At 68.7% G+C, this 114,355-nt stretch carries 100 protein-coding genes, 3 rRNA genes, 2 pseudogenes and 1 riboswitch (2 of these 106 only partly in view); of the genes and pseudogenes, 53 read left to right on the forward strand and 52 right to left on the reverse strand.

Annotated elements, in window-relative coordinates:
* A protein-coding gene (locus OHA25_RS11965) for an ABC transporter ATP-binding protein (RefSeq protein WP_327587631.1) crosses the window boundary here: on the forward strand, positions 1-1,050 show its 3' portion. 831 nt of this gene lie to the left of the window's left edge; only the last 1,050 of its 1,881 coding nucleotides appear in the window; its start codon lies off the left edge, out of view; the stop codon is at positions 1,048-1,050.
* On the opposite strand, the gene OHA25_RS11970 is transcribed toward OHA25_RS11965, so the two are convergent.
* Complete coding sequence (locus OHA25_RS11970; protein ID WP_327587632.1) at positions 1,011-2,426, reverse strand: MFS transporter; 1,416 nt, start codon at positions 2,424-2,426, stop codon at positions 1,011-1,013. The genes OHA25_RS11965 and OHA25_RS11970 overlap by 40 nt on opposite strands.
* 73 nt (positions 2,427-2,499) lie before the next feature.
* Between OHA25_RS11970 and OHA25_RS11975 the strand changes: the two genes are divergently transcribed.
* Both OHA25_RS11975 and OHA25_RS11980 read left to right on the forward strand, forming a co-directional pair.
* Positions 2,500-3,138 carry a TetR/AcrR family transcriptional regulator gene (locus tag OHA25_RS11975; RefSeq protein WP_305923310.1) on the forward strand — a complete coding sequence of 213 codons (639 nt, stop codon included), beginning with the start codon at positions 2,500-2,502 and terminating at the stop codon, positions 3,136-3,138.
* A gap of 10 nt (positions 3,139-3,148) precedes the next feature.
* Entirely contained in the window at positions 3,149-3,898 is a 750-nt protein-coding gene (locus OHA25_RS11980) for a methylenetetrahydrofolate reductase (RefSeq protein WP_327587633.1), read from the forward strand.
* Here the strand turns inward: OHA25_RS11980 and OHA25_RS11985 are convergent.
* Genes OHA25_RS11985 through OHA25_RS12005 form a run of 5 tightly spaced genes read right to left on the reverse strand, consistent with a single transcriptional unit; the run spans position 3,891 to position 8,661 of the window.
* Positions 3,891-4,211: a type II toxin-antitoxin system PemK/MazF family toxin gene (locus OHA25_RS11985; protein WP_327587634.1), complete on the reverse strand. Its 321-nt coding sequence runs from the start codon at positions 4,209-4,211 to the stop codon at positions 3,891-3,893. The two genes, OHA25_RS11980 and OHA25_RS11985, sit on opposite strands and share 8 nt — an antisense overlap.
* Positions 4,208-4,432 (reverse strand): hypothetical protein, encoded by a 225-nt coding sequence (locus OHA25_RS11990; RefSeq protein ID WP_327587635.1) that lies wholly within the window; start codon positions 4,430-4,432, stop codon positions 4,208-4,210. Before OHA25_RS11990 ends, OHA25_RS11985 begins: the two co-directional genes overlap by 4 nt.
* Positions 4,433-4,461: 29 nt before the next feature.
* On the reverse strand, positions 4,462-5,904 hold the full coding sequence (locus tag OHA25_RS11995; protein ID WP_327587636.1) for an MFS transporter: 1,443 nt from the start codon (positions 5,902-5,904) through the stop codon (positions 4,462-4,464).
* A gap of 36 nt (positions 5,905-5,940) precedes the next feature.
* On the reverse strand, positions 5,941-6,603 hold the full coding sequence (locus tag OHA25_RS12000; RefSeq protein ID WP_327587637.1) for a Crp/Fnr family transcriptional regulator: 663 nt from the start codon (positions 6,601-6,603) through the stop codon (positions 5,941-5,943).
* A 33-nt stretch (positions 6,604-6,636) separates the two neighbouring features.
* Positions 6,637-8,661 carry an adenylate/guanylate cyclase domain-containing protein gene (locus OHA25_RS12005; protein WP_327587638.1) on the reverse strand — a complete coding sequence of 675 codons (2,025 nt, stop codon included), beginning with the start codon at positions 8,659-8,661 and terminating at the stop codon, positions 6,637-6,639.
* A 257-nt stretch (positions 8,662-8,918) separates the two neighbouring features.
* On the opposite strand from OHA25_RS12005, the gene OHA25_RS12010 reads away from it, so the two are divergent.
* On the forward strand, positions 8,919-9,368 hold the full coding sequence (locus OHA25_RS12010; RefSeq protein ID WP_327587639.1) for a hypothetical protein: 450 nt from the start codon (positions 8,919-8,921) through the stop codon (positions 9,366-9,368).
* A gap of 50 nt (positions 9,369-9,418) precedes the next feature.
* On the opposite strand, the gene purL is transcribed toward OHA25_RS12010, so the two are convergent.
* The 4 genes from purL to purS all read right to left on the reverse strand — a co-directional run bounded on the left by purL (position 9,419) and on the right by purS (position 13,364).
* The gene (gene purL, locus OHA25_RS12015) at positions 9,419-11,701 is read right to left on the reverse strand and encodes a phosphoribosylformylglycinamidine synthase subunit PurL (protein WP_327587640.1); all 2,283 of its coding nucleotides are present in this window, start codon (positions 11,699-11,701) and stop codon (positions 9,419-9,421) included.
* A complete protein-coding gene (gene purQ, locus OHA25_RS12020) occupies positions 11,698-12,378 on the reverse strand; it encodes a phosphoribosylformylglycinamidine synthase subunit PurQ (protein ID WP_327587641.1) in 681 nt (226 codons plus the stop codon). The genes purL and purQ overlap by 4 nt, the downstream gene beginning before the upstream one ends.
* Positions 12,379-12,510: 132 nt before the next feature.
* The gene (locus OHA25_RS12025; RefSeq protein WP_305923309.1) at positions 12,511-12,897 is read right to left on the reverse strand and encodes an ATP-binding protein; all 387 of its coding nucleotides are present in this window, start codon (positions 12,895-12,897) and stop codon (positions 12,511-12,513) included.
* Between the two features lie 221 nt (positions 12,898-13,118).
* Complete coding sequence (gene purS, locus OHA25_RS12030; protein ID WP_305923173.1) at positions 13,119-13,364, reverse strand: phosphoribosylformylglycinamidine synthase subunit PurS; 246 nt, start codon at positions 13,362-13,364, stop codon at positions 13,119-13,121.
* Between the two features lie 575 nt (positions 13,365-13,939).
* Between purS and pdhA the strand changes: the two genes are divergently transcribed.
* The 3 genes from pdhA to OHA25_RS12045 are packed head-to-tail and all read left to right on the forward strand — an operon-like array spanning position 13,940 to position 17,479.
* The gene (gene pdhA / locus OHA25_RS12035) at positions 13,940-15,031 is read left to right on the forward strand and encodes a pyruvate dehydrogenase (acetyl-transferring) E1 component subunit alpha (RefSeq protein ID WP_327587642.1); all 1,092 of its coding nucleotides are present in this window, start codon (positions 13,940-13,942) and stop codon (positions 15,029-15,031) included.
* A complete protein-coding gene (locus OHA25_RS12040) occupies positions 15,028-16,008 on the forward strand; it encodes an alpha-ketoacid dehydrogenase subunit beta (RefSeq protein ID WP_327587643.1) in 981 nt (326 codons plus the stop codon). Before pdhA ends, OHA25_RS12040 begins: the two co-directional genes overlap by 4 nt.
* Positions 16,009-16,021: 13 nt before the next feature.
* Positions 16,022-17,479 (forward strand): dihydrolipoamide acetyltransferase family protein, encoded by a 1,458-nt coding sequence (locus OHA25_RS12045; RefSeq protein ID WP_327587644.1) that lies wholly within the window; start codon positions 16,022-16,024, stop codon positions 17,477-17,479.
* A 41-nt stretch (positions 17,480-17,520) separates the two neighbouring features.
* Here the strand turns inward: OHA25_RS12045 and OHA25_RS12050 are convergent, their stop codons facing one another.
* From OHA25_RS12050 to OHA25_RS12060, 3 genes are read right to left on the reverse strand one after another with little or no spacing between them, the layout of a single operon-like run.
* Positions 17,521-18,696 carry an adenylosuccinate synthetase gene (locus OHA25_RS12050; RefSeq protein ID WP_327587645.1) on the reverse strand — a complete coding sequence of 392 codons (1,176 nt, stop codon included), beginning with the start codon at positions 18,694-18,696 and terminating at the stop codon, positions 17,521-17,523.
* The gene (locus OHA25_RS12055; RefSeq protein WP_327587646.1) at positions 18,693-19,595 is read right to left on the reverse strand and encodes a hypothetical protein; all 903 of its coding nucleotides are present in this window, start codon (positions 19,593-19,595) and stop codon (positions 18,693-18,695) included. The genes OHA25_RS12050 and OHA25_RS12055 overlap by 4 nt, the downstream gene beginning before the upstream one ends.
* A gap of 17 nt (positions 19,596-19,612) precedes the next feature.
* A complete protein-coding gene (locus tag OHA25_RS12060; protein WP_327587647.1) occupies positions 19,613-20,344 on the reverse strand; it encodes an NUDIX hydrolase in 732 nt (243 codons plus the stop codon).
* A gap of 82 nt (positions 20,345-20,426) precedes the next feature.
* Between OHA25_RS12060 and OHA25_RS12065 the strand changes: the two genes are divergently transcribed.
* Positions 20,427-20,720 carry a Dabb family protein gene (locus OHA25_RS12065; RefSeq protein WP_327587648.1) on the forward strand — a complete coding sequence of 98 codons (294 nt, stop codon included), beginning with the start codon at positions 20,427-20,429 and terminating at the stop codon, positions 20,718-20,720.
* On the opposite strand, the gene OHA25_RS12070 is transcribed toward OHA25_RS12065, so the two are convergent.
* Positions 20,717-20,980, reverse strand: a complete 264-nt coding sequence (locus tag OHA25_RS12070; RefSeq protein WP_305923165.1) for a hypothetical protein — start codon at positions 20,978-20,980, stop codon at positions 20,717-20,719. The genes OHA25_RS12065 and OHA25_RS12070 overlap by 4 nt on opposite strands.
* Positions 20,981-21,065: 85 nt before the next feature.
* On the reverse strand, positions 21,066-22,871 hold the full coding sequence (locus OHA25_RS12075) for an acyl-CoA dehydrogenase (protein ID WP_327587649.1): 1,806 nt from the start codon (positions 22,869-22,871) through the stop codon (positions 21,066-21,068).
* Positions 22,872-22,974: 103 nt separating this feature from the next.
* On the opposite strand from OHA25_RS12075, the gene OHA25_RS12080 reads away from it, so the two are divergent.
* Positions 22,975-23,772: a class I SAM-dependent methyltransferase gene (locus OHA25_RS12080; RefSeq protein WP_327587650.1), complete on the forward strand. Its 798-nt coding sequence runs from the start codon at positions 22,975-22,977 to the stop codon at positions 23,770-23,772.
* Between the two features lie 42 nt (positions 23,773-23,814).
* Complete coding sequence (locus OHA25_RS12085) at positions 23,815-24,201, forward strand: VOC family protein (protein WP_327587651.1); 387 nt, start codon at positions 23,815-23,817, stop codon at positions 24,199-24,201.
* 13 nt (positions 24,202-24,214) lie between these two features.
* On the opposite strand, the gene OHA25_RS12090 is transcribed toward OHA25_RS12085, so the two are convergent.
* Entirely contained in the window at positions 24,215-24,664 is a 450-nt protein-coding gene (locus OHA25_RS12090) for a hypothetical protein (protein WP_327587652.1), read from the reverse strand.
* Positions 24,665-24,754: 90 nt separating this feature from the next.
* On the opposite strand from OHA25_RS12090, the pseudogene OHA25_RS12095 reads away from it, so the two are divergent.
* Positions 24,755-25,168, forward strand: a pseudogene (locus OHA25_RS12095) (GNAT family N-acetyltransferase); the annotation flags it as partial.
* A gap of 120 nt (positions 25,169-25,288) precedes the next feature.
* Entirely contained in the window at positions 25,289-25,687 is a 399-nt protein-coding gene (locus OHA25_RS12100; protein ID WP_327590966.1) for a GNAT family N-acetyltransferase, read from the forward strand.
* Here OHA25_RS12100 and OHA25_RS12105 read toward each other — a convergent pair.
* Positions 25,674-27,677, reverse strand: coding sequence for a molybdopterin-containing oxidoreductase family protein (locus OHA25_RS12105; RefSeq protein ID WP_327587653.1), 2,004 nt, complete (start codon positions 27,675-27,677; stop codon positions 25,674-25,676). The genes OHA25_RS12100 and OHA25_RS12105 overlap by 14 nt on opposite strands.
* A gap of 194 nt (positions 27,678-27,871) precedes the next feature.
* Here OHA25_RS12105 and OHA25_RS12110 point away from each other — a divergent pair, with 194 nt between their 5' ends.
* The gene (locus tag OHA25_RS12110; protein ID WP_305923159.1) at positions 27,872-30,247 is read left to right on the forward strand and encodes a lysylphosphatidylglycerol synthase transmembrane domain-containing protein; all 2,376 of its coding nucleotides are present in this window, start codon (positions 27,872-27,874) and stop codon (positions 30,245-30,247) included.
* On the opposite strand, the gene mgrA is transcribed toward OHA25_RS12110, so the two are convergent.
* Together mgrA and OHA25_RS12120 are read right to left on the reverse strand one after the other, a co-directional pair.
* Positions 30,216-31,214, reverse strand: coding sequence for an L-glyceraldehyde 3-phosphate reductase (mgrA, locus tag OHA25_RS12115; protein WP_327587654.1), 999 nt, complete (start codon positions 31,212-31,214; stop codon positions 30,216-30,218). The two genes, OHA25_RS12110 and mgrA, sit on opposite strands and share 32 nt — an antisense overlap.
* A complete protein-coding gene (locus OHA25_RS12120; protein ID WP_327587655.1) occupies positions 31,211-33,301 on the reverse strand; it encodes a S9 family peptidase in 2,091 nt (696 codons plus the stop codon). Before OHA25_RS12120 ends, mgrA begins: the two co-directional genes overlap by 4 nt.
* 362 nt (positions 33,302-33,663) lie before the next feature.
* Here OHA25_RS12120 and OHA25_RS12125 point away from each other — a divergent pair.
* From OHA25_RS12125 to rrf, 3 genes are all read left to right on the forward strand, one after another.
* Positions 33,664-35,187 (forward strand): 16S ribosomal RNA (locus tag OHA25_RS12125).
* 308 nt (positions 35,188-35,495) lie between these two features.
* Positions 35,496-38,602, forward strand: a 23S ribosomal RNA gene (locus OHA25_RS12130).
* A gap of 74 nt (positions 38,603-38,676) precedes the next feature.
* Positions 38,677-38,793: ribosomal RNA gene (gene rrf / locus OHA25_RS12135) — 5S ribosomal RNA — on the forward strand.
* Together the 16S, 23S and 5S rRNA genes form the textbook arrangement of a ribosomal RNA operon.
* Positions 38,794-38,853: 60 nt before the next feature.
* Here rrf and OHA25_RS12140 read toward each other — a convergent pair.
* Both OHA25_RS12140 and OHA25_RS12145 read right to left on the reverse strand, forming a co-directional pair.
* Positions 38,854-39,060: a hypothetical protein gene (locus OHA25_RS12140; RefSeq protein WP_327587656.1), complete on the reverse strand. Its 207-nt coding sequence runs from the start codon at positions 39,058-39,060 to the stop codon at positions 38,854-38,856.
* Positions 39,061-39,539: 479 nt separating this feature from the next.
* Positions 39,540-40,304: a PhzF family phenazine biosynthesis protein gene (locus OHA25_RS12145; protein WP_327587657.1), complete on the reverse strand. Its 765-nt coding sequence runs from the start codon at positions 40,302-40,304 to the stop codon at positions 39,540-39,542.
* Positions 40,305-40,472: 168 nt separating this feature from the next.
* On the opposite strand from OHA25_RS12145, the gene OHA25_RS12150 reads away from it, so the two are divergent.
* Positions 40,473-40,856: a cell division protein SepF gene (locus OHA25_RS12150; protein WP_305919704.1), complete on the forward strand. Its 384-nt coding sequence runs from the start codon at positions 40,473-40,475 to the stop codon at positions 40,854-40,856.
* Positions 40,857-41,070: 214 nt separating this feature from the next.
* Here the strand turns inward: OHA25_RS12150 and OHA25_RS12155 are convergent, their stop codons facing one another.
* The 5 genes from OHA25_RS12155 to OHA25_RS12175 all read right to left on the reverse strand — a co-directional run bounded on the left by OHA25_RS12155 (position 41,071) and on the right by OHA25_RS12175 (position 48,550).
* The gene (locus tag OHA25_RS12155; protein WP_327587658.1) at positions 41,071-42,402 is read right to left on the reverse strand and encodes a hypothetical protein; all 1,332 of its coding nucleotides are present in this window, start codon (positions 42,400-42,402) and stop codon (positions 41,071-41,073) included.
* A 121-nt stretch (positions 42,403-42,523) separates the two neighbouring features.
* Positions 42,524-44,251 (reverse strand): arginine--tRNA ligase, encoded by a 1,728-nt coding sequence (gene argS / locus OHA25_RS12160; RefSeq protein WP_327587659.1) that lies wholly within the window; start codon positions 44,249-44,251, stop codon positions 42,524-42,526.
* Positions 44,248-46,557 (reverse strand): HAD-IC family P-type ATPase, encoded by a 2,310-nt coding sequence (locus OHA25_RS12165; RefSeq protein WP_327587660.1) that lies wholly within the window; start codon positions 46,555-46,557, stop codon positions 44,248-44,250. Before OHA25_RS12165 ends, argS begins: the two co-directional genes overlap by 4 nt.
* Before the next feature lie 87 nt (positions 46,558-46,644).
* A complete protein-coding gene (gene plsX / locus OHA25_RS12170; RefSeq protein WP_327587661.1) occupies positions 46,645-47,664 on the reverse strand; it encodes a phosphate acyltransferase PlsX in 1,020 nt (339 codons plus the stop codon).
* A gap of 328 nt (positions 47,665-47,992) precedes the next feature.
* Positions 47,993-48,550 carry a DUF1707 SHOCT-like domain-containing protein gene (locus tag OHA25_RS12175; RefSeq protein ID WP_327587662.1) on the reverse strand — a complete coding sequence of 186 codons (558 nt, stop codon included), beginning with the start codon at positions 48,548-48,550 and terminating at the stop codon, positions 47,993-47,995.
* 201 nt (positions 48,551-48,751) lie between these two features.
* On the opposite strand from OHA25_RS12175, the gene OHA25_RS12180 reads away from it, so the two are divergent.
* Positions 48,752-50,068, forward strand: a complete 1,317-nt coding sequence (locus OHA25_RS12180; protein ID WP_327590967.1) for a KamA family radical SAM protein — start codon at positions 48,752-48,754, stop codon at positions 50,066-50,068.
* 399 nt (positions 50,069-50,467) lie between these two features.
* Positions 50,468-51,163 (forward strand): hypothetical protein, encoded by a 696-nt coding sequence (locus tag OHA25_RS12185; protein WP_327587663.1) that lies wholly within the window; start codon positions 50,468-50,470, stop codon positions 51,161-51,163.
* A gap of 300 nt (positions 51,164-51,463) precedes the next feature.
* Here OHA25_RS12185 and OHA25_RS12190 read toward each other — a convergent pair whose 3' ends face one another.
* The 3 genes from OHA25_RS12190 to OHA25_RS12200 form a co-directional block, all read right to left on the reverse strand.
* The gene (locus OHA25_RS12190; RefSeq protein ID WP_327587664.1) at positions 51,464-51,637 is read right to left on the reverse strand and encodes a hypothetical protein; all 174 of its coding nucleotides are present in this window, start codon (positions 51,635-51,637) and stop codon (positions 51,464-51,466) included.
* A 414-nt stretch (positions 51,638-52,051) separates the two neighbouring features.
* Positions 52,052-52,918: an ABC transporter ATP-binding protein gene (locus OHA25_RS12195; protein WP_327587665.1), complete on the reverse strand. Its 867-nt coding sequence runs from the start codon at positions 52,916-52,918 to the stop codon at positions 52,052-52,054.
* The gene (locus tag OHA25_RS12200; protein ID WP_327587666.1) at positions 52,911-53,846 is read right to left on the reverse strand and encodes an ABC transporter permease; all 936 of its coding nucleotides are present in this window, start codon (positions 53,844-53,846) and stop codon (positions 52,911-52,913) included. The genes OHA25_RS12195 and OHA25_RS12200 overlap by 8 nt, the downstream gene beginning before the upstream one ends.
* 474 nt (positions 53,847-54,320) lie before the next feature.
* Here OHA25_RS12200 and OHA25_RS12205 point away from each other — a divergent pair, with 474 nt between their 5' ends.
* From OHA25_RS12205 to OHA25_RS12225, 5 genes are all read left to right on the forward strand, one after another.
* Positions 54,321-55,964, forward strand: a complete 1,644-nt coding sequence (locus OHA25_RS12205; protein WP_327587667.1) for a peptide ABC transporter substrate-binding protein — start codon at positions 54,321-54,323, stop codon at positions 55,962-55,964.
* Between the two features lie 126 nt (positions 55,965-56,090).
* Positions 56,091-57,035 carry an ABC transporter permease gene (locus tag OHA25_RS12210; protein WP_327587668.1) on the forward strand — a complete coding sequence of 315 codons (945 nt, stop codon included), beginning with the start codon at positions 56,091-56,093 and terminating at the stop codon, positions 57,033-57,035.
* The gene (locus tag OHA25_RS12215) at positions 57,028-57,969 is read left to right on the forward strand and encodes an ABC transporter permease (RefSeq protein ID WP_327587669.1); all 942 of its coding nucleotides are present in this window, start codon (positions 57,028-57,030) and stop codon (positions 57,967-57,969) included. Before OHA25_RS12210 ends, OHA25_RS12215 begins: the two co-directional genes overlap by 8 nt.
* Before the next feature lie 12 nt (positions 57,970-57,981).
* Positions 57,982-59,016, forward strand: a complete 1,035-nt coding sequence (locus OHA25_RS12220) for an ABC transporter ATP-binding protein (protein WP_327587670.1) — start codon at positions 57,982-57,984, stop codon at positions 59,014-59,016.
* Positions 59,003-60,016 (forward strand): ABC transporter ATP-binding protein, encoded by a 1,014-nt coding sequence (locus OHA25_RS12225; protein WP_327587671.1) that lies wholly within the window; start codon positions 59,003-59,005, stop codon positions 60,014-60,016. Before OHA25_RS12220 ends, OHA25_RS12225 begins: the two co-directional genes overlap by 14 nt.
* A 46-nt stretch (positions 60,017-60,062) precedes the next feature.
* Here the strand turns inward: OHA25_RS12225 and OHA25_RS12230 are convergent, their stop codons facing one another.
* The 4 genes from OHA25_RS12230 to OHA25_RS12245 all read right to left on the reverse strand — a co-directional run bounded on the left by OHA25_RS12230 (position 60,063) and on the right by OHA25_RS12245 (position 63,885).
* Entirely contained in the window at positions 60,063-61,280 is a 1,218-nt protein-coding gene (locus OHA25_RS12230) for a lipid-transfer protein (RefSeq protein ID WP_327587672.1), read from the reverse strand.
* Positions 61,277-61,681, reverse strand: coding sequence for a Zn-ribbon domain-containing OB-fold protein (locus OHA25_RS12235; protein WP_305919688.1), 405 nt, complete (start codon positions 61,679-61,681; stop codon positions 61,277-61,279). The genes OHA25_RS12230 and OHA25_RS12235 overlap by 4 nt, the downstream gene beginning before the upstream one ends.
* Before the next feature lie 25 nt (positions 61,682-61,706).
* A complete protein-coding gene (locus tag OHA25_RS12240) occupies positions 61,707-62,831 on the reverse strand; it encodes a S8 family serine peptidase (RefSeq protein WP_327587673.1) in 1,125 nt (374 codons plus the stop codon).
* 229 nt (positions 62,832-63,060) lie between these two features.
* The gene (locus OHA25_RS12245; RefSeq protein ID WP_327587674.1) at positions 63,061-63,885 is read right to left on the reverse strand and encodes an SAM hydrolase/SAM-dependent halogenase family protein; all 825 of its coding nucleotides are present in this window, start codon (positions 63,883-63,885) and stop codon (positions 63,061-63,063) included.
* 117 nt (positions 63,886-64,002) lie between these two features.
* On the opposite strand from OHA25_RS12245, the gene OHA25_RS12250 reads away from it, so the two are divergent.
* The 3 genes from OHA25_RS12250 to OHA25_RS12260 are packed head-to-tail and all read left to right on the forward strand — an operon-like array spanning position 64,003 to position 65,723.
* Positions 64,003-64,302 (forward strand): DUF3263 domain-containing protein, encoded by a 300-nt coding sequence (locus OHA25_RS12250; RefSeq protein WP_305919685.1) that lies wholly within the window; start codon positions 64,003-64,005, stop codon positions 64,300-64,302.
* Between the two features lie 39 nt (positions 64,303-64,341).
* A complete protein-coding gene (gene otsB, locus OHA25_RS12255) occupies positions 64,342-65,112 on the forward strand; it encodes a trehalose-phosphatase (RefSeq protein ID WP_305919684.1) in 771 nt (256 codons plus the stop codon).
* Between the two features lie 35 nt (positions 65,113-65,147).
* The gene (locus OHA25_RS12260; protein ID WP_327587675.1) at positions 65,148-65,723 is read left to right on the forward strand and encodes a hypothetical protein; all 576 of its coding nucleotides are present in this window, start codon (positions 65,148-65,150) and stop codon (positions 65,721-65,723) included.
* Here OHA25_RS12260 and OHA25_RS12265 read toward each other — a convergent pair.
* Complete coding sequence (locus tag OHA25_RS12265) at positions 65,720-67,144, reverse strand: alpha,alpha-trehalose-phosphate synthase (UDP-forming) (RefSeq protein ID WP_327590968.1); 1,425 nt, start codon at positions 67,142-67,144, stop codon at positions 65,720-65,722. The two genes, OHA25_RS12260 and OHA25_RS12265, sit on opposite strands and share 4 nt — an antisense overlap.
* 31 nt (positions 67,145-67,175) lie before the next feature.
* On the opposite strand from OHA25_RS12265, the gene OHA25_RS12270 reads away from it, so the two are divergent.
* The 5 genes from OHA25_RS12270 to groL all read left to right on the forward strand — a co-directional run bounded on the left by OHA25_RS12270 (position 67,176) and on the right by groL (position 71,899).
* A complete protein-coding gene (locus OHA25_RS12270; protein ID WP_327587676.1) occupies positions 67,176-67,730 on the forward strand; it encodes an RNA polymerase sigma factor in 555 nt (184 codons plus the stop codon).
* Positions 67,731-67,809: 79 nt separating this feature from the next.
* Positions 67,810-67,951: riboswitch (SAM riboswitch) on the forward strand.
* 13 nt (positions 67,952-67,964) lie between these two features.
* Positions 67,965-69,200, forward strand: a complete 1,236-nt coding sequence (gene thrC / locus OHA25_RS12275; protein WP_305919681.1) for a threonine synthase — start codon at positions 67,965-67,967, stop codon at positions 69,198-69,200.
* Positions 69,201-69,223: 23 nt separating this feature from the next.
* Positions 69,224-69,499 carry a MoaD/ThiS family protein gene (locus tag OHA25_RS12280; protein ID WP_043633550.1) on the forward strand — a complete coding sequence of 92 codons (276 nt, stop codon included), beginning with the start codon at positions 69,224-69,226 and terminating at the stop codon, positions 69,497-69,499.
* Positions 69,500-69,741: 242 nt separating this feature from the next.
* The gene (locus OHA25_RS12285; RefSeq protein WP_127936975.1) at positions 69,742-69,942 is read left to right on the forward strand and encodes a cold-shock protein; all 201 of its coding nucleotides are present in this window, start codon (positions 69,742-69,744) and stop codon (positions 69,940-69,942) included.
* A 331-nt stretch (positions 69,943-70,273) separates the two neighbouring features.
* The gene (gene groL, locus OHA25_RS12290; protein ID WP_327587677.1) at positions 70,274-71,899 is read left to right on the forward strand and encodes a chaperonin GroEL; all 1,626 of its coding nucleotides are present in this window, start codon (positions 70,274-70,276) and stop codon (positions 71,897-71,899) included.
* A gap of 81 nt (positions 71,900-71,980) precedes the next feature.
* On the opposite strand, the gene OHA25_RS12295 is transcribed toward groL, so the two are convergent.
* Both OHA25_RS12295 and OHA25_RS12300 read right to left on the reverse strand, forming a co-directional pair.
* Positions 71,981-72,511 (reverse strand): YbhB/YbcL family Raf kinase inhibitor-like protein, encoded by a 531-nt coding sequence (locus OHA25_RS12295; protein ID WP_327587678.1) that lies wholly within the window; start codon positions 72,509-72,511, stop codon positions 71,981-71,983.
* Positions 72,512-72,574: 63 nt separating this feature from the next.
* A complete protein-coding gene (locus OHA25_RS12300) occupies positions 72,575-74,578 on the reverse strand; it encodes a HelD family protein (protein WP_327587679.1) in 2,004 nt (667 codons plus the stop codon).
* A 166-nt stretch (positions 74,579-74,744) separates the two neighbouring features.
* On the opposite strand from OHA25_RS12300, the gene OHA25_RS12305 reads away from it, so the two are divergent.
* Positions 74,745-75,080 (forward strand): hypothetical protein, encoded by a 336-nt coding sequence (locus OHA25_RS12305; protein ID WP_327587680.1) that lies wholly within the window; start codon positions 74,745-74,747, stop codon positions 75,078-75,080.
* A 234-nt stretch (positions 75,081-75,314) separates the two neighbouring features.
* On the opposite strand, the gene OHA25_RS12310 is transcribed toward OHA25_RS12305, so the two are convergent.
* The 3 genes from OHA25_RS12310 to OHA25_RS12320 form a co-directional block, all read right to left on the reverse strand.
* Positions 75,315-76,967 (reverse strand): DNA repair helicase XPB, encoded by a 1,653-nt coding sequence (locus tag OHA25_RS12310; RefSeq protein ID WP_327587681.1) that lies wholly within the window; start codon positions 76,965-76,967, stop codon positions 75,315-75,317.
* A gap of 62 nt (positions 76,968-77,029) precedes the next feature.
* Entirely contained in the window at positions 77,030-77,386 is a 357-nt protein-coding gene (locus OHA25_RS12315) for a DUF4190 domain-containing protein (protein WP_327587682.1), read from the reverse strand.
* Positions 77,387-77,464: 78 nt separating this feature from the next.
* Entirely contained in the window at positions 77,465-78,943 is a 1,479-nt protein-coding gene (locus OHA25_RS12320; RefSeq protein ID WP_327587683.1) for a class I adenylate-forming enzyme family protein, read from the reverse strand.
* 315 nt (positions 78,944-79,258) lie between these two features.
* On the opposite strand from OHA25_RS12320, the gene OHA25_RS12325 reads away from it, so the two are divergent.
* On the forward strand, positions 79,259-79,951 hold the full coding sequence (locus OHA25_RS12325; RefSeq protein ID WP_327587684.1) for a hypothetical protein: 693 nt from the start codon (positions 79,259-79,261) through the stop codon (positions 79,949-79,951).
* On the opposite strand, the gene OHA25_RS12330 is transcribed toward OHA25_RS12325, so the two are convergent.
* Entirely contained in the window at positions 79,929-82,259 is a 2,331-nt protein-coding gene (locus OHA25_RS12330) for a helicase C-terminal domain-containing protein (RefSeq protein ID WP_327587685.1), read from the reverse strand. The genes OHA25_RS12325 and OHA25_RS12330 overlap by 23 nt on opposite strands.
* Before the next feature lie 45 nt (positions 82,260-82,304).
* On the opposite strand from OHA25_RS12330, the gene OHA25_RS12335 reads away from it, so the two are divergent.
* Entirely contained in the window at positions 82,305-83,159 is an 855-nt protein-coding gene (locus tag OHA25_RS12335) for a hypothetical protein (RefSeq protein ID WP_327587686.1), read from the forward strand.
* Here the strand turns inward: OHA25_RS12335 and OHA25_RS12340 are convergent.
* Together OHA25_RS12340 and OHA25_RS12345 are read right to left on the reverse strand one after the other, a co-directional pair.
* A complete protein-coding gene (locus OHA25_RS12340) occupies positions 83,152-83,769 on the reverse strand; it encodes a TetR/AcrR family transcriptional regulator (RefSeq protein WP_305919670.1) in 618 nt (205 codons plus the stop codon). The genes OHA25_RS12335 and OHA25_RS12340 overlap by 8 nt on opposite strands.
* Positions 83,770-83,803: 34 nt before the next feature.
* The gene (locus OHA25_RS12345; RefSeq protein ID WP_327587687.1) at positions 83,804-84,199 is read right to left on the reverse strand and encodes a hypothetical protein; all 396 of its coding nucleotides are present in this window, start codon (positions 84,197-84,199) and stop codon (positions 83,804-83,806) included.
* A 100-nt stretch (positions 84,200-84,299) separates the two neighbouring features.
* Between OHA25_RS12345 and OHA25_RS12350 the strand changes: the two genes are divergently transcribed.
* Entirely contained in the window at positions 84,300-84,920 is a 621-nt protein-coding gene (locus OHA25_RS12350) for an HAD family hydrolase (RefSeq protein ID WP_327587688.1), read from the forward strand.
* A gap of 89 nt (positions 84,921-85,009) precedes the next feature.
* Entirely contained in the window at positions 85,010-85,405 is a 396-nt protein-coding gene (locus OHA25_RS12355; RefSeq protein WP_305919667.1) for a cold-shock protein, read from the forward strand.
* A gap of 54 nt (positions 85,406-85,459) precedes the next feature.
* Here OHA25_RS12355 and OHA25_RS12360 read toward each other — a convergent pair whose 3' ends face one another.
* Positions 85,460-86,977 carry an MFS transporter gene (locus OHA25_RS12360; protein ID WP_327587689.1) on the reverse strand — a complete coding sequence of 506 codons (1,518 nt, stop codon included), beginning with the start codon at positions 86,975-86,977 and terminating at the stop codon, positions 85,460-85,462.
* A gap of 198 nt (positions 86,978-87,175) precedes the next feature.
* On the opposite strand from OHA25_RS12360, the gene OHA25_RS12365 reads away from it, so the two are divergent.
* Together OHA25_RS12365 and OHA25_RS12370 are read left to right on the forward strand one after the other, a co-directional pair.
* On the forward strand, positions 87,176-87,982 hold the full coding sequence (locus OHA25_RS12365; protein WP_327587690.1) for a DUF3027 domain-containing protein: 807 nt from the start codon (positions 87,176-87,178) through the stop codon (positions 87,980-87,982).
* Positions 87,983-88,391: 409 nt separating this feature from the next.
* Positions 88,392-91,427: a sacsin N-terminal ATP-binding-like domain-containing protein gene (locus tag OHA25_RS12370; protein ID WP_327587691.1), complete on the forward strand. Its 3,036-nt coding sequence runs from the start codon at positions 88,392-88,394 to the stop codon at positions 91,425-91,427.
* A gap of 162 nt (positions 91,428-91,589) precedes the next feature.
* Here OHA25_RS12370 and OHA25_RS12375 read toward each other — a convergent pair whose 3' ends face one another.
* Both OHA25_RS12375 and OHA25_RS12380 read right to left on the reverse strand, forming a co-directional pair.
* Positions 91,590-93,068 carry an alpha/beta hydrolase gene (locus OHA25_RS12375; protein WP_327587692.1) on the reverse strand — a complete coding sequence of 493 codons (1,479 nt, stop codon included), beginning with the start codon at positions 93,066-93,068 and terminating at the stop codon, positions 91,590-91,592.
* Positions 93,069-93,184: 116 nt separating this feature from the next.
* A complete protein-coding gene (locus OHA25_RS12380) occupies positions 93,185-93,394 on the reverse strand; it encodes a DUF2530 domain-containing protein (RefSeq protein ID WP_327587693.1) in 210 nt (69 codons plus the stop codon).
* A gap of 38 nt (positions 93,395-93,432) precedes the next feature.
* Here OHA25_RS12380 and OHA25_RS12385 point away from each other — a divergent pair, with 38 nt between their 5' ends.
* The 4 genes from OHA25_RS12385 to thpR all read left to right on the forward strand — a co-directional run bounded on the left by OHA25_RS12385 (position 93,433) and on the right by thpR (position 97,314).
* A complete protein-coding gene (locus OHA25_RS12385; RefSeq protein ID WP_442942181.1) occupies positions 93,433-94,917 on the forward strand; it encodes an NCS2 family permease in 1,485 nt (494 codons plus the stop codon).
* Positions 94,918-95,041: 124 nt separating this feature from the next.
* Positions 95,042-95,494, forward strand: a complete 453-nt coding sequence (locus tag OHA25_RS12390) for a MarR family winged helix-turn-helix transcriptional regulator (protein WP_442942102.1) — start codon at positions 95,042-95,044, stop codon at positions 95,492-95,494.
* 23 nt (positions 95,495-95,517) lie between these two features.
* Complete coding sequence (locus OHA25_RS12395) at positions 95,518-96,744, forward strand: MFS transporter (RefSeq protein WP_327587696.1); 1,227 nt, start codon at positions 95,518-95,520, stop codon at positions 96,742-96,744.
* A gap of 12 nt (positions 96,745-96,756) precedes the next feature.
* Entirely contained in the window at positions 96,757-97,314 is a 558-nt protein-coding gene (gene thpR / locus OHA25_RS12400; RefSeq protein WP_305919659.1) for an RNA 2',3'-cyclic phosphodiesterase, read from the forward strand.
* 109 nt (positions 97,315-97,423) lie between these two features.
* Here thpR and OHA25_RS12405 read toward each other — a convergent pair whose 3' ends face one another.
* Positions 97,424-98,392 carry an aldo/keto reductase gene (locus tag OHA25_RS12405; protein ID WP_327587697.1) on the reverse strand — a complete coding sequence of 323 codons (969 nt, stop codon included), beginning with the start codon at positions 98,390-98,392 and terminating at the stop codon, positions 97,424-97,426.
* Positions 98,393-98,442: 50 nt separating this feature from the next.
* On the opposite strand from OHA25_RS12405, the gene OHA25_RS12410 reads away from it, so the two are divergent.
* The 3 genes from OHA25_RS12410 to OHA25_RS12420 all read left to right on the forward strand — a co-directional run bounded on the left by OHA25_RS12410 (position 98,443) and on the right by OHA25_RS12420 (position 101,318).
* The gene (locus OHA25_RS12410; protein WP_327587698.1) at positions 98,443-99,741 is read left to right on the forward strand and encodes an MATE family efflux transporter; all 1,299 of its coding nucleotides are present in this window, start codon (positions 98,443-98,445) and stop codon (positions 99,739-99,741) included.
* Positions 99,742-99,810: 69 nt separating this feature from the next.
* Positions 99,811-100,815, forward strand: a complete 1,005-nt coding sequence (locus tag OHA25_RS12415) for a hypothetical protein (protein WP_327587699.1) — start codon at positions 99,811-99,813, stop codon at positions 100,813-100,815.
* Positions 100,816-101,084: 269 nt separating this feature from the next.
* Positions 101,085-101,318, forward strand: coding sequence for a hypothetical protein (locus tag OHA25_RS12420; RefSeq protein WP_327587700.1), 234 nt, complete (start codon positions 101,085-101,087; stop codon positions 101,316-101,318).
* A 12-nt stretch (positions 101,319-101,330) separates the two neighbouring features.
* Here OHA25_RS12420 and OHA25_RS12425 read toward each other — a convergent pair whose 3' ends face one another.
* A complete protein-coding gene (locus tag OHA25_RS12425; RefSeq protein WP_327587701.1) occupies positions 101,331-101,864 on the reverse strand; it encodes a DUF6985 domain-containing protein in 534 nt (177 codons plus the stop codon).
* A 385-nt stretch (positions 101,865-102,249) separates the two neighbouring features.
* Entirely contained in the window at positions 102,250-102,555 is a 306-nt protein-coding gene (locus OHA25_RS12430; RefSeq protein ID WP_327587702.1) for a hypothetical protein, read from the reverse strand.
* Positions 102,556-102,827: 272 nt separating this feature from the next.
* Here OHA25_RS12430 and lhgO point away from each other — a divergent pair, with 272 nt between their 5' ends.
* The 6 genes from lhgO to OHA25_RS12460 all read left to right on the forward strand — a co-directional run bounded on the left by lhgO (position 102,828) and on the right by OHA25_RS12460 (position 110,485).
* Complete coding sequence (lhgO, locus tag OHA25_RS12435) at positions 102,828-104,030, forward strand: L-2-hydroxyglutarate oxidase (RefSeq protein WP_327587703.1); 1,203 nt, start codon at positions 102,828-102,830, stop codon at positions 104,028-104,030.
* A gap of 17 nt (positions 104,031-104,047) precedes the next feature.
* Positions 104,048-104,740, forward strand: coding sequence for a response regulator transcription factor (locus OHA25_RS12440; protein WP_327587704.1), 693 nt, complete (start codon positions 104,048-104,050; stop codon positions 104,738-104,740).
* Positions 104,741-104,748: 8 nt separating this feature from the next.
* Entirely contained in the window at positions 104,749-106,152 is a 1,404-nt protein-coding gene (locus OHA25_RS12445; RefSeq protein WP_327587705.1) for a sensor histidine kinase, read from the forward strand.
* A gap of 44 nt (positions 106,153-106,196) precedes the next feature.
* On the forward strand, positions 106,197-106,883 hold the full coding sequence (locus OHA25_RS12450; RefSeq protein WP_327590969.1) for a response regulator transcription factor: 687 nt from the start codon (positions 106,197-106,199) through the stop codon (positions 106,881-106,883).
* A 75-nt stretch (positions 106,884-106,958) separates the two neighbouring features.
* On the forward strand, positions 106,959-108,701 hold the full coding sequence (locus OHA25_RS12455) for an ABC transporter (protein ID WP_327587706.1): 1,743 nt from the start codon (positions 106,959-106,961) through the stop codon (positions 108,699-108,701).
* On the forward strand, positions 108,698-110,485 hold the full coding sequence (locus OHA25_RS12460) for a YfjP family GTPase (protein WP_327587707.1): 1,788 nt from the start codon (positions 108,698-108,700) through the stop codon (positions 110,483-110,485). The genes OHA25_RS12455 and OHA25_RS12460 overlap by 4 nt, the downstream gene beginning before the upstream one ends.
* Here the strand turns inward: OHA25_RS12460 and OHA25_RS12465 are convergent.
* Both OHA25_RS12465 and tnpA read right to left on the reverse strand, forming a co-directional pair.
* Positions 110,466-111,629 carry an MFS transporter gene (locus OHA25_RS12465; RefSeq protein WP_327587708.1) on the reverse strand — a complete coding sequence of 388 codons (1,164 nt, stop codon included), beginning with the start codon at positions 111,627-111,629 and terminating at the stop codon, positions 110,466-110,468. The genes OHA25_RS12460 and OHA25_RS12465 overlap by 20 nt on opposite strands.
* Positions 111,630-111,789: 160 nt before the next feature.
* Positions 111,790-112,143, reverse strand: a pseudogene (gene tnpA / locus OHA25_RS61250) (IS200/IS605 family transposase).
* Positions 112,144-112,253: 110 nt separating this feature from the next.
* Between tnpA and OHA25_RS12475 the strand changes: the two are divergent.
* Positions 112,254-113,588: an RNA-guided endonuclease InsQ/TnpB family protein gene (locus OHA25_RS12475; protein WP_327587709.1), complete on the forward strand. Its 1,335-nt coding sequence runs from the start codon at positions 112,254-112,256 to the stop codon at positions 113,586-113,588.
* A 313-nt stretch (positions 113,589-113,901) separates the two neighbouring features.
* Here OHA25_RS12475 and OHA25_RS12480 read toward each other — a convergent pair whose 3' ends face one another.
* Entirely contained in the window at positions 113,902-114,147 is a 246-nt protein-coding gene (locus OHA25_RS12480; RefSeq protein WP_327587710.1) for a hypothetical protein, read from the reverse strand.
* Positions 114,144-114,355, reverse strand: the 3' end of a protein-coding gene (locus OHA25_RS12485; RefSeq protein WP_327587711.1) for a LysR family transcriptional regulator. The gene runs 691 nt beyond the window's last position; 212 of the gene's 903 nt are visible here — the last part of the coding sequence; the start codon falls outside the window, past its right edge — the gene reads right to left on this strand; it ends in the stop codon at positions 114,144-114,146. Before OHA25_RS12485 ends, OHA25_RS12480 begins: the two co-directional genes overlap by 4 nt.

Genomic DNA, 114,355 nt, shown 5'->3' on the forward strand with positions numbered 1-114,355 from the left:
CTGGCCCTGGCCCTGGTGTACGGGCTCGGCGGCTTCTATGCCCTGCGCGCCCAGCTGGCGCCGGGCGCGCTCGTGGCGATGGCCATGCTGCTCACCCGCCTGTACGCCCCGCTGACCGCGCTGGCCAGCGCCCGCGTGGACATCATGAGCGCGGTCGTCAGCTTCGAGCGGGTCTTCGAGGTGCTCGACCTGAAGCCCCTCATCCAGGAGAAGCCGGACGCCGGGCAGGTGCCTGACGGGCCGGTCGCGGTCGAGTTCGAGGACGTGCGGTTCGCGTACCCGTCGGCCGACAAGGTCTCGCTCGCCTCGCTGGAGGAGGTGGCCGCGCTCGACACGCGTGGCGGCGTCGAGGTGCTGCACGGCGTCTCGTTCCGGGCCGAGCCCGGCCAGATGGTGGCGCTGGTCGGCTCGTCGGGCGCGGGCAAGTCCACGATCGCCCAGCTCCTGCCCCGGCTGTACGACGTCGACTCAGGCGCGGTCCGGCTCGGCGGCGTGGACGTGCGCGACCTGACCTTCGACGCCATCCGCGACACGCTCGGCATGGTCACCCAGGACGGTCACCTGTTCCACGAAACGATCCGGGCCAACCTGCTGCTGGCCCGTCCGGAGGCGACCGAGGACGAGATCTGGGACGCACTCACCAGGGCCAGGCTGGCGACCCTGATCGAGTCGTTGCCCGACGGGCTCGACACCGTGGTCGGCGAGCGCGGTTACCGCCTGTCGGGCGGCGAGCGCCAGCGACTCACGATCGCCCGGCTGCTGCTGGCCAGGCCCAAGGTGGTCATCCTGGACGAGGCCACGGCGGCGCTCGACTCGACCTCGGAGGCGGCCGTGCAGGCGGCGCTCGGCGAGGCGCTCGCGGGCCGGACCGCCGTGGTGATCGCGCACCGGCTCTCCACGATCCGCGCCGCCGATCTCATCCTGGTGATCGAGGACGGCCGCGTGGTGGAGCGCGGCACACACGCCGAGCTGCTCGCCGCCGGCGGCCGCTACGAGGAGCTTTACCGCACTCAGTTCGAGGACCCGACGGTGACGGAGGCCGCCGCCTGAGGCTCTTCCCTTCGGCTGCGGAGCGCGTAGAGCGCGACCGGGATCGCCGCCAGCACCACCACCGCCGCGACCACCAGCGTGAACTGGTAAGCGTCAAGGAAGGCGGCGAGCGGCGCCCGGTCGCTCGCGCTCTGCCTGGAGGTCAGGATCGCCCCCAGCACGGTGATGCCGAGCAGTCCGAACACCTCGCGTGAGACGTTCAGCATGCCCGAGGCGACGCCGGAGCGGTCCTTGGGCATCCCGCTGAGGATGGCGGCGGTCAGCGGCACCAGGAGGCCGCCGCCGAGCCCGTACAGGAGGAACCAGGGTGCCACGTCGGCGTAGTCGGCGTCGGCGCCGACTCCGGAGAGCAGGTAGATGGCCGCGCCCATGAGCGCCATCCCGAGCGCCACCGTCGGGCCGATGCCGAGCCGCGCGCTCACCCGCTGGGACAGGATCGCCATCACGGCCATGACCAGGGCCATCGGCACGAACGACGCGCCCGCCTCAGTCGGGGAGAAGCCGAGCACGTTCTGCAGCCAGAGCGCGCTGAAGAAGTAGATCCCGAACACCCCGAACGACCAGATCCCGCTGGTGAGCAGCCCACCGGTGAACGTCGGGGACCTGAACAGCGACATCACGATCATCGGCTCCGCGGCCCGCGCCTCGGCCAGCACGAACGCGACCGCCGCGGCCGCGAACACGCCGAGCGTGGCCAGGATCTCCGGAGAGGTCCAGCCGGCCCGTTCGCCCTCGATGAGCGCGTACGTCAGCGCGAACAGCGCCAGCGCCGACGTGACCAGCCCCGGCAGGTCGAGGCTGTGACGCACCCGCCGGAGCTCGGTGAACGCGGGCCGGAGCGCCCACAGCGCGATCCCGAACGTCACCAGCCCGATCGGCACGTTGATCAGATAGATCCAGCCCCAGTGCAGGTTCTCAGTGATGAAGCCGCCCGTCACCGGGCCGAGCGCCATGGACAGCGCCCCCGAGGCGCTCCAGATGCCCACGGCCCGGCCGCGCTCGCCGGGATCGGGGAAGATCTGCCCGATCAGCGCCAGCGCGGTCGGCGTGAGCAGCGCCGCCCCCATCCCCTGCACGGCCCGCGCCGCGATGAGCACGCCTCCGCTGGTGGCGAACCCGGCCGCCAGTGAGGCCACCGTGAAGATCGCGAGCCCGCTGAGGAACACCCTTCGGGCCCCGAACACGTCCGCGAGCCGCCCACCGGCCAGCATGAGGCCCGCGAAGACCAGGATGTACGAGCTCACGATCCACTCCAGCCCCGAGATCGTGAGCCCGAGCTCCCGCTGGATGGTGGGCAAGGCGACGTTGCCCACGTTGTTGTCGAGATAGGTCATGAAGGTGCCCAAGGTCACCGCGACCAGCGCCCACCAGCGCATGACAAATGCCTCCTATACGCTGTACTTGTACGGCGTATAGTTGAACTTGTACGGCGTATAGTTGTCAACCGTGATGGGAAAACTGACCGCGCAGGCGATCGCGGAGCACGCCCTGGAGGTCGGCGACGCCGAGGGACTCGACGCCGTGACGATCAGGCGTCTGGCCACGGACCTGGGCGTGACGCCGATGGCCCTCTACTGGCACTACAAGAACAAGGAGCAGCTGCTCGTCGGCATGGCCGACCACCTGATCGCCGGCTTCGCGCCCAAGCCGGCCGACGAGCGCCCGTGGCAGGAGCAGTTGCGTGACCTCATGGTGGGCCTGGTCGGGACGCTGCGCGTGCACCCGTGCGCCAAGCACGTCTTCGAGCAGGTCGACGTGATCGCGGTGCCGAACTTCCTGGCCGTCTGGGACCAGGCGCTCCGGCTGGCCCGCACGGCGGGTTTCAGCGTGGAGGAGAGCTGCCTGATCAGCAAATACCTGCTGCAGAGCGCCATCGCCATCGCCGACGCCCCCGTGCACGTCCGGCCCGGTGAGGAGTACATCGTCCGCGCCAAGCGGGCCGGCCTGCAGTCCTTGCCCCTCGAGAAGTACCCGTACCTGGTGGAGATGGCCGGCCCGCTGATCGACGGAATGGACGCGATGCTGTACGACACGTTCGGCGTCGACCTCGTCCTCAGCGGCATCGAGACGCTGGCGGCCAGGCGCTAGAGTCCTGATCGTGACCTTTGAGCTGATCTGTGAGATCGAACCGCCGACCAAGCCGGATCTGAAGCGCGTCAGGCACCAGATCGGCACGCTCAGCACGATCGCCCACTCGTTCCTCATCCCGGACAACCACATCGGGCGCGCCACCGTCTCGAGCGTCGCTGTGGCCCACGAGGTCGAGGCGATGGGCGGGCGCGGCATCGCCTGCCTCAACTCCCGCGACCGCAACCTGCTCGGCTTCCGCCGCGACCTGCTGACGGCGGCGGCGTACGGGGTGGATCAGTTTCTCTTCGTCTACGGTGACAAGCCGACGAGTGGCAACCGGACCAGCGACCTGACAGTCCGCTCCATGATCGAGGAAGCCAGGGAATTCTCGCCGGGGTTCCGGCTCGGGGCGGCCGCCGCGCTGCGCCCGATCCCGGCGTGGAAGCGTACGGCCGACTTCCTGTTCTCCCAGGTCAGCTTCTCGCTTGAGGCGCAGTTGCGCTGGCGCGAAGCCCAGCCGGTGGACGTGCCGGTCTACGCCGGCGTCATGGTCCTGGCCAGTGAACGCCACGCCCACACCCTCGCCGCGGCGATCCCGGACATCGCCATCCCCGACGACCTGGTCGCACGCGTGGCCGCGGACCGCATGGCGGGGGTGGGGGCCGCCTGCGAGCAGGTGCTCGCGCTGCGCGACTCCGGTGCCTTCGCCGGTGTCCACCTCGTCCCGGTCGCCCGCTACCGCGACGTGGAGTCCAGGCTGGCCGCCGCCCTCAAATGAGGCCGAGCTTCAGCATCAGGGCTCGGTCGAGATCTGCGATCTCGTGGGCTTCGAGCGCGCACTTGAAATCGCCGAGCCTCGATGGTGACACGGAGTAGATCTGATCCGTGAGCACGCGTGACTTCGCCCCGTTGAACTCGATCTCGGGCCGGTAGACCGCAGGCCCGGCGCTCGTGGATGTCATTGCTATCGTGATGGTGCTGGTGGAGAAGCTATCCGATTGAATGATCACCGCATAGCGGCGTCCCTGTTGCTCGTGGTCGCGAGTCCCTGGAAGCGCTTTGATCTCGTAGATCGCGCCTCGGAATATCACTCCGCTACGCCCATGAAGCGCTGGATGGCCAGCATCTCGGCCTGATCGTCAGGATCATTCCGCAACCGATCCGCGTCCGCGGCGGCCTGCTCTAGCAGCATCTCCTTGTATGTGCGAAGGATGGCGTAGCGAACAGCCTCGGACCGACTTCGCGTCTCTCCCGCAAGTGCGCGCAGAGCCGTTTCCATGGCCTCATCGGTGCGTACGTTGAGAGTGCCCATGCAAAGAGTGTAACACGTTTTGTAATACACTAGCGGTGGCGAGGCCGGGCCAGGGCGGCCATCAGCGCGCCTGCCAGGGCGACCGTGAACAACACCGCGTACGCGTGCTGAAACCCCTCCATCAGCTGCCCCACCGCCACCGGCGACAGCTCCGACAGCGTGCCCGCGTACACCTGAGCCCGCAGGTCAGGCCCCACGCTGCTGGTCAGGACGCTGAGCGACAGGCCCACGCTGAGTACGATCCCGATGTTCATGACCATGACGCGGAAGCCGTTCACCACGCCCAGGCTGTCCTGCGGCAGCGCCCTCATCACCTGAGTCGTGTTGCCGGTGAGGAACGTCCCGCTGCCGCACCCGGCCACGAACAAGCCGATCCCGATCACCCAGTACGGCGTGCGCGGGTCCGCCGTGAGCATCAGCGTGCCGAGCCCCGCGGCGCTCAGCGCCGCCCCGCCGATGGACAGCGCGTACGGCGACACCTTCCTGCCCAGCATCCCCACGATGGGCGAGGCCAGCCCGATGCCCACGGGCACCGGCAACACGCTCAGCCCCGCCTCGAAGGCGTCCAGCCCTCTCGCCGCCTGGAAGTACAGCGCCACCACCAGGATCAGCGCCGAGCGTGCCAGCGCGTTGCAGAAGGAGGCCAGGTTCGCGTACGCCAGCAGCCGCCCCCCGAACAACCGCAGATCCAGCACCGGATTGGTGGATCGCCGCTCGGCCAGCACGATCAGCGGCAGCAGCAGCGCGAACACCGCCGCCCCGGTCAGCACCACAGGGCTGCCCACCCCGCCCGAGCCCGCCTCCGACAGCGCCAGCAGCAGCGCCGACAGCGCCGCGAACACCAGCACGTTGCCCAGCGCGTCCACCGGCTGCCGCGGCCGCCTGGGCATCTTGCGTAAGATCGCCGCGCCCCAGCCGAGCGCGATCAGCCCGGCCGGCACGTTCACCCAGAAGATCCACTGCCAGCCCGCGGTCTCCGCGATCAGCCCGCCGAGCGTGGGCCCGGCCAGCTGCGCCACCGACAACGTGCCAATGTAGACGCCCATCCCCTGGCTGAGCCGCTCCGGCGGAAAGGCGTCGGTGATGATCACGGTGCCGTTCGCGAGGATCATTGCCGCGCCGATCGCCTGCAGCACCCGCATCGCGACCAGGAACCAGACGTCCGGCGAGAGCCCGGCCAGCAGCGAGGCCACGGTGAACAGCGCGAACCCGCCCAGATACACCTCGCGCCGGCCCAGCAGGTCGGCCACCCGGCCGAAGAACACCAGGCTGGCCGTGTTGACCAGCAGGAACGCCAGGAGGATCCACCCGGACTCCAGCGCGCTGGCGTGGAAGTGCCGCACCACTGTGGGCAACGCGACGTTGAGCGTGCTGCCGGCGATGCCGATGAGGATCAGCCCCAGGCTGGTGACCGAGCACACCCGCCAGGCGTAACGAAGGCGGCTGTCTTCTTCGGGGGTGACGGCGACCATGGCCTCCACTATGACGTACGACGTACGTCCGCCGGGTTACCGGGCGCGCTTGCGTAGCCCGTCGAGGTCGTGGATCACCACGCGCCGCCGGCCGGTCTCGATCAGGCCGCGGTCGCGCAGGGTGCGCAGCGCCTTGCTGACGGCCTCTCGTGACGCGCCCGTCCATCCCGCCAGCTCGTCCTGCGACAGCGGCAGCGCGACGCGTAGACCGCTGTTGGTCTTCTCGCCGTAGCGTTCGGCGAGCTCGATCAGCCGGGTCGCCACCCGCCCCGTGGTGTCGAACGCGCCGTATTCGATCCGCTTGCGGTCCGAGTCCCGCAGCCGCCCGGTGACGAGCTGCATGAGCAGCACCGCGATCCGCCCGTGAGCCTCCAGGAACGCCGGGAAGTCGCGCACCACGATGCCGGTGATCGGCTCCAGCGCGGTCACCGTGGCCGAGCGCGGGGAGCCGTCGATGGCGGACATGTCGCCGAGCAGCCCGCCGGGGCCGCGTACGGCGAGGACGACCTCGGTCCCGCTGCTCGTGTGCGAGGAGACCTTCACCCGGCCTTCGAGCAGCACGAGCACCCAGTCGGACGTGTCGCCCTCGCTCATCACCGCCGTGCCGCGGTCCCAGCGCCGGATGCGACCGGCCGCGCGGAAGGCTTGTGCTTCCTCGTCGGTCAGCATGGACAGGAACTCACCGGGCTCTGGATTCATGCGCCCGATTATGTCGATATGTGGTCCGCTGTTCTATGGCAATTCTGTGAGAACGTACGCGGCCACGAGCTCCTCCTTGCCCTTGAGGCTGAGCCGCCCCAGCGGGTTCACCTTCGCGCCGCGACCCAGTTGCTTGAGCGTCGTGTCTCCGATGACCACGGTGCCCGGCTCGGCGATGCCCTCGAGCCTGGCGGCCACGTTCACGCAGTCACCCATCGCGTTGAAGCCGCGCAGCTCGGGGCTGCCGATGTTGCCGACCAGGGCCGGCCCCGTGTTGACGCCGATCCGGAACGTCGGCCACGGGACGTCGTCCGCGCGCTTCCACGCCATCTCCTCGGCCACCTCGGCCGCGGCCCGCTGCATCTCCAGCGCGGCCTTGCAGGCGGCCCTGGCGTGCCCGGGCTGCGTGGCGGGGGCGTTGAACAACGCCAGCATCGCGTCGCCGACGAACTGCACGACCGTGCCGCCGTTGTTGAGGATGCAGGGGACGGCGGCCGTGTGGTAGCGGTTGAGCATCTCGACGATCTCGCCGGGCGTGACCTGCTCCGAGAACGTCGTGAAGCCCTTGAGGTCGGCGAAGAGCGCGGTCAGCTCCTTCAGCTCGCCGCCGAGCGCCGCCTGCCCGGGGTCGGCGAGCAGGGCATGCGCCACGTCGGGCGACATGTACTGGTGGAACAGCGTGTGCAGCTCCCCGTAGAGCCGGGCGTTCTCCAGGGAGATCGACAACTGTCCGGCCAGCGTGGCGGCCAGCGCCTCGTCCTGGCGCGTGCGGCCGACGGGCACCTCCAGCACGCCCGCCAGCTTGCCCTTGACGGTCAGGGGGAAGGCCATCAGGTGGTCGCGCCTGATCGGGTCGCTGCCGGCGAACCGGTAGGCACGGGACCCGATCTCCGTCTTGCCGTCCGCGACAAGGGCGATCTTGACGTCGCCGTACGCCTGCCGCACCCGCTCCAGTGACGCGGCCAGCAGCTCCTGCTCGCCCAGGCCGACCTTGGTCTGGGCGCTCACGTCCACCAGCGCGGCCAGGCGCTCGGACAGCTCGCGCTCGTTGGCCAGCGCCTCACCGGCCCGGTCGAGCACCGCGGCCTGGCCCTCGTTGAGCCGGAACTTGCCCGACAGCCGGGTCGCGGCCAGCGGCTCGCCCCTGCGTACGTGCTCGACCAGCTCCTCAAGCGCCCGGTCGTAGTCCTGCTGGATACGCCGCACGGTCGCCGCCAGCGTCACCGAGTCGAACAGGCCCGCGCTCGACCCCTCCCGCCTGAACTGCAGGTAGGCGCTGTAGGCCACGAAGACGAAGGCCATGGTCAGCAGCAGGTGCCACTCCCACCAGGACAGCCTCCAGTTGAGCTGCGACATCCCGGCGATCATGGCCTCGGCCAGCAGCGCGTACGCCGTGATCAAGCTGATCAGCATGGCCGACGGGCGGCGCCGGTGAATGAGGAACATCATCACGCTCGCCGCGCCGTACAGGAGCACACCAGGAACGGACGCCCAGGCGAACCAGGGAAGCGGCTCCTTGGGGGGCGCCTCACTGAGCGGTGTCAGCCCGGGGATGAGCGACGCCAACCCCCAGACGATCATGAAGCCGAAGAGCACCGCGCGGATGAAGTGCTGGGACCCCAGCACCCGCTTGGCCGGCTGCTCGCCCAGCGGCAGAGCCGAGGCGAAGGCGAACACGGCCGCGATCGAGAGCCCGACCTGCTGACCCAGGTCGAACCCGAGCGAGCCGGTCGGCAGGATGATCTGCGGCGTGGCCAGGCCGTGCATGAAGAAGAACCCGGCGCTGCTCAGGAAGACCATGGACACCAGGAACAGCCTGGCGTCCTGGCGCCGTCGGGACGCCTCGCTGATCATCACGCCGAGCACCACGTTGATCCCGGCCACCGTGATGATCATCCAGAAGTGGCTGGGATTGTGGTGCCACTCGATGTTGATCGTCGGCTGGGCCAGCAGCAGCCAGAGGCCCAGCAGCGGCATGGCGAGGTGTATCCCCCAGACCACGCCACGGACTGGTTGTGTGGCCGGAGGCAGGTAAGCGGAGGGATCGGCGGTTGACACAGACCGATTATGCATCCGAGATCGCCATTGCCAACGCGTCGTTTTACTCACCCAGGTTCGAGACAATCGGTCAAACCATCTGTAACGGAATGCATCGTGACAGATACGTTATGTAGTTCCTGTCACCCACGCTCACCCTCGCCACTGTCGGCGCGCTCGCCGCCTCGCTCCTCGCCGTCGGTGGCGTCGCCACCGCATCGTCGGCGGCCGGTGAAGTGCACGCGTGCGTGCACAAGAAGTCCCGCTACGCCCGGATCGTGAACCCGTTGACGAAGTGCAGGAAGACGGAGGAGCGGGTCCTGATCGGCGGCGGCAGCCAGGGCACCACGACTATCCAGCAGGGGAAGCGCGGCCCCGAGGGCCCGCAGGGCCCCAAGGGCGACCCCGGCAGCGGCGCCACCTACACGACCTACACCAAGACCGCGTCTCTGGGCTCGCTCGGCCCCGCGACGGCGTCCTGCCACTTCGGCGGCGTGGCGACCGGCGGCGGCTTCTCCTTCGCCGTGCTCAAGAACGCCGTCGTCATGGGCAGCGCGCCGAGCGGCAACGGCACGGGCTGGACGGTCAGCGTGGCCAAGGACGACAACGGCATCGGCAACAACTCCAGCACGCAGGACGCCGACCAGAAGACCTCCGGCGTCAGCGGCGGCAACCACGGCACTTCCGTCAGCGGCACCGTCTACGTGGTCTGCATGAAGAAGCAGTAACGCGAAGGGGCCGGCGCGGGAACCCCGCACCGGCCCCTTCCGGGAAACCGTCAGCCGAACAACGCGGGAAGCGCCGCGGTGTGCGTTTCCCGCAGCTCCTCCACCGCCACCTCGAACTCGCCCTCGACCACGAGCGCCGAGCCCCCGGTGTGCCCCAGCCCGTAACACGGCACATCGTGCCGCCCGCACAGCGACGCGAACTCGTCATAGGTCTCCGGCCGCACCACGACCAGCGCCCGCCCCGCCGACTCGCTGAACAGGCAGGTGAAGGCGTCGCCGGGCAGCGCCACGGTCGCCCCGACGCCGCGCGCCAGGCACGACTCGGCCAGCGCCACGGCCAGCCCGCCGTCCGACAGGTCGTGCGAGCCTTCGAGCAGCCCCCGCTTGGCGGCCTCCACCAGCACGGTGGCGAGCGCCTGCTCCGCCGCCAGGTCAGCGTGCGGCGGCAGCCCGCCGAGGTGGCGGTGCGCGACGTGCGCCCACTCCGAGCCGCCGAACTCCTCGCGCGTGTCCCCGAGCAGCACGACCCGCAGCCCGTCCGCGACGAACCCGGACGGCACCCGCTTGGCCACGTCCTCGATGACCCCGAGCACGCCCACGACCGGCGTCGGGTTGATGGCCGTCGCACCCGTCTGGTTGTAGAAGGACACGTTGCCGCCGGTGACCGGCACGCCCAGCGTCCTGCACGCGTCCGCCAGGCCGCGCACGGCCTCGGCGAACTGCCACATGACCTCGGGGTCCTCGGGGGAGCCGAAGTTGAGGCAGTTGGTGACGGCCAGCGGCTTGGCGCCGGTCACGGCCACATTCCGGTACGCCTCGGCCAGCGCGAGCTGCGCCCCCGCATACGGGTCGAGCTTGGCGTAACGGCCGTTGCCGTCCGTCGCCAGGGCGATGCCCCGGGTGGTCGGCTCCGCGCCGGCCATGACCTCGGAGATCCGCACCATGCCCGCGTCCGCCGGCTGGGCCAGCACGGTGTTGGAGCGCACGTAGCGGTCGTACTGGGAGGTCACCCACTCCTTGGAGGCCAGGTTGGGCGAGCCGAGCAGCTGCAGCAGCGTGGCCCGCAGGTCGGCGGGCCGCTCCAGGCGGTCAGGGGTGTCGGCGTTGAGCGCGGCCTGGCCGACCGGCTCATGGTAGGGGCGCTCGTAGACGGGCCCCTCGTCGGCGGCGGTGCCCGGCGGGATGTCCACGATGATCTCGTCGTCCCAGGTCATCACCAGACGCCCGGTGTCGGTGACCTCGCCGATGACGGTGGCCGGCACGTCCCACTTCTCGCAGATCGCCATGAACGCCGGGATGTCGTCGGGCCGGACCACGGCCATCATGCGCTCCTGCGACTCGCTCATGAGGATCTCCTCAGGCCGGAGCGAGGGGTCGCGCAGCGGGACCAGGTTGAGGTCGACCTGCATGCCGCCGGTGCCCTTGGCGGCCAGCTCGGTCGTGGCGCAGGAGACGCCGGCCGCGCCGAGGTCCTGGATGCCGACGACCACGTCGGCCGCGTAGAGCTCCAGGCAGCACTCGATCAGCAGCTTCTCCATGAACGGGTCGCCCACCTGCACGGCGGGCCGCTTGGCCTGCGACTCGTCCTCGAACGTCGCCGACGCCAGCACCGAGGCCCCGCCGATGCCGTCGGGGCCGGTGGACGCGCCGAACAACACGACCTTGTTGCCGGGCCCGGGCGCGGTGGCCAGCTTGATCTGGTCCTTGCGCAGCAGGCCCACGCACAGGGCGTTGACCAGCGGGTTGCCGATGTAGCAAGGGTCGAAGACGACCTCGCCGCCGATGTTGGGCAGGCCCAGGCAGTTGCCGTAGTGGCTGATGCCCTCGACCACGCCGGGCAGCACCCGGCGTGTGTCCACGGCGTCCGCGCCGCCGAAGCGCAGCGAGTCCATGACCGCGATCGGGCGCGCGCCCATCGACATGATGTCGCGGACGATGCCGCCGACGCCGGTGGCGGCGCCCTGGTGCGGCTCGACGTAGGAGGGGTGGTTGTGCGACTCGATCTTGAACGTGGCCGCCCAGCCGTCGCCGATGTCCACCACGCCGGCGTTCTCACCCATGCCCACGAGCAGTGCCTCGGACTTGGGCGCCTTGGTGGCGAACTGCTTGAGATGCACCTTCGACGACTTGTACGAGCAGTGCTCCGACCACATGACGCTGTAGATCGCCAGCTCGGAGCCGGTGGGACGGCGACCCAGGATCTCCTTGACCCGGTTGTACTCGTCCTGCTTCATCCCCAGCTCGGCGAAGGGCATCGGCTCGTCGGGCGTCTCAGCCGCCCGCTTCACATTGTCGGTGGCGTGCTTATTTGGTCGCTCGCTCCGCTCGCTCATGCGTTCACCAGCTTCTTGAGGATGGAGGTGAAGAAGCCCTGGCCATCGGTGCTCGGCGCGCCGACCAGCTCCTCGACCGCGTGCTCGGGGTGCGGCATGAGCCCGACGACGTTGCCCGCCTCGTTGCGGATGCCCGCGATGTCGTTGAGCGAGCCGTTGGGGTTGCCGAGGTAACGCACGACCACCTGGTCATTCGCCTCCAGCGCGGCCAGCGTCTCGTCGGAGGCCACGTAACGGCCCTCGCCGTGCTTGATCGGCAGCACGATCTCCTGGCCGGGGGCGAACGAGTTGGTCCACGCGGTCGCCGTCTGCTCGATCCTGAGCTTCTGGTCGCGGCACACGTAGTGGAGCGAGGCGTTACGGGTCAGCGCGCCGGGCAGCAGGTGCGCCTCGCACAGGATCTGGAACCCGTTGCACGTGCCGAGCACGGGCAGCCCCGCCTTGGCGGCCGGGATCAGCTCGGCCATGAGCGGCGCGAACCGCGAGATGGCGCCGCAGCGCAGGTAGTCGCCGTAGGAGAAGCCGCCGGGCAGGAACACGGCGTCCACTCCCTTCAGGTCGTGGTCGGCGTGCCACAGCGGAACCGCCTCGGCGCCCACGAGGCGCACGGCTCTGGCGGCGTCCTGGTCGTCGAGAGTTCCTGGAAACGTGACTACGCCCACACGGACAGCGCTCATGACAGTCGTCCCCTCCGAGGAATGCGCGCGCACGCGCCACCGTCTCTTCGGGGCGGACGGCGGCGGTCTACTCAGGTTATCGGGTGCCGCCGCGTGGTCCGCATCGGCTGGTGCGTCACGCGGACGCGCAGCTCAGACGGCTGCCAGCTGCCGCGGACGGGCGTCGGCCTCGTCGTCCCAGTCGAGCAGCTTACGCAGGTGGACCGTGGTGCCACGGCCGGGCGTGATGCCGAAGGAGATCTCGTCGACCACGGAACGCATGATCAGCAGGCCGCGGCCGTTCTCGGTGTCAGGAGGGGGGAAGTGCGGCGGGATCGACGGCACCCCGTTGCCGTTGTCCGCCACCCGCACGTCGCACTGGCCGGAGCCGATCGACGCCGTCACCTCGTAGCGGTTGGCGGGTCCCCCGTGCCGCACCGCATTGGAGCACGCCTCGGACACGGCGAGCAGCATGTCGGCGATGCACGTCTCACTCACGTTGAGTGAACGCATGGCATCACCAAGCACTCGCCTGACCATCGGTATGCCGATCGCATCCCGAGGCAGTGCCAACGAGAACTCAATATCCACCGGACTCCTCCGGGCGCCAGAATGTCACCTGGAGTAGGTTTCCCTGTGAAATCGGGGCTAACCGCAAAATCACGCTGTTGTTATTTACTGTTGGCATGCCCGTGGCATTGTGGCACGCCCGAACCCGGCTTTAAGCCCCCAAGGGGAAACCGGGGCGGCATATCTTCCTTCTACCCCTCGACCCGCACGCTGTAGTCCTCGATCACCGTGTTGGCCAGCAGCGTCTCGGCCATCTTGCGCACCTCGGCGAGCGCCGCCTCGTCGGCCGGGCCCTCGAGCTCGACCTCGAAACGCTTGCCTTGCCGAACGGCTGAGACGCCGGAGAAGCCGAGCCTGGGCAGCGCTCGTGCGATCGCCTGGCCCTGCGGGTCGAGGATCTCGGGCTTCAGCATGACGTCAACGATGACGCGTGCCACTGCGTTCCTCCTACATACGGGTGGAGTTGGGAAAGCCGGCGTCTTCGGATCTCTGTGTTTTACATCACTAACGCGAACATCGGCGTAGCCTCGTCGCCTGCCGGCCGAGGCTGGGCAGCGATCCGGTGGAAGCCGATGCCACGTCCGTCCGGCGAGCCGGGCGGACCGTGGTTGAGAGCCGCGTTGTCGGGGCCTGACGTCGCATTCCTGGATGGAGTGCGGCTCTTGGGCCACCGCCCCGCCGGACGCTGTCCCGCTGGTGCGGACACCACTGGGGGCGGGGGCCGGGCGTCAGTCGGACACCCGGCAACAGTCCATACCCTACCGGTGGCGTGTGGTTGCGGGCGCAAGGGGAACGGCTAGGGCATGGGGCTTGCGCGGTGGGCTGTGATGTCTGCCACTATGGCCCCAAACAGGCACGAACCACCACCACCTGGTTCGTGCTTCAGGAATGCCGGAAGGTGGCGACCCCATCGGCACCGGCCCCGAGATCATCAGGAGTGGCGCATGACCGAGCTTGTCGAGGTCATCAATAAGCGCAGCACAGCTGTCATGAGGGCGACGGAGTCGACCTCATGACAGTCGACGCCTCTCGTGGTGCTGAAGCACCTCCGGAGCTCGTCCAGCTGCTCACCCCCGAGGGAGAGCGGGTCGAGCATCCCGACTACGACATCGACCTGACCCCGGAGGACGTCCGGTCGCTCTACCGCGACCTGGTGCTCGTCCGCCGCATCGACCTGGAAGCCGTGGCGCTGCAGCGCCAAGGTGAGCTGGGCATCTGGGCCTCGCTGCTCGGCCAGGAGGCGGCCCAGATCGGCTCAGGGCGTGCGCTCACCGACGTGGACATGGCCTTCCCCACTTACCGCGAGCACGGCGTGGCGTGGTGCCGCGACGTGGACCCGGTGAAGTTGCTCGGCCTGTTCAGGGGCGTCAACCACGGCGGCTGGGACCCGCAGGAGCACAACTTCCACCTCTACACGATCGTGATCGGCAGCCAGACGCTGCACGCGGTCGGGTACGCGATGGGCATCCAGCGCGATGACGCCAATGCCGCCACGATCGTCTACTTCGGCGACGGCGCCACCTCGCAGGGCGATGTGAACGAGTCGTTCATCTGGGCGAGCGTGTTCAACGCGCCGATCGTGTTCTTCTGCCAGAACAACCAGTGGGCCATCTCCGAGCCGTTGGAGAAGCAGACCCGCATCCCGCTCTACCGCCGCGCGTCCGGCTTCGGCTTCCCGGGGGTCCGGGTGGACGGCAACGACGTGTTCGCGTGCCTGGCGGTCACCCGCAAGGCGCTGGAGGCGGCACGTACCGGGCAGGGGCCGACGCTGATCGAGGCGTTCACGTACCGGATGGGCGCGCACACCACCACCGACGACCCCACGCGTTACCGCGTGGCCAGCGAGCTGGAGGCGTGGAAGCTCAAGGACCCGATCGAGCGGGTGAAGGCTTACCTGTTCAAGAACGAGCTGGCCGACCAGGCGTTCTTCGACTCGGTGGACGGCGAGGCCGGCCAGCTGGGCGCCGACCTGCGCCGGCGCTGCCTGGCGATGCCGGACCCCCAGCCGCTCGACATCTTCGACCACGTCTACAGCGAGCCCCACGCTCTGATCGACCAGGAGCGCGCCCAGTTCGCCGCGTACTTGGAAGGTTTCGAGCGATGACCGTACTCAGCCTGTCCAAGGCGCTCAACGAGGGCATGCGCAAGGCCATGGAGGACGACCCCAAGGTTCTCATCATGGGTGAGGACGTCGGCAAGCTGGGCGGCGTCTTCCGGGTCACCGACGGCCTGCAGAAGGACTTCGGCGAGGACCGGGTCATCGACACGCCGCTGGCCGAGTCCGGCATCATCGGCACCGCGATCGGGCTGGCGCTGCGCGGTTACCGGCCGGTGTGCGAGATCCAGTTCGACGGCTTCGTCTTCCCGGCCGCCGACCAGATCATCACTCAGCTGGCCAAGATGCCGATGCGGTCGCTGGGAGCGATCAAGCTGCCGGTGGTCGTCCGCATCCCGTGCGGTGGCGGCATCGGCGCGGTCGAGCACCACAGCGAGTCCCCAGAGGCGTACTTCACCCACACCGCCGGGCTGCGTGTCGTCGCCTGCTCCAACCCGGCGGACGCGTACACCATGATCCAGCAGTCCATCCGCAGCGACGACCCGGTCCTGTTCTTCGAGCCGAAGCGTCGCTACTGGGAGAAGGCCGACATCGACACCACGTCCACCGACTGGTGGACGCCGCTGCACGCGGCCAAGGTGGTGCGGCAGGGGGCCGATGTGACGCTGCTGGCGTACGGGCCCATGGTCAAGACGTGCCTGGAGGCGGCCGCGGCCGCCGAGGAGGAGGGGCGTTCGCTGGAGGTCGTCGACCTGCGCTCGCTCAACCCGCTGGACGAGCCGGTGGTCTTGGAGTCCGTACGCCGGACCGGCCGGGTCGTGGTCGTCCACGAGGCGCCCGTGAACAGCGGGTTCGGGGCCGAGCTCGCGGCCAGGATCACCGAGCAGTGCTTCTACCACCTGGAGGCCCCCGTCCTGCGGGTCGGCGGCTTCTCCACCCCCTACCCCCCGTCGAAGCTGGAAGAGCACTACCTGCCCGACCTGGACCGGGTGCTCGACGCCGTCGACCGCGCCTTCGGGTACTGAGAGGGGGCTGGGCATGCGACGCGAGTTCAAACTCCCGGACGTCGGGGAGGGCCTGACCGAGGCCGAGATCGTCCGCTGGCACGTCAAGGCGGGCGATGACGTCAAGGTCAACCAGATCGTCGTGGAGATCGAGACGGCCAAGTCCATCGTCGAGCTGCCGATCCCGTGGGACGGGGTGGTGGCCGGCCTGCTGGCCGAGGAGGGCCAGACGGTCGACGTGGGCGTCCCGATCATCGCCGTCGACACCGCCGAGGAGGGCGGCGCCCCTCCAGGCGCCACGGCGCCCAAGGGCACAGAGACCGCCGACCGTGGCGCCGCCGGTGCCGCCGGCCGGGCCCAGGCGCTGGCCGACGACATGGTCCCGAAGCCCCCGGCGGAAGGCGCCGTGGAGCCCGGCGCCCACGGCAGCCCGGCCCCCAAGGAGGAGCGCCAGTCCGTCCTGGTCGGCTACGGCGTCAAAACGGGCGCGACGAAACGCCGCCCCCGCAAACGCCCTCCGACCGGCACCGCGCCGGCGGGACCGGCAGCGCCGGCGGGACCAGCAGCACTGGGAGGACCGGCAGCGCCGGAGGGACCGGCGGCGCCGGGAGCGCCTGGCCGGGTAGCGGTACTGGCGAAGCCACCAGTCCGAAAGCTGGCCAAGGACCTGGGCGTGGACCTCACCACGATCACCGGCACGGGCCCGCAGGGCTCGATCACCCGTGAGGACGTCCACACGGCGGCAGAGGCGCCGGAAGCAGCCCGTGCAGCCGTACCCGAAGGTCCGCTGCCGCGGGAGGAGCGCATCCCCATCAAGGGCGTGCGCAAGATGACCGCCCAGGCCATGGTCACCAGCGCCTACACCGCCCCGCACGTCACCGAGTTCCTCCAGATCGACGTGACGAGGACCATGGAGGCCGTCCGGCGCCTGCGGGCCCTCCCCGACTTCGCCGACGTCAAGATCTCCCCGCTGCTCGTGGTGGCCAAGGCGGTGCTGACGGCCACCGGACGGCACCCCATGATCAACTCTTCGTGGGACGAGGAGGCCCAGGAGATCGTCATCAAGCACTACGTGAACCTGGGGATCGCCGCCGCCACCCCCAGGGGCCTGGTGGTGCCCAACATCAAGAACGCCCACACCCTGTCGCTCCCCGGCCTGGCCCAGCACCTGGCCCAGCTGACGGAGACGGCCAGGGCAGGCCGCACCCAGCCCGCCGAGATGGCCGGCGGCACGATCACGATCACCAACGTTGGCGTGTTCGGCGTGGACACCGGCACCCCCATCCTGAACCCTGGCGAGGCCGCGATCCTGGCCTTCGGCCAGATCAGGGACATGCCGTGGGTGGTGGACGGCGAGCTGGCGGTCCGCAAGGTGACGACGTTGTCGCTCTCCTTCGACCACCGGATCGTGGACGGCGAGCTGGGCTCGCTGTTCCTGCGCGACGTGGGCGCGATGCTCGAGGACCCGCTCGCCATCCTCGCCTGGAGCTGAGCGGGAGACGGTGACCGCCGGGAGGACCCCTCTCCCGGCGATCACCGCGGGCCCGGCACGAGAGCACGTTTGCTCTCCGCGGTGGGCCCGTGCGATGCGATCCACACGGGCGCTCCCATGACGTCTGAGACAGCGGAGACCCAGTCTGATACACCGTCTTCGAAAATCGGCCGCGCCCGCATCATCCGCGCGGTCCGCTCCTCGTCCCGCGCGAAAGAGACCGGGGGATCGTAGGCGACGCACATCCGTGAGACCGGCACGTCGAGGTGGGTGAGCGCCAGGAGGTCCACCCCGCCGGCCGCCTCGGCGGCGTACCGGTGCGCGACCGCGTCGAAGTGCCCCGACCGGAACGGCCCCTGCCACGGCCCGGTCACGTTGTGCGGCTCGGGCGGATCCAGCGCCAGGTCCTCGGTCACCAGCGGCCCGGGCCCGTGCCTGGTCGTGTACGTCCGCAGCACTCCCAGCCGCACCGCCCCCACCCCGCCGAGCAGCTCTTCCGCGTTGTCGAACGTGGTCGTGCTCCACGTCGTGTACGGGTCGAACCCCCAGTTCTCATCCAGCAGCACCCCCTGAGCCCCTTCGAAGACGACCGGCCCCGACGCGACCAGCCGCCCCGCGAAGGACGAGTCCACGAGCCGCACCCGCTCCTGGAAGGCCCGATAGGCGGCCACGCAGTCCTCCACAGGTGGCCCCTGCACGCCGAGCGACTCCCGCAGGACCCGCAGCTTGCGCTCCAGCACCCTGGGCGGATCCCCGGCACGCGGCGCCTGTGGGCCCTGCTCCAGCCAGTACGCCATCACCTCCCCGACACCCATCCCGCACGACCCGTGCCGCTCCTGCCCGCGCGCCAGCTCCCGCCGCCGCCCGGCTTCGACGTGGTACGGCGTCGCGAGCAACGCGTCCCGATCCACCGTGATCAACGAGAACGGATCCGGCACCCCCAGCAGCTCCAAATGCGCCGCCTCCGCCGCCAACGCCGGCGGATCGACCACCACGAACCTCGACAGATGCGTCGGCACCCCGCGTAACGTCCCCGCCCCGAATTGGGCGAACGTGTGGTGCCGCCCATCGGGCAGCACCACGTTGTGCCCGGCCTGGGCACCGCCGTTGAAGCGCACCACCGCCCGCACGTCCCGCGTGGCGCACAGCCAGTCCACGACGGTGCCCTTGCCGGCGTCGCCGTACCCGAGGTCGACGACGATGACGTGCTCACTCATCTCCGCCGCCGCGGTTCCCGGCCGAGTGCCCGCGACACCGACCCGCCCGCGCCCGAGCCCAGCTCGGACAGGTGATTCAGCCCTTCGTCCAGATCGATGGCGTCCTCGCCAAGCCCGATGGTGAGCGCGATGGTCTCGCACACGGCGCCGAGGTCGTCGAGCTCCAGCACGTTCTGGCCGAGCAGGTGCCGCCAGATGCCGAGGACGTCGCGGTCGCCGGCGTGGCTGGCCCCGCGTGGCACGACGAAGTACGTGTCGTACTTCGTCAGGAGCTCGTCGGCGATCTGCTCGACAGGCATGCGCCCCGGCACGCGGTCACCGATGACGTCCCTGGCCGCCCGCGCGGACAGCCGCAGGTAGGGCATCTCGTCGCCGATGATGAACAGGTAGCCGCGCTTGCCGCGCTTCTCGAAGCAGTCGATCGAGGTGTGCCTGGCCATGAAGTACATGGCCAGCTCGTACGACTCCCGCTTCTGCCCGCCGCCCCCGCCCTCCAGCAGGATCATCCCGAGCTGGTCGTCCATCCGGTTGTCGGACTCGAACTGCCCGATCTGCAGCGGCGCCCGGTCGCAGGTGGCGTCGCCGATCGCGCCGAACATGATCTGTGGGTCGGTGGCGTACCCCTTGCGCCGCAGCAACCCGAGCAGGTCGGGCAGCTTGCTCTGCAGGATGCGGGGCACCCGCCCCATGGATCCCGTGACGTCGAACAGGACCGCGACGGCCAGCGAGTCGGGGTGCTCGGCGGAGTCGCGGCTCTCGCGGGTGACGCCGTAGGGGTCGAGGTCGGGATGGGTGGTCATGGCGCCCTCGTCGCTGTAGGCGAAGGCGCTGCGGCCGCAGGCCGCGCGGTAACGGGCGGCCGAGGTGTAGATGTCCGCGGACCAGATTCCGCTGCCCATGGTCTATCTCCTTAAGGTCATCGGATTTCCTCCTCGCGCGCCGGTCGCAGCAGCGCGGGGTGGAGCAGCCGCGCGTCGCCGGCGCGGTAGAGCTTGGCGCGCGGCCCGCCCTTGGGGCCGCCCGTCTCGGTGGTCTGTCCCGTGCCCTCGACGAACCCGGGCACGGACAGGACCTTGCGGTGGAAGTTGCCCGCGTGCAGCGGCGTGCCCCACACGGTCTCGTAGATCAGCCGCAGGTCGGAGATGGTGAACAGCTCGCCTGCGAACGCCGTGGCCAGCGGCGTGTACTCCAGCTTCGACCGGGCCCGCTCGACCCCGTCGGTCAGGATGCGGGCGTGGTCGAAGGCCAGCGGCGGCACGTCGTCCACCGGCTGCCAGACGGCCGCCGCCGCGTCGGTGCCGGCCTGCGGGTCGGGCAGGTCGGGGGCGAAGGCGAGGTAGGAGATCGACACCACGCGCATCCGCGGATCCCGCCCTGGACTGCCGTAGCTGGCGAGCTGCTCGAGGTGCGCCGGCCTGGTGGCCACGCCGGTCTCCTCGGCCAGCTCCCGCACCGCCGCCTCGGCCAGGTCCTCGTCGGGCCTGATGAACCCGCCGGGCAGCGCCCACACCCCCGCGTACGGCTCCACGCCCCGCTCGACGATCAGGACGTGCAGCCGCCGGTCGCGGATGGTCAGCGCCACCACGTCGACCGTCACCGCGACCGGGGCGTAGAGCCGCGGGTTGTAGTCGGCCAGGAAGTCCTCCACGCGCGCACGTCCTTCTCATTCTGAGTCAATCTCAATCTGAGAATAACTCTCCCTATGAAGGGATGTCGATAGTGTTTGCCGCATGATTCGCCACATCGTGCTGTTCACATGGACCGACGACGCGACCGACGAGCAGAAGGCCGCGGTGACGGCCGAGCTGCGCAAGCTGCCCGCCGCCATCCCGCAGCTGCGCTCCTACACGGTGGGCCCGGACGCCGGCATCAACCAGGGCAACCACGACTACGCGGTGGTGGCCGACTTCGACAGCGTCGAGGACTACCTGGTCTACCGCGACCACCCGCAGCACCAGGCCGTGATCGCCCAGCACATCAAGCCCATCCTGGCGACGCGGGCGGCCGCGCAGCTGAGCGTCTAGATCTCCGGCGGGTTGTTCTCCCGGTGCATGAGCCTGTCGTCGGAGGTGCGGCCCCGCCTCGGGGCCAGCACGACGCTCAGCACGATGCCCACGCCACCGACGATCATGAAGATGATTCCGACCACGTCCATGTGGACCGCTGGTCCGAACACGTCGGGCTCGATCGCGAACCTCAGGATGGCGCCGAGCGTGAGGAAGAAGATGCTGACCCCGACACCCATGACGACCTCCAGGCAAATGGCGAGTATGCCGACGGTCATACCCGCGTAACGGTGATCACACCCATCAGGCCGGACACGAAGAACGCCCACACAAGTGCGGGCGTTCTATGGGTGCGACCGGGTTCTAGAAGGCCTCTTCGGGCAGCTCCATGAGCTCCTGGCCGGTGGAGGTGAGCACGCGCCGCTCGGCGGTCAGCCGGGGCAGCACGGTCTTGGCGAAGAACGAGGCCGCGCCGATCTTGCCGAGGTAGAACGGGTCCTCGCCGTCGCCCAGCTTGGCCAGCGCCACCTCGGCCTGGCGCAGGAGCAGCCAGCCGATCACCAGGTCGCCCAGCGCCAGCAGGAACCTGGTGGTGTTGAGGCCGACCTTGTAGACCTCGGCCGGGTTGTCCAGCGAGCCGAGCGCCCAGCCCGCCATGGTGTCGCCCATGGTCTTGACCTCGGCGGCGGCCTCGGCCAGCAGCTTGCGCTCCTCCTTGAGCCGGCCGTTGCCCGCGTCGGAGCCGGCGAACTCGTTGATCTCGCCGAGCAGCGAGCCGACCGCCGCGCCCTGGTTACGCAGGATCTTCCTGAAGAACAGGTCGAGACCCTGGATCGCGGTCGTGCCCTCGTACAGGGAGTCGATCTTGGCGTCGCGGATGTACTGCTCGATCGGGTAGTCCTGCAGGTAGCCCGAGCCGCCCAGGGTCTGCAGCGAACGGGAGAGCAGCTCGTACGACCGCTCCGAGCCGACGCCCTTGACGATCGGCAGCAGCAGGTCGTTCATGTCCTGCGCGTGCCGGTCGTCCGGGTCGATCAGGATCGTGTCCTGGAACGTGGCCGTGTAGAGCACCAGGGCCCGCATGCCCTCCGCGTACGCCTTCTGCAGCATGAGCTCGCGCCGTACGTCCGGGTGGTGGGTGGTGGTCACCCGCGGGGCGCTCTTGTCGGTCATCCTCGTCAGGTCCGCGCCCTGGACCCGGTTCTTGGCGTACTCGAGGGCGTTCAGGTAACCGGTGGACAGCGTGGCGATGGCCTTGGTGCCGACCATCATGCGCGCGTGCTCGATCACCATGAACATCTGCTTGATGCCCTCGTGCACCTCGCCGACCAGCCAGCCGACCGCCGGGTGCTTCTCGCCGAAGGTCAGCTCGCAGGTCGTGGAGACCTTCAGCCCCATCTTCTTCTCGACGTTCGTGACGTAGACGCCGTTGCGCTCGCCGAGCTCGCCGGTCTCCAGGTCCACGTGGAACTTCGGCACCAGGAACATCGACAGCCCCTTGGTGCCGGGACCGTGGCCCTCGGGGCGGGCCAGGACCAGGTGGAAGATGTTCTCCGTCATGTCATGCTCGGCGCTGGTGATGAAGCGCTTGACGCCCTCGATGTGCCAGCTGCCGTCGGGCTGCCGCACCGCCTTGGCCCGCCCGGCGCCCACGTCCGAGCCGGCGTCCGGCTCGGTGAGCACCATGGTGGCGCCCCAGTCGCGCTCGATGGCCAGCTCGGCGAAGCGCTTCTGCTCCGGGGTGCCCATCTTCCACAGCGTGTAGGCGAAGTTGGGGCCCGCCCCGTACATGTAGAGCGCCGGGTTCGCGCCCAGCACCATCTCGGCCGTCGCCCAGGCCAGGCTCCGCGGGATGCCCGGGCCGCCGAGCTCGGTGGGCAGGTCGAGGTGCGCCCAGCCGCCGTCGACCAGCGCCTTGTACGACTTCTTGAAGCCCTCGGGGATCTCGACACTGCCGGTCGCCGGGTCGAAGACGGGCGGGTGCCTGTCGCCTTCCTCGAAGGAGTCGGCGAGGACCCCTGTGGCCAGCCTGTTGACCTCTTCGAGGATGCTGCGCGCGACATCCTCGTCCACTTCCGCAAAGGGCCCTGTGCCGAGGATCTCGCGTCGCCCGAAGACCTCGAAGAGGTTGAATTCCAGGTCGCGAACATTGCTCTTGTAGTGGCCCATGGGTGTAGATCTCCTTGAACCGGGGGCGTCTGTACTGGTGAGTAACCTTACTCTGCAATGCTACCCGCGGGTAACCCCCGTCATGCATGGCATGCTCGTCTCCATGGACGCCGAAGAACTCGCCGCCAGATGGCGAGAGCGACTGGAATCCTGGGCAATCCCCGAGGAGATCCTGGCCAAGGCACCCGCGGATCCGTGGAGTCATTCGCCGGAGCGGTTCGGCACACGCACCGACAGGGCGCTGGCCGAGCCCGACGACGGGCCCACCATGACCCGGCTCGCCGAGGCCCTGCCCGACCAGGGCACGCTCCTCGACGTGGGGTCGGGAGCCGGCGCTTCGTCGTTGCCGTTGGGCGGGCGCATCGGCCACCTCTACGCGGTGGACACCTCGGCGCCCATGCTGGAGGGGCTCACGCTCAGGGCGGACAAACTCGGCGTGCCGGTCACGACGGTCGAGGGCCGCTGGCCGGACGTGGCGGACCGGGTGCCGGTCGTTGACGCGTCCATCTCCGCCCACGTGGTCTACAACGTCCCGGACCTGGCCGACTTCCTGCGGGCGCTCGACGCGCGCACGCGCGGCCGGGTGGTGCTGGAGCTGCCGCATCGCCATCCCATGAGCTGGATGACGCCGCTGTGGGAGCACTTCCATGGGGTGAGCAGGCCGGTGCGGCCGATCGCGGAGGACTGCGTGGCGCTGGCGGCGGCGCTCGGCTACCCCGTGCAGGTGGAGGAGCGGGAGGCTCCTCTGGAACGTTTTACGACGCTGGAGGAGCTGGCGGAGAGCGCGTGCCGGCGGGTGTGCCTCGATCCGTCCAGGGCGGCGGAAGTGGCGGAGACGGTGCTGGAGCTCGGCATGTGGCCGGTGCCCCGGGACCGGTGGGTCACCGTTTGGTGGGACTGACACCACCTTGACGTTTTCGGTGGTGTCCGGTTGGGTGGCGGCATGATCGAGATCCATGCCGTCACCATTGACGCCGCCGACCCGTACGAGATCGCCGGCTGGTGGAGCAAGGCCACCGGGCTGCCCCTGGGAGAGGGCGACAAGCCGGGCGACGACGAGGTGATGCTGCGGACCGAACGCGATCCGTTCCTGCTGTTCATCCGCGTGCCCGAAGGCAAGACCGTGAAGAACCGGCTGCACCTCGACGTCAACGGGACCGAAGGACGGACCAGGGACGAAGAGGTGGAGCGGCTGGTCGGGCTGGGGGCGACCGTCTATGACGACCGTCGCCAGCCCGATGGCAGCGGCTGGGTGACGATGCTCGACCCCGAGGGCAACGAGTTCTGCGTGTGCCGGAGCCAGGCCGAGCGGGAGGCGGCGACCGCCTGATGACGGGTGCGGGTCACCGGGCGGAGCGCGCCCGGCCCTGCATCGTGAGCGTCAGGATGCCGGCGATCAGGTAGACCAGCGCGCCGTGCCACAGCGCGTCCACGGCCGAGCCGAACACCCCTTCGCCGTCCAGCACCAGCTGCACCGGGTAGTCCAGCACCGCCGTGATGCCCGCGGGCAGCAGCGCGAACTTCCACGGATGCCGCAGCGACCACACGCGGGCCTGGCGGGTCACCCGGTCGCCCTCGTTCGGCTTGGACACCGCCCCGATCGCGGCGATCAGGGCGAACAGGCTGATGCCGAGGCCCAGCGCCCACACCAGATCGCCAGTGCCCGTGAGCGCCCCCAGGCCGAAGCTGACCGCGCTCACCGCGCCGCCGCCGATGGCGGCGGCCTTCCAAGGGGCGCCACGCAGGGCGGCGCCCGAAAGCGAGACCTCATCGCGTCGACTGATTTCGTTCATGTGACGTTCCTCCATAGGGAAATCGTGCCTTTTGGGATCCCTTGGGGGCATCGGGGAAGGACCCTGAGCTGTCCCTGACATGATTCAGACATGCAGGAAATCGACATTGTGCCTCTTGGCGTGGGGGATCAGGCGCGGCTGCGCGAGGTGCGGCTGAGGGCTCTCCGGGACACCCCGGACGCCTTCTGGGCCACCTATGAGAGCGAGGCCGCGTTCCCGGCGGAGAAATGGGCTGAGTGGCTGAGAGACCCGCATGCACAGTGGTGGGTGGCCGCGACCGGCGACGGCGTGGACGTGGGGCTCTTGTGCGGGCGCCTGGAGGAGTCCGGGGTCCATCTGGTGTCCATGTGGGTGGCGCCGGAGGCGAGGGGCGCGGGCGTGGGCTCCCGGCTGGTCGACGAGGCCGTCGCCTGGGCCCGTGCCGCCGGGGCCGCGGAGGTGCGGCTCTGGGTCGTGGACGCCAACCACGCCGCCCGCGCGCTTTACGCCCGCAAGGGATTCGTGCCGAGCGGGAAGGTCGGCGTGATCACACGGGAGTCCGGGCCCGACCTCCCGGAGTCGCAGTACGTGCTGTCCCTGCTCTTCCGCCAGGCCCGCAAGGAGGACGTGCCCGCGATCGTCGCGATGCTCGCCGACGATCCCCTGGGCGCCACCCGCGAGGGCGACCCCGCCGACGAGCGTTACCTGGCGGCCTTCGACCGGATCGACGCCAACCCCTACGACGAGCTGATCGTGGCCGAGCGTGACGGGAAGGTGGTGGGCACGATGCAGCTCACCTACCTGGCCGGGCTGTCGCGGCTCGGCGCCGAGAGGTGCTTGATCGAGGCGGTCAGGGTCGCCGCGTCCACGCGCGGGCAAGGGCTCGGCCGCACGATGATCCAGTGGGCGATCGATCGGGCCCGCGCCCGCGGTTGCGCCATGGTGCAGCTCACCTCCGACAAGTCACGCCAGGACGCGCACCGCTTCTACGACTCGCTCGGCTTCACGGCCTCCCACGAGGGCTACAAACTCAAGCTGGGCTGATCTCGACCAGGTTGTCGTGATAGCCGGGGCCCTTGCCCATGTCGCCGTCCCGCTCGGCCACGACCGCGTTCGCGTTGGCGCCGCCGGGGCTGAGCTTCGGCCAGCGGCCCTTCGCCGAAGCCACCACCCCGGCCGCCACCCGGTCGCTGATCTCCACATCGGCCAAGAACTCGCCGCCCTCGTTGTGCACCCGTACCCGCTGGCCTGCCGCCAGGCCGCGGGCCGCCGCGTCGGCCGGGTTGACCAGCACCACCGGGTCCTTGGCCCGCCGCCGCAGCTCGGGGTTGTTGCCGAAGATCGTGTTGAGGAAGGTGTGCGCGGCCGGCGTGATCAGCGCCAGCGGGTACGCCGAGCTCTCCGCCTGGGCCGTGTGGGACGGGACGTACGCCCGGCCGGACGGCGGGAAGCGCAGCCGCCCCGACGGCGTCGGGAAACCGTCGGCGAACGGGGTGAACGGCTGGGGATAGTTCATCCGCACCCAGCCCTCCTTGCGCAGCCGGTCGAGCGTGACGCCCTCCAGCGCCGGATGCCCGCTGGACAGCAGCTGCTCGGCCAGCTCCAGGTCCGAGTCGTACAACGACGGTTCAGTAAGCCCCATGTGCGCCGCCAGCCGCCGGAACGTCTCCGTCGTGGACAGGCACTCACCGGCCGGCTCCACCGCGGGCTCGTTCCACAGCAGGTACAGGTGCCCGTACCCGGCATGCAGGTCGTAGTGCTCGGTCTGCATGGTGGCCGGCAACACGATGTCGGCATAGTCCACCGTGTCGGTCGGGAACTGCTCCATGACGACCGTGAACAGGTCCTCGCGGGCGAGCTGCCGCCTGATCGCGTTTCCGTCGGGGGTCGAGCCGAGCGGGTTGGCCGCGTACACCCACAGGCATTTCACGTCGTCGAGCTGCGAGGCCAGCTTGGTCATGACCAGCGTGCGGACCGGCTTGGCCAGCAGGTCCTCGCGCGTGTCGATGTCGACGTGCACGTGGCCGCTGGTGGAGTAGGCGATGCCGCCGCCCGGGTGACGCCAGTCGCCGGTGACGCCGGGGATCGCGCCGATCGTGCGCATCGCCGTGCCGCCGCCCGCGTGCCGCTGGATGCCCATCGTGGCGCGGATGGCGGTCGGGCGGGTGTGGGCCAGCCTCATCCCCAGGCTGTGGATATCCGCGGCCGGGATGCCGGTGATCTCCGACACCTTTTCGATCGGGTGACGCAGGATCTCCTCGCGGAACTCCGGCCAGCCCTCGGTGTGCTCGGCCAGGAACTCCTCGTCCTGCGCGTTCTCCGCGAGCACGACGTTGAGCAGGCCGAGCGCGAGGGCCGCGTCCGTGCCGGGCCTGATCGGCAGGTACTCGTCGGCCTGGTCGGCGGTCCTGGTGCGGATCGGGTCGATGGCGACCACGTACGCGCCGTTCGCCCGGCCGTCCTGGATGAACTTCCACAGGTGGTGGCCGCTGGTCAGTGTGTTCGTGCCCCAGAGCAGGATCAGCTTGGACAGCGCGAAGTTCTCCGGGTCCATGCCGGCAGGGGTGCCGTTCGTCCGCTTCAGGCCGCTGCCGCCGGCCGCCGAGCAGATGTTGAGCCAGTGCTTGGAGGCGCCGAGCACGTTCCAGAACCGCCGGCCCGCCACGCCTTCGGCGCCCTGCAGGTAGCCCAGCGAGCCCGTGCCCAGATAGGGCCAGATCGCCTCGCCGCCGTGCTCCTCCACGATGCCGCGCAGCCGTACCGAGATCTCCTCCAGCGCCTCGTCCCACGTGATGCGCTCGAACCGGCCCGAGCCCTTGGGCCCGACGCGGCGCAGCGGGTGGAGAATGCGGTCGGCGGCCTGCGTGTGCTCCAGGTAACGGTTGACCTTCACGCAGAGCGCGCCTCGCGTGTATGGGTGGTCGGGGTTGCCGCGTAGCTTGACGGCCTTGCCATCGTTGACGGTGACGATCCAGGAACAGGTGTCCGGGCAGTCCAGCGGACATGCCCCCAATACCCTCAATTCGCCCGACATGGGACTCAGCTTACGTCGCGGAATCCGAATGAACTCCTGGAGCTCCACCGTGTAGCTTTGCTGCGCGGCCTCTGGATTGAGGACACTGGAAGCTAGAGATCGTACGGTCCGGCCGGGAAGGTGCAGAATCGCTGACGGTGGCCGATATCAGGGAAAGAGATGACGCGGCGGACCTCGCGGAGGAGGACCCAGCCGTGGCAGAGTCACGCGCGGACAACGACGTCTACGTCGTAGAGCCGCTGTTGCCGCAGCGCCTGCGGCGCCCGTCCGACCTGCTGCGCTTCTTCGCCACGCTGATCGTGCTCGGCGCGGTCATCCTCCTCGCCCTCGTCGCCAAGCAGACGCTCATCGGCCTCGAGGCCGACGTCAAGGAGGGCGCGGAGCTCGTCCCGCTGCTCAGCAGGATCGCGGCCTTCCTCGGCGGCGCGGCCGTGCTCGTGGTACCCGCGGCGTTCGCCGTCGAGCGGGTCTTCCACCGTGACGGCCTGCGGGTCGCCGAAGGCCTGATCGCCGCGATCATCGGCATGGCCGGGTCGTTCCTGCTCGGGCAGTGGCTCGTCGGGGGCAATCTCGACGACCTGCGCGTGCTGCTGACCGGCGACCGGGACATCGAGCCGCTGAACACGCTGCTCACCTCGGTCGTGGCGTACGCCACCGCCGTCCGCATCTCACGCCGCCCCACCTGGCGCATGCTGATGTGGACCACGATCGCCCTCTACATCCTGGCGTTCTTCTCCGGCCGGCAGATCACGCTGCCGAGCGCCATCGTGACCGTGGTGGTCGGCATGGCCATCGGCTACGCCACCCTGTACGGCGTCGGCAGCCCCAACACCAGGCCGCCGGGCAGCGCCGTGGTGTCCGCGCTCCGCAAGCTGTCGTTCATGGTGGTGTCGGCCCGGCGGGTCGAGGACGACTACCAGGGCAGCCGCCGTTACGCCATCGGGCTCAAGGACGGCAGCAGCCTCGACGTCACCGTGCTCGACCGGGACCGGCAGGTGGCCGGGCTGCCCTACCGGCTGTGGCGGCGCATCAGGCTCAACTCCGAGACCAGGCGCCGGGCCATCAGGTCGCTCAGGGCCGAGCTGGAGCGCGAGGCGCTCATGGCGTACGCCGCCCAGGCGGCCGGCGCGAGCACGCCCCGGCTCCTCGGCACCAGCGAGATCGGCACCGAGGCCGCGCTGCTCGCCTACGAGCACATCGAGACGCGTCCCCTCGACGAGGTGCCCGACGCGGACATCGACGACGAGCTGCTCGCCCAGATCTGGGAGCAGGTCGAGCTGCTGCAGGTCCAGCGCCTGGCGCACCGGCGGCTCACCGGTGACAGCATCCACCTTGACCGGGACGGACGCGTCGTGCTGACCGACGCACGCAGCGGCGAGATCGCCGCCGGCGACCTGCTGCTGCGGCTCGACGTCGCCCAGCTGCTCACCTACCTGGCGCTGCGCGTCGGCCCTGAGCGCTCGGTGCGGGCCGCGGCGGCCGTGATGGGCCCCGAGGCGCTGGCCGCCGCCATGCCGCTGCTCCAGCGCATCGCGCTCACCAGGGAGACCCGCTCGGCCCTGGCGAAGGAGAAAAACCTGCTGGCCGCGCTCCGCGAGCACATCGTCGCGCTCAAGCCGGTGGGCAAGGTCGAGGAGCTGCGCCTCGAGCGGTTCCGTCCGCGCACGCTGATCACGATCATCGCCAGCACGATCGCCGCGTACATCGTCCTCTACCAGCTCAGCCAGGTGGACGTCTACAAGGTGATCACCACGGCCAACTGGGCCTGGTCGGGGCTGGCGCTGGTCGCCGCGTTCGCCAGCTTCGTGGCCGCCGCGCTGATGCTGCGGGGATTCGTGCCCGAGCCGCTGCCGCTCTGGCGTACCGTGCTCGTGCAGTTCGCGTCCTCGTTCGTCAAGCTCGTGACGCCCCCGGCCGTGGGCGGCGTCGCGATCAACACCCGCTACCTGCAAAAGCGCGGCATCACGCCCGCGAGCGCGGTGGCCAGCGTGGGCGCCTCGCAGCTGATCATGCTGGTCTTCCACATCTCGCTGCTGCTGCTGTTCGCCTACATCACCGGCTCGACCACCGCCACCTCCTTCACGCCGTCGCGCGGGCTCGTCGTGGCGCTGCTGGCCATCGCGCTGCTGGTCGTCGTGGTGCTCGGCGTGCCGCCGGTGCGCAGGATGGTCACGTCACGGCTGCGCAAGCTGTTCGGCAACGTGCTGCCGCGGCTGCTCGACGTGCTGCAGTCGCCGCTCAAGATGATCGAGGCGGGCCTGGGCACGCTCACGATCACCATCGCGTTCGTGGCCTGTCTGTACGCCTGCGTGGCGGCGTTCGGCGGTGAGATCAGCTTCACCGCCGTCGCCGTCGTCTACCTCACGGCCAACGCGATCGGCTCGGCCGCGCCCACACCCGGCGGGCTCGGCGCGGTCGAGACCGCGCTCATCCTGGCGCTGATCGCGGCAGGTGTGCCGCAAGCGGTGGCCACGTCGGCCGTGTTGTTGTACCGGCTGCTCACGTTCTGGCTGCCGGTGCTGCCCGGCTGGGCCTCCTTCACCTACCTCCAGAGGCACAGCGCTCTGTGATCTTGTCTATGGCCTCGAGTTCGTCCTCGGTGAAGTCGGGGCCGTCGACGCAGGCCACGTTGTCCTCCAGCTGTTTCACGCTGCTCGCGCCGATGAGCACGCTCGTCACCCGCGGGTCCCTGAGCGTCCACGACAGCGCCATCTGAGCCAGCGTCTGCCCCCGGCCCCTGGCGACCTCGTTGAGATCGCGCGCCAGCTCCGCGTCGACCCGGTCGGGGGAGAGGAAGCGGCTGGTGGCGGCCCGCGAGTCGGCGGGCACCCCGTCCAGGTAGCGGTCGGTCAGCACGCCCTGCGCCAGCGGCGAGAACACGATGCAGCCCATCCCCGCCTCCTCCACAGCGTCCAGCAGCCCGTCCTCGATCCACCGGTTGATCATCGAGTAGGACGGCTGGTGGATGAGCAGCGGCGTGCCCAGCTCCCGCATGATCCGCGCGGCCTGCGTGGTCTGCTCGGCCGAGTAGTTGGAGATGCCCGCGTACAGCGCCTTGCCCGAGCGCACCGCCCGGTCCAGCGCCCCCATGGTCTCCTCCAGCGGCGTCTCCGGGTCGGGAAGGTGGCTGTAGAAGATGTCCACGTAGTCCAGGCCCATCCGCTGGAGGGACTGGTCCAGGCTGGCCAGGAGGTATTTGCGGGAGCCCCACTCGCCGTAGGGGCCGGGCCACATGTCGTAGCCGGCCTTGGTGGAGATCACCAGTTCGTCCCGATATTTGCGGAAATCTTCGTTCATGATCCGGCCGAAGGTCTTCTCCGCCGACCCATACGGCACGCCGTAGTTGTTGGCCAGGTCGAAGTGCGTCACGCCGAGGTCGAACGCCTGCCGCAGGATCGCCCGGGAGTTCTCGATCGGCCGGTTGTCGCCGAAGTTGTGCCACAGTCCCAGCGAGACCGCCGGCAACTTCAGCCCGCTGCGGCCACTGCGGTTGTACGGCTGGCGCTCATAGCGCCCCTCGTCGGCCTGATACGTCATGACGTGCCCCTCTCGATGATCCAGGACAGCGCGAACGCCTCCTCGCGCCAGGCGTCGTACCGGCCGCTGCGCCCGCCGTGACCCGCCCCCATCTCCGTCTTCAGCAGGAAGGGGCCGCCCTGCGCGGTCGAGCGCAACCGGGCGATCCACTTCGCCGGCTCGTGGTAGAGGACGCGGGTGTCGTTCAGGCTCGTGATCGCCAGGATCGGCGGGTACGACCTGCCGTCCACGTTCTCGTACGGGGTGTAGCTCTTCATGTAGGCGTACACGTCCGGGTTGTGCAGGGGGTCGCCCCACTCATCCCATTCGATCACGGTCAGCGGCAGCGACGGGTCCAGGATGGTGTTGAGCGCGTCCACGAACGGCACCTCGGCCACCACACCCGCGAACTCCTCCGGCGCCAGGTTCGTCACCGCGCCCATCAGCAGGCCGCCCGCCGAGCCGCCCCTGGCGATGACGCGCTCGCTCCAGCCCGTCGCCTTCAGGTGCCTGGCCACGGCCACGAAGTCGGTGAACGTGTTGCGCTTCCTGGTGAGCTTGCCGTCCTCGTACCAGTGGCGGCCCATCTCGCCACCGCCCCTGACGTGCGCGACGGCGAAGACGAACCCGCGGTCCAGCAGCGACAGCCTCGGCACCGAGAAGCCCGGGTCGATGGAGGTCTCGTAGCTGCCGTACCCGTACAGCACGGTCGGGGCGGGCTTGCTCGCGTCCTTCCGCTTCACGATCGACACCGGGATCCTCGTCCCGTCCTCGGCCGTGGCCCACTCCCTGAACTGCTCGTAGTCGGCCGGCTCGTAGCCGCCGAGCACCGGGCGCCGCTTGAGCAGGATCAGCTCGTGGGTGTCGAGCTCGTAGTCGTACACGCTGGGCGGGGTCACCATGCTCGTGTAAGCCAGCCTGAGCCGCTTGGTGATGAACTCCGGGTTGCCTGCCGGGCCGACGTCGTACAGCGGCTCGGGGAAGTCGATCTCGTACGCGTTCCGCTCGGCCGCCTCGACGCGCTCGCGCCAGTCGGCGATCGTGCTCGGGTACGGCAGAACCCGCAGGCCCGTCAGCCCGTCGCGGCGGAAGTGCACCACGGCGTGGCCCTCGAACGCGTCGATCTCCAGGAGCCTGGTGTCGTCGCGGTGCGCGATGATCGGCGTCCAGGCGCCCGGGTCGTGGAGCGGAGCCGTGGCCAGCTCGAAGTTCTCGGCGTTCTCGTTGTGCAGGATGTAGAAGAAGTCGCCCGCGTGCTCGACGCTGTATTCCATCCCCGTCGTCCGGGGCCGGACGATACGGAACTCGCCGGCGGGGTCGTTCGCGTCGAGGATGCGCACCTCACTGGTGATCTTGCTGCCCGCGCCGAGCACCAGGTAGCGCTCGCTGCGCGTCAGCCCGATGCCGACCCAGTAACGTTCGTCGGTCTCCTCGTAGACCAGCACGTCCTCCTCAGTGCCGAGGGTGTGCCGGTAGACCTGGAACGGGCGCCAGGCGTCGTCGACGCGCGTATAGAAGAACGCCGAGCCGTCGGCCGACCAGGAGCCGCCGTAGAAGATGTCGGCGATCTCGTCGGGCAGCAGCTCACCCGTCTCGAGGTTCTTGAACCTCAGGGTGAAGCGCTCGTCCCCCTTGTAGTCGGTCGAGTAGGCCAGCATCGTGCCGTCGGGCGTGACGGCGCTGGTGCCGATCGAGAAGAACGCGCTGTCGCCGGCGAGTTCGTTGCCGTCGAGGATCACCTGCTCGCGGTCGAGTTTGCCGCCTGGGGTGATCTCCGGTGGCGCGTCGCTGTCCGCGGGGACGCGGCAGGAGACCGCGTACTGCTTGCCCTCCTCGGTGCGGCTGAAATACCACCACGCGCCCTTGCGGCTCGGCACCGACAGGTCGGTCTCCTGGGTGCGGCCCTTGATCTCCTGGAACACCTGCTCCTGGAGGTCGGAGAGGTGACCGGTCTGCTGCTTGAGGAACTCGTTCTCCGCCTCCAGGTAGGCCTTGGTATCCGGATCTTCCTTGTTGCTCAGCCAGGCGTACTCGTCGATGACGGTGTCGCCGTGATGGGTCCGCTCGGTAGGAATCTTCTTCGCCAGTGGCGGCGTGTTGCTGCTCACGTGGGGAGTCTATGTTCGGTCGTGATCGTTCTGTGTCCGAAGAACACGACGAACCGTCCCGAGCGGTCTGAGAGCGCTGCTAATCTCTAGAAGCCGACGCGGTGCGGCGCAACCCACTCCTCCTCCACTCCGGTGGACTTGGCGTGTTGTGCGCGTTGTACCAGAAGCCCAGTCAATTTGACAGGGATTCGGGCGGCTGAAAGAATAAAGACATAACGCAAGACCGAAACGAAACGCCGGAAAACGCGTCCGTTTCTTGAGAACTCAACAGTGTGTTAAAAGCCAGTGCATGTGCATCACACATGTATGACCCCGTCATTTTTGACGGTTATTGCTTGGATGATTCATCCGAACATGATCATTGTTTGGAGAGTTTGATCCTGGCTCAGGACGAACGCTGGCGGCGTGCTTAACACATGCAAGTCGAGCGGAAAGGCCCTTCGGGGTACTCGAGCGGCGAACGGGTGAGTAACACGTGAGCAACCTGCCCCTGACTCTGGGATAAGCCCGGGAAACTGGGTCTAATACCGGATACGACCGCCTCCGGCATCGGGTGGTGGTGGAAAGTCTTTTCGGTTGGGGATGGGCTCGCGGCCTATCAGCTTGTTGGTGGGGTAGTGGCCTACCAAGGCGACGACGGGTAGCCGGCCTGAGAGGGCGACCGGCCACACTGGGACTGAGACACGGCCCAGACTCCTACGGGAGGCAGCAGTGGGGAATATTGCGCAATGGGCGGAAGCCTGACGCAGCGACGCCGCGTGGGGGATGACGGCCTTCGGGTTGTAAACCTCTTTCAGCAGGGACGAAGTTGACGTGTACCTGCAGAAGAAGCGCCGGCTAACTACGTGCCAGCAGCCGCGGTAATACGTAGGGCGCAAGCGTTGTCCGGAATTATTGGGCGTAAAGAGCTCGTAGGTGGCTGGTCGCGTCTGCCGTGAAAGCCCGCAGCTTAACTGCGGGTCTGCGGTGGATACGGGCCGGCTAGAGGTAGGCAGGGGCAAGTGGAATTCCTGGTGTAGCGGTGAAATGCGCAGATATCAGGAGGAACACCGGTGGCGAAGGCGGCTTGCTGGGCCTTACCTGACGCTGAGGAGCGAAAGCGTGGGGAGCGAACAGGATTAGATACCCTGGTAGTCCACGCTGTAAACGTTGGGCGCTAGGTGTGGGGGTCTTCCACGATCTCCGTGCCGGAGCTAACGCATTAAGCGCCCCGCCTGGGGAGTACGGCCGCAAGGCTAAAACTCAAAGGAATTGACGGGGGCCCGCACAAGCGGCGGAGCATGTTGCTTAATTCGACGCAACGCGAAGAACCTTACCAAGGTTTGACATCACCCGGAAAGCTCCAGAGATGGGGCCCTCTTCGGACTGGGTGACAGGTGGTGCATGGCTGTCGTCAGCTCGTGTCGTGAGATGTTGGGTTAAGTCCCGCAACGAGCGCAACCCTTGCTCCATGTTGCCAGCACGCCTCTTCGGGGGTGGTGGGGACTCATGGGGGACTGCCGGGGTCAACTCGGAGGAAGGTGGGGATGACGTCAAGTCATCATGCCCCTTATGTCTTGGGCTGCAAACATGCTACAATGGCCGGTACAGAGGGTTGCGATACCGCGAGGTGGAGCGAATCCCTAAAAGCCGGTCTCAGTTCGGATTGGGGTCTGCAACTCGACCCCATGAAGTCGGAGTCGCTAGTAATCGCAGATCAGCAACGCTGCGGTGAATACGTTCCCGGGCCTTGTACACACCGCCCGTCACGTCACGAAAGTCGGCAACACCCGAAGCCCGTGGCCCAACCAGCTTGCTGGGGGGAGCGGTCGAAGGTGGGGCTGGCGATTGGGACGAAGTCGTAACAAGGTAGCCGTACCGGAAGGTGCGGCTGGATCACCTCCTTTCTAAGGAGCATCTTCACCCATCGCCACCGAACGTGTGGTGGGGTGACAGCTCACTAGTGGAGCACTGGCTACTCAGCTAGGCCGGGTTGCCGGACTGCTAGTACCGCCCGCCCCCTCAAAGGGGTGGGAGTGGGAACGGAGTTACCGGGGGCTTGGACTGGGTCTGGACACACTGTTGGGTCCTGAGGGAACGGGCATTGCGCTCGGTTTCTTCGGACACAGGACCGGTGAACAGCTCGCGGTTGCGGGTTGGGATCCGGTTGCTGTTTGTTGTTTGAGATTTGCATAGTGGACGCGAGCATCTTTGTGGCCAAGTTTTTTAGGGCACACGGTGGATGCCTTGGCATCAGGAGCCGATGAAGGACGTGGGAGGCTGCGTTAAGCCTCGGGGAGTCGCCAACCAGACGTTGATCCGGGGATGTCCGAATGGGGAAACCTAGCACCAGTCATGTGGTGTTGCCTCCGCCTGAATGTATAGGGCGGTTGGTGGTAACGCGGGGAAGTGAAACATCTCAGTACCCGTAGGAAGAGAAAACAAGAGTGATTCCGTGAGTAGTGGTGAGCGAAAGCGGATGAGGCTAAACCGGGCGTGTGTGATAGCCGGCAGGCGTTGCACGTCCGGGGTCGTGGGACCCTCTGGCAGTCTCTGCCGAGTCTGCAAGAAGTGATAAACCTTCGAGGTAGTTGAAAGCTCTGGGAAGGGCTGCCGTAGACCGTGAGAGCCGGGTAGGCGAAATCTTGAAGGCTTCTTGAGGGGATCCCAAGTAGCACGGGGCCCGAGAAATCCTGTGTGAATCTGCCAGGACCACCTGGTAAGCCTAAATACTCCCTGGTGACCGATAGTGCACGAGTACCGTGAGGGAAAGGTGAAAAGTGCCCCGGTGAGGGGTCGTGAAAGAGTACCTGAAACCGTGTGCCTACAAGCCGTAGGAGCTTACATGAGGTTCGCCTTGTGTGTGATGTGACTGCGTGCCTTTTGAAGAATGAGCCTGCGAGTTATGGTGTGTGGCGAGGTTAACCCGTGTGGGGGAGCCGTAGCGAAAGCGAGTCTGAAGAGGGCGTTTGAGTCGCATGCTGTAGACCCGAAGCGGAGTGATCTACGCATGGGCAGGTTGAAGCTCAGGTAAGACTGGGTGGAGGACCGAACCCACCAGGGTTGAAAACCTGGGGGATGATCTGTGTGTAGGGGTGAAAGGCCAATCAAACTCCGTGATAGCTGGTTCTCCCCGAAATGCATTTAGGTGCAGCGTCACGTGTTTCTTGCCGGAGGTAGAGCACTGGATGGCCGATGGGCCCGACAAGGTTACTGACGTCAGCCAAACTCCGAATGCCGGTAAGTGAGAGCGTGGCAGTGAGACTGCGGGCGATAAGGTTCGTAGTCGAGAGGGAAACAGCCCAGATCACCGACTAAGGCCCCTAAGCGTGTGCTAAGTGGGAAAGGATGTGGAGTCGCAGAGACAACCAGGAGGTTGGCTTAGAAGCAGCCACCCTTGAAAGAGTGCGTAATAGCTCACTGGTCAAGTGATTCTGCGCCGACAATGTAGCGGGGCTCAAGCACACCGCCGAAGTCGTGGCACTGACAGCTATGTGCTGTTGGTGGGTAGGGGAGCGTCGTGCAGCCGGTGAAGCAGCAGAGTGATCTAGTTGTGGAGGCTGTGCGAGTGAGAATGCAGGCATGAGTAGCGAATCGAGGGTGAGAAACCCTCGCGCCGGATGACCAAGGGTTCCTGGGGCAGGCTAATCCGCCCAGGGTAAGTCGGGACCTAAGGCGAGGCCGACAGGCGTAGTCGATGGACAACGGGTTGATATTCCCGTACCCGCTTCAATGCGCCCATATCGAACCCCTTGATACTAAGAGTCCTTAAGTCCCTGACGCTCTTCGGAGTGTGGGTGAGGCTGAACGCTCGACCTGATTGGGTAGTAGGTAAGCGATGGGGTGACGCAGGAAGGTAGTCCAGCCCAGGCGATGGTTGACCTGGGGTAAGCATGTAGGGCGGAACGTAGGTAAATCCGCGTTCCATTCAGCCTGAGATGTGATGCCGAGCCGATTGTGGTGAAGTGGATGATCCTATGCTGCCGAGAAAAGCCTCTAGTGAGTGTTGTGGCGGCCCGTACCCTAAACCGACTCAGGTGGTCAGGTAGAGAATACTAAGGCGATCGGGTGAACTGTGGTTAAGGAACTCGGCAAATTGCCCCCGTAACTTCGGGAGAAGGGGGACCTCTGCTGGTGATCGGACTAGCTCTGTGAGCTGGTGGGGGTCGCAGTGGCCAGGGGGAAGCGACTGTTTACTAAAAACACAGGTCCGTGCGAAGTCGTAAGACGATGTATACGGACTGACGCCTGCCCGGTGCCGGAACGTTAAGGGGACCGCTTAGTCAGCGCAAGCTGGCGAAGGTGAGAACTTAAGCGCCGGTAAACGGCGGTGGTAACTATAACCATCCTAAGGTAGCGAAATTCCTTGTCGGGTAAGTTCCGACCTGCACGAATGGCGTAACGACTTCCCCGCTGTCTCAACCGCAGACCCGGCGAAATTGCACTACGAGTAAAGATGCTCGTTACGCGCAGCAGGACGGAAAGACCCCGGGACCTTCACTACAGCTTGACATTGGCGTTTGGAGCGTCTTGTGTAGGATAGGTGGGAGACTGGGAAGCTCGGACGCTAGTTCGGGTGGAGTCATTGGTGAAATACCACTCTGGTCGTTTTGAACGTCTAACCCTGGTCCGTGATCCGGATCGGGGACAGTGTCTGGTGGGTAGTTTAACTGGGGCGGTTGCCTCCTAAAGAGTAACGGAGGCGCCCAAAGGTTCCCTCAGCCTGGTTGGCAATCAGGTGTCGAGTGTAAGTGCACAAGGGAGCTTGACTGTGAGACTGACGGGTCGAGCAGGAGCGAAAGCTGGGACTAGTGATCCGGCATCGGCATGTGGAAGCGGTGTCGCTCAACGGCTAAAAGGTACCCCGGGGATAACAGGCTGATCTTCCCCAAGAGTCCATATCGACGGGATGGTTTGGCACCTCGATGTCGGCTCGTCGCATCCTGGGGCTGGAGTAGGTCCCAAGGGTTGGGCTGTTCGCCCATTAAAGCGGTACGCGAGCTGGGTTTAGAACGTCGCGAGACAGTTCGGTCCCTATCCGCTGCGCGCGCAGGAGACTTGAAAGGGGCTGTCCCTAGTACGAGAGGACCGGGACGGACGAACCTCTGGTGTGCCAGTTGTACCGCCAGGTGCACGGCTGGTTGGCTACGTTCGGAAGGGATAACCGCTGAAAGCATCTAAGCGGGAAGCTCGCCTTGAGATGAGGTCTCCCACCACGAGAGTGGGTAAGGCCCCCGGTAGACGACCGGGTTGATAGGCCGGAGGTGGAAGCGCGGTAACGCGTGGAGCTGACCGGTACTAATAGGCCGAGGACTTGACCACAAAGCAGACTTTTCTAGTCGTTGCTCGCGTCCACTACGCAATTCTGAGACAGCAAACAGGCTGTTTCTCAGGGTTACGGCGGTTATGGCGGGAAGGAAACACCCGGTTACATTCCGAACCCGGAAGTTAAGCTTCCCTGCGCCGATGGTACTGCACTCGGGAGGGTGTGGGAGAGTAGGTCACCGCCGGACAATCTTTGATTGGGGAAAGCCCCGACGCACAACGCGTCGGGGCTTTTCTGTTTCCTGCACTCAGCTCGCCGCCGACCTGATCCTCTTCGAGCCGCGCGGCGCCGGCTTCAAGCCCGCGCCGGGCGAGTCGCGACTCTCCTCCCTGGGAACGAGCGCCCTGGCAAGGTCGGTGATCTTGTCGAACAGAGCGAGCACGAACTCCCGGCCTTCGACCCGCCAGATCAGGAACGGGAGAACGGGCGCCATCAGCGCGACCACGGGGATCAAGAGGAGAACCAAAAGCGCACCGAGTGCCACTCGTTGCCAGGTTGCGTTTATCACGATCATCTGCGATCCCGGTCCACGGTCCGTTGGGTCAGTTCCCAGACGCCGGCGGCGCCTTTTCCCCCCGGAACGCGTGTCCGTTGGCACGGGACATCGCGGATGATCCAGCTGCTTCGTCAGCCCTGAATGAGGAACGACCTGTCCCCGGGTTCCATCATTCTGGATCGCGTCGCTACGACATTAACCCGTCAACTCCGCGGTGAGCAAGCGCTTGCGATGGCCACGGCAGCTCTTGGGAGCCCTGTAGGGGCCCCGCACTCGTGCGGTCTCGTGGGGTTGGTTGAGGCCGGGGGCGTATGCCAACGGGAACGGTCGAACCGGTCAGCGCACCCTTGAGCGGTTGGAGATGGGAGTCAGGATCTGCCGGCGACACGCGCGTCCCGCTCTGTGTAATCTCGCGATCGCGTAAAGTGAGATCCATGTCAGACATGCAAGGTGCCCGAGAGGACTGTCACGGCTCGGCCGGCCAGATGCACGCGGTCGCCGTCCAGCGTCACGCGGACCAGGCCGCCTCGCCTCGACAGTTGGGCGCCGACCAATGAGGCGCGACCCAGGCGGGCCGACCAATACGGCGAGAGCGCACAATGCGCCGAACCCGTTACCGGGTCCTCGGGGACGCCGACCTTGGGGGCGAAGAAACGGGAGACGAAATCCGTGTCGGTGCCGCGGGCGGTGACGATGACACCTCTGGCGTCCAGGGCGGCCAAGGCGGTGATATCGGGGGAAAGGGTCCGCACGGTTTCCTCAGAGTCCACCTCCACCAGCAGGTCAAGGTGGCTATTTCCGACCTGCACAGGTGTCACGCCGAGTGCTTTCTCCAGGCCGCCGGGCACGGGGGCGGGGGTCACCTCCTTGGCCGGGAAATCCATCGTGATCATGCCGTCGCCGAGACGATTCACGGTAAGCGTGCCGCTCGCCGTCTTGAATTCGAGCTGCCCCGTCGCCGCGCCCGTGGAATAGAGCACGTGGGCCGTCGCCAACGTGGCATGACCACAGAGCGTGACCTCAACTGCAGGGGTGAACCAGCGCAACGAATCGCCGAGCAGGAAGGCGGTCTCGGAGAGGTTCATCTCGGCGGCTACGCTCTGCATCCAGCTGTCAGTAACCGGAGTCTCCAGCAGGCAGACGGCCGCCGGATTACCCTGGAAAGCTGTGCTGGTGAAGGCGTCAACAGTGAAGAGGCGCATGTGGCTGATGCTATACGGGCCACGGATATCGAGCTGCAAGCGAGCTGCAAGCCGTACAAAATGGAATTAGGGCTGGGCGTGTCGCGTGGCGAATGAGGAATCGTCGGTTACCGTCCAATGTGTAGGGACGTGCCGATTACGGTGAGTTCCTGAGGAAAGGACAAGCCGATGGGGGCAGTGCGCAAGGTGGTGAGCTACCTTGGCCTGAGCGGGGTCGATCACTACGACGAGGGCTATGACGACGACGAGCACTACGAGGACGAGTACGTCCCGGCGACCGAGCGGGCCGCCAGACGGTGGCGCGCGAACGTCGACTCGTCGCGCATCGTGATGGTCCAGCCGCTCAAGTACAACGACGCGCCGTTGATCGGTCAGCACTTCCGTGAAGGGCAGACAGTGATCATGGACGTCTCCGGCATGGCGATGCCCGAGGCGACGCGGATGGTCGACTTCGCCGCCGGACTGGCCTTCGGGTGCGAGGGGCGGATCGAGCGCATCGCCGATCGTGTCTTCCTGCTCGCCCCGTCTCATGTGGAGATCGAGACGACTTAAGAGCAACACCTGCTGAGCGCTGAGCGGGCTGCCGCCGCGGTGGCTCGCCTCCAGTGCGTCCGCGACGGTTGGCGGAATGGTGCTGTTCGGCTGGCCGGTTCAGTGCGATGAGCCGGGTCGGGAGCAGCGACCGGGGCGGCGGCGTTCAGCGGGTCCGCTGCAGCGACCGGGGCGGCGGCTTCAGCGGGTCAGCGCAGCTCTTGCCAGACATCCATTACGCGGCGCGCGGGCCGCGACGGATCAGCCGAGTCAGTTCGGCTGCGTCGTCGGCGGCCTGCTTCGCACGTTCGTCCGCTTCGCGAGCGTACGCGTGCAGCGCCCACACCGCCCCTTCGGCCAGTTCCCTCAGCTCGCCGACCTGGGCCCCCACGAACTGCGCGTCCGCTTGGACCAGTTTGCGGCGCTGCCAGAGTTGCCAGCCGGCCAGGCCGATCATGGTCACGCCGGCCGCCGCGAGCAGGCTGTTGACCACCACCGCCCCGATGAGGCAGGCGATCCCGGTCACGATCAGGATCATCGCGGCCCACGGGAGAGGGCGCGGCACGGCTCCTTCGGTGATGATCGAGTGCTCGGCCGCGGCCAGCGAGGACTGGTCGGGGCCTTCGGGACGCAGGTGGATGCGGTGGCCGAGCAGCGGCACGGTGAGCGTGGCAGGTGGCTCCAGCCGGCTGTCGGCCTCCAGTTCCTCGGCCACGCCACGCAGGACCGGCGCCGCCACGTGCAGCGCGATCGCCGCGAGGTGCGGGTCGGCGCCGGGACGCAGGTCGTCGAGCAGGTGCGTGCCGAGCGAGGCCATCGGCCCTTCGGGACCGCCAGAGCCGATCAGCGAGCGCAGCACGGCGAGCGGCTCGTCTTCGGCCCAGGTCACGGCCGGGCTGCCCGAGCTGTTGTCGAGCGGGGCGGTGGAGTCGTGCTCGGCCTGCCGGGTCGAGGTGATCTCCGCGCATCGGCCGCGCAGCCTCCTCAGGCGATCGGCGGCCATGGACGGCCGGGCCAGCTCGGGGATCTCGGCCATCTCCGGGAAGTCGACCAGCGACGGAGGAACGACGACCGTCGGCTTGCCGGGGATCAACGCCTGGACCCACTGCTCGGGGTCGGCGTGCTCCTGGACGGCCAGGGCGTCGAGCTTGCGCAGGACGAAGATCTTGCCGGCCGGGCCGTACGCGCCTCTGGCGGCGGCCAGCCACAGCGAGCGCTGGCCGTGCGTGACCGGCCGGTCGAGTGACAGCTCGCCGAAGGCGGTGCCCAGCCACGAGGCGTGGATGCGGCTGCCCTGCCCGGACACCGCGAGCGCCAGGCACAGGAAGAGCGCGGTCCGCTGCTGGTCGCGACCGGCCGCCCGGCTCAGCGGCTCCAGCGGGTCGTCGCCGGCGAGAATCGCGGCCAGTGCCTCGATGGCCGGGGGAAGCCAGTAGCTGGGTACGTCGCGAAACCCCGGTGCGGCGGGTGGCACGCTGCCGTTCGCGGCGAGGTGCGCCAGCAGAGCCTCGGCGTAACGATGCACCTCCGTCGCTGCCTGGGGGCTCGCAGTCAGGTCCGTGCTCAAGGCAGAGAACTCCCCCATGTCGGCCTCAGTTCATGACCGCGTAAAGCGTAGTCGTTGGGGCGCGCCAATCCGGTGGAGGCGCGCCCACAACACGGAACGGGGACTTTGAACCAACTGTCTGTTACATACGCTCGGGGACGGGAACGCCCAGAAGGCCGAGCCCGGTCTCCAGCACGCGCAGGGTCAGCGCGCACAGGGCGAGCCGGTGATCCCTCGTCTCGGGGTCGACGCCCGCCTTGATCACCGGGCACTCCTCATAGAACGTGCTCAGGAGACTAGCGGTCTGGTAGAGGAAGGCACAGAGCCGGTGCGGCTCGGAGTCGGTTGCGACCTGCGCGACGAGCTCGCCGAAACCGAGCAGGTGGAGGCCCAGGGCGCGTTCGGCAGGCGCGGCCAGCACGATCGAGGCCGTCGCGTCGGCCGGGTCGACCCCCGCCCTGCGGAAGATCGAGCGGATGCGGGCCGTCGCATATTGCATATAGGGGCCGGTGTTGCCCGTCGTGGCCACCATGCGGTCGAGGTCGAAGACATACTCGCTGTCGTGGCTGACCGACAAATCGGCATATTTCACGGCAGCCATACCCACGGCATGGGCGATCTCCCGCTGGGTCGTCTCGTCGTAACCCCGGTCCGCGATCAGCGCCGACGCCCGGTCGATGGCCTCCTGCAGCAGGTCCATCAGTTTGACGGACTCGCCGGAACGGGTCTTGAACCTGCGACCGTCCTTGCCCAGCATCATGCCGATCTGGACGTGCTCGGCCGACACGGTGTCCGGAAGCCAGCCGGCCAACTTCGCCGCCGAGAACACCATCCTGAAGTGCAGCGCCTGATCGGCGCCCACTACGTAGAGGATCCGGTTGGCCTTGAGGTCGTGGACGCGGTAGCGGATGGCCGCCATGTCCGTGGTGGCGTACCCGTAACCGCCGTCGCTCTTCCTGATGATGAGCGGCAGCGGCTTGTCGTCGGAACCGGTGAAACCGGGCGGGAACACGCACAGCGCGCCTTCGCTCATCACCGCCGTCCCGGACGCCTCCAGGTCGTCGCAGGTCTTGTCCAGCATGGGGTTGTACATGCTCTCGCCGGCGATGTCGGCATCGGTCAGCGTCACACCGAGCAGCTCGTAGAGCTTGTTGAAGTAGCGCACGGTGGCGTCCATGAAGACGTGCCAGAGCCGCATCGTGGTGGGGTCGCCGCCCTGCAGTGTGGTCACCCGCGAGCGGGCACGCTGCCTGAACGCCTCGTCGCCGTCGAACTTGACCCGGGCCGCCTGGTAGAACTCCGTCCCCATGCCGGCTTCGAGCTGCGCGACCGCGGTCTCCTCACCGATGTCGAGGAGGTGCTCGATGAGCATGCCGAACGGCGTGCCCCAGTCGCCCAGATGGTTTTGCCTGATCACGGTGTTGCCGAGGTGCTCGTGCAGGCGGGCCAGCGAGTCGCCGACGATGGTGGTGCGCAGGTGGCCGACGTGCATCTCCTTGGCGGCGTTAGGCGCGGAATAGTCGACCACCACGGTCTGCGACGGCGTGATCATCCCGACGCCGAGCCGCGGGTCGGCCGCCATCTGCTGTGCCTCGGCCGCGATCCATGAGTCATCGAGTGTGATGTTGAGGAAGCCGGGCCCGCTGACCTCGACCGTGCCGGGGAAGTCCGACAGCTCCGCCTTGATCGCCTCGGCGACCTCCCGCGGCGCCCGTCGCAGTCGCTTCGCCAGGCTCAGCGCGACGTTCGCCTGGAAGTCGGCGAACTGGGAAGGCCGGATCAGCGGATCTGCGTCGGCGTGCTCCGAGCCGAACGCGTGCGCCAGCGCCTGCTGGACGCGCTCGGTGAGCACTATCTGCGGGTCGGTCATGCTCTAAGGGTACCGGCGACCTTGACCGCGATGCTGATCGCCGCGGCCGCCACGAGCGAGACACCGACGGCGGTCAGGTCGTTGCTGATGTCACCGGGTTCGAGCGCGAAGAACGCCCTGACGAACGGCAACGTCAACCCGATCCCGAACGCCACCGCCATGGAGGCGACCAGCACCACCCGCCACCAGTTGAGCGGCCTGGCGATCAGCACGAGCACCCACCACGTGGTGAGGAACAGCGTGATCACCGCGGACGTCTGGTCCTCGACGAGCGTGGAGGTCCCGCTGTGCGCGGCCCAGAACGACACCAGCACCGCCACCGCGCACAGCACCCCCGCTGGCACGGCGAACCGCAGCACGCGGGGCACGAACCCGGGCTTGGCGCGCTCGAGGGTGGGCGCGAGGGCGAGGAATAAGGCCGGGACGCCGATGGTCAGGGCGTTCGTCAGGGTCGAGTGGCGGGGAGCGAACGGGAACATCACCCCGGCCACGCCGACGGCCAGCGATAACACGATCGCGTAGAAGGTCTTGGTGAGGAACAGGTTGGAGACCCGTTCGATGTTGGCCAGAACCCGGCGGCCCTCTCCCACGACGTGCGGCAGTGTCGCGAACTTGTTGTCCAGGAGCACCACCTGCGCGACCGCCTTGGTCGCCGGGCTGCCCGCCCCCATCGCGATGCCCAGGTCGGCGTCCTTCAGCGCCAGCACGTCGTTGACGCCGTCGCCGGTCATCGCCACGGTGTGGCCGCGGGCCTGCAGCGCGGCGATGAACGTGCGTTTCTGCTGCGGGCTGACCCGGCCGAAGACGGCGTGCGCGTCCAAGAGCTCGCCCAGCTTCTCCATGTCGTCGTCAGGGAGGGTTCTGGCGTCGACCGAACGGTCGCCGCCAGGGATGCCCAGCCCGGTGGCGATCGCGGAGACCGCCTCAGGGTTGTCGCCGGAGATCACCTTGACCGTCACGCCCTGCTCGGCGAAGTAGCGGAGGGTCTCGCGGGCGTCGGGCCTGATGCGCTGTTTGAGCGTCACCAGCGCGACAGCCTGGAGCGCCACGCGCCCGCCGTCCGCCACGGATCTTGTGGCCGGGGCGGACGAGAGGCCGCCGGTTGGGGCGGGGAGGCGGTCGGCGCTGCAGAGTGCGAGGACGCGGGCGCCCGTGGTGGCCAGTTCGGCGGCCCGTGCATACCCCTCGCCGCCGTCCAGCAGGACGTCTGGGGCGCCGAGCACCCAGACGCCGCGCTCGCCGAAGTCGGCGCCGCTCCACTTGCGTGCCGAAGAGAACGGCACGCTCTCGCGGGCGGTCCAGCCGTCGTCGGCGGAGTAATGGGCCCGGATGGCCTGGGCGGTGGCGTTCGGCCGCTGGTCGACGTGGGACAGGGCGGCCAGCGCGCCGTCGATCGGCTGGTCGTCGCGCAGCGGCAGCACCTCGTCGAGGTCCATGCCGCCGGCGGTGAGGGTGCCCGTCTTGTCCAGGCAGAGCACGTCCACCCTGGCCAGGCCTTCGATTGCGGGCAGCTCCTGGACCAGGCACTTGCTGCGACCCAGGCGTACGACGCCGACCGCGAACGCGATCGAGGTCATCAGCACCAGACCCTCGGGGATCATGGTCACGATGCCCGCGACGGCGCCGGTGATCGCGGTGCCGAAGTCGACCGAGTTGCTGACCTGGCTGTAGATCAGCAGGGCGCCGATCGGGATGACCAGCCAAGTGATGTACTTGATGAAGTTCGCGACGCCCGCGCGCAGCTCGGAGTGCGCGAGATGGAACTTGCCGGCCTCCTCGGCCAGTTTCACGGCGTACGCGTCGGTGCCGACCTTCGTGGCCACGAACGCGCCCGAGCCCGCCACCGCGAAGCTGCCCGACAGGACCTCGTCGCCCGCCTTCTTGTGCACGGGGTCGGCCTCGCCGGTCAACAGCGACTCGTCGACCTCGAGCCCGTCGGACCGGACCACCTCGCCGTCCACCAGCAGACGGTCTCCGGGGCCGAGCAGGACCAGGTCGCCGAGCACGACCTGGCGGGGCTGGATCTCCTGCTCCCTGCCGTCCCGCCGGACCCGGACGGGCGCCTCGTTGATCACCGCTAGCTTGTCGAGCGTACGTTTGGCACGCAGCTCCTGGACGATACCGATCAACGCGTTGGCCACGATGATCAACCCGAACAGGCCGTCCTGCCACTCACCGAAGATCAGGATCAGCACCCAGAGCACGCCGATGACGAAGTTGAACAGCGTGAGGACGTTCGCTCTGATGATCGCGCCGAGCGATCTGCTCGACCGGCGCGGGACGTGGTTGGCCTTCGCGAGCGCCACTTGCGCCGAGGTGAGCCCATCCACCGTTAAGGCAAGCCCGTCCACATAACCCCCCGTATCTGTGGATCGGTGTCACAGACTACGGGGTCACCACAGCCGGTGTGAGCGATGTGTGGCGGCTACCCTCTCGCCGATTCCGGCCACGATGCCTTCAGCGGACAGGTCGGCCGCGAGCCGGCAGGCCGCGCTGATCGCCGGCGCCTTGGCCGAGCCGTGGGCGATGACGACGGTGCCGTTCAGCCCGAGCAGCACCGCTCCGCCGTACGCCTCCGCGTCGAGGCGGCGGTGCAGCTCACGCAGGCGTGACCGCTGGAGCGCCGCGCCCAGCCTGGCCAGTCTGCTGTCCTCGATCGTGTGCTTGAGCTCCGCGAACGCGTACCGGACCGCGCCCTCCATGGTCTTCAGCGCCACGTTGCCGGTGAACCCGTCGGTCGTGATCACCTCGACCTTGCCGGTCAGCAGGTCATAGCCCTCCACGTTGCCGGCGAAGTTGATGTCGGGGGAGGTCTGCAGCAGCTCGTGGGCGCGCTTGATGAGCTTGGTGCCCTTTTCGGCCTCGGCGCCGATCGTGAGCAGGCCGACCCTGGGCTGGGTGATGCCGTAGGCCAGCTCGGCGTAGGCCGTGCCCAGGTGCGCGAACTGCACCAGCATCTCGGGCTTGACCTCGGCGTTGGCGCCGGCGTCCACGAGCAGCGTCGGGCGGGGGAGCGTGGGGAGCGCCACGGCTATGGCGGGTCGCTGCACGCCCTGTTGCGCCTTGAGTCGCAGCCTGCCGGTGGCCACGATGCCTGCCGTGGACCCGGCCGACACGACCGCGCTGGCGTCGCCGCGCCGTACGAGGTGGCAGGCGATCGCGATGCTGGAGCGGGGGCGGCGCAGGCTGGCCAGGGCGCCCTCGTCCATCGCCAGGGCCTCCTCGGCCCGGACGATCGGGACCTCTTTGGTGGCGTCGTGGTCGGCGAGCGCCTCGTAGAGCACGCGGGGGGAGCCCACGAGCACGATGGGCAGGCCGCGCTCGCGCACGGCGTGCACCGCACCCGCCACGATCTCGTGCGGTGCGTGGTCGCCCCCCATGGCGTCCAGCGCGATGGGCTTGCTGTCGGACAATGATCACCTCGTACGGCATCGAGCCCGCCGTCACGGCTTGGCCGAAACGCGGGCTCGGTATGTCCGCATCGTAGGCGAGGCAGCTGCAAGGTTAACCGGCGGGTAGGACCTCTTGGTTCCCACCATCGCCCCTTCCAGTCCCACCCTCTTAGGGGACTGAATCGGAACCTCCTACTGCGCGGGCGCAATCGACGAATGTGCACGCCGCCGACGGCCGACATGTCAGCCTTAGGGGGTCAAGAAGGCTCCGCTGGTCACGCGAGCTGCCGCTCTCCGCCCCAAGCGCGCCGCTTAGGCAGCCGCGGTGCGGCGGGAGAACGGTAGGAGATCAATGCAGGTTCCAGTCGTCCTTACCGCGGGAGACGATCACCTTCGAGAACACGGACCTCCCCGTCACCCGGATCAGCGGCCCATCCGCATGGGACCCGCCCGTCACATTGCGCTTGCCGAACATCGATCCCCCCTCGTCGATGACATGGGCGTTGTCGGGAACCCGTACGATGAGCTTGCTGAACCAGGCGTTCGTCTCGATCGTGATCTCCCTCCCGGGCAGCACGGCGTCCGAGAGGTCGATGATGAGCGCCCCGAAGCGCGCGGTGAGCTTGGTGTTGCGGGACGCCACCCAGCGGCCCTTGCGCACGATCTTGCTGAACTTCGAGTCGATCTTCTGCCGCTCGATGGCGACGGGCACGTTGGACGCGGACACCTCGGGCAGGTCCCGGGTCAGGGGGACGAGCTCGCCGGCCGTCTTCGCCGTGTAGGCGAGGTCCAGGCGGTCCGCGTGCTCGACGCTGGTCAGTCTTCCTGTGGCGAGCGCCTCGCTCAGCACCGCGGCCACGCGGTCGCGGTCGGCGTCCGAGGCGCGCAGGTCTGGATCGTCGGTCACGAAGAGTCAGTCTAGGCCAATTCGCGATATGTCGCGAGTGGCGTGAACCGATTGCTGATCGTTTCCGTGAACCTGAAGGAAAACTTGGAGGCCAGCGGAACCGCTGACGCGGCGGGGAGCGTCCGGGTATTAAGGACCGTAGACGCGCGACAGGGTCGTGAGGTTTACACCCGATCGAACAAAAAAGATGGGAAAGGCCTAGTGATCTTGAACCAAGCTGGCACACGACGCTTCAAGGCGTACACGTCCAAGCACCTCGACGAGCTCCTCCAGCGGGCGGGGCTCGGCGACGAGGAGCGGCTGAAGGTCCGCGCCGTGGCCACGGTGCTGCCTTTCCGGACGAACGCCTATGTCGTGGATGAACTCATAGATTGGTCGGCAGCGCCCGACGACCCCATTTACCGGCTCGTCTTCCCTCAGGAGGACATGCTTCCCGCTGCTGACGTCGCCAGGCTGGCCGATCTGCTGAAGGCCGAAGCGCCCAACGCCGAGATCCAGGCCGAAGCGAACCGCGTACGCGCGCAGCTCAACCCGCATCCTGCAGGTCAGAAGGAGCTCAACGTCCCGAAGATGGACGAGGAGCCTGTGCCTGGCATGCAGCACAAATATCAAGAGACCGCGCTGATCTTCCCTAAGCAAGGGCAGACCTGTCACGCCTACTGCACCTACTGCTTCCGGTGGGCCCAGTTCGTTGGTGACGCGGACCTGAAGTTCGCCTCCGATGACATCGGTCAGATGGTGAGCTACCTTCGCCGGCATCCCGAGGTGACCAGCGTCCTGATCACCGGCGGCGACGCCATGATCATGGGCGAGCCCGTCATCAGGCGATATATCGAGCCGCTGCTCCAGTTGGAGCAGTTGGAATCGATCAGGATCGGCACCAAGGCGCTGGCCTACTGGCCGCAGCGTTTCACCACCGACCCCGACGCGGACGCCACGCTCGGCCTGTTCGAGGAGGTGGTGAACGCGGGCAAGAACCTCGCGTTCATGGCCCACTTCTCGCACCCACGCGAGCTGGAGTCGCCGCTGGTCGAATCAGCGGTCAAGCGTATTCTCGGCAGCGGAGCCACGATCAGGACCCAGGCGCCGCTGATCCGATCCATCAACGACGATCCCGTGGTGTGGTCCTCCATGTGGCGGCGGCAACTCAGGATGGGGATGATCCCCTACTACATGTTCATCGAACGCGACACCGGGCCGCAGGATTACTTCGCCGTTCCCCTGGCCCGCGCGTACGAGATCTTCAGGGATGCGTACTCGACGGTGTCCGGACTCTGCCGTACGGTCCGGGGCCCGTCCATGTCGGCCACGCCCGGGAAGGTGTGCGTCGACGGCGTCACGGAAATCGCCGGGGAGCAGGTCTTCATGCTCCACTTCATTCAGGCGCGCGACCCCTCCCTGGTGGGGCGGCCGTTCTTCGCGCGCTACGACCCGACGGCGGTCTGGCTGACGGATCTGCGCCCGGCCTTCGCCGAGCGTTTTCCGTTCGAGCCGGCCGAAGCACTGCTGCCGGTCTGAGCGGTCCAGCGCGTCCACAGCAACCGGAAAATTCGCGGCCCTCCGGCCCGGCACAATTGTTTTCGCGACCCCATTGTGCCCGGGCCGGAGGGCCGCTCCGCGCCTTCCCGCACGCGCCGCAATCGCCTGCGCTATATCGGAAACAAGACCCTCCTATTTCCGTTTTGTCTTCCCGCTCAACGCTCCCCCCGCACTCGGTAACCGGGCTGCAAACCCCTGCTACATGGGCATTCATGCGCCTGCGGCCGATCATCGCGAGTGATAGAACTGCTGGCGTAGCTCAGCCGCGATGCCACGCTCCGTGTGGTGCCCATAGCGTGTACGCCGCGGCATACGGGGGTTATCGATTCGCATTTCCACCGCATTCGAGAGCGATCGATCACGAGCCGGGAAGGCAACATGAATCGAGTAGTCAAGGCGGCGGTCGCCGTCACAGCATTCGGCTTGGCGGCGGCTCTGGCCGTGCCAGCTCAAGCCGAAGTCCAATACAACGCGGCCAGGTACGCTCCCACCGATGGCCTGGGCGGGGTCACCAACCTGGCAGGCAGTCCGCTCGGGGGTCTCCTGAGCGGGATCACCGGCGGAGGCCTGCTCGGCGGGCTGCTCGGCGGCGTCACCAAGTCCAAGTCCGCCGCTCAGCCGACGGGCCAGATGACCGAGGCCGAGCGTGACGCCGCCATCGCGGCGCGGGGCCGACGCAGCCTCGGCGGTCCCAACGCGGCAGAGGACGTCACTCGCCTCGGCGGGCCGCTGCCCGAGCTGTCGCCCATCGCCGGCCAAAAGTCGTTGGGCAAGGGCGGTCTGACCAAGTCGGTGCCGGGCGCATCCCGCCTCGCGCAGCCGGCGACCACGAACGGCGCCCTGAAGGGCTTCGAGATCCTGACCAGCGACTCCATGCTGGCCGACCTCGCTCAAGCAGCCAGGGACGCGCTCCCCGGCACGGCGAGCAAGCTGTCCTCGACGGTCGGGCAAGTCCCCGCCGAGGTCACCCCGCTCGTCGCGGCGGTGCCCGGGACCACCGGCTCTTACAGCGACCTGTGGACCGCTCTCGGGTGGACCTCCGACGCGCCGACCAGTTCGGTGTGGGATTACTAGGTTCACGATTAGACGCGAGGTGCAGGCGGAGAACGCGGCTGGCCGAGAGCCGGCATGCCGGTTCGCGGGCGTCCTAGGTGCCAACGCTCGGGAACCGGGTATGGCGGTGATCAAGTAGCCGCTCTCGTGTGCCGCGCCGTTCTTCTCGCAGGGCGGCGGCGCGGCACGCGCCCCCTTCTCTTCCTTTCCGCGCTGCCGTGGCTCCCCAACCACCGCACTTCGGCTGCCGGAGCGGCTGGCGGCCCCTCGCTCCAACGTGCTTGCCCTCACGCCTCCCGCGTGGTGACCGCCGCATGCGGCTCAGGGGAGGCGGACGCCTGTGCGGCGGGCTATTTGTGCTTGCAGTCTGGCCATCTGCCAGTGCAGCTCAATGAGCTGCTCAGCGAGCTGCATCCGCGGAATCTCGGACACGTCCTCGATGTCCAGGTGGTCGATCGCGGCCGAAAGCTCTCCCATCGCGAGCCCCCACTCCATCACCGGTCCTCGGATCGAAACGACGTTCGAATCCTATCGGAACGCCACCCCCGATGTCAGTCTTTTGCCCCTACAGCCCCGCTGGTTTCGCACACAAGATCGAAGCGTCTGACGGTCAAGCCATGCAACGGAGCCGGCCAACGTGGGCTCGCGTAACGGCGCTCAGCCGGTGAAGGGTCAGAGGCCGTTCCCCTGGAAGGCCGTCTCATGGTTGCGCTCGCACGGGGCTCCGCTGGTCACGCAAGCTGCCGCTCTCCGCCCCAAGGCTCGCCGCTCCGGCAGCCGGCTAGGGCGTCTGGCAGACCACGGCAGCGCGTAAAAGATGGGGTTGCTTGAAGGGCTGCAGTTGCTTGGAGATCCTCAACCGAAGTACGGGTGGGTGGTGCTGGGGCAAGTGATGATCAAAATTCCTGGTCAGCCCTTGTTGTAGGCGGCGATGACTTCCTTCGGGTCGCCGTCCATTTTGATCTTGCCCTTGTGCAGCCAGATCACGCGGTTGCAGGTCTCCTCGATGACCCTGAGGTCGTGGGCGACGAGGAAGACGGTGCCGGCCGACTCCCGGATCTGGCGGATGCGCTCTTCGCTCTTCTTGCGGAATTCGCGGTCTCCGGTGGCCAGGGCCTCGTCGATGAGCAGGACGTCGTGGGTCTTGGCGGAGGAGATGGCGAAGCGCAGGCGGGCGCCCATGCCGGAGGAGTAGGTGGACATGGGCAGCTGGACGAACTCATCGATGCCGGAGAAGTCGACGATCTCCTGGTATTTCTCCCGGACCTCGGCCGGGGTCATGCCCATGGCGTAGCAACCGAGCACGATGTTGCGCTCGCCGGTCAGCTCGCGCATGAGTGCCGCGTTGACGCCGAGTAGCGAGGGCTGGCCGTCGGTGTAGACGGCGCCCTTGTGCGGCGGCAGCAGGCCCGCGATGGCGCGCAGCAGCGTGGACTTGCCCGAGCCGTTGCGGCCCACGATGCCGATGGCGTCGCCGTGATAGGCCACGAAGGTGACGCCCTTGACCGCGTGGACTTCTTTCATCTGCGGGCGTCCCTGGCGCTTCAGAATGCGCGTGAGGGCGTTGACCGCGTTGCCCTTCTCGCTGTCCGAGGCCGCGCCGTAGACGCGGTAGACGATGTGGAGGTCGTCGACGATGACGGTGGGAGTGCCCGTGGGGACGTCGAGCGGCCGCTTGCCCGAGGGTTCCGGGTTGGGATGCACCCTCACATCCTTGCCGGGGACGGCGGGCTTCTCGCCCTTCACCTGTGACAGCTCCTTGGTCAGTTCAGCCACGCCCGTACCTCTCCTCGGACCGCCAGAAGTACCAGAAGCCGAAACCGAGAGCGAACACCGCCCAGAATACGCAAGACATCCAGACCATTGGTGGCGGGTGGTGGCCGAACTCAGGGTTATGAGTCTTGATCAGGATCTCGCGCATCCACTCGATGTAGGACGCGGCCGGGTTGAGGTACATCACGTTGGCCACCCACTGGGGCAGCTCGGCGGAGTTCACTACCTTGTCCTGGATCGCGAAGAAGACACCCGAGGCGTAGAGCCAGGTGCGCGTGATGAACGGCAGCAACTGGTTGAGGTCGCGCATCGTGGCTCCGAGCCGGGCCATCACCAGGCCGGCGCCGATGTTGAACATCGTCTGGAGGGCCAGCACCACCGGGATCATGAGCCAGAACCAGGTGGGCCACTCGCCGGTGGCGACCACGAGCGTGAGAAGCACGCCCATGGAGATGGCGAGCTGCTGGAGCTCCTGGATCGTGTAGGCCAGCGGCAGCGAGGCGCGGGGGAAGTGCAGGGCCCGGATCATCGACAGGTTGCCCGAGATCGACTTGGCGCCCGCGGTGACGGTCCGCTGCGTGTAGGTGAAGATGAACATCCCGGTCAGCAGGAACGCCGGGTAGTTCACGATGTCCTTGCTGCCGCCCAGGATGACGCCGAACATCAGGAAGTAGATTGCGGCGTTGAGCAGGGGAGTCAGCACCTGCCACAGCTGGCCCAGGGCCGAATTGGAGTATTTCGTGACGTTGCGGGAGGTCGCGTACGTCAGGATGAAGTGTCGCCGCTGCCACAACTGGCGCAGGTAGACAGGAAACCTCGGCCGCGCGATGGCACGGCGAAGCCCATATCGCTTGGCGAGCTTGGCCAGCGGCTCCTGCCCGCTTCGGCCGCCCGCCTGGGCGTCCGCGACAGCGGATTCCGGCTGGCTCATGGCAAGGACTCTATTGGATCCCGGTCGGTGGGGTGCCTGTCGCACGGGGCGGCGACAGTCAGTTGGACGGACTCTTGGGACGCTGGGTTCCAAGGCGTCGTCAAGACCTGCTCAACCGTAGCCCAGCGGGGCGCGGTGTGGTGGCAAGGGCGCGTGCACGGTCGTGTAGGAGGTACTTTTCATCGACTGTTCATGTCCAGGCTTGACCGGTTGTATAAACTTTGTGTGCTTTGGCACAGATCGCGCCGAATGTCTGTGACGGTGGATAGGCACTTGTGTGACCGAACTGCAACGCGCCAGAGACTCGCTGGTGGCAAGTAGTAAGGGATAGTCGCGATCGACTGGCAGGGCGTTCAGCTGGCTTGACCATGTCAGCCAAACCCGGGGGAGATACCAGGACTCTCCCGTCAGGCTGCGCACACCACTGCAGCTCAGAGCTGTACGCCCACTGTAGAGGGAGGAATTTCTTTCACTATGCGTGTTACTAAGGGCGCACAGATCGTCGCCGGTACCGCGCTGCTCGCCCTCGCGGTTGCCGCGTGTGGCGGCGGTGCCTCGGACACCGGCGGCACTGCCACCGGTGGCGGCTCCGCAGAAACGCCGGTCCGAATGGAGCTCGGTGAGCCCCAGGAGCTCCTGGTGCCGTCGAACACCACGGAGTCCGAGGGAGCCGAGACCCTCGCCGCTCTCTTCGAGCCCCTCGTCAACTATGACGAGAACAAGAACGCCGTCGAGGCCGCGGCCGAGTCGATCACCAGTGATGACCAGAAGGTCTGGACGATCAAGCTGAAGTCCGGCTACACCTGGCACAACGGTGAGCCCCTCATCGCCCAGAACTACGTGGACGCGTGGAACTACGCGGCCAACCAGGAGAACGCGCAGAGCGCCGGCTACTTCTTCGGCCGCATCGACGGCTTCGCCGACCTCAACCCGGGCGAGGGCAAGACGGTCACCACCAAGACCATGAAGGGTCTGGAGGCCGTCGACGACACGACGCTGAAGGTCACCCTCGCGGCGCCGTTCTCGCAGTTCAAGGTCATGCTCGGCTACACCGCCTTCTACCCGCTGCCCAAGGCCGCTTTCGGCCCCGACGGCAAGGTGACGCAGGCCTACGGCGAGCAGCCCATCGGCCAGGGTCTGTTCAAGATGGACAAGGCCTACAAGAAGGGCACCGACCAGACCATCGACATGACGGTGTACGACAAGTACCCGGGCACGAAGCCGAAGGGCTGGACGAAGCTTCAGTTCAAGCTCTACACGGACTCGGACGTCGCGTTCAACGACCTCCAGGCCAACAACCTGGACATCCACGACTCGCTCAGCCCGGCCGCGATCTCCACCGCCAAGAGCACTCTGGGTGAGCGTTACCAGGACCAGCCGGACGCCGGCGTCGGCTACATCGGTGTTCCGCTCAAGTACAACCCCGAGCTGGACAAGGTCGACATCCGCAAGGCCATCTCGATGGCCATCGACAGGAAGACCATCGCCGAGACGGTCTTCTCCGGCACCCGCGCGCCGGCCGACGACTTCATCAACCCGGCCATCGCGGGCTACCGCCAGGGCGCCTGCAAGGCCTGCACGTACAACCCGGCCGAGGCCAAGAAGCTGTACGACGCGGCCGGCGGCCCCAAGACGCTCGAACTCGGCTACAACGCCGACGGCGGCCACAAGGAGTGGATGGAGGCGGTTGCCAACAACCTCCGTCAGAACCTGGGCATCGAGGCCACGGCCAAGCCGTTCGAGAAGTTCGCCGCCATCCTGGACGAGCTGGACAAGAAGACGTACAAGGGTCTGTTCCGCATGGGCTGGGCCATCGACTACCCGTCGGCGGAGAACTACCTGTCGCCGATCTTCAGCACCGGCGCCATCGCGACCGGGTCGAACTACGGTGGCTACTCCAACAAGAAGTTCGACGACCTGATCTCCAAGGGTGACCAGGCGGCCACGGTCGAAGAGGGTCTGAAGTTCTACCAGCAGGCCGACGACATCCTGAACGAGGAACTGCCGTACATCCCCGTGTACTTCTACCGGAACAACTCCGGCTACTCGACGAGTGTCAAGAACGTCAAGATCAACCTGCTCAACCAGATCGAGTGGGCAGAGGTCGAGAAGGTCTGACGGTCGTTCCCTGGGGCGGGCGCGGGCGACGCGCCCGTCCCTCTAGGGGTTAGCGAGGAGGCGGCTCCTCGGCCGGAAACCCATATGGTCGAGGAGTGGCCTTCTTCGCATGTACGGGAGGCTTAAATGGGCCGTTACATCATCAGACGTCTGCTCCAGTCGATCCCCGTGTTGCTGGGTGCCACCCTGCTGATCTTCTCCATCGTCTTCGCGCTGCCTGGTGACCCCATCGCGGCACTGGCCGGAGAGAAGCGGGCGGACCCCAACATCGTCGCGATCCTTCGCGAGCAGTATCACCTCAACGATCCGCTGTTGCTCCAATACTGGCACTACATCAGCGGAGTGCTTTTCCGGGGCGACTTCGGCGTTACCTTCGCCGACGTACCCGTGTCACAGATCATGGCCGGAAAGTTCCAGGTCACGATCAACCTGGCGGTCACCGCGCTGATCATCGAGGCGGTCATCGGCGTCGGTCTGGGCCTGTGGGCCGCGCTGCGTCGCGGTAAGGCCACCGACACCATGATCCTGGCTTCGACGCTGCTGCTGATCTCGGTGCCGACCCTGGTGTCCGGCTTCATCCTGCAGTACATGCTGGGTGTGAAGCTCAAGCAGTGGACGGGTGTCGACATCTTCCCGATCGCGGGCATCAGCAACGGCCTACGCAGCTATCTGCTGCCGGGCTTCGTGCTCGCCGGAGTGTCGATCGCCTATCTCACCCGTCTCACCAGGACCAGCCTGGCCGAGACGTTGCGGGCGGACTTCATCAGAACGGCCACCGCCAAGGGCTTGCCGCGACGGCGGGTCGTCGGCAGGCACGCGTTGCGCAACGCGCTGATCCCGCTCATCACGTTCCTGGGCGCCGACCTCGGTAACCTCATGGGCGGGGCGGTCATCACCGAGAGAATCTTCAACCTGCCCGGCGTCGGTCTCCAGCTCTTCGATTCGGTGTATCTCCGAGAGCAGCCGATGGTCGTCGGCATCGTGACCGTCCTCGTGCTGATCTACATCGTGGCCAACCTGGCCGTGGATGTGATGTACGCAGTGCTCGACCCGAGGATCCGCTATGAGTAACATTCTGCCGGGCGGGCCTGCCATCGCCCCCGAAGAGAGCCCGGCTCCCCATCCGGCGGAGACCAAGGGGGGCAAACCGGCCAGCCTGTGGTCCGACGCCTGGTATGACCTGCGGCGCAGGCCCATCTTCATCGTTTCGTGCGGCATCATCGCCGTGCTGGTGCTGATGGCGGTCTGGCCGTCGCTGTTCAGCTCGGTGGACCCGTTCAACCCCAGGACGTGCGAGCTGGCCACCGCCAGGCAGTTGCCCAGTGCCGGACACCCGTTCGGGCGCGACAACCTGGGCTGCGACATGTACGCCCGCACCATCTACGGCGCGGCGAACTCCCTGAAGATCGGCATCAGCACCTCGATCTTCGCGGCCCTCATCGGCGGCCTGATGGGGCTCGTCGCCGGATTCTTCGGTGGCGCCACCGACACCGTGGCCTCGCGCATCACTGAGATCTTCTTCGCGATCCCCAGCATCCTGGGCGCGCTGCTCATCGGCTCGACCTTCCGCGGCAGCGGGCTCGGCATCTGGCTGGTGGTCATCTCGCTCACCATCCTGGGCTGGCCGATGACGTTCCGGATCATGCGGGCGGCGGTCATCACCGCCAAATCGCAGGACTTCGTGGTCGCGGCCAGAGCACTAGGCGCGGGTCCCGCACGGATCATGTTCAGGCACCTGCTGCCCAACGCGCTCGCCCCCGTGATCGTCGTCGCGACGATCAACCTCGGCGGATTCATCGCGGCCGAGGCCGCGCTGTCCTATCTGGGCGTGGGCGTGCAGCCGCCGGAGATCTCCTGGGGTCTGATGATCGCGGACGCGCAGCGCCGGTTCCTTGAGGCGCCGCTGCCGCTGATCTTCCCGGCCGTGTTCCTGAGCGTCACCGTGCTCGCGTTCATCATGCTGGGCGACGCCGTGCGCGACGCGCTCGACCCGAAGCTCAGGTAGAAGGGGGGATCAGTGAAGAGAACATCACCGGATGTGTTGCCCGCCGAGGGAGGGCTGGGCGACCATCCGCTGCTCGCCGTCGACAACCTGCACGTGGAGTTCCGCACCCGCGCGGGCATCGTGCGCGCCGTGAACGGCGTCAGCTATACCGTGAACCCCGGCGAGACGCTGGCGGTGCTGGGCGAGTCGGGTTCCGGCAAGTCCGTGACCGCTCAGGCGATCATGGGCATCCTGGACATGCCACCCGCGCACATCCCCATAGGGGAGATCCGCTTCAGGGGCACCGACCTGCTGAAGTTGTCGGAGGAGGCCCGCACGCAGGTGCGCGGCCAGCGCATCGCGATGATCTTCCAGGACGCGCTCTCGGCGCTCAACCCGGTGTTCACCGTGGGCTGGCAGATCAGCGAGATGTTCCGGGTGCACCGCGGCATGTCCAAGGGCGAGTCGATGAAGAAGGCCGTCGAGCTCATGGACCGGGTCCGCATCCCGGCCGCCAGGCAGCGCGCCAACGACTACCCGCACCAGTTCTCCGGCGGCATGCGGCAGCGCATCATGATCGCGATGTCCATCGCGCTGGACCCCGAGGTGCTCATCGCCGACGAGCCCACCACGGCGCTCGACGTGACCGTCCAGGCGCAGATCATGGAGCTGCTGGCCGAGCTGCAGCGCGAGAGCCAGATGGGCCTCATCCTGATCACGCACGACCTGGGCGTCGTCGCGGACGTGGCCGACAAGATCGCCGTCATGTACGCGGGGCGCATCGTGGAGAACGCCCTCGTCCACGACATCTACCGCTCTCCTGCGCATCCGTACACGAAGGGGCTGCTGGAGTCGATCCCCCGGGTCGACCTCAAGGGCCAGGACCTGTACGCGATCAAGGGTCTGCCGCCCAACCTGCTCGAACTGCCGAGCGGCTGCTCGTTCCACCCCCGGTGCCCCTACCGGCAGGACAACTGCGTGACCGACACCCCCCCGCTCCACAAGATCGGCGGCACGCGCAACAGCGCCTGCCACTACTGGAGGGAGGTCCTCGATGGCGAACGGTGACCGCATCCTCGAGGTGCGCGACCTGGTCAAGCACTTCCCGCTGACGCAGGGCATCCTTTTCAAGCGGCAGATCGGCGCCATCAAGGCCGTCGACGGGGTGTCCTTCGACCTGCACAAGGGCGAGACGCTGGGCATCGTGGGCGAGTCGGGCTGTGGCAAGTCCACACTGGCCAAGGTGCTGATGGCGTTGGAGCGGCCGACCTCGGGCTCGGTGCTGATCAACGGCAGGGACATCGGCCGGGCCAAGGGCGGCGAGCTCAAGCGCATGCGCCGCAACATTCAGATGGTGATGCAGGACCCGTACACCTCGCTGAATCCGCGGATGACCGTGGGCGACATCATCGGGGAGCCGTACGAGATCCACACCGAGGTGGCGCCGAAGGGCGACCGCCGCAAGAAGGTGCAGGAGCTGCTGGACGTGGTCGGGCTCAATCCCGACCACATCAACCGTTATCCGCACCAGTTCTCCGGTGGTCAGCGGCAGCGCATCGGGATCGCCCGAGGGCTGGCGCTCCAGCCTGAGATCATCGTCTGCGACGAGCCGGTGTCCGCGCTGGACGTGTCGATCCAGGCGCAGGTGATCAACCTGCTGGAGCGGCTGCAGAACGAGTTCGATCTGGCGTACATCTTCATCGCGCACGACCTGTCGGTGGTCCGGCACATCTCCGATCGGGTCGGGGTGATGTACCTGGGCAAGTTCGTGGAGCTGGGCAAGGACGCCGAGATCTACGACAAGCCGGCTCATCCGTACACGCAGGCGTTGCTGTCGGCCGTGCCCGTTCCCGACCCTGAGGGACGGGAGCAGCGGGAGCGGATCATCCTCCAGGGTGACCCGCCGTCGCCGGCCAACCCGCCGTCGGGGTGCCGGTTCCGTACGCGGTGCTGGAAGGCGCAGGAGATCTGCGCGGAGGAGGAGCCGTTGTTGCAGATCCGGCCGGGGACCGGGCACGAGAGCGCCTGCCACTTCGCCGAGACGCACGACGTGGTCCACATCGGCTGACCGGCCCGTCGCACGAAGGCCCTCCGAAAGCTCGGAGGGCCTTCGGTCATCGGGTGGTGATGAGGGCGGAGCCGTGGCCGAACAGACCCTGGTTGGCGGCCAGGGCGGCGCGCGGGGAAGGGACCTGCCGGGCGCCCGCGCGGCCTCTTAGCTGGGTCGTCAGCTCGCACAGCTGGGCGATGGCCTGGGCCGGGATCGCCTCGCCGAAGGAGGCCAGGCCACCCGACGGATTGACCGGGAGGCGGCCCCCCAGCGCCGTGTCGCCCTCACGGAGCAGTTTGTCCGCCTCCCCAGGCGGGCACAGCCCGAGGTCCTCCATCCAGTCCAGCTCCAGCGCCGTCGACAGGTCGTACACCTCGGCCAGCGACAGGTCCTCCGGCCCCACTCCCGCCTCCTCGTAGGCCGCGTGCGCGATCGCCGCCCGGAACGGTCTCTCGGGGGCCGGTACGGCCGCGCAGGAGTCGGTGGCGAAGTTGGGCAGCTCCAGGACCGTGTTGGGGAAGGTGGGCGTGACGGTGGAGACGGCCGACAGGAAGACGAGGTCCCGGACGCCGCGGCGACGGGCGTACGCCTCCGAGGCCAGCACCACCGCCGCGCCCCCGTCCGAGGTGGCGCAGATGTCCATGAGGCGCAGCGGGTCGGCGACCATGGGCGAGGCCAGCACCTCCTCGGCGGTGACCGGCTTGCGGTAGCGGGCCATGGGGTTGAGCGACCCGGCTCGGGCGTTCTTGACCTTGACGGCCGCGAAATCGTCGGGCGTGGAGCCGTACAAGGCCATGCGTCTGCGTGCGTAAAGGCCGAAATAGGCGGGGTTCGTCGCGCCGAGGAGGCGGAATCTCAGCCAGTCCGGGTCGTCGGGGCGATCGCCGCCGACCGGCTTGAAGAAGCCCTTGGGGGTCGAGTCGGCCCCTACCACCAGGGCGACGTCGCAGAGGCCCGCCAAGATTCGGGTACGGGCGATGTCCAGGGCCTGTGCTCCCGATGCGCAGGCCGCGTAGCAGGAGGCGATGCGCGCCCCCGTCCAGCCGAGTGCCTGGGCGTAGGAGGCGCCGGCGACGAAGCCGGGGTAGCCGTTCCTGATCGTGTCCGCCCCGACCACGTACTGCACGTCCGTCCACGCGATCCTGGCGTCGTGCAGCGCCTCGCGGGCGGCCACGACGCCGTACTCGAGAAAGGAGCGCCCCCACTTGCCCCACGGGTGCATGCCCGTGCCCAGCACCACCACTCTGCTGTGTCTATGGGTTCCCTCGCTCCGCTCGGTCACGCCGCCCGCCTCCACATCCACACGAGCGGCCCGTCGGCCAGTGGCCCGCTGGTGAGCTCCAGCTCCATCCCGACCTCGAGCTGATCCACCGTGAGGCCGGCGACCTGCCCGAGCACCACGATGCCCGCGCCGTCCAACTCCACCGCGGCCAGCGTCACCGGCTCGTACGGCTCCGCCGTCACGAATGGCGCCGGCGGCGGATAACAGGCGTTCGTGTACGACCAGACGCGCCCGCGCCGCGGAAGCCTGGTCACCTCCATCTCCTCGCCCTCGCAGCGCGGATTGGGGCAGAACCCGGGGCGAGGCGGGAAGCAGACGGTGCCGCAGGCCGTGCACCGGGTGCCCAGCAGGAAGACCCCGTCGGCGTCGACGGCGAACCAGCCCTCGATCGCATGCGTCATAGCCGGAGTATCACACAAGCGCTTGCTAGGTTACACCCCTTCTGTGCCCGCGATGCGTCGCCAGGACCCACACCGCCATGGCCGCCACCAACGCCAGCATGCCCGCCACCACCGCCGCCCTGGACGATGGGGTGGGAGCGGCCGTGATGGAGGGGGCCGGCGGGCGTGCGGGGGCGGACAGCTGTTCCGCCGCCCGCAGGGCCAGCAACGCGTTGGCCACCCCATGCCCGTAGCTGCGGTTGTAGCCGGCCGTCGGCCGCTTCAGGACGCCGAGTTCGATGGCCGTGCGCACGTGGTAGGGCGACATATGGGGATAGGCGGATTTGATCAGCGCCGCGATGCCCGCCACCATGGCCGCCGCCGAGCTGGTGCCGTCGCCGACCACGTAGGAGTCGCCGCCGTCGGCCGTGACGATCTGCGTGCCCGGCGCGACCACGGACAGGTAGTCCTGCCGGTTGGAGAACCCCGCCACCTTGAGCCGCCGGTCCACGGCCCCCACGGCGATCACCCCGGGATAGGCGGCGGGAAAGTTCTTCCTGTTGGCCGTCTCGCCGTCGTTGCCCGACGAGGCCACCAGCACCGCGCCCTTGCCGATCGCGTACCTGACGGCCTCCTCCTCATCGGCCGATCCCTCCCACGCGCCGCTCCCGCCGCCCAGCGACATGCTGATGACGTCGGCGCCGTGGTCGGCCGCGTACCGGATGCCCTTGGCCAGCGGCTGACGTCCGCCGGAGGCTTGTCTGCGGCGCAGCGGGTCGCCGTTCTCCAGCGTGACCCTGATGGACAACACCGTGGCCGCGGGCGCCACGCCGACGACGCCGTGCCGGTGGCCGTGCCCGCGACCGGCGATCAGGCTGGCCATGGCGGTCCCGTGCCGCCCCCAGAGTCCCGCGCTGCGGTCGGCGCCGGTCAGGTCGGGCCCCTGGATCACGGAGCCCTCCAGATCCGGGTGGCGGCCGTTGACGCCCGTGTCGAGCACGGCGACCAGCACGCCCGCGCCCTTGGTCGCCCGCCAGGCCTCGGGCAGGCGCAGGGTGTCCAGCTGCCACTGACCGGCACGCGCGGCTTCGCCCATGTCGTCGGAGGCGCTGGGTGAGGCGACCCCGACCACGAGCGCGGCGAGCAGAACGGGGACGATGATCCTGTTCATCAGGTCACTGCCCGGGCGGCATCGCTGAGCCGGGACGGGGGCGGGCTGGGTGGCATGGCTGGGAGTAAGGACATGGGTGAGGGCGGCACAACGGGCGGGTGGGACACGTCAACCTCGAGCGGTAGGGAGGGGACGCCGATGTGCATTCTGACACGCGAATGCCCACCCGCATGCGACGCTTCAGTAAACAGGCCGATACGCGGAGTAATTCCGATCTGTCGCTTTCCTCCTATTGAGTAGGCGAAAGTCGGACATGCGCCCCCGGTGGGAGCCCCAGCCGCTGCGCCGCGTCACCCGAATTGACGGCGATCGCGATCAAACCGGCCGAGTCCGCGAACGCCACCAATTCGCCGGGCGGCACCGCCGCGTACGTCTCCCGGAACGGCAGCGACAACTGCCGCCGCCCCAGCCACACCCCGAGCGTGTCGCCCACCCGGACCCCGAGCGCCTGCAGGTCCCCGGCCGCGATCGACAGCTGGGTGTTGCCGTAGCGGTCGACCGAGACCACCTCGCCCTCCACCGACCCCTCGCGCAGGTGGGACGTCGGCTCGGGCAGCGTCACCAGCCGGTCGACCGGGACCTCGGGCCCCAGATCCGCGAGCCGCAGCCCGCCGGAGCCCGACGGAGTCCGGCAGAGCCGCCCCGCGACCGGTGCGAACACGTCCCGCCCGTGGAAGGTCGGCGAGACCGGCCGCAGGAAGTGCTCGTCGTTGCTGAGCTCGTACGCGGCCCGCGCGCCGCCGCTGGCGCGCACGGCCCACGACAGCAACCCATTGTCCGGGCCGATGAACACCCGGTCGCCCGCCTCGACCGCCACCGCGCGCCTGGCGCCGCCCGTGCCGGGATCGACCGCGCCGATGTGGATGCCGGCCGGCAGGTAGGGGATGGTCTGGGCGAGAACCGCCGCGCCGCGCCGCACGTCCCCGGAGGGGATCAGGTGACACACGTCGATCACCCGCGCCTGCGGGGCGATCCCGGCAATCACGCCATGACAGGCCGCCACATACCCGTCTTCGAGCCCATAGTCGGTGAGGAGGGTGATTACTGAGGTCACATTTCGTGACTGTACGTCTCCCGATCCGCCGTGAACAGCACCACTCCGCACATTACGATTGGCTCGGGCCGCGTGCGTGTGACGAGATCGTCGCACGCCCCTTTCGAGGAGGACACCATGGGAGCACCGCTCAGCGGTGACAATGCTGCCCAGGAAACGTCCCGCCAACCCCTGACAGAACGCGATCTCGAGCTCCTCGCCTTCGAACGCCAATGGTGGCGCCACGCGGGCGCGAAGGAGCAGGCCATCAAGGAGACCTTCGGGTTCTCCGCCACCCGCTACTACCAGCTGCTCGGCGAGTTGATCGACAGGCCGGAGGCGCTCGAGCAGGACCCCATGCTGGTCAAGCGGCTGCGCAGGCTGCGCTCCACCCGCCAGCGCGACCGTGCGGCAAGAAGGCTTGGCATGCGCCCCTGACCGGCTGGGTACGGCAGCCGCGTGAGGAACATCCCTGGAATGGAAGCGATCTTGAAGGATCCGGCAGGCGCCGTGATCGGGCTCGACTTCGACGGAACGCTGTCGCCCATCGTGCCCGATCCCGCCACCGCCGTGATCCACCCGAAGGCGCCCGCGGTCCTCGCCGAGCTGGGCGCGCACGTCCTGGCCGTCGCCATCGTGACGGGCCGCCCCCCGGCCACCGCACTGGAGCTGGGGCCGGGGCTGGCCGACGTGCCCGGGCTCGTCATCCTCGGGCACTACGGCTTCGAGCGCTGGGAGAACGGCCGGATCTCCGCGCCGCCGCCCCCGCCGGGCGTGCCGCGGGCCGAGGCGGAGCTGCAGCTGCTGCTCGACGATCTCGGGCTGGACGGCGTGCGGATCGAGGACAAAGGCCGGGCCGTCGCGGTGCACACCAGACGCAGCCCCGACCCCGAAGGCGCGCTGGCCGCGCTGCGCGAGCCGCTGGCGCGGGTGGCCGACAAGCACGGGCTGGTGGTCGAGCCCGGCCGCATGGTGCTGGAGCTGCGGCCGCCGGGCATGGACAAGGGGCACGCGCTCAGCCTGTTCCTGGCCGAGCGGGCCGCCAGGTCCGTTCTCTTCGCCGGCGACGATCTGGGGGATCTGGCCGCGTTCGAGGCCGTACGCGCCTCCGGGCTGCCCGGCGTGACCGTGTGCAGCGGCTCGGCGGAGGTGGCCGAGCTGGCCGAGCGCGCCGACATCGTGGTGGACGGCCCGGACGGGGTGGTCGCGCTGCTGGAGGAGCTCACGTCGGCGTTCAGTCGTTCATGAGTGAACTGCAAGTCGCGATCTCTAGTGTCGGGCGCATGTCCAAGCGCTCCCTCGCCGTCGCGGCCGTCGCCGCGGCCACTGTCCTGACCACCGCGCTGCCCGCGAACGCCGCCGCGCCCGCCCAGCCGCTGAAGTTCCGCAACGGCCTGACCCTCTACATTCCGATCCAGTGGGAGGTGCACCGCTTCGGCGCCGACGTGGTCCAGGTCGTCACGGGCAAGTGCGGCAAACCGCAGGGCTGGGGCACGCCCCAATGTGACGCCTTCTATCTCCTCGGTCCCAAGTACATCAAGATCGGGGCGGAGGGCTGGGGCCCCTACACCGGCAAGAGGCCCTTCTACACGGCGAGCGACGTGCAGCCCTGCCCGGTCAACAAGAAGTGGGGCGAGATCATCGGCCCGAAGGTGACGCGGGGCCTGCGCCAGGTCGGCGAGGGGCACAAGGCCGTCTACAACGCCTGGCAGGCTCGTTGCGTGTCCTACTCAGGCGCCGGTACGAAGGCCCGCTTCACGCAGCGCGAGTGGTATCTGCCGAAGAGCAAGATCCTGGTCGTGGACCAGTGGAACACGCCAGGCCTGTCCGACGCGCTCAAGTACGCGGACTGGAGCTAATCCAGGGCGTCGAGCTGGGCGGCCAGCCACTTCTGGGGCGGCAGGGCGGTGGCCGCCGCGCACAACTTGTCGCGACGCCGCCTGCGCTCGTCCTCCGGCATGATGAGCGCCTCGTGCAGGGCGGCGGCCGTGCCGCTGATGTCGTAGGGGTTCACCATGATCGCGTACGGGCCCAGCTCAGCCGCCGCCCCCGCCTCGCGCGAGAGCACCAGCGCGCAGTTGTCCGAGAGGACCGGGCCCTCCTTGGCGACCAGGTTCATCCCGTCGCGGATGGGGTTGACCAGCAACACGTCGGCCATGCGGTAGGCGGCCAGCGACCGCGGGTAGTCGTCGTTGACGTTGAGGATCAGCGGGTCCCAGTCCTCGGTGGCGAACTCGTTCTCGATCTCCTGAGCGCTGCGCTGCACCGAGGCGGTGTATTCGCGGTATTCGGGCAGGTCGTGCCGGCTCGGGTAGGCGAAGGCCAGGTGCACCACACGCCCGTGCCATTCGGGATGCGCGGCCAGGAACTCGCCATAGGCGACCAGGCCGCGCACGATGTTCTTCGACAACTCGGTGCGGTCGATGCGGACGATCAGCTTGCGGTCGCCGACCTGATCCCTGATCGCGGTCATGTAGGACTCGACATCGGGCTCGCAGGCCCGGTCCCACAACGCCGCGCCGTCCACGCCGAGACTGTGCACGCCGACCCTGGTCGTCCTGCCCTCGTGCGTGACGCTGTGGGCCACCCGGTCGACCTCGGCGCCGAGCAGCGCTTCACAGCAGTCCATGAACGCCCCCGCCCACCTTCCTGTCAGGAACCCGGCGTGATCGGCGCCCAGGATGCCCTCCAGGACCTCGCCGACCACCTCGTCGGGCAGCAGGGAGAAGTATTCGGGCGGCGCCCACGGGGTGTGGCTGAAGTGGGCGATGCGCAGGTCGGGCCGCTCGGCCCGGAGCATCGCCGGGGTCAGCGTCAGGTGGTAGTCCTGCACCATCACCCGTGCGCCGTGCCCGGCCTCCTCGGCCAGGGCCAGCGCGAACGCGCCGTTGTAGTCACGGTAGGACTCCCACTCGCGCCCGAACCGCGTGCCGAAGTTGGGTGCGTTGGGGATGTCGTAGAGCAGGTGGTTGACGAACCACAACGTGGAGTTGGCCACGGCGTTGTAGGCGCGGTGGAAGGTGGCCGGCGGGATGTCCAGCATCCGTAGCGGCCCGGTGTCGTAGCCGGCCTGGTCGATCCTGCCGCCGGGAGACAGCCGCACGGCGCTGCGGTCATCGTCGGACAGCGCCGCGCAAACCCACAGGACGCCGTCTTCCTTGGCCACTCCGGACAGCCCGGAGACGAGCCCGCCCCCGCCACGTTTCATGGTCAACTCGCCGTCGTCGGAGACGGTGAAGGAGACAGGCCCTCTGTTGGAGGCGACCAGGACGCTGTTCATCATGGCTCCCTTCGATCATAGGATCCCAGCTATGGCGCTTGATGAGCTAACCGAGGAACTCGCCCGATCCGCCGCAGCCGGAGATCATCGCGCGCTTGGTGAGCTATTGGCCAGGATCGAGCCCGATGTGATGCGCCACTGCGCCCGGATCCTGCCCTACCACCAGGACGCGGAGGAAGCCTCCCAGGACACCCTGCTGGCCGTGGCCCGCAACATCGGCCGCTTCGAGGGGCGGGCCAGGTTCAGCACCTGGCTGCACATCGTGACCGCCAACTGCGCGCGGACCACGTACCGATCGCTCAAGCGCCGGGCGGCGGAGCAGACGTCGGAGGAACTGCCCGTGCAGAAGCCCGACGTGCGGCGGGTGAGCGTGATCGCCGGCTCCCGGCTGGACCTGCTCGACGCGATGGAGGCGCTGGAAGCCGACAAGCCCGACCTGGCGCAGGCGCTGGTGTTGCGCGACATCGTCCAGCTCGACTACAACGAGGTGGCCGAGCAGCTCGGCATCCCGCTGGGCACCGCCAAATCCCGCATTCACCAGGCCAGGAAATACGTGCAGGGTGTGCTCGGTGAGGACTATCGCTGAGACTGCCCGTCTCGAATGCTGAGACGGATGGTAATTCCGCCTACTTAAGCGGGTAGAGTCCCTTTCAACAACTGCATATTGCTCATCCAGAGGGGCGGAGGGACCGGCCCTGCGAAGCCCCGGCAACCCTCCCGGCTTGTGACTCGCGACAGGGCGAGGCCGACCGGGACAAGGTGCCAATTCCGGTTCGCGGTCAAGGTGGCCGCGGGCGAAGATGAGGGAAGGCCTCGCTTCATGTCGCTCGACTTTGGTCCTGCTGTCGCTCTGTCCTGCCGCGAGTGCGGCACGCGCTACCCTCTCGGCCCCAGCTTCGCGTGTCTGGAGTGTTTCGGGCCGCTCGAAGCGGCCTACGAATTCGGCGCCGTGACCCGCGCGGACATCGAGTCCGGTCCCGCCAACATCTGGCGCTACCGCTCCCTGCTGCCCGTGCCGGCCGACGTCGCCACCAAGCCCAACATGAACCCCGGCTGGACCAAGCTGGTCAAGGCGGGCAACCTCGGGCAGGCGCTCGGCCTGAAGTCCCTGTACGTGAAGGACGACTCCGGCAACCCCACCCACTCCTTCAAGGACCGGGTGGTGGCCATCGCCGTCGAGGCGGCACGTAACTTCGGTTTCCACACGCTTTCCTGCTCCTCCACGGGCAACCTCGCGGGCGCGGTCACGGCCGCCGCGGCGCGGGCCGGGCTCGACGCCTGCGTGTTCATCCCCGCCAACCTCGAAGCCGCCAAGATCGCCATGGCCCGGGTGTTCGGCGGGAAGCTGATCGGGATCGAGGGGACCTACGACGAGGTCAACAGGTTCTGCTCGGAGCTGATCGGTGACCCTCTGGGCGACAAGTGGGGGTTCGTCAACGTCAACCTGCGGCCCTACTACGCCGAGGGCTCCAAGACGCTCGCGTACGAGATCGCCGAGCAGCTCGGGTGGCGGCTGCCCGAGCAGATCATCATCCCCATCGCCTCCGGGTCGCAGCTCACGAAGATCGACAAGGGCTTCAAGGAGCTGGTGGCGCTGGGGCTGGTCGAGGACACCCCCTACAAGATCTTCGGGGCGCAGGCGGCCGGGTGCTCGCCGGTCTCCACCGCCTACAAGGCCGGGCACGACGTCGTCCAGCCGGTCAAGCCGGACACCATCGCCAAGTCGCTGGCCATCGGCAACCCCGCCGACGGGCCATACGTGCTCGACATCGCTCGCCGCACCGGAGGGGCCGTCGAGGACGTCACGGACCCCGAGATCGTGGCCGCCATCAAGCTTCTGGCCTCGACGGAGGGTATTTTCGCCGAGACTGCGGGCGGGGTTACCGTGGGCGTGCTGAAGAAGCTCGCCGAGAGCGGGCGGCTCGATCCCGAGGCCGAGACCGTGGTGCTCAACACCGGTGACGGGCTCAAGACGCTCGACGCCATCACCGGCGACGACGCCCAGCCCACCGCCGTGATCCGGCCCTCTCTCGACGCGTTCCGCGCGGCTGTCTGACAACCAGGAAAGGCAAGATAACCATGAGCGTTTCTGTGCGGATCCCCACGATCCTGCGCACGTACACCGGGGGGAACGCGGAAGTGAGTGGCGAGGGCGCGACGCTTCGTGACGTGCTCGCCAAGCTCGACTCCGACTACCCGGGGATCGGCGCGAGAATTCTTGATGAATCGGGCAAGATTCGGCGTTTCGTCAACGTTTACGTGGGAGAAGAGGACGTCCGTTTCGCCGAGGGGCTCGACACTCCCGCCCCTGAGGGCACTCAGATCTCCATCATCCCGGCGGTCGCCGGCGGTTGAGTGCGAGAGGTCACATCATTGGAAGGCGCCCCTAGTGGGCGCCTTCTCCTTTTCCCGACTAATTCAACGTTGAACAAGGTACTCTGCGAAGAAATGCGTCGTTTGCGGATTGACTCTGTTGCCAAACCCCGTGCCACAGGTATGGTCGAGGCGATCGTCTGGCTGATTTTCAGTTAAGTCATGCGATTACGGTCTCGCGGTGGAATGGGCGAGATCTGTAAGCCCAGTAAGAGGAGTCGGAAGTGGCGCAGGGCACCGTCAAGTGGTTCAACGCGGACAAGGGCTACGGCTTCATCGCGGTAGACGGTGGTAAGGATGTATTCGTCCATTACTCAGCGATCCTGATGGACGGGTACCGAGCACTCGAACAGGGGCAGCGCGTCGAGTTCGAGATCACGCAGGGCCAGAAGGGACCGCAGGCGGAGTCTGTCCGGGCGGTCTGATTTACGTCACTGGTATGCACCCGGTGGCGGCATCGCACGGCAACGCAGTCCGGGCGAGGCGGCCTCCATTCTTTCGTCGACCTACGGCGAGCCGCACGGTGAGCGGCTCGCCGTACAGACGGACTGACCAGGGCGGGAACCGCAGGAGGGTAGACGTTCGCTTGCACTCGGCAGGGTAGAGTGCTAAACAGTTCGTTGGCACTCTGTGCAGCAGAGTGCCAGCAACTCGGATCGAGACGATGGGGTCTGCCGAAGGAGATGCAGGCCCATGCCGTCGCGGGCGTCGGCTCGGTCCAGGACAAGCCACCCTGTATCTGGGAGGTCTAGCCTTATGGCAGCCAAGATGATCGCGTTTGACGAGGACGCCCGGCGCGGTCTCGAGCGCGGTATGAACCAGCTCGCCGACGCCGTCAAGGTGACCCTGGGCCCCAAGGGCCGCAACGTCGTGCTGGAGAAGAAGTGGGGCGCTCCCACGATCACCAACGATGGTGTATCCATCGCCAAGGAGATCGAGCTCGAGGACCCGTGGGAGAAGATCGGCGCCGAGCTGGTCAAGGAAGTCGCCAAGAAGACTGACGACGTAGCCGGCGACGGCACCACCACGGCCACCGTGCTCGCCCAGGCGCTGGTGCGCGAGGGCCTGCGCAACGTGGCCGCCGGCGCCAACCCGATGGCCTTGAAGAAGGGCATCGAGGCCGCCGTCGAGCGCGTCAGCGAGGAGCTCTCCAAGCTGGCCAAGGATGTGGAGACCAAGGAGCAGATCGCTTCCACCGCCTCCATCTCCGCCGCCGACAACGAGATCGGCGCGCTCATCGCCGAGGCGATGGACAAGGTCGGCAAGGAAGGCGTCATCACCGTCGAGGAGAGCAACACCTTCGGCCTGGAGCTCGAGCTCACCGAGGGCATGCGCTTCGACAAGGGCATGACGTCGATGTACTTCGTGACCGACTCCGACCGCATGGAGGCCGTGCTCGAAGACCCGTACATCCTGATCGTCAACAGCAAGGTCTCCGCCAACAAGGACCTGCTGCCGCTGCTCGACAAGGTCGTGCAGTCCGGCAAGCCGCTGCTGATCATCGCTGAGGACGTCGAGGGCGAGGCCCTGGCCACCCTGGTCGTCAACAAGATCCGCGGTCTGTTCCGCTCCGTGGCCGTCAAGGCCCCGGGCTTCGGCGACCGCCGCAAGGCCATGCTCGCCGACATCGCCATCCTGACCGGTGGCCAGGTCATCGCCGAGGAGGTCGGTCTCAAGCTGGAGAACGCCACCCTCGACCTGCTCGGCCGGGCTCGCAAGATCGTCGTGACCAAGGACGAGACCACGATCGTCGACGGCGCCGGTGACGCCGAGCAGATCTCCGGCCGGGTCAATGAGATCCGCGCCGAGATCGAGCGCACCGACTCCGACTACGACCGCGAGAAGCTCCAGGAGCGCCTCGCCAAGCTGGCCGGCGGCGTGGCCGTCATCAAGGCCGGTGCGGCCACCGAGGTCGAGCTCAAGGAGCGCAAGCACCGCATCGAGGACGCCGTGCGCAACGCCAAGGCGGCCGTCGAGGAGGGCATCGTCCCCGGCGGTGGCGTGGCGCTGCTGCAGGCCGGCGCCAAGGCGTTCGACAAGCTCGAGCTCAACGGTGACGAGGCCACGGGCGCCGCGATCGTGAAGAAGGCGCTCGAGGAGCCCCTGAAGCAGATCGCGGTCAACGCCGGCCTCGAGGGTGGCGTCGTGGTCGAGCGCGTTCGCAACCTCACCCCGGGTGAGGGCCTGAACGCCGCTACGGGCGAGTACGTCAACATGTTCGAGGCGGGCATCCTCGACCCGGCCAAGGTGACGCGCTCCGCGCTGCAGAACGCCGCCTCCATCGCGGCGCTCTTCCTCACCACCGAGGCCGTCATCGCGGAGAAGCCCGAGAAGACCCCCGCTGCTCCGGCCATGCCGGGCGGCGGCGACATGGACTTCTAGGTCCTTTCTTCGCGCGGCAACGAAGAGCGGCCCGGGTTTTTCGGGCCGCTCTTTTCGTTTTCTGGCAACGCCGGTGCTCCGTCAGATCCCGTAGTGGGAAATGATGTGGCCGCGGGCCAGGGTGTTGGCGGTGATGTTGAAGCCGACCACCGCGGGGCTCGCGTCGCTGTCCACGCCCAGTTTGTCCACGCCAAGCGCGTGGACGGTGAAGACGTAGCGGTGCGGGGCGCCGGGCGGCGGGGCCGACCCGCCATACTCCTTGGCACCGTAGTCGTTGCGGGCGTGCACGGCGCCCGCGGGCAGTCCCTTGAAGTCCGGGGTGGTGCCCGCGCCCGTGGGCAGCTCGGTCGCCGAGGCCGGCAGGTCGAACAGCACCCAGTGCCAGAACCCGCTGCCTGTGGGGGCGTCCGGGTCGTAGCAGGTGACGGCGAAGCCGCGGGTCTCGGCGGGCGCGCCTGACCAGCGGAGCTGGGGCGAGAGGTTCTGGCCCTGCATGCCCCAGTCATTGAAGACGTGCAGGTCGCTCAGCCGCTCGCCGTCCTGAATGTCGTCGCTCTCGACCACGAGCGCGGGAACCGACGGCAGGTATTCGTGTGGCAGCGGTGCTGGCACGGCATCCTCCTTGGTAGAGAGCTTCCTGCCCGCCATCCTAGAAGTGGCCGTGCCCGCCGCCTGTCAGGCCGTCAGCTGCGCCGGCAGCGCCTTGTCGTGCAGGACCGTGAGCGAGGTGACCGCGCGGGTCAGGACCACGTAGAGCCGGGCCAGCCCGCGCGGCTCCGCAGCGACGATGTCCGCGGGCTCGACGACGATCACATGGTCGTACTCCAGACCCTTGGCCAGGGTCGCGGGGACCACCAGCAGACGGTGCTCCTCGGTGGAGTCGGGGTCGAGCACGGCGTGCGGGAGCTCGGCCAAGGCGCTGGAGACCTCGCCGACCAGCGTGTCGGGGGCGATGACGCCGATCGAACCCTCCTTGGCGAGGGCCTCCGCGGCGACCGCGGCGACCGAGCCGCCCCGCCGTACGGAGAGCGAGCCCAGGCCGGGGCGCAGGGACTGCGGGGCGGCCAGGTCGGGGGCGATCGAGGGGAGCAGGCGGGCCGCGTACTCGAGGACCTCCCTCGGCACGCGGAAGCCGAGCGTCAGCTCCGTCACCTCGCCCTCGCGCTGGCCCAGGTGCTCGAGCACGGACTTCCAGGAGCTCGTCGACCAGGGCGTCGTGCCCTGAGCCAGGTCGCCGAGCACGGTGGCCGAACCGTTGCGGCAGCGGCGGCCTAGCGCCCGCAGCTGCATTTCGGAGAGGTCCTGGGCCTCGTCGACCACCAGGTGGCCGATCGAGGGCGTGCGTTCCATCAGATCGCGCAGCTCGTCCAGGAGCGCGGCGTCCGCGGCCGACCATTTGGCGGACTTCCAGCTCCGGTACGGTTTCCGCCAGATAAGCATTTCTTGCTCGTCAGGCGACAAATCGGATTTAGAGGCTGCCTTTGCCAGAAATTCCGGATCCGAGAGCAGGCGATAAAGGACCTGCTCCGGCGTCAATTTCGGCCAGACCGCTTCCACGAGTTGTTTGACCGGCTTCGATCTGGCCACGGCGTCCTGCACCCGGTCGTCGGGCGATTCGCCGCGCTGCTCCATGCGGACCAGGACCAGATGGGCCAGCCGCTGCGCCAATGCCGCCCGGCCGGGGAGATAGCGGGTGGTGCCGCGCAGGGACGCCACGATCTCGCGTACCTCGTAGTCGGCCACCCGGTGGCGGTAGGCGCCCTTGGTGAAGACCAAGCCCTCCTCCGGCTTCACGATGTGCAGCCAGAGGGCGCGTTCGAGCACCGCCGCCATCCTGGCGTCGCCCTTGACCGCCGCCACCATCGGGTCCTCCGGGGCCGTGTGGTCGCCCAGCAGGCCGGCCACCGTGGTCTGGTCGACCTTGACCTCGCCCAGGGCGGGCAGCACCGAGGAGATGTAGGACAGGAACGCCCGGTTGGGGCCGACGATCATCACGCCGGACCTGGCGAGCCGCTCGCGGTGGGTGAACAGCAGGTATGCCGCCCGGTGCAGGCCCACCGCGGTCTTTCCGGTGCCCGGGGCGCCCTGCACGCACACGGTCTGGGCCAGCGTGGCGCGGACGATCTCGTCCTGGTCGGGCTGGATCGTGGCGACGATGTCGCGCATGGGGCCGGTGCGCGGGCGCTCGATCTCCTGGGTGAGGATCTTCGACGGGCCGATCTCCACGCCGTCGCCCAGCGGCTCGTCCTCGTACGCGGTGAGCGCGCCGCCGTGGTAGCCGAAGCGGCGCCGGCGTACGACGCCCATGGGGTCGGCGGGACTGGCCTGGTAGAAGGCGCGGGACACCGGCGCGCGCCAGTCGATGACCAGAGGCCTGCTGTGGCCGTCGTGCACGTGGCGGCGGCCCACGTAGATCGTGCCGGGAAGGTCATCACCAGCCTCGCGGTCGAGCCGACCGAAGAACAACGGCGTGTCCGGATGGTCGGCCAGGGCGGCCACCCGCTGGTCGAGGAGGGACTGCAGGATCTGCTGCGACACCCAGTCGCCGGCCGCGTCCGCGGACAGGGACTGGGCATGGGCCCGCATGGCGGCGAGCGCGGCCCTGGATTCGGCCAGGTGGGCCTGCTCGGCGGCCAGGACGTCGGCGGGTATGTCTGGGGCCAGCTGGTGTGCGGGCATGCGAAAGTGCCTCCCGGGTCGGTGACGGAGGTGGTTAAGGCAGCGAATCGGCCAGTTTAATAGCGCGCGCCGCAGGCTTCCAACGCATTTACCGGCCTGTGGTACTGGGGGCCGTCCGCGTTGCGCGGGTCGGTTGCCGTGAGGGTGGGATGGGTAGAGAGGGGAGGTGGCGCGGGTTCAGCTCCGGTTCTCCCCGATCATCCCCACGATCGCGAGCTTCCTCCTCGCAGCGCTGTGGGGCCTGTCGGTGTTCGCGGGCTGGGGCCTGGAGGCGTTCTGCGCGGGCGGCGAGGACTCGTCCACCTGCTCTCAGCGCCTGGGCGCGGTCTCCACGGTGTCCAGCCTGTTCGCCGCGCTCGCCGCCTGCTGTACGGCCGCCGCGTGGCTGCTCCCGTGGGCGAGGCAGGACCCGCGTGCGTTCGGGCGGATCATGGGCGCCGCCGTGGTCGCGTGGATCGTCGCGGAGGGTGTGCTGTTCCTCGGCGGGATGCTGGTCCGCTAGGCACGCCCTCGTTAACGTAACGAACGCGACAGAACCCTTTGGTGTGGAGCAATACGCGAATACCGAAAAAATCGGGCATATCAGGTGGATTTGCCGGATCATGAGGGTATGTCGCAGGCGGCGTGATAGGACGCTGGTGAGGGGGGTGGTTCGCTTGTCGACGGCCCGCGGAGTCTCGTGGACGTGACACCACGCTGAATACTCGGCCGCTCCGGCGAGCGGCCGGGTCATTCGTCACACGCCGCCGAGCACGTCGTCGGCGTCGATGATCGAGTAGGCATAGCCCTGCTCGGCCAGGAAGCGCTGCCGATGCGCCGCGAACTCCTGGTCCACCGTGTCCCTGCTGACCACGGTGTAGAACCGGGCGCCCCCGCCGTCGGCCTTGGGCCGCAGCACCCGCCCGAGCCGCTGCGCCTCCTCCTGCCGGGAGCCGAACGTCCCCGAGACCTGGATCGCGATGGCCGCCTCCGGCAGGTCGATGGAGAAGTTGGCCACCTTCGACACCACCAGCACCTGGATCTCCTTGTCGCGGAAGGCCTGGTAGAGGCGCTCGCGCTCCTTGATCCTGGTCTCGCCCTTGATGACCGGCGCGTTGAGGTGCTCGCCGAGCTCGTCGAGCTGGTCGATGTATTGTCCGATGACCAGCACCTGCTCACCCAGGTGCCGCCGCACCAGCGCCTCGGTCACGTGGGTCTTGGACGGCGTGGTGGCGCAGAAGCGGTAGCGCTCCTCCGGCTCGGCCATCGCGTACGCCAGCCGCTCCTCGTCCGTCAGCGTGACGCGGACCTCGACGCAGTCGGCGGGCGCGATCCAGCCCTGGTTTTCCATCTCCTTCCAGGGCGCGTCGTAGCGCTTGGGACCGATGAGCGAGAAGACGTCGCCCTCGCGCCCGTCCTCGCGCACCAGCGTCGCGGTCAGCCCGACCCGCCTGCGGGCCTGCAGATCGGCGGTCATGCGGAAGATCGGCGCGGGCAGCAGGTGCACCTCGTCGTAGACGACCAGGCCCCAGTCGCGCGCGTCGAACAGCTCTAGGTGGCTGTAGACGCCCTTCCGCCTGGTGGTCATCACCTGGTAGGTGGCGATGGTGACCGGGCGGATCTCCTTCTTCGAGCCGGAGTATTCGCCGATCTCGTCCTCGGTCAGCGAGGTGCGCTTGAGCAGCTCGGTCTTCCACTGGTGGGCCGAGACGGTGTTGGTGACCAGGATCAGCGTGGTGGCCTGGGCGTGGGCCATCGCGGCCGCGCCGACGATGGTCTTGCCCGCGCCGCACGGCAGCACGACCACGCCGGAGCCGCCGTGCCAGAAGGCGTCGGCCGCCTCCTGCTGGTAGGGCCGCAGCCCCCAGCCGTCCTGCACCAGCTTGATCGGGTGCGCCTCGCCGTCGACGTAGCCGGCCAGGTCTTCCGCGGGCCAGCCCAGCTTGAGCAGCGCCTGCTTGACGTTGCCGCGGTCGCTCGGGTGCACGATGACGGAGTCGGCGCCGAGCCGATCGCCCAGCATCGGCTGGATCTTCTTGGACCGCAGCACCTCCTCCAGCACGGCGCGGTCGGTGGAGGTCAGGACCAGGCCGTTGACCGGGTCCTTCTCCAGCCGCAGCCGGCCGTAGCGGGCCATGGTCTCGGCGACGTCGACGAGGAGCGCGTGCGGCACCGGGTAGCGGCTGAAGCTGATCAGCGCGTCGATGACCTGCTCGGCGTCATGGCCGGCGGCGCGGGCGTTCCACAGGGCCAGCGGGGTGACGCGGTAGGTGTGCACATGCTCGGGAGCACGCTCGAGCTCGGCGAACGGTGCGATCGCCTTGCGGCATTCGTCGGCCTTGTCGTGGTCGACCTCGAGCAGCAGCGTCTTGTCCGACTGGACGATGAGCGGGCCGTCGTTCACGGACATCCTTCCTACGGGTGACCCTTATCCAACACACACGACGGCAGGAACAGTCCCCGATCGGGCAATCAGTCGTTGAGGTATCCGCTGAGGCCGAGGAAGAGGAAGAGGGCGACCCCCAGCGCGAAGCCGAGCCCCAGCAGGACCCAGCTCCAAATCACCATGGTACGTGCGCGCTCGGGCTCACGGGACGCCCGGCTGATCGCCAGCCCGGCGAGGATCGCGCCGGGGATCCCGAAGACGTTGCAGCAGGAGACGACGGCGAGGAGGTTGAGGACGAGGGAGACGATGGCGTTGGCGCTCGGCCCCTCGCTGCGTGGGGGCGGAGGATAGCCGTATCCGTAGCCATAGCCCGGGGGAGGCTGCTCGCCGTAAGGGGCGCCATAGGGCTGATGGGGATACCCCGAAGGATCTTGCTGACTCATCTTCACCTCCAGACACGTCAACACTTATCACGGAATGGAGATGTGTCTGACCTCGCTTCGCGATCCTGCGATAGATCTTCAGGGCAGCCGGGCCCGCAGCGCCTTGCGGTCGAGCTTGAGCACGCTCGTGACCGGGATCGCCTCGACGAACCGGATCTCACGCGGGTATTTCACCCGGCCGACCCGGTCGCGGGCCCACTCGATCAGCTCCTCGGCCGTGGCCGTACCGCCCGGCCTGAGCTGAACGAACGCCACGACCTCCTCCCCGATGCGCGGCTCGGGCCGGCCGACCACCCCCGACATCACCACGTCGGGGTGCTGGTTGAGCGCGTCCTCGACGTCGCGCGGGAACACGTTGAAGCCGCCGCGGATGATCAGATCCTTCTTCCTGTCCACGATGTAGAGGTAGCCGTCGTCGTCCACGCAGCCGATGTCACCGGTCCGCAGCTCCTCGCCGACCAGCGCGGTGCCGTCGGGGTCGGGCTCGTGCTCGCCCCAGTAGCCGAGCATCAGGGACTCGCCCGACACGCAGATCTCGCCGACGTCCCCGACCTCCATGGGCTCGCCGTCGCCGTCGCGAATGGTGATCGTGTAGCCTGGCAGCGGCAGACCGACGCTGCCGATCCGGCGCCGGCCGGGCGGGTTGAACGTGGTGACGGCGCTGGTCTCGGTCAGGCCGTACCCCTCGAGAATCTGCACGCCGGGCATCCTGCGCTCGAACTCCTCCAGCAGCTCCTTGCCGAGCGGCGCGGCCCCGCAGGTGAGGTAGGACAGGTCGGGCAGCGGGTGTGACTCCAGCGGCTCGGCCAGCAGCATCTGGAGCATGGCGGGCACGACGGTGCCGTACTGGACGCGCTGCTCGGCGGCCAGCTGGAGGAACGCCTTCGGCTCGAACCAGCGCATGAGCACGGCCTGCTGCGGCTCCGTGGCGTGCATCGAGGCCACCGTGATGATCATCCCGTACGCGTGGGACAGCGGCACCGGCACGATCGCGCGGTTCTTGCCCTTCTGGTGGGACATGTCCCAGGCGTCCTTGCCGACCTGCCAGAGGCCGCGGTGGCTCAGCATGACGCCTTTCGCCTTGCCTGTGGTGCCGCCCGTGTACATGAGCGCGGCCAGGTCGCCGGGGTCCCTGCGGACCACCCCGTGCTCGGACGCCCGTTCCAGCTCGCCCGTCTCCACGTAGACGGGGAGGTCGACGCCGGCGGCCCGCACGGTCTCCTCCAGCTCAGGGGAGGTGACGATCGCCGCCGCGCCGCTGTCGAGGAGGATGTGCCGCAGCTCCTCGGCGCCGACCAGGAACACCACCGGAGTCACGACCGCGCCCGCCGCCCACAGCGCCTGGTAGATCAGCGGCACCTCGGGCGAGTTGGCCATCATCACGACCACCCGGTCGCCGGGCCTGATGCCCGCCGCCGCGAACCCGCCGCACATCCGGCGCGCCCGTTCGGCGAGCGTGTGATGGCGGTGCCAGACGCCCTCGTAGAACGTCGCGTCATGATCGTCGAAGCGGTCCCATGACTCCTCGGCCAGCTGGCCCAGCGTTTGCTCGGTCACATGCTCAACCTGATGCGACGGGGGACGCGCCGTCAACCCTCGGCCGGCTTGACTAGTCATTGTGGGCGGTGCGCGACTACGCGGTAAATAGATATAAATCTGCTTCTGCAGTCGTTCGTGTTTTCTTGTGGTCCTAGATCGTGTAAAGGTGGAAGATCTAGGGGAGAGCGAGTGGTCCTGGATGCGAGAAACGCGCAAAGTGCCTGGTCAGGCGGCATGGTAACGCAGTGCAACTCTCTCGTATAAAAAGAAGAAACTCGTTGGGTCAAGATTTTTTCTGTAGGAAATTTTCTCATTAGCACCGAGGTGACTTTCGTGACCGATACGCCTGAAGCGGGCGAGATCGACCTCGACTACATAACGCACATCTCCGACCGGTTAGGGGTGAAGGTCAGACCGGTCACCCGAGACCTGACCCGGAGGGAGGCCGACACCCTCCTGCGGTCCTACTTGGAGCCGCCCTGTTTCGCCGACGCGGTTCGCCGGCTGGCCTCGCACCACCTGCTCGTCCTGGTGGGCGAGGAGGAGACGGGCAAACGCCTAGGGGGCATCGCCCTGCTGTCACGCATGTCATTGGCCGAGGGGACGATCACGGTCCTGTCGCCGGTCGGGACCGCCGCCGAGCTCCTCTCCAGGACCGAGTACGCGCCCGGCAGGGCGTACCTGCTGCACGACTGGATCGCCGTCAGCACCGACAGGACCGAGCTGGTCAACCTGGCGCGCAAGCTGGCCGAGCTCGGCTCATACCTGGTCATCACCAGGAACGGCGCCCCCTCCCAGGCCGTCGAGGTGGAGCAGGCGTGGGGCGCGCCCGATCCCGGCGAGCTGTTCGACCTGTGCCTGAGCACGTACGACCTGCGTGCCGGGCTGGCACCCGACGTGCTCGCCCGGGCCAGGGACCGGGTGCCGACCCTGACCACGCCCGCGCAGGTCGTGCGGCTGGCCGCCGGGCTGGCGCCGGCTGAGGAGCCGGCGGCCGAAGGCGCTAGAGGCCTGCCACGCCCGTGATGCGGTGCAGGGCGAAGCGGTGGACGGCGGCCCTGGTCTCGTCGTACGCGGTCAGGTAGCCGCCCTCCATCCTGGCCGGCTCCAGGATGCGCGAGGTCGCGTTGCCCTGCGAGTCGAGGTAGCCGATCCACACGCGTACGCCCTGCTTGATGGCCTCCTGCAGGGCCGAGATGGTGGCGGTCGCGGGCCCGCGCGGCACCCGGCCGTTCGGGGCGTCCACGGGCTCGCGCCGCGCCAGGTGCGCCGCATCGCCTGCCCGCAAGGCGCGGACGGCCGCCGCGACCACCTCGAGGTCGATGCCGTTGGCCGCGGCCATGGTGCGGACCGGCGCCGCCGCCTCGGTGCGGCGGCTGTCGAGCTGCGAGATGATCACGTCGCCGTCGAGCGACTCGGCCACGGGCGCGTACCCCATCGCGCGCAGCGAGTCCACCAGCGCCGCCCGGGACGAGCGTGAGGCGATCACGGTCGGCGCGAGCCTGCGCAAGCGCAACGCCGCCGAGCGGCGGTCGGCGGTGATCTGGTCGAGCAGCGCGGGGTCGTCGCAGCGGATGTACGCGCTCGCGGTGCCCACGCGGATGCGCCCGTGCCGTCGCGCCACGTCGGTCACCAGGTAGGACAGCGCCTGCGGCACCGGCGTGGCCGAGTGCCGGGCCAGCATGGCCACCAGCTCCTCGCCCCCGTGCCCGGCGTCCAGCGCCCGCCGGATGGACCCCTCGCTGAACCGGTAGACCGTGGCCCCGCCCTTCGACTCGACGTCGGCGGTGAGCGTCATCCAGCGGTTGAGCTCGCTCGTGAGCGGCCCCGGCGCGACCGCGGTCAGGTCCGCCTGGAGCAGCACGTGATCGACGGGCTCGGGCAGCAGCGGCGCGAGCAACCCCGGGGCGTCCCCGCCCTCGATCAGCGCCCGCCCGTGCCCGGACAGCGCGCCGAGGCCGGTCACGCCGACCTGCTCGGCCTCCCGCAACGCGAACTCGATCAGCTGCTCGCGCAGCGGGCCGCGGCGGCGTGGTTGCTCCCAGGCCAGCCGTTCCAGCACGGAGTCGCGCGCGGGCGCCAGGCCCGGCGCCGCTGCCAGCACGCCCAGCGTGGCGGCCCGCACGCCGGGCGCGGACGAGCGGCGCAGGTCGGTGTGCAGGGCGTTGAGCGGCCTGTCCCGCTCGTCCCGCTCGCCCACCAATCCGGGCACCCGGTCCATCTGCAGCCATGTGGTCGCCAGCGTCACCCACCGGTCCGCGGTGCCCCTGACCCGCCACAGGTCATAGCCGGGGGTCGGCAGCCATTCGCCGTCCACCCCGCCGCCGGCCGCGACCAGCCCGGCCGCGTGCGCCACCTCGACGACCAGGGCCGCCACCCACTCGGGCAGGTCCAGCTCACTTGCCGTGCGCTTCAGGTCCCGCACGCCGAGCCCGCCGGTACGCAACACGCCCGGCGGCTCGATGCTCCACCGCTCGCAGAGCTCCTCGACCGACCTGACGAACGAGAACGCCTGCCCGGCCGCCGTCCGGTCGGCCAGCTGCCGGTCGCGTACGGCCCCCTCGAGCGGCGGCGGCACGGCCAGCAGGCCGCGGTGCACCCGCCCGCCACGCAGGTAGAGCCCGACCTCGCGAGGCAGCGTCACGCTCTCCTCGCCGGTCGCGGCCAGCAGGCCACGGGCCAGCAGCTCCTCGATGGGGGAGCGGGCCGTGTCACGGCGCACCTCGCGCCTGGCGTTGGGCACGCGGCCCGCAGGCGGGCCCCAGGTGAGCTGGTCGAGCGCCGCTCTGGCCCCGGGTGACACCTCCTCGACCAGCGCGGCAGGGACGGCCAGGGCGGCCGCCAGACGCTCCTTGCCCGAGCCCGCGGTGCCGGGGGCGACGTCGTCGGCCATCTCGTCGAGCTGCTCGGGCGGATGGTGCCGGAACGCGTCCACCGCCTTGGGGCCCAGCCCGGCCGGGTCCTCCAGGACCTTGCGCACGCCGGGGCCGAGGTCGAGCGCGTCGTCAGGACCGTAGACCAGGGCGAGGTCGCACAGCCTGTCGAGCGCGGTGGACAGGCCGGGCTCGGCGTCACCGTCCTCCAGGGCTGCGCCGACGAGCTCGCGCAGGCGTTCCTTCGGCACCGGGCCGTCCTGCACGGCCAGCGTCTCGACGACCGCGAGCGCGAAGCGGTCGAGCCGGTCGAGCGCCCTGCCGACCGCCGACGGGCTCGCCGCCCGCGACGCCAAACCTTCCAGATGAGCCGGCACCGGAGTGATCAACTCAGGGCGCGCGGAGACGAGCGCCCGCAGCTGTTCGTCGGTACGCCCCCTGATCCACTCCGTGAACTCCATCGTTGCCATGGTATGTCCCCCCTGATTGGGGCAGCATGGCTTGACGTGATAGAGCGTGCGGACCAGCTCGTGCTGAACTACGTGTCCAAGGCCGCGGACGCGGCCCACGGCGTGCTCCGGGCCGACCAGCGGCTGGACTTCGCCCGGCGGCTGCGGGCCAGGATCGAGGCCGAGCGGGCCGGTAGCCAGAACGCCCGCGAGGTGGCGAAGGTGCTGGCCAGGTTCGGCGATCCGGTGGCGCTGGTCGAGCGCGAGGCCCGCAGGCTGGCCGAGGCCGCCGCCGAGCAGGCCGGGGCTGCCGGAGCGGGCAGTGCTTCCGATACCGGTCAGCGCGGCGCCGAGGGGTCGTCGGCCACGCGGCGTTTCCCCACGATCGTCGACGACCGGGACACGCCGCCCGGCGTGCGGGCGTACCGGAGGGTCGCCGAGGAGCGGCTCGCCGGATCGCCCGGGAGGGGCCTGCCGTTCGCGGGGCTGCGACGGGCGGCCATGGCGAGCGCGAACCCGATGGCCACCGGTGGCAGGGACGCCAGGACGATCGTCAAAGAACACCCGCGCGAGACGGCCTCGATGGTGATCCTGGTGGTGGCGGCGTTGCTGGTGCCGTTCGACCTGCCGCTGCTGGCGATCTTCCCGATCCCGCTGGTGGTATGGGCGGGCGGCGCGGTGGTGGTGCTCTTCAGTGGGAGCTGGGCGCCGCTTGACCGGTTCCTCGGGGTGGGCGCGCCGCTGCTCGGCTACTCGGTCGGCGGGGTGCTCATCGGCGGCCTGCGCGTGGGGAGCGAGCCGGGACTGAACGCGTTCCTGACGCAGTTCTGGGCGGTGAGCGGCACCATGTTCATGATCGGTACGGGCATCGGCGTGGTGTGGCTGGCCTACCGGCTGCTCGACGTCAGCTGACCGGTGCCGGGCTCGGGAGCAGACCGACCGCCAGGCGTACCCAGGCCGCCACGAACTGGTCCTTTTCCGCATGGCCGGGGAGCTCGCCCACGGTCTCCTGGAACAACCGGTAATGCACGACGGCGCCGCCGAGCACCGCCGAGATGCCCGTCCAGTCGAGTTTGGCGTCGCGGTATTCGGGCTGCGCGCGGAACCAGGTGACGATCGCGTCGAACATGGGCTGCAGCAGCCCCTCGCGGACGACGGCCACCAGCTCGGGGAACTGGCTCAGGTCGCGGAAGAACACCCGGGTCAGCTCCGACTCCTCGCGTACTTTGGCCAGCCCGGCCCGGCAGAGCAGCGACAGGCGCTCTTCCAGATCCACGGAGGCTTCCATGCCGCTCAGCTCGGCGAGGCTCTCGGCCACCTGCGTCCTGGTGCGGGCGGCGTGCTCGTTGATCGCCGCGGCGAGCACCTCGTACTTGGACTTGAAGTGGCGGTAGAGGCCACCGGCGCCAGGAGACAGCCCTGAGGCGGCCTCGATCTCGGCCACGGAAGTGGCGGAGTAGCCCCGCTCGGCGAACAGCCGCAGGGACTCATCGATGATCCGCTCACGGGTAGATCTGGTCATGTCTATCCTGATACCTCCGCATCGAGAGTAGTCGTTACGGAGCTGCGCGCCGGATCAGGCTCGCCAGGGCGGAGCCGATGATCAACCAGACGATCGCGGCGAGTCCGTAATTGACGAGCGTCGTCCAGCGTGGCTCGGCGAGCTGGAACAGGTTGGCCAGGCCCAGGGACAGCGATGCGGCGAGCGACTCGACGAACTGGTACCAGACGTTGGCGGGGTTGGCCCGGAAGACCGTGAACAGCGCGTACAGCACGAGGGAGAGCGCCGCCACCCTGGAGGCCAGCCGCACCAGGGTGGCCAGGGACGACACGACACGCTGCCATGGGGTGACCGGTGACCCGAGGGGTCTCGCCGGCCTGTGCGGGCGGGCGGGAGCGGAGGAGGCGACGAGGCGATCTCCGGTCTGCGGCGGTTTGGGGGTGTCGGTCACGACCGCTCCTCTCCGATAAGTAATTCCTTTCTTCCCATTCCAACGGTCCCACAACAAGGGGCGTTATGCGGAGGAGAAGAGGGTTTGGCATCCTGCACCTGTGACGACTTCGGTGGGATTCGACCTGGACATGACATTGGCCGATACGCGGACGGGCATCGCGGCGGCTTTCGACGAGCTCTCCGTGCGGTTGGGGGTGCCGATCGACAGCGCGGCCGTCGTCTCGCGGCTGGGGCCGCCGCTGGAGGTCGAGCTGGCCAACTGGCTGCCGGCTGAGGAGGTCGCCGCGGCGGCGGACCTGTATCGGGAGATCTATCCGGAAATGGGGGTTCCGGTCCACACCGCCATGGCGGGGGCGTACGACGCGATCGCCGCCGTGCGCGCGGCCGGCGGCCGGGTCATCGTGGTGACCGGTAAGAACCCGCGGGACGCCGTCGGCACGGTCGAGATGCTCGGCCTGGTCGTGGACGAGGTGGTCGGCTCGCTTTTCGGCGCGGACAAGGGATCGGCGCTCGCGCGGTTCGGCGCGGCGGCTTATGTTGGTGACCATGTCGCGGACATCGAGGCGGCGCGCGCGGGCGGCGCCGTGAGCGTGGCCGTCGCGACCGGTCCCTACACCGTGGGAGAGCTGCGTGAGTACGGAGCCGATGTGGCCCTGTCTGACCTGACCGAATTCGCCACGTGGTACACCGGTTGGTCCCAGCGCGACGAACTCCGGTAATTCACCGGCCTTTATGCGCTCGCTCCAGCGCTCATCGGGGCATAACCTACATCCATCCAGCTTTTCGACTGTTTGAACGAGGTCCTCCTGTGCCGAGTGGCAAGGTCAAGTGGTACGACGCCGACAAGGGTTTCGGCTTCCTCACCCGCGACGACGGCGGTGAGGTCTTCGTGCATTCCTCCGCGCTGCCCACCGGCGCAGGCCCGCTCAAGCCCGGCCAAAAGGTCGAGTTCGGGGTGGCCGAGGGCCGCCGCGGCCAGCAGGCGCTCTCCGTCAGGATCCTGGAGCAGCCGCCGACCCTGGCCAAGCCCAAGCCCAAGGCCAAGCGGAAGAAGCCGGACGAGATGGTCGTCATCGTCGAGGACCTGATCAAGCTGCTCGATGAGATCTCGACCTCGTATCAGCGAGGCAAGCATCCGGACGCGGCGCACGCCAAGAAGATCGCGCAGGTGCTGAGGGCCGTCGCCGACGACCTCGACGCGTAAGGGCCGAACCGAGGCCGCGGGTGGGTCACCGGCCGCGGCCTGACCGCGAGTTGCTCAGCCGAAGGGGTTGGTCAGCGGTTTGGTCGAGTCCAGCGTGTCGCCTCGCCGCTGATCGTGGTCATCCGTCTCCGCCGGTCGCGGGTCGTGGTCATGCGGCTGGGGCCACCGCGGGTCCTGCTCATCCGTCTCGGCCTCGGCCCGCTGCCTGGCCAGCTTGGCCTTGGTGGCGCGTACCCGCTTCCTCCTGGCGATCAGCAGCCAGCCGAGTGCGGCGGTCAGCGCGACGGCCAGAGTGATCAGCCCGGCCAGGCTGCTCTGGGCCAGCGAGAGCACCAGCCCGACCAGGCCGCCGAACACCCAGGCGAGCTGAAGCACCGCCTCGACCACGCCGAACGTGGACGAGCGCACCTCCTCGCCGATCTCCCGCTGCACGATCGCGTCGAGCGCGAGCTTGCCCAATTCCTGTGCGAACGCCGTGACGAAGGAGATCGCCAGCGCGGCCCACAGCCCGAAGAAGATCGCGGTCACGATGGTCGTCGCGACGGTCACGGCCAGCGTGACCAGCACGATCAGCTGAGGGGCGTGGTTACGCGTCCAGTTGGCCACGGCCGCGCCCACCAGGCCGCCCAGCCCGGCCGCCGCCGCCAGCAGCGCGATCGTCTTGGGGATGTCGAAGAACGGATCCTGCGCCCACGCCTGGTTCACCGCCAGCCACGGCACCGCCTTGTCCTGCACCAGGAACAGCAGGAAGAACAGCAGGAAGCCGGAGAAGACGCGGATGGCCACGTTCGCCCAGACCGCTTCGGCGACCGCGGGGCCGACGTTGAACAGGGTGCGCCAGCGGGACGGCTGGGCCCCCTCTTCCTCCAGGTCAGGGGAGTCGACGTGGCGCGGCAGGCGTACGGCGACGACGCCGAGCAGCAGGAAGGCCACCATCGCGATGCGCAGCACCGCCGCGCTGCCCAGCCACGCGGTCATGCCCGCCCCGATGGGCACCGCGGCCCCCGCCGCGACCAGCGTGAACAGCGCCACCCGCGCGTTCGCCGACACCAGCGTGATGTCGGCGGGCAGCACGTTCGGCATGATCGCTGCCCGTGACACGTTGTACGCCTTCGACAACACCAGCACGCCCAGCGCGCCGATGAACAACGTCGGCAGGTCACCGGGACCGACCGCGGCGGCCATCGCGAAGCACAGCAGGCCCCGCCCGAACAACGTGCCCGCCATCACATAACGCCGCCCCGACCTGAACCTGTCGAGTATCGGCCCCACGAACGGCGCCAGCAGCGCGAACGGCAACATCGTGATGACCAGGTAGAGCGCGACCGAGCCGCGGGCCTCGCCGACGGGCACGCCGAAGAACACCGTGCTCGCCAGCGCCACCGTCACCAGCGCGTCACTGGCGCTGTTGCCGGCCGACAGCTCGATCAGCCGGCCGAGCCCGGTGCGGCCCGCGCCGTTGGCGTAGGTGAGCCGGCGCGTCGCTTTGCCGACTTTTTGCGCACCCTTGGCAGTGGCCTTGCCGGCCCGCGCGGTGCCGCTGGCCGTGGCTTTTCCGGCGCGCGCGGTCACGCGACCCGCGTCGGCGACTCCACGCCCTACGCGTCGCGTGATCTGACGAGCCCGCTCCCAGCCACCCTCCACGCCTACAAGTCTTACCCGATTAGTCCACCGAGTCGGCGGAGGATCCCCCGTTGTGTGCCCGTCCAGGTCCGGTCATGGGTGAGAATGAAGTGTGAGCGAACAGCACCTTTCGCCGGAGGCGGCCCAATGAGCCGCACCAGGGCCCGCGTCTCCGCTCCCGACGAGGCCTGTGCGGCCGCGGTCGACTTGGCGCGCGCCGCGGCTGAGGAGCTCGCGCGCCCGGGCCGGCCCGGCGAGCACCTCGGCTTCGAGAGCGAGGGCGACCGGATCGTCACCCACTATTTCGCCTGCCTCGACCGGGCTTATCACGGTTGGCGCTGGGCCGTCACGGTCACGCGTGCCTCGCGCGCCAAGAAGGTCACGGTGAGCGAGGTCGTTCTGCTGCCCGGCTCGGGAGCGCTGCTCGCCCCCGAATGGCTGCCGTGGAGCGAGCGCCTGCGTCCCGGCGACCTCGGCGTGGGTGACCTGCTGCCGACCCCGGAAGACGACGACAGACTCGCGCCCGGTTTCACCGAAGCCGGCGGCGACGCCGACCACCAGGCGGTTTTCGAGTACGGCCTGGGCCGAGCCCGTGTGCTCTCGGCCATTGGCAAGGACCGGGCAGCCAGACGCTGGCACTCGGGCGAGCACGGGCCGCACACACCGATCGCACACGCCGCTCCCGCGCAGTGCTCCACCTGCGGGTTTTACTGGCTGCTCGCGGGTTCGCTGCGGCAGATGTTCGGGGTCTGCACCAATGAGTACGCGCCGGACGACGGCAAGGTGGTCGCCGCCGACCACGGCTGCGGCGCCCATTCCGAGGCCGCGGTCCTGCCGCCGCCTGTGGAGCAGGCCATCCCGATCCTTGACGACCTGGGATATGACCTGATGGAGGAGGAGGAAGCGGCGGGTTCGGTCGACGAGTCGGCCTCCGAGGAGCTCGGCCACTCCTGACCCGCCCACTGCACCCATGGCCCGGACCGCCTCGGCCCACCTCCGATCGGCGGCTCACCTCCGGTCGGCGGTTCGCCTTCGGCCGGTGGTCCGCCTTCCATCGGCGGTCCGCCTTCGGCTGGCGGTTCGCGTTTGGTCGGCGGCTTGCCGTGTGTCTACGGTTGGCCGGCGACCTGAAGCGGCCGCTTTTTGGCGGTGGCGCGCCCGGGTGGCTGGCGGTGCGTGCCGGTCGGCGGTGCGCGCCCGGGGCCGGTGGCGATGCGGGTCACCGGTGCGTACGGGCGGGCGTCGTGCGGCTTGGCTGGGCAGCCCTGGACGTCCCGGCTTGGGCGGGGCGAAACGGAGATCGTTGTCGGCCAGGGCCGCTAACCTACCCTGGCCCCCTACTCCTCAACACTGGACGTGATCGATGACCGACACCTTTGGCTGTGACCGGATGCGAGCCGCCGTCCTGGCCGCATGGACGGCCTCGCCGGCCAGGTTCCGCGAGGACGCCAACGCCGAGGAGGACTTCGCGCTCGGCGGCTACCGCGATCGGCTGATCGTCGAGCTCGCCCAGAACGCCGCCGACGCGGCGCTGCGGGCGGGTGTGCCAGGGGTGTTGCGGCTGACGCTGCGCGGTGACGTGCTCACGGCCGCCAACACCGGCGCCCCGCTCGACGCCACCGGCGTGCAGAGCCTGTCCACGCTGCGTGCCTCGGGCAAGCGGGACGAGAGCGGCGCGGCGGGGCGGTTCGGCGTCGGGTTCGCGGCGGTGGTCTCGGTCAGCGACGCGCCGTCCATCGGCTCGCGTGAGAGCGGCGCCGTGCGCTGGTCGCGTACGGAGACCGCCGCCCTGGTCGGCGAGATCCACGCGCTGGCGGGCGAGCTCGCCGACCGGTCCGGGCACGTGCCGCTGCTCAGGCTGCCGTTCGACGAGCCGCCCATGGTCGACATTCCCGAGGGGTTCGACACGCTCGTCCGCCTGCCGCTGCGTGACCAGGGCGCTGTCGAGGCGGTCCGGCGCATGCTGGCCGAGACCAGCCCCGCGTTGCTGCTCGGCATGCCCGCGCTGGAGGCCATCGAGATCGACCTCGACGGCTCGGTCCGCAGCGTGGGCGCCGAGGGCTGGCATGTGGTGTCGGTGTCGGGCGAGTTCACCCCTGACGAGGTGAGCAGGCTGTTCGCCGACCGGCCCACGGAGGAGCGCGCCCGCCCCTTCTGGTCGCTGCGCTGGGCGGTGCCCGTCACCGGCACGGGGGAGCCCGGGCCGCTACCCGGCACGGTGCCGCCCGTCGTCCACGCGCCCACGCCCAGTGACGAGCCGCTCGACCTGCCCGCGTTGCTGATCGCGTCGTTCCCGATGGCCACCGACCGGCGGCACGTCGCCAGGGGGCCGCTGACCGACTTCCTCGTCGAACGCGCCGCGGACACCTACGTCAAGCTTCTGCGCGAGCTGCCGCGCACGCCCAAACTGCTGGACCTGGTGCCCTCCCTCATGGGCAAGGGCGAGCTCGACGCCAGGATCCGCCGGGCCGTGCTGGCCCGGGTGCCCGGCACGCCCCTGTTGCCTGCCTTGTCCGCTCCCGCGCCGGTCGTGCAGACTCCGTCGTTCGCCGACGCCGAGGTCTACGAGCCGGACGCCCAGTGGCAGGTCGAGCACCCGGCACCGGAGCCCGGGGCCGACGGGTGGGTGGTCTCCGGCCGTGAGGCGGCCGTGCTCACGTCGGGGTCGGGGGAGTTGCTGGAGACGGTCGCCGACTTCATACCCGGTTTGCTGCCCGGGGGATGGCCGCCGCGGCATCCCGCGATCACGGCGCTCGGCGTGCGCAAGGTCGAGCTGTCCGACGTGGTGGACCTGCTGTCCGGCGAGGTCGTGGAGGCACGGGAGCCGTCGTGGTGGCGCTCGCTGTATGAGGTGCTGCCCGCCGACGACCCCGAGTCGCTCGGCGCCCTGCCGGTGCCGCTGGCGGACGGGCGGCTCGTGCGCGGGCCGCGCGGCACGCTGATCCTCACCGACGGCGGGGCCGAGCTGGACCTGACCCCGCTCGGGCTGCGCATCGTGCACCCGGACGCCGCCCATCCCGCGCTGCTCAGGCTGGGCGCCGCCGAGGCCACACCGCGCACCGTCCTCGAGGACCCGCTGACCAAGGCCGCCGTCGCACAGTCGCTCGACAGCCCGGAGCCGGAGCCCGTGGCGAGGGCGGTGTTGTCCCTCGTGGACGCGGCCGGGCTGGCGCCCGGCGAGGCGCCGTGGCTGGCCGAGCTGGCCCTGCCGGGCACCGACGGCGAGCTCTACCCGGCCGGGGAGCTCATGCTGGCCGACGGGGCGCTGGCGGGGGTCCTGGAGTCCGGCACGCACCTCGGAGTGGCCGCGGCCGAGCTGGAGGAGACCTACGGCGCCCGGGTGCTGGCCGCGGCAGGGGTGCTCGACGGGTTCGCGATGGTGCAGGACGAGGACGTGCTGCTCGACCCCGACGAGTGTGACCACGATCTCGACGGCGAGGACGAGTGGCTCGAGCACGTGCTCGATCTGCTGCCCGAGCTGGACGTGCCGCCCCTGGTGCCCGAGTTCACGGCCGTGCGGGACCTGGAGCTGGTGGCCGACTGGCGGGCCGCGCTGGAGCTGCTCACCACGCCGCCGCTGCGGGCCGCCCTGCATCCGCTGCGGATCGAGGGTGTGGAGGTGCCGTCCTACACCGCGTGGTGGCTGGCCAACCATCCGGTGCTGGGCGGGCGCAAGCCGCGGGAGCTGCGGCTGCCCGGAGCCGACCCGCTCCTCCAGGGCCTCTACGCCGACGCGCCCCCCGGGTTCGACGAGGGCGCGCTGTCGATGCTGGGAGTCCGTACGACCCTGACCGAGCTGCTGGCCTCCCACGGCGGGCCGGAGGAGCTCCTGGACCTGATGGCCGACGAGTCGATGGAGGTGGACCGGGCCCAGCTGCGTGCGCTGTGGGTCGCCCTGGCCGCCGTGGATCCCTCGCGGGTGGCTCCGCCGTCCCGGGTGCGGGCCGTGCTCCGCGGGACGATCGTGGTGGCGGCGGCCGAGGACGTGGTCGTCGTGGAGGCGCCTGACCTGCTCCAGCTCGTCGTGGACCGGCCTTTGGTGCTGGCCCCTTACGATCTGGCCGAGTCCCTGTCCGAGCTGCTCGACCTGCCGCTGGCCGGGGAGCTGACCTCGGGGGAGGTCACCTCGCAGGGGGAGACACGGGAGGTGCCCGCCGAGGTGCGATCCCTGCTGCCGACGGCGCCCTCGACGTATGTGGCGCACGAGAAACTGCTGGTGGACGGGGTGGAGTGCGCGTGGCGCTACTTCGAGGGCGCCGTCCACTGCACGGGGGTCGACGGGCTGGCCCGCGGGCTGGCCTGGGCCACGGGCCAGTGGAACGATCGGCTCGCGGTGGCGGCCCTGCTCCGCGACCCCGAGTCGGTGCCGCTCCTCCTGGCCGAGGCCGACCTGTCCTGACGGCCGGCCACCTGTCCGCGCCCTGGCGGTCCGCCTGCCCCACCGGCCGCGCCGGGTTCGGCGCGCGCCGGCGTGGCGAGCGTCCCATGGCGCACCGCGTTGGCGAGATGTGGTGCGGTGGGGCGCGTGGGACATCCTGCGTGCCGTACCGGGGGCGGTGGGTCAGGCGGGGCAGGTGGTGCTCTGGGTGGGGAGCTTGTCCTCCAGCAGGTACGCGTCCACCGCCTTCATCACGCACCCGCTCCCGCTCAGGTAAGCCCCATGCCCCTCGCCCTCGTACGTGACCAGGACACCGGTCTTGAGCTGCCGGGTGAGGGTTTCGGCCCACTGGTACGGGGTGGCGGGGTCACCCTTGCCGCCGATCACCACGATCGGCGCCGAGCCGGTCGCGTCAATGCGCTTGGCCGCGTCGTCCCCCGGCACCGGCCAGTGGGCGCAGACGCCGCTCGACGCCTCCGTCGCCAGAATCGGGAAGACCTCCTTGATCCGCTCGTTGATCTGGGCGGTCTCGGCGGCGGTGGGGCGTTCGGCGGTGTCGGCGCAGTTGATGGCCTGCAGGCTCGTCATCGCCGTCGTGTACGTCCCGTCCGCCTTGCGGCCGGTGTAGGAGTCGGCCAGGGTGAGCAGCGCGGTGCCGTTCCCCTTGATGGCGGCCACGGCGGCCTGCTCGAGCATCGGCCAGGTGGCCTTGGCATACAGGGGTGTGATGACGGCGAGCTGGGCCAGCCCATACGTGAGCTCCCGGCCTCCCACTTTGAGCGGCTGGTCCTTCAGCCTGTCGAGCAGCTGCTCGACCGTCTTCTCGACGGCGGCCGGGTCGGCGCCCAGCTCGCAGCTCTGTGCCACGCAGTCCTGGGCGAACGCCTCGAAGGCCTGGTCGAAGCCGGTCGCCTGGGTGACCGCGCGCTCCTCGAAGGTGACCGTGGGGTCGAAGGCGCTGTCGAGGACGAAGCGGCCGACGTTCTTGGGGAAGTGGGTGGCGTACACGGCGCCGAGGTGCGTGCCGTAGGAGAGGCCGAAGTAGTTGAGCCGGACGTCCCCCAGCGCGGCCCTGAGCAGGTCGAGGTCCTTGGCGGCTTGTACGGTGCCGACGTGCGGCAGGATCTTGCCGGAGTCCTTCTGGCAGGCCGCCGCGAACTCCTTGGCCAGCCGGTCGGCGTCGGCGTCGTTCTCGGCCTCCAGGAGTTTCTCGACCTGGCCGCCGCATTTGACCCCGGAGCTGCGCTCGACGCCGCGCGGATCGAAGCTGACCAGGTCGTACCGGGTGCCCAGACTGCCGAACGCCCTGGCGGCCATGGCCAGCGTGTCCACGCCCGACCCGCCGGGCCCGCCGAAGTTGAAGACGAGTGAGCCGAGGCGGTCGTCGCCGGTGGCCTTGACCCGGATGAGGGCGAGGTCGATCTTCTCGCCGTCGGGCTTGGCGTGGTCGAGCGGCACCTGGATCGTGCCGCACTCGACTCCGGGGCCGGGGGCGGCCGGCCTGCCGTCGGCGCCGGTCAGGTCGGTGCATCGGGTCCACGCGACCGTGCCCGCATTCGTGGGGGTGCCCGTGGCGGTGGAGGTGTCCGCCGGCTTATTTCCGATGCCGCAGCCTGCGAGGACCGCGGCCGCCAAGAGGAATGTCGCGATGGGCTTCTTCATGCTGACAAGCATGGTCGTACAGGGATATGTCGATGTAGTGGGTGGTAACACCGCTTGAGGGTGACTTCGGGGAAGTGCCGGAGATGACGAATGTCAGCTTCGACGGCGTACGCGCGTCAGGTCCTGGGGCGGCGTACCAGCCACATGCCGAGGAAGCCGAAGCCGACCCCAGTCGCGCAGGTCCAGATCCACCACTCGTTCTCCGGAGCGGGGCGGAAGATGAGCAGAACCACCAGGGCGACGGCCCAAAGAGCGGTGCCCACGGCGATGGTTGCCACGTCGTTGGTCTTGATCGGCTCGGGGTTGGGGTGCCACTGCTGCTTCACGGATCCAGCCTAGCTTCAATCGGGTCTCGATCTCATTACTGCCACTTTTCGCAGTTCACGCATGCTGTCACTCTTCGCGCGTGAGCGACACACGTAACGCAATAGATCGATTCTTCGCAATCTCCGCACGAGGGTCGACATTCTCCCGTGAGATCCGGGGCGGCCTGGCCACGTTCTTCACCATGGCGTACATCGTGGTGCTGAACCCCATCATCATCGGCCGCGGCGAGGACGTGACCGGCCAGTACATCGGCGACGGTGCGACGCCCAACGTGGCGCTCGTCGCCGCCGGCACCGCGTTCGTGGCCGGCGTGATGACGATCCTCATGGGGGTCATCGGCAAAGTGCCCTTCGCCATGGCCGCGGGGCTGGGCCTGAACGCCTTCGTCACCTTCAGCATCGCGTCGGTGATGACCTGGGAGGAGGCTATGGGCCTGGTCTTCCTCGAAGGCGTGATCATCGCCATCCTGGTGCTGACCGGGCTCAGGACGGCCGTCTTCCACGCCATCCCGGCCCAGCTCAAGACCGCCATCAGCGTCGGCATCGGGCTGTTCATCGCGCTGATCGGCTTCGTGGACGCGGGCTTCGTGCGCCGCGTGCCCGCCGGGCCGCCGCTGGAGATGGGCATCGCGGGCAGCCTGACCTCGTGGCCGATCTTCGTGTTCATCATCGGGCTGCTGGCCACGGCCGCGATGGTGGCGCGCAAGGTCAAGGGCGCCATCCTCATCGGCATCATCGGCACCACCATCCTGGCGATCATCGTCGAGCTGCTCGCCAAGGCCGGCACCTTCTCAGCGAAGAACCCCGGCGGCTGGCAGCTGAACAGCCCCGTCGTCCCGGAGCAGATCTTCGGATTCCACAACCCGCTCGTGTTGTTCACCGAGTTCGACCCGTTCGGCGGTTTCATCCGCGTCGATGTGCTGCTGGCCGCGTTGCTGGTGTTCACGCTGCTCATCACGGACTTCTTCGACACCATGGGCACGATCGTGGGCGTCGGCCGGCAGGCGAACCTGGTCCAGGAGGACGGGACGCTGCCGCGTACCAAGGAGATCCTGCTCGTCGACTCGCTCGGCGCGGCGGCCGGCGGCGCGGGATCGGTCTCCTCGAACACCACCTACATCGAGTCGGCGGCCGGCGTCGGCGAGGGCGCTCGCACTGGCCTCGCCAGCGTCGTCACGGGACTGTTGTTCCTGGTGGCGATCTTCTTCGCGCCGCTCGTCCAGATCGTCCCGTACGAGGCCGCCGCTCCCGCGCTGGTCCTGGTCGGCTTCCTGATGATGACCGCGGTGCGCGACATCGACTGGAGCGACTACGAGATCTCGATTCCGGCATTCCTCACCATCGTGATCATGCCGTTCACCTACTCGATCTCGAACGGCATCGGCGCCGGTTTCATCGCCTACGTGCTGATCAAGGTCGTCCGCGGCAGGGCGCGGGAGATCCACCCGCTGCTGTGGGGCGTCGCCATCCTCTTCGCGCTCTACTTCGCGATCGGCCCGATCCGGGCGCTGCTGGGAATCTGAGTACGAAAGCATGCCCTGGCCGTCCCGCGCGAGCGGGGCGGCTTCCGGGTATCAAGAGGTGAGACGACCCTAACTGATTGGGAAATATCTTGCTGTGCTCTATAGTTAGCAAAGGTAATGACTCATGCTAACCAACACCCAGCACAAGATGGATCTGCGCAGCGACGCAGGCCTGGCTTCGGCCTTGCGCGTTTCACTGGCAAGGCTGACCAGGCGCCTACGACGACAGGCGGCGGCGCACCCGCTGACGCCCACACAGTTCGCGACGCTCGCGGCCGTGGAACGCCATTCCGGGATAACCCCCGGCGAATTGGCCGAGCTCGAGAAGGTGCAGCCGCCCTCGATGACGCGCGTGATCGCCGCGCTCGAGGAGCGCGGCCTGCTCGCCCGCACCCCGCATCCGACCGACCGGCGTCAGGTGACCGTGACCGTGACCGAGGCCGCCGAGAAGCTGCTGAAGGAGGAGCGGCGCCGCAAGGAGGCGTGGCTGACGCAGCGGCTGAAGGAGCTCTCGCCGGAGGAGAGGTCGATCCTCAGGCAGGCCGCGCCGATTCTGGAGAAGCTCAGCAAGATATAGAGCCTGAGCAACGCAAGACCGGGATGTTCCGGTCGCTCAGGATTCACAATTACCGCATGTTCGCCGCCGGCGGCACCGTCTCCAACGTCGGCACCTGGCTGCAGCGCACCGCCCAGGACTGGCTGGTGCTCGATCTGACCCACGGCAGCGCGGCGGCGCTCGGCACGGCGACCGCGCTGCAGTTCCTCCCGATGTTGCTGTTCGGGATGTTCGGCGGAGTCCTCGCCGACCGTTACCCCAAGCGCCCCATCCTCATCACCGCGCAGACGCTCATGGCCGCGCTGGCGCTCACCATCGGCGTCCTGACGATGACGGGCACAGCCCAGGTGTGGCACGTCTACGTGATGGCGTTCGTGCTCGGCATGATCTCCTGCGTGGAGGTGCCGACCCGGCAGGCGTTCGTGGTCGAGATGGTCGGCCGCCGGGACCTGCCGAACGCGATCGCGCTCAACAGCTCCATCTTCAACCTCGCCCGCGTGGTCGGCCCGGCGCTGGCCGGCGTGCTGATCTACGTGTTCGGCGGCACGGGGCCGCTCTTCCTGATCAACGCGCTCACGTTCGGCGGCGTCATCTCGAGCCTGATCTTCATGAGGAAGGCCGAGCTCAACCCGACCGATCCGGTGCCGAGAGCGAAGGGACAGCTCAGAGAGGGACTGAAGTACGTCATCCGGCGCGAGGAGCTGCTCATGCCGGTGCTGCTGATCGGGTTCGTGTCGATGTTCTCGCAGTCGTTCTCGATGTCGATCGCGCTCATGGCCCGCGAGGTGTTCAAGGCGGGCGCGTCCTCGTTCGGACTGGCCTCCAGCATGTTCGCGGTGGGCGCGCTGGGCGGTGCCCTGCTCGCGGCGCGCCGGGCCAGGCTGTCGAAGAAGGTGTTGTTCGCCGGGGCGATCGGGTTCGGGCTGTTCCAGATCGCCACCGGGCTGGCGCCCTTCTACCCGGCCTACCTGCTGCTGCTGATCCCGACCGGGATCGCGCTGATCACGATCAACACGGCCGCGAACGCCAGCGTCCAGCTCGCCACGTCCCCCGAGATGCGGGGCCGAGTCATGGGGATCTACATGCTGGTGTTCACCGGTGGCGCGCCGCTCGGCGCCCCGCTCATCGGCTGGCTGTCCGAGCTGGGCGGGCCGCGGGCGGGCGTGATCCTGTCCGGCGTGCTGGTGCTGGCCGGCACCGGGCTGGCGGTGCTCATGACACGACTGATCGGCCGCCGGGTCGGGAGGAAGCCCGTTCTCGCCATGGCGTGATAATCGGTTTGTATGAGGCTTTTCGCGGCCGTGGTGCCGCCCGACAAGGTGCTGGACGAGATTTCGCGCGCGATCGCGCCGCACGTCGGGCAGGTGCCGGGGCTGCGCTGGCCGGACCGGGCCACCTGGCACATCACGCTGGGCTTCTTCGGCGAGGTGCCCGAGGAGGTGCTACCCGAGCTGGAGGTGCGGCTGGCCCGGGCCGTCCACCGCCACTCGGCGCTGGACCTCGCCTTCGAGGGCTTCGGCGCCTTCTCCTCCGCGCGCCGGGGCAGGGTCTTCTGGATCGGCGTCGTCGGCGACTCCATGACCAGGCTCGCCGACTCGGTCAAGGCAGGCGCCCGCCGCGCCGGAGCCACGCAGACCGACGAGAAACGTTTCCACCCGCACCTCACGCTGGCCCGCGCCAAGACGGAGACGGACCTCCGCCCGCTGGTCGAGTCGCTGTCCGGGTTCAGCGGCTCCCCGTGGCGGGCGGAGCACGTCCGTCTCGTCCGCAGCTATCCAGGACCCCAGGTGAGGTACGAGTCACTCGCCGAATGGGCGCTCGCACCCGCTGAGCGAGGCTAGGCTCCAGGTCGTGGATCGTCCTCGCCCCTGGCTGCTGCCCGTCGTGCTCGGCCTGCTCCTGCTGATCGTGGTCATCGGCGCGCTGCTGAGCTGACAGGCGCGGCCCGGCCTACCAGGCGTAGTCCTCCGGGGCCGTCTTGTGGCCGGGGAAGATCTCGTCCAGGCGGGCCAGGGCGGCCTCGTCCAGCTCGATCTCCAGGGTCCGCATGCTGCCGTCAAGCTGCTCCAGCGTGCGCGGGCCGATGATCGGCGCGGTGACCGCCCGCTGCTTGAGCAGCCAGGCCAGGGCCACGTAAGCCGGCTCCTCGCCCAGCTCGTCGCAGAGCTTCTCGTACTGCTCGATCTTGTCGCGGTGCTTCTCGAGCTGCACGACCATGTGGTCGGCGGCCGAGCGGCCCTTGTCGATCTTACGGAGCACGCCGCCGAGCAGGCCGCCGGCCAGCGGGCTCCACGGGATCACGCCGAGGCCGTAGTCCTCGCACGCGGGCAGCACTTCCAACTCGACCGCGCGGGTGAGCAAGTTGTAGTGGGACTGCTCGCTGATGAATCCGTTGAAGTTACGCTTGGCCGCCGTCTCCTGCGCCTTGGCGAGGTGCCAGCCGGCGAAGTTCGACGAACCGACATAGATGATCTTGCCCTGCTGGCGCAGGATCTCCATGGCCTCCCAGAACTCCTCGAACGGGGTGTCCCGGTCGACGTGGTGGGCCTGGTAGATGTCGATGTAGTCGGTCTGCAGCCGCTTCAGCGAGGCATCGCAGGCCTTGCGGATGTTGAGCGCGGACAACTTCTTGTCGTTGGGCCAGTCGCTCATCGCGCCGTTCAGCTTGGTCGCGATAACAGTCTTCTCCCGGCGGCCGCCGCCCTGGGCGAACCACCGGCCGATGATCTGCTCGGTGACGCCCTCGCCCATCTTCCAGCCGTAGACGTTGGCGGTGTCGAAGAAGTTGATGCCCAGTTCCAGGGCCCTGTCCATGATCGCGAAGGAGTCTTCCTCCGAGGTCTGCGGGCCGAAGTTCATGGTGCCGAGGCAGAGCGGGCTGACCTGTAGGCCACTGCGTCCGAGGTTGACGTATTCCATGGTTCCAACCCTAAAGACCTGGAGTGCGCTCCAGGCCATAGGGTGTTCAGGTGATCGTTCTGCTTCGTGCCGCGGTTCCGCTGTTCGTCGCGATGGTCACGGGCACGGTGGGGTCGCTGGTGGTCACGTCCGTGCTGGGCAGACACGACACCGTCACGCTCGCCGCGTTCGCCGTCATGACCGCCGTGCTCAATCCCGCGACCGCCGCCATCCAGGGCGCGTTACGCGGGCTCGGGCCGTTCGTGGCCCCGCATCGAGAGGATCCCGCGGCGGCCGTGCCGATCGTGCGGGACGCGCGCTGGCTCAGCCTCGCCACCGGAGCCGTCGGGGCTGTGGCGGTGCTGTGCGTGCCGCTGCTGGCGGGCGCCACCGGGGTGCCCGGCGAGGTGGTGAACGAGCTGGGACTGCTGCCGTACTTCCTGGCGGGCTATCTGCTGGTCTTCGCCTCCACCGGGGGCACGAGCACCATACTGATCGCGCTCGGGCGCAACCCTCAGGTGTTGTGGGCGAGCTTGACCGCCGCGGGGCTGCTGAGCGTGCTGGCCGCCGCGCTGGTGCCGCCGCTCGGGCTGACCGGAGTCGGTCTGGCCTGGCTGATCTCGGGGACGGTGGCGGCGCTCGTGGCGACCTTCAACCTGCGTCAGGCGTTCGGGCAGGGCATCGGGCAGTCGCGCCCCAGGGTCGGGGAGATCGTCCGGCTGGCGCGGGTGAGCATTCCGCTGGCGGCGACCGTACTGATCAAATTCGGGGTGCTCGGTGTCGTCACCTTCGCCGCGAGCACCACCGGCACGCGCGACACCGCCGCCCACGCGGTCCTGACCACGCTCACCGCCATCATGCTGGTGGCGTCGGTCGCCGTCGCCCAGGCGTCGGTGCCCGACGTGGCCCGCGCCCGCGACGCCGCCGAGGCCCGGTGTGCCGGCCGGACCGCCATCCTGCTCGCGATGATGGGTGCGGGTGCAGGGGCGCTGCTGTTACTGGTGTTCGGCGCGCAGATCATGACGGTGTTCAGCGACGACCAGGCGGTCCGTGAGCGGGCGCTGGCGCTGCTGCCGGTGATGCTGCTGTCGTCGTTGTTCGACGCCGCGCAGGCGGTCAAGGGCACCGGGCTCACCGCGCTCAAGCGGTCGAGCGCGAGCCTGTGGTACTTCGCCGTCTGCTACGGCGTGCTGCTCGCGGTCGCCGTGCCGGTGGCCAGGACCTGGGGGATCACCGGGTTGTGGGTGGCGATGGCGGCGGCCAACGGGCTGCTGGTGGTGCTCCAGAGCCTCGGCTTCCACCGCCACAGCGCCCGGATCGGTCAGCAGCCCGGCAGTGATGTCGCGCCACGCCAGGTGCGCAAGGTGTAGCCGGCGAGCTCACGCACGCGGCGGTGCGCGTCCGCGTTGGAAGGCGGCACGTGAGGCATGATGACTGGCGTGGGGGATGTCGTGATCAGGGTGCTGGCCGTCGCTGCGGCGACTTGCTGTCTTGCCGCCGTGCCCGCCCATGCGGCGGACGACGGGACGGAGAAGCTCTTCACCTTCAAGGACCCGGGGATCACGGAGTCCAGCGGCCTGGCGGTGTCCCCGACGCACGACGGCGTCTACTACACCCATAACGACAGCGCCGCCGCTCCGACCTTCTACGCCGTCGACGCGAACGGCCGGACCCGTGCCACTTACCAGGTTCGCGGCGCACAGGCCCGGGACTGGGAGGCCATGGCCGCGACCAAGGACCCGGCGACCGGCCGCGGCGTGCTCTGGTTCGCCGACATCGGCGACAACTTGGACGGGGCCTGGCCGGACATCTCCATCTACAAGGTGATGGAGCCTCGCACGCTCGGCGACGCCACCCTGCCCGCCACCCGCTACCGCTTCCGGTACGCGGACGGCGCCCGCAACGCCGAAGGCATGATGATCAACCCGAAGACCGGCCGCCTCTACGTGGTGTCCAAGGAGTTCGCGGGATCCGTCTACGTCGCCCCCAAGAAGCTCCGCGCCGACCGCACGAACATCCTCCGCAAGGTCGCGGGCGCCCCCATCATGGCGACGGACGCGGCCTACGCCCCCGACGGCTCCTCCTACGTCATCCGCACTTATTTCTCCGCCACCCTCTACAAGCCCTCCGGCGAGTCGATCTCCAGGGTGACGATGCCGGAGCTGAAGCAGGCCGAGTCCATCACCTACACCTCGGACGGCACCGCCCTGCTCACCGGCACGGAGGGCCCGAAGAGCCCGGTCTACCGGGTCCCGCTCCCGGCCCGCGCCAAGCCCACGGCCACACCCAGCCCGGCCAATGCCGAGACCACGCCGGAGCCGTCGCCCCAGGCCGCCGCCGACAGTGGCGGGGGAGGGCTGACGGCCAAGGACGTCCTCATCTGGCTGGCCGCGGCGGCGATGGCAACAGGGGTGATCACCTTCATCGCCCGCCGCACCCGGTGACGTCACGGACGGGTCACCTTTTGTTGCCCGCCGCACCCCGTGATCGCTTCGCCTTGGCACTCGGCCACGTATGCGCCGTTGCGGCGGCGCGCTGGTGAAGCTGGTAAGCGTCTCCCTGGAGGGCCGGTCTACCTGGAAGAGAGCACGGTCGCCGACAGCGCGGCGACAGCAAGGACGATCCGGATGAGCGGGATGTCCGCGGCTATAGTCCGCGGTCATGACGGAGCTCGAAAGGCTGTTCGCGCTCGTACCGCCGCCCCGCGGCGCCGGTGGATACCGATGCTGACTGGACGCGGGTGGAGGATGCGCTCGGGCTGATCCTTCCCCGCGAGTTCACCGAGATCGCCCGGCGGTACGGGCGCGGCGCGTTCTGCGATGAGTTCTCCTGTTGCGCCTCAGAGGAAATGATCAAGAAAAACCCCGGGCGGCTGGAGGATCAGGGTATGCGTCGTGGCGTAATGCGGATGTTGGGTCTGGTGTACGGAGCGCCGTTCTCCCGGTGAGCAGTGGGATTGTCAGCGCGGTGCGTGGTACACGACCCTGTCGAGGGTGTCATCGGCGTAGGCGGCTGAGTTGGTCAGGTGGCCGTCGTAGGGGCCGACCTTGGTCACCGTGCGACCGTCTCTGAACACGATTTGCAGGCCGTGCTCGGGCTCCCAGTCGCATTCGCACTCCAGCGACACGTAGACGTGCCGGTCGCCGTGCGGATCGCGGGAGACCATAGGTTCGTTCCCGAACCGGATGTGGTCGAGCACCTGGTGTGGGCCTTCGATCTCGACGTACCAGTCGTCGCCGGCGGCCAGGATGTCGTCGGTGACGTCGCGGTAGTAGGCGAAGATCGACGGTGCCGCCGCGGTCAGCGCCGAGTTGTCGAGCGCCAGGAATGCGCGGATCGCGGCGTGGAAGTCCTCAGGCGAGGAGTCATCGACATAGCCGTCGACGATGATGCGGCGTGGCGCACCGCCCAGTACCGGCACGGGAATAGGTTCGCTCTTATACCAGCCCAGGTCGTTGTCCTCGAGGAGTAGGCCGAGGCCGGGGATCTGCATGCTGCCAGAGTACGTGGAGCCGATCTAGTCTCCAGCGCTGCCGGGCCCCGGGCGTTCAGGTGGCGAGCCCTTCGGGCACCTGGGCAAGCCATAGACCAGCATGCGCATCGTCGGCGAGTCGCTGGTCCGTCGGGGCCTGCTCGTCCAGCCGGCCCGCGCGGTCCGGACGCGTCGACTCGCCCCGATCCTGCTGTATGTGTTGTTCGTGATCGGCGTGGCCCGCTGGATCAACGGGATCGTCAACCACCTGCCGTCCGGCGGCAGCACCTACAGGCACGACTACATGTCGTCGTCCGGCGACAGTTCGTCCGGTGGTGGCTGCGGCGGCGGCACCTCACCTCTAGCTGATCAAGATCGTTGTCCTGGAGATGACCATGCCGCTACCTCATCGGAAGTTGCGCATGGTCGTGGTGAACATATCGCCGCGCAAGGCTTGCTCGACGACGGTGATGGCGCGGGCCAGGCGGACCAGCCGTGGCCCCTCCTCGCGATAGACATCGAGCACCGCCTCGACAGCATGAGGAGGAAGATGACCTTTGAGATCCACCGCGGCGCTTCGGTATCCCGCCCTAGCGGCTTCGACTGCCGCGTTCACGTGGTGAAGAGCCATCCTGGCCAGCGCGATTGGATGGCGTTTCAAAACTTCGTAGGCCCGGTAGTCGGGGGGCACGGCGTCGAGCAACCAGGTCACGGCCGAGGTCTCCCAGTCGGGGACGCTGGGGGGCCTGACCTCAGGTGGCCACTCTGGCGGAAGGTACATGAAGTCACCGTTCATACGTTCGACCTAAGCCTGGGTCAGCTACTGCTCACTGCCAACACGCTGGATGCGAGGTCTGCCAGTCCGGAACGGCGGGTGGCCGGACCTCGGCGGACCTCCCCGGCGGGAGGTGCACAGCTGCATCGTACTCATGTTCGATTCGTCCGGATATGGCGGGGACGGCCGGTTAGTCGGAAAATCGTCATGTGACGGAGAAGATCGGGATCGTGGGCGCGGGCATCGTCGGGTTGGCGGTGGCGCGCGAGCTCGCCATCACCAGGGGCGCCGAGGTGACGGTGCTGGAGAAGGAGAGCCACGTCGCCGCCCATCAGACCGGCCATAACAGCGGCGTCGTGCATGCGGGCATCTATTACCCGCCGGGTTCGCTCAAGGCCAGGCTGTGCCGGGAGGGTGTGGCGCTGCTCAAGGACTACTGCGCCGCGAACGGGCTGCCGTACGACGAGGTCGGCAAGCTGGTGATCGCCAGCACCGGCGCCGAGCGCACGCGGCTGCACGCGCTGGCCGAGCGCGCCCGCGCCAACGGGGTGCCGGGCATCGCCGAGCTGGACGCGCTGGCGCTGCGCGAGATCGAGCCGCACGCGGTCGGCGTGGGGGCGATCCACTCGCCGCACACCGCGATCTGCGACTTCGCCGCGGTCGCCCGCCGGCTCGCGCTGGACGTGGTGGATCTGGGCGGTTCCGTACGGCTCTCGCACCCGGTACGGGCGATCAGGGAGCGTTCAGCAGGCGTGCAGGTGCTGGCGGGACGGCGGCGGTTCACCTTCGACCGGCTGGTGGTGTGCGGAGGGCTGGGGACGGATTCGGTGGCCAGGATGGCCGGGCATCCGGGGGATGTCAGGATCGTCCCGTTCCGCGGGGAGTTCTATGCGCTGCGGGGTGCGGCCAAGGATCTCGTTCGCGGGTTGATCTATCCGGTGCCCGATCCGCGGTATCCGTTCCTGGGGGTCCACCTGACCAGGCAGACGGACGGTGGCGTGCTGGTGGGGCCGAATGCGGTGCTTGCACTCGCCTACGAAGGCTATGGACGCGGCTACGGATGGCGGAATATCGGAGATTTCCGGCAAATTCTTGGCTGGCCGGGCACCATGCGCCTCGCCCGTCGCCACTGGCGCACCGGGCTCAAAGAGATCCGCGGATCGCTCATCAAGAGCGCCTTCCTCAAAGGCGCGCAGCGTTACGTTCCCGAGCTGACCGCCGCCGACCTCACTCGGGCCCGTAGCGGCGTCCGCGCTCAGGCCGTGGCCAGGGACGGGACCATGGTCGACGACTTCGTCGTCGACGTGCACGACAATGTGGTTTTGGTGCGCAACGCGCCCTCCCCGGCCGCCACGTCCAGCCTGGCCATCGCCAGGCACATTGCCGGAATTGTCCCAGCACTCGTCCAATGAGGGCATCCTTGGATGTGATGGAATCACGCCTGCTAATCGTCGAGGACGATCCGAACATCCTCGAGCTCCTCGCCGCGAGCCTGAGGTTCGCGGGATTCGACGTGACCACGGCCAAGAGCGGCCTCGACGCCGTCGCCGCCGTGCAACGGCACCGCCCTGACCTCGTCGTGCTCGATGTCATGCTGCCCGACCTGGACGGTTTCGAGATCGTCAGGCGGATGCGCGGCGGCGGAGTGCACACGCCGGTGGTGTTCCTGACCGCCCGTGACGAGACCGAGGACAAGATCCGCGGGCTCACGATCGGCGGCGACGACTACGTCACCAAGCCGTTCAGCTTGGAGGAGGTGGTCGCCAGGATCCACGCGGTGCTCCGCAGGACGGCCGGCGAGCAGCAGGCGGCGCCGCCGCGGCTGACGTTCGCCGACATCGAGCTGGACGAGGAGAGCCACGAGGTGTGGCGCGGGGGCAACGCGGTGGCGTTGTCACCGACCGAGTTCAAGCTGCTGCGATACTTCATGACGAACGCAGGGCGGGTTCTGTCCAAGCCGCAGATCCTCGACCACGTGTGGGACTACGACTTCAGGGGCGAGGTGGGCATCGTGGAGTCGTACGTCTCCGTCCTGCGCCGGAAGATCGACAACCGCAGCCCCCGGCTCATCCACACCCTGCGTGGTGTCGGATACGTCCTTCGCCTGCCGCCGAGTCCCTGATGCGCGGCATGCCGCTGAGGATCAAGCTGATCGCGTCGATGCTGGCGCTGCTGGGCTTCGGCCTGACCTTCATCGGCCTGGTGAGCGTCTCGGTCCTGCACGGCTACCTCATCGACCGGGTGGACGGCCAGCTCCAGCTCCTCAGCGTGCGCATGTACAAGAAGGTCATCGCGATCGGCAAGAAGGACCTGGAGATCTCCGACCGGCCCATCCTCATCGAGTCCGACGCGATCGTCCTGGTCAAGGAGCCCGGCGGCGAGTTCGTGCCCATGCTCACCGACCGTGACGTCGACCTGAAGCCCAAGCCGGTCCTGTCGCCCATCCCGGACCACGAGCCCTACACCACGTCCGCCGTCAGGGGCGGCGGGGAGTGGCGGGTGATGGAGAGCATGATCGACGGGCGCACCCTCGTGGTCGCGGTGGACCTGGAGGAGGTCGACGCGATCACCCGGCGTCTGGTGCTCATCGAGCTGCTGGGCGGCGGCGGCATCCTGCTCATCCTGGCCGTCGTGGGCGTCACGATCGTACGACGCAGCATGCGCCCGCTCGGCCAGATCCAGCACACGGCCGAGGCCATCGCGGGCGGCCAGCTCGGCCGTCGGGTGCCTGACGCCGATCCCCGTACCGAGGTCGGCCGGCTGGCCAAGTCGCTGAACGGCATGCTGGCTCAGATCGAGACGGCTTTCGCCGCCAGGTCGGCCTCCGAGGCGGCGGCCCGGCGCTCCGAGGACCGCATGCGCCAGTTCGTCGGCGACGCCTCGCACGAGCTGCGCACCCCGCTGACCTCCATCCGGGGCTTCGCCGAGTACGCCAGGCAGAACCCCGGCGCCGACCCCGCCGAGCTGATGCAGCGCGTGGAGAAGGCCGCCGGGCGGATGAGCCTCCTGGTGGACGACCTGCTCCTGCTGGCCAGGGTGGACCAGCAGCGGCCGCTGCAGATGCGGCCCGTGGACATGCTGGCGCTGGCCGCGGACGCCGTACAGGATGCCAGGATCCTCGCGCCCGACCGGCTGATCAAGCTGGACGTCGTCGGAGGCGCGGCCCTGATCGTCTCCGGCGACGAGGTACGCCTGCGCCAGGTCATCAGCAACCTCGTCACCAACGCGATCGTGCACACAGAGGGCGGCTCGCCGGTCATCGTCAGAGTCGGGGCCGGCACGGACAAGGTCTTTCTCGAGGTCGTCGACAGCGGGCCCGGCCTCACCCCCGAGCAGGTCGAGCACGTCTTCGAACGCTTCTACCGCGCCGACTCCGCCCGATCCCGCCGCCGCTCGGCCGAGGATCGGGGCAGCGGGCTGGGCCTGGCCATCGTGCGGGCGCTCGTGCGGGCACACGGCGGGACGGTCACCGTCGACAGCTCGCCGGAGCACGGCTCCACCTTCCGCGTGGAACTCCCACTCGCCTTGGAGTGACTCTTCAGCTAACCCTCAGGTGGCTGCGTCACGCTAAGTAGGTGATGAATCCCGAGCTCCGCGAAGCGCTGATCATGGTGGTGGACGACGAGCCCAGCATCAGGGACCTGCTGTCCGCCAGCCTGCGCTATTCGGGGTTCGAGGTCCTGACCGCCGCCGACGGGCAGGAGGCCGTGGAGGTGGCCGAGCGGGCCTCGCCCGATCTCGTGGTGCTCGACGTGATGCTGCCCGACCTGGACGGGTTGGAAGTGGCCAAGAGGATCGACGCGCCCGTGTTGTTCCTGACCGCCCGTGACGCCACCGAGGACAAGATCGCCGGGCTGCGGGTGGGGGACGACTATGTGACGAAGCCGTTCAGCCTGGAAGAGGTGCAGGCCAGGATCCGGGCGGTGCTGCGGCGCACCCGTGCGGAGGGCACGCCCGCCAGCAAGCTGAAGGTGGCCGACCTGGAGCTGGACGAGGACGCCGGCGAGGTGTGGCGGGCCGGGCGCCAGATCCGGTTGTCGCCGACCGAGTTCAAGCTGCTGCACTACTTCATGGTCAACGCCGGGCGGGTGCTGTCGAAGGCACAGATCCTCGACCACGTGTGGAACTACGACTTCGGCGGCACCTCAGGGGTCGTCGAGTCGTACGTCTCCTACCTCAGACGCAAGGTCGACGACGTTGAGCCACGGCTCATCCACACCCTGCGCAGCGTCGGTTACGTGCTGCGGGAGCCGCCCTCGAGCTAGCCCCGAATGCCCATGAAATGCCATGGAAGGGCGGCGCGACCCCGATCGTGCGAAGAACAGGGCTAACGTGGGCTTATGGACCTGCTGGGCGCGTTGGAGTCGCTGCGCCGGCCGCTCGATCGTGACCTGTTCCCGCTGACGATCGGCGAGACGGCGGCGGACCGGCGTGCGCTGCGGGAGCTGACCGGCCAGCTCGACGACTACCTGCTGCCCCGGTTGCGCGCCCTGGACGCGCCGCTCCTGGCCGTCGTCGGCGGGTCCACGGGAGCGGGCAAGTCCACGCTGGTCAACTCGCTGGTCGGGGCCGACGTGGCCGAGCCGGGGGTGCTGCGGCCCACCACCCTGGTGCCCACGCTCGTGGCCAGCCCGGCCGACCGCGCCTGGTTCATGGGCCAGAACGTGCTGCCCGGCCTGTCCCGCGCCACCGGCTCCGGACCTGGCGCGCTACGCGTGGTGTCGTCGACCGCTCTGGGCGACGGCTTGGCGTTGCTCGACGCACCCGACATCGACTCGGTGGTGACCTCGAACCGGGAACTCGCCGCCCAGCTCCTGGCCGCCGCTGATTTGTGGCTGTTCGTCACGACCGCCGCCCGGTACGCCGACGAGGTGCCGTGGAGCTTTCTGCGTTCGGCCCGGGAACGCAGCACCGCACTGGCGGTCGTCCTCGATCGCGTGCCGCCGGACGCCATCGAGCCGGTCGCCCGCGACCTTTCCCGCCTCCTCACCGAGAACGGCCTCGACGGCACCCGCCTGTTCACCGTCCCCGAAGCGGCTCTGCCTTCCGAGAAGGCGCGGCTGCCGGTCGCGTCGGTCCAGCCCATCGCCTCGTGGCTGACTGGGCTGGCCGCCGACGCCGCGGCACGAGCCCGCGTCGTACGTCAGACGCTGTCGGGAGCGCTCGACAGCCTCGACACCCGGGTGCCCGCGCTGGCTGCGGCCGTCTCGCGCCAGCAGGCCGCCTTCGACGGGCTGCGTTCCATCGTGTCGGGCGCGTACGCCGGCGGGATGGCCGACTTCGACGAAGGCATGCGGGACGGATCGCTCCTGCGGGGGGAGGTCCTGGCCCGCTGGCAGGACTTCATCGGCACCGGCGACCTCATGCGCTCCCTGGAGAGCCGCGTGGGCTGGCTCCGCGACCGTATCGTCGGCTTCTTCACGGGGCGAGTGCCGGAGGTCCAGCTCAGGGATGCCCTGGAGAGCGGTGTCGAGACCCTGCTCCGGGGCGCCGCCGACGGGGCCGCCGAGCGCGCGCTGGAGGGCTGGTCGGCCGCCCCCGGTGGGCCCGGCCTGCTCGAACGGCTCGGCGCCATCGAGTCCGCCCGGCTCGGCCGCGCCTCGCCCGGCCTCGGCAAGCAGGCCGAGGCGGTGGTGCGGGGGTGGCAGGAGTACGTCCTGGACCTGGTGCGGGCCGAAGGCGCCGAGAAGCGGACCACGGCGCGAGTGGCGTCGTTCGGGGTGAACGGGGCGGGGCTGCTGCTCATGCTGGCCGTGTTCGCGTCCACGGGTGGGCTGACCGGGATCGAGGTGGGGATCGCGGGCGGGACGAGTGTGCTGTCGCAGAAGCTGCTGGAGGCGGTGTTCGGGGACCAGGCGGTGCGGACGCTGACGGCTCGGGCGCGGGAAGATCTACGTGAGCGGGTGCGCGGGCTGCTCGATGCGGAGGCCGCCCGGTTCAACGTCCTCCTGGAGGACGTTGAGCCGCCGCGAGACACGGCGGACGCGCTGCTCGCGGCCTTGCGATCGGTACGCGCCCACCGCGCCGACCTCCCGACGGCCGCAACAGCCGAGGGTGGCGTGACGCCGGAGGAGGGGCGGTGAAGCTGCTGCGCCGTAAGGAAGGCCCGTCACTCGACTCCAGGCTGGCCGCCCTGCTGGAGGCGGCCTCGCTGGGCGAGGGGCGGCTGGCCGAGCAGGCGGTGTCGAGCGCGCGGGCGGTCGCGGAACGAGCCGGTGTACGTCGCAGCCTGTCCCTCGACCACACCGTGGCCGCCCTGGCCGGCGCGACCGGCAGCGGGAAGTCGTCACTTTACAACGCCCTGGCCGGCGAGGACCTGGCGGCCGTCGGCGTCACCCGGCCCACGACCTCAACGGCCCAGGCGGCGCTCTGGGACGGGCAAGGCTCCGGCCCGCTGCTGGACTGGCTCGAGATCCCGCAACGCCACGCCGCCGCCTCCGCCACCACGCCCGACATGTCCGGCCTCGTCCTCCTGGATCTTCCGGACCACGACTCCATCCGCCTCTCCCACCGCCTGGAAGTGGACCGCCTCGTCGAGATGGTCGATCTGCTGGTGTGGGTGGTGGATCCGCAGAAGTACGCCGACGCCGCACTCCACGAGCGCTACCTGCGCCCGCTGGCCGGTCACCGGGACGTGACGGTGGTGGTGCTCAACCAGGTGGATCGCCTGCCCCCGCAGGCCGTCGACCGCTGCGTACGCGACCTGCGCCGACTGCTGGACGACGACGGGTTGGAAGGTGTGCCGGTGCTCGCCGTCTCGGCCCGTACCGGCACCGGCCTGGCCGAGCTCCGCTCCCTCCTCGCAGACCGGGTCGCCCACCGCAGAGCCTGGTCCGCCCGCCTGGCCGCGGACATCACGACCGCCGCCGATCACCTCACGACCGGGTCTGCCGCATCGGGCGCAGATGCGGCAGAAGCCGTGGTGTCCGGTGCTGTCGGCGGAGGCGGGGTATTCGGCAAGGCCGGTGAGGGCGCGGCGTCTCGTGCCGATGCGGGGGCTCGCTCGGAGGGCGGCCGTGCGAAGAACGGGCGCGCCAAGCGGACGGCAGGATGGGGGCGGGCGCTCACGGCCGCGCTCTCCCAGGCAGCCGGGGTGCCGCTGGTCGTGGAGGCCGTGGCCAAGGGCCACCGGCATCGGGCCATCGTCGCCACCGGGTGGCCGGTGACCCGATGGGCCCGGCGCTTCCGGCCGGATCCGCTTCGCAGGCTGCGCATCGGCAGCATCGCCCCGTCGCGCGGGCCGGCCGGCCGGGCATCGAAGGAGCTGGCGGGGAGGCAGGCAGGGCAGGTCGTCGGGCGTACCTCCGTGCCGGCTGCGTCCGCCGTGCAGAGGGCGCAGGTCGAGACGGCGATCAGGGACGTCGGCGAATCGGCGGTGGAGGGGCTGCGGGGGCCGTGGGCCGCGGCGGTGCGGCAGGCGGCGCGGTCCCGTTCCGAGGACCTGGCGGACGCGGTGGATCGGGCGGTGGCCATGGCATCCATCGACGCCACCCGACGCCCACGGTGGTGGCGGGCGGTGAACGTGCTGCAGTGGCTGGTGTTCGCCGGTATGGCGGCCGGTGCTCTGTGGCTGGGCGTGTTGTTCGGGATGGACTACCTACGCCTGCCCCAGCCGCCGCTCCCCACGGTCGGCGATGTGCCGTGGCCGACGGTCCTGCTGGTGGGCGGGGCGCTGACAGGTGTGGTGATCGCGATGTTGTCGCGGCTGGCCGCCTGGGCGGGTGGCAGGCGCCGCGCTCGGCGTACGGCCAGGGCGCTGCATGCGGCCATCGGCCAGGTCGCCAAGGAGCACGTGCTGGACCCCGTGGAGGAGGAACTGGACAGGTACGCCCGATTCACCGACGCACTCAACCGCGCCCGCGCCTGAGCAGCACTGTGGCGAACCCTGCGCCGAGCAATGCGGATGCCGAGGCAACCAGGAACGGCGCCGAGGCGCCGAACCGTTCCCCGACCACCCCGGCCACCCCCGATCCGATCGCACCCCCCATCCCCAAGGCGGTGGACACCCATCCGAACGCCTCCCCCTGCGCCCCCGGCGCGAACTCGTCCACCAGCAGCGACGACGTCGTCAGCGCCGGGCTGAACATCATCCCGCTCACACACAGCACCACCCAGAACACCGGCAGAGCACCGATCAGCATCAGCGGAGCCAGTACGACCCCGAGCCCCAGCATCAGCGCAACCAGTCGCACCTCGACCGCCGACGTCCAGGAACGAGCACCATAGGCGACCGCCCCCGCGATCCCGCCTAAGGAGAGCGCCGCCACCAGCACCCCAGCCGCGGCCGGAACGTCCCGGGCGGCGGCCAGCGCGGGCACTCCGACCTGCAGCGCCCCCAAGACCCCGCCGTGCATCAGTGCCACGGCCAGCAGCACCGGCATCCGCCGGTCGGCGAACACCCGTCCCCGCTCCCGCGCCCCAGCGGCCTGACCTGCGCGAAGGGCCCGTGAGAAGGCCAGCGTCGCGGCCCCGGCGGCTACCGTGACCACGCCGAGCGCCAGCGAGGAGGACGCCACCGCGATCATCAGCCCGAACAGCAGCGGCCCGACGAGCATGGCCAGCTCCTGCACCAGGAACACGAGGCTGTAGGCGACGGTGCGCCCTTCGTCCGCGACACGACGGCCCCACTCGAACCGCATGGTCACCGAAATCGGCGGCAACCCGGCCCCCGCGACCAGGCCCAGTCCGGCGAACGTCCACACGGGCCACCCGGCCACCGCACCGGCGACGAGTGCGATGAGCCCGGCGACGTGCATGAACGCCGCTCCCGCCAGCACCAGCCGCGACCCGCGCCGGTCGATGAGACGGCCCTGGAAGGGCCTGGCCACGCCCGCGCCCACGGAGAAGGCGGCAGCGCAGAGGCCCGCGACCGCCAGCGACCCGGTCGCCGACTCGACGACCAGCACCATCCCCACCGGCGCGACCTGCTGCGTGAGCTGGGCGAGGAAGCCGAGCACGGCCTGCGCGGGCACGCCGGGCATGCCGAGCAGCTTTCGGTACGGGACGGTCATGCGGACGAGGCTAGCCCCATGATCAGGACGAGGGGCAGCCGTTGACCTTGTTACCGAAGGTCCGCAGAAGGCCTCAGCCTTCAGGCCGGGGATGGATGCGGTCCCCTCTGGGGGATGGCCGGCCGTGGGCGGGGCATCTCGGAGCGCGGGACCGGGGACCTTAGGTGGGGCGGTGCTGCTGTTCGATGTACGCCTTGATGATCGATAGTGGGGCTCCGCCGCAGGAGGCGGCGAAGTTGCTGGGTGACCAGAAGGGGCCGTGCATGATGGCGCGGTTGAGGCGGTCGCTGAATTCCTTGCGGAGGTAGTGCGAGGAGACGCCCTTCAATGAGTTGACGAGTGTGCTGCGGCGACCTTGGGCAGTTAGTTGACGGGTCGTCCTCGCCGTTGCGCTCGCGTAGCTCGGCCTCGAAGCCGTCTCACACTTCGATCATGATGTCCTCACAGCTCCGCGGCTCCGCGTCGTTGAGGACGTTCCTGTGGTACGTCCGACGAAGACCAGATGGGCCTGCATCGTGGGTAACCGGCTGCTTACCGTGTGGATATTCCGTCTGCAGGCTGAGAGACGGGATGATGTGTTCGAGTCTTGGGGCGGAAGTGGCTGCTGGGGGAGGTGTTGCTACGGTGTTGACGGGTCGGAAGTACCGCCTGGAGTTCGACTTCGGGCAGCGGCTGTTCGCTGAGCGGCTGGGCGCGATCTGCCGCAGTGTGTGGAACACCGGGTTGGAGCAGCGCCGCGCCTATCGGCGCCGGGGCGCGTTCATCGGCTATGAGGAGCAGTGCCGCCAGCTCGCCGAGGCGAAGAGGGACCCGGACTGTGCCTGGTTGGCCGAGGCTCCCGCGCAGGTGATCCAGCAGACGCTGAAGGATCTGGACCGCGCGTGCCGCGCGCATGGCACGTGGAAGGTTCACTGGAAGGCCAAGGCGAAGTGGCGGCCGTCGTTTCGGTTCCCCACCGCCAAGCACATCCCGGTCGAGCGGATCGGCCGCAAGTGGGGGCGGGTGTTCCTGCCCAAGTTCGGGTGGGCGCGCTTTCGCCTGTCGCGCCCGCTTGGGGGAAGCGTCAAGTCCGCGACCGTGTCCCGGGACGGCAAGCACTGGTTCATCAGCTTCCTCATCGACGATGGGATCAGCGAGCGGGAGGAGCACGCCTGCCCGGCATGGGTGGGTGTGGATCGGGGGGTGGTCACGGCCGCTGTGACGTCGGATGGGGAGTTCTTCGACCGCCGCCACGCCGGAACCGACGGTGTGTCCTCCAGGCAACTGCCACCGGACAGGAAAGGAGACCGCCAGGACGACCTGGGGTATCTCACGCCCGGCGAAGCGGAACGGTATCTGCGGCTGCAACGCCGGCTCGCCCGCGCGAAGAAGGGATCGAAGCGGCGCAAGACGGTCGTGGCCGCGATGGGTGAGATCATGCGGCGGGTGCGGTGGCGGCGCGCCGACTTCAACGCGCAGGCCGCGCACCGGCTCACCCGGTCCTACGGGCATGTGGTCATCGAAGAGCTGAACACCAAGGGCATGAGCGCGGCCGCCAAGCCGAAACCCGACCCCGGCCTGCCGGGCCGGTTCCTGCGCAACGGCGCGGCGGCGAAATCCGGGCTCAACAAGGCGATTCTCGACAAGGGCTGGTACGGCCTGGAAGTCGCCCTGCGCTCCAAGGCCCGCTACACCGGCAGCGCCATCCATAAGATCAACCCCGCGTACACGTCCCAGACGTGCCCGAACCCTGCCTGCGGGACAGTGGACGAGAAGAGCCGCAAGAGCCAAGCGATCTTCTCCTGCGCTTCTTGCGGGCACACCGAGCACGCCGACATCGTCGGGGCGAAGAACATCAAAACCAAAGGACAGGCGGCCGGGCTGGTCGTCTCAGGGCGTGGAGACCCACCCGGGTCCGCGAAACGCCAAGCACCCCGTTCCACAGCACCGGCCGCGCAAGCGGCACAAGCTGCCGCATAGCGGCACGGGAATCCCCGTCCCTTCAGGGCGAGGAGCAGGTCAAGCTTGTCGATGAACCTCTGCGGCATCGGTGGTGATGCCGCGCTCCTTCAGCATCGCCTGCACCTCGGCGACGGTCTTGTTGTAGTAAGGGACGCAGTGCATGGGCTCGCCCTTGGCGTCCCACGAGGTGGTGCTCTGACAGTGCTCGCCCGGCCGCGCCTTTCTGCCGACGTCGATGTTGGCCGTGCCCTTGAAGCCGACGGGGATCTTTACCTGACGTCCGAGACCGGGTCGGCGGCGAATCGGGCGACGATGTGGTCGAGCTCCTGGTTCATGAGCGGCCCTCCGCGAGGGAAACGGCTCGCGAGCCGTAGGTGGTCAGGTCGATGTCGAGGTCGTTGAGCTCCTTGGCCAGCCGCTTGTGGGCGCGGTGCAGCCGGAGCCTGGCGGCGCCGTACAGCCAGAGCCGGGCGCCGTCGCCCGCAGGGACATCGTTCAGGCGGCGCCAGGCGGTGGTGAACGTCTCCGCGATCACGTCCGCGCCGAGGAGATGTCCGGATAAGGCGGGGTGTTTCATCCCGATCCGAGTGACGCCGCCACCGCGCGGAGGGCGGACAACAGGGGCCGTACGACGGGATGGGAGTCCGCTCCCCTGCGTACGGCGGCGAAGACCCGGCGCTCCGGCCCCGGCGTCTGACGCACCACGACACCGGGCAGCACCATGTCGCGCAGGGCCAGCCGCGGCACCAGCGCCACCCCCGCGCCCGCGCCGACCAGGGCGACCA

Source organism: Nonomuraea sp. NBC_00507, from assembly GCF_036013525.1.
Lineage (GTDB): Bacteria > Actinomycetota > Actinomycetes > Streptosporangiales > Streptosporangiaceae > Nonomuraea.

Bases quoted from the DNA above. Each gene is read 5' to 3' on its own strand.
- OHA25_RS11970 (WP_327587632.1), bottom strand. From the start codon at position 2,426: ATGCGCTGGTGGGCGCTGGTCGCGGTGACCTTGGGCACCTTCATGACC.
- OHA25_RS11975 (WP_305923310.1), top strand. From the start codon at position 2,500: ATGGGAAAACTGACCGCGCAGGCGATCGCGGAGCACGCCCTGGAGGTC.
- OHA25_RS11990 (WP_327587635.1), bottom strand. From the start codon at position 4,432: ATGGGCACTCTCAACGTACGCACCGATGAGGCCATGGAAACGGCTCTG.
- OHA25_RS11995 (WP_327587636.1), bottom strand. From the start codon at position 5,904: ATGGTCGCCGTCACCCCCGAAGAAGACAGCCGCCTTCGTTACGCCTGG.
- OHA25_RS12000 (WP_327587637.1), bottom strand. From the start codon at position 6,603: ATGAATCCAGAGCCCGGTGAGTTCCTGTCCATGCTGACCGACGAGGAA.
- purL (WP_327587640.1), bottom strand. From the start codon at position 11,701: ATGAGCGAGCGGAGCGAGCGACCAAATAAGCACGCCACCGACAATGTG.
- purQ (WP_327587641.1), bottom strand. From the start codon at position 12,378: ATGAGCGCTGTCCGTGTGGGCGTAGTCACGTTTCCAGGAACTCTCGAC.
- OHA25_RS12025 (WP_305923309.1), bottom strand. From the start codon at position 12,897: ATGGTCAGGCGAGTGCTTGGTGATGCCATGCGTTCACTCAACGTGAGT.
- pdhA (WP_327587642.1), top strand. From the start codon at position 13,940: ATGACAGTCGACGCCTCTCGTGGTGCTGAAGCACCTCCGGAGCTCGTC.
- OHA25_RS12040 (WP_327587643.1), top strand. From the start codon at position 15,028: ATGACCGTACTCAGCCTGTCCAAGGCGCTCAACGAGGGCATGCGCAAG.
- OHA25_RS12045 (WP_327587644.1), top strand. From the start codon at position 16,022: ATGCGACGCGAGTTCAAACTCCCGGACGTCGGGGAGGGCCTGACCGAG.
- OHA25_RS12050 (WP_327587645.1), bottom strand. From the start codon at position 18,696: ATGAGTGAGCACGTCATCGTCGTCGACCTCGGGTACGGCGACGCCGGC.
- OHA25_RS12055 (WP_327587646.1), bottom strand. From the start codon at position 19,595: ATGGGCAGCGGAATCTGGTCCGCGGACATCTACACCTCGGCCGCCCGT.
- OHA25_RS12065 (WP_327587648.1), top strand. From the start codon at position 20,427: ATGATTCGCCACATCGTGCTGTTCACATGGACCGACGACGCGACCGAC.
- OHA25_RS12070 (WP_305923165.1), bottom strand. From the start codon at position 20,980: ATGACCGTCGGCATACTCGCCATTTGCCTGGAGGTCGTCATGGGTGTC.
- OHA25_RS12075 (WP_327587649.1), bottom strand. From the start codon at position 22,871: ATGGGCCACTACAAGAGCAATGTTCGCGACCTGGAATTCAACCTCTTC.
- OHA25_RS12080 (WP_327587650.1), top strand. From the start codon at position 22,975: ATGGACGCCGAAGAACTCGCCGCCAGATGGCGAGAGCGACTGGAATCC.
- OHA25_RS12085 (WP_327587651.1), top strand. From the start codon at position 23,815: ATGATCGAGATCCATGCCGTCACCATTGACGCCGCCGACCCGTACGAG.
- OHA25_RS12090 (WP_327587652.1), bottom strand. From the start codon at position 24,664: ATGAACGAAATCAGTCGACGCGATGAGGTCTCGCTTTCGGGCGCCGCC.
- OHA25_RS12100 (WP_327590966.1), top strand. From the start codon at position 25,289: ATGCTCGCCGACGATCCCCTGGGCGCCACCCGCGAGGGCGACCCCGCC.
- OHA25_RS12105 (WP_327587653.1), bottom strand. From the start codon at position 27,677: ATGTCGGGCGAATTGAGGGTATTGGGGGCATGTCCGCTGGACTGCCCG.
- mgrA (WP_327587654.1), bottom strand. From the start codon at position 31,214: ATGACGTATCAGGCCGACGAGGGGCGCTATGAGCGCCAGCCGTACAAC.
- OHA25_RS12145 (WP_327587657.1), bottom strand. From the start codon at position 40,304: ATGCGCCTCTTCACTGTTGACGCCTTCACCAGCACAGCTTTCCAGGGT.
- OHA25_RS12150 (WP_305919704.1), top strand. From the start codon at position 40,473: ATGGGGGCAGTGCGCAAGGTGGTGAGCTACCTTGGCCTGAGCGGGGTC.
- argS (WP_327587659.1), bottom strand. From the start codon at position 44,251: ATGACCGACCCGCAGATAGTGCTCACCGAGCGCGTCCAGCAGGCGCTG.
- OHA25_RS12185 (WP_327587663.1), top strand. From the start codon at position 50,468: ATGAATCGAGTAGTCAAGGCGGCGGTCGCCGTCACAGCATTCGGCTTG.
- OHA25_RS12190 (WP_327587664.1), bottom strand. From the start codon at position 51,637: ATGGAGTGGGGGCTCGCGATGGGAGAGCTTTCGGCCGCGATCGACCAC.
- OHA25_RS12200 (WP_327587666.1), bottom strand. From the start codon at position 53,846: ATGAGCCAGCCGGAATCCGCTGTCGCGGACGCCCAGGCGGGCGGCCGA.
- OHA25_RS12205 (WP_327587667.1), top strand. From the start codon at position 54,321: ATGCGTGTTACTAAGGGCGCACAGATCGTCGCCGGTACCGCGCTGCTC.
- OHA25_RS12210 (WP_327587668.1), top strand. From the start codon at position 56,091: ATGGGCCGTTACATCATCAGACGTCTGCTCCAGTCGATCCCCGTGTTG.
- OHA25_RS12215 (WP_327587669.1), top strand. From the start codon at position 57,028: ATGAGTAACATTCTGCCGGGCGGGCCTGCCATCGCCCCCGAAGAGAGC.
- OHA25_RS12225 (WP_327587671.1), top strand. From the start codon at position 59,003: ATGGCGAACGGTGACCGCATCCTCGAGGTGCGCGACCTGGTCAAGCAC.
- OHA25_RS12235 (WP_305919688.1), bottom strand. From the start codon at position 61,681: ATGACGCATGCGATCGAGGGCTGGTTCGCCGTCGACGCCGACGGGGTC.
- OHA25_RS12240 (WP_327587673.1), bottom strand. From the start codon at position 62,831: ATGAACAGGATCATCGTCCCCGTTCTGCTCGCCGCGCTCGTGGTCGGG.
- OHA25_RS12250 (WP_305919685.1), top strand. From the start codon at position 64,003: ATGGGAGCACCGCTCAGCGGTGACAATGCTGCCCAGGAAACGTCCCGC.
- otsB (WP_305919684.1), top strand. From the start codon at position 64,342: ATGGAAGCGATCTTGAAGGATCCGGCAGGCGCCGTGATCGGGCTCGAC.
- OHA25_RS12260 (WP_327587675.1), top strand. From the start codon at position 65,148: ATGTCCAAGCGCTCCCTCGCCGTCGCGGCCGTCGCCGCGGCCACTGTC.
- OHA25_RS12265 (WP_327590968.1), bottom strand. From the start codon at position 67,144: ATGAACAGCGTCCTGGTCGCCTCCAACAGAGGGCCTGTCTCCTTCACC.
- OHA25_RS12270 (WP_327587676.1), top strand. From the start codon at position 67,176: ATGGCGCTTGATGAGCTAACCGAGGAACTCGCCCGATCCGCCGCAGCC.
- thrC (WP_305919681.1), top strand. From the start codon at position 67,965: ATGTCGCTCGACTTTGGTCCTGCTGTCGCTCTGTCCTGCCGCGAGTGC.
- OHA25_RS12280 (WP_043633550.1), top strand. From the start codon at position 69,224: ATGAGCGTTTCTGTGCGGATCCCCACGATCCTGCGCACGTACACCGGG.
- groL (WP_327587677.1), top strand. From the start codon at position 70,274: ATGGCAGCCAAGATGATCGCGTTTGACGAGGACGCCCGGCGCGGTCTC.
- OHA25_RS12300 (WP_327587679.1), bottom strand. From the start codon at position 74,578: ATGCCCGCACACCAGCTGGCCCCAGACATACCCGCCGACGTCCTGGCC.
- OHA25_RS12310 (WP_327587681.1), bottom strand. From the start codon at position 76,967: ATGTCCGTGAACGACGGCCCGCTCATCGTCCAGTCGGACAAGACGCTG.
- OHA25_RS12315 (WP_327587682.1), bottom strand. From the start codon at position 77,386: ATGAGTCAGCAAGATCCTTCGGGGTATCCCCATCAGCCCTATGGCGCC.
- OHA25_RS12330 (WP_327587685.1), bottom strand. From the start codon at position 82,259: ATGGAGTTCACGGAGTGGATCAGGGGGCGTACCGACGAACAGCTGCGG.
- OHA25_RS12340 (WP_305919670.1), bottom strand. From the start codon at position 83,769: ATGACCAGATCTACCCGTGAGCGGATCATCGATGAGTCCCTGCGGCTG.
- OHA25_RS12365 (WP_327587690.1), top strand. From the start codon at position 87,176: ATGAGCCGCACCAGGGCCCGCGTCTCCGCTCCCGACGAGGCCTGTGCG.
- OHA25_RS12370 (WP_327587691.1), top strand. From the start codon at position 88,392: ATGACCGACACCTTTGGCTGTGACCGGATGCGAGCCGCCGTCCTGGCC.
- OHA25_RS12375 (WP_327587692.1), bottom strand. From the start codon at position 93,068: ATGAAGAAGCCCATCGCGACATTCCTCTTGGCGGCCGCGGTCCTCGCA.
- OHA25_RS12390 (WP_442942102.1), top strand. From the start codon at position 95,042: ATGCTAACCAACACCCAGCACAAGATGGATCTGCGCAGCGACGCAGGC.
- OHA25_RS12395 (WP_327587696.1), top strand. From the start codon at position 95,518: ATGTTCCGGTCGCTCAGGATTCACAATTACCGCATGTTCGCCGCCGGC.
- thpR (WP_305919659.1), top strand. From the start codon at position 96,757: ATGAGGCTTTTCGCGGCCGTGGTGCCGCCCGACAAGGTGCTGGACGAG.
- OHA25_RS12405 (WP_327587697.1), bottom strand. From the start codon at position 98,392: ATGGAATACGTCAACCTCGGACGCAGTGGCCTACAGGTCAGCCCGCTC.
- OHA25_RS12425 (WP_327587701.1), bottom strand. From the start codon at position 101,864: ATGCAGATCCCCGGCCTCGGCCTACTCCTCGAGGACAACGACCTGGGC.
- OHA25_RS12440 (WP_327587704.1), top strand. From the start codon at position 104,048: ATGGAATCACGCCTGCTAATCGTCGAGGACGATCCGAACATCCTCGAG.
- OHA25_RS12445 (WP_327587705.1), top strand. From the start codon at position 104,749: ATGCCGCTGAGGATCAAGCTGATCGCGTCGATGCTGGCGCTGCTGGGC.
- OHA25_RS12450 (WP_327590969.1), top strand. From the start codon at position 106,197: ATGAATCCCGAGCTCCGCGAAGCGCTGATCATGGTGGTGGACGACGAG.
- OHA25_RS12455 (WP_327587706.1), top strand. From the start codon at position 106,959: ATGGACCTGCTGGGCGCGTTGGAGTCGCTGCGCCGGCCGCTCGATCGT.
- OHA25_RS12465 (WP_327587708.1), bottom strand. From the start codon at position 111,629: ATGACCGTCCCGTACCGAAAGCTGCTCGGCATGCCCGGCGTGCCCGCG.
- OHA25_RS12480 (WP_327587710.1), bottom strand. From the start codon at position 114,147: ATGAAACACCCCGCCTTATCCGGACATCTCCTCGGCGCGGACGTGATC.